The sequence below is a fragment of the Pseudomonas sp. P65(2024) genome (assembly GCF_057480955.1).
This window is the reverse complement of record NZ_JBLIYX010000012.1, coordinates 1-114,913: the sequence shown is the minus strand read 5'-3', so window position 1 is coordinate 114,913 and position 114,913 is coordinate 1. Positions and strand designations below refer to the sequence as shown.

104 protein-coding genes, 6 tRNA genes and 2 pseudogenes are annotated in these 114,913 nt (G+C 62.4%); 83 read left to right on the top strand and 29 right to left on the bottom strand.

Features of this window, described 5'->3' with window-relative positions; all coding sequences use genetic code 11:
* The first annotated feature begins 82 nt into the window (after positions 1-82).
* Positions 83-1,501 (top strand): amino acid permease, encoded by a 1,419-nt coding sequence (locus AC25MA_RS17220; RefSeq protein WP_062574784.1) that lies wholly within the window; start codon positions 83-85, stop codon positions 1,499-1,501.
* A 72-nt stretch (positions 1,502-1,573) separates the two neighbouring features.
* Here AC25MA_RS17220 and AC25MA_RS17215 read toward each other — a convergent pair whose 3' ends face one another.
* Complete coding sequence (locus AC25MA_RS17215) at positions 1,574-2,455, bottom strand: LysR substrate-binding domain-containing protein (RefSeq protein ID WP_028691080.1); 882 nt, start codon at positions 2,453-2,455, stop codon at positions 1,574-1,576.
* Between the two features lie 152 nt (positions 2,456-2,607).
* Between AC25MA_RS17215 and ydiJ the strand changes: the two genes are divergently transcribed.
* Positions 2,608-5,625, top strand: coding sequence for a D-2-hydroxyglutarate dehydrogenase YdiJ (gene ydiJ, locus AC25MA_RS17210; RefSeq protein WP_486972234.1), 3,018 nt, complete (start codon positions 2,608-2,610; stop codon positions 5,623-5,625).
* A 31-nt stretch (positions 5,626-5,656) separates the two neighbouring features.
* Here ydiJ and AC25MA_RS17205 read toward each other — a convergent pair whose 3' ends face one another.
* From AC25MA_RS17205 to phhA, 6 genes are all read right to left on the bottom strand, one after another.
* Positions 5,657-6,847, bottom strand: a complete 1,191-nt coding sequence (locus tag AC25MA_RS17205) for an MFS transporter (protein WP_028691078.1) — start codon at positions 6,845-6,847, stop codon at positions 5,657-5,659.
* A 126-nt stretch (positions 6,848-6,973) separates the two neighbouring features.
* On the bottom strand, positions 6,974-11,254 hold the full coding sequence (locus AC25MA_RS17200; protein WP_349738985.1) for a deaminase domain-containing protein: 4,281 nt from the start codon (positions 11,252-11,254) through the stop codon (positions 6,974-6,976).
* A 163-nt stretch (positions 11,255-11,417) separates the two neighbouring features.
* On the bottom strand, positions 11,418-11,546 hold the full coding sequence (locus AC25MA_RS17195) for a hypothetical protein (RefSeq protein WP_256582346.1): 129 nt from the start codon (positions 11,544-11,546) through the stop codon (positions 11,418-11,420).
* A gap of 238 nt (positions 11,547-11,784) precedes the next feature.
* Positions 11,785-12,981, bottom strand: a complete 1,197-nt coding sequence (locus AC25MA_RS17190; protein WP_213883127.1) for an amino acid aminotransferase — start codon at positions 12,979-12,981, stop codon at positions 11,785-11,787.
* Positions 12,978-13,334, bottom strand: a complete 357-nt coding sequence (locus tag AC25MA_RS17185) for a 4a-hydroxytetrahydrobiopterin dehydratase (RefSeq protein WP_028691075.1) — start codon at positions 13,332-13,334, stop codon at positions 12,978-12,980. Before AC25MA_RS17185 ends, AC25MA_RS17190 begins: the two co-directional genes overlap by 4 nt.
* A gap of 38 nt (positions 13,335-13,372) precedes the next feature.
* Positions 13,373-14,161: a phenylalanine 4-monooxygenase gene (phhA, locus tag AC25MA_RS17180; RefSeq protein WP_062360651.1), complete on the bottom strand. Its 789-nt coding sequence runs from the start codon at positions 14,159-14,161 to the stop codon at positions 13,373-13,375.
* A gap of 256 nt (positions 14,162-14,417) precedes the next feature.
* On the opposite strand from phhA, the gene AC25MA_RS17175 reads away from it, so the two are divergent.
* Positions 14,418-15,977: a sigma-54-dependent phenylalanine hydroxylase transcriptional regulator PhhR gene (locus AC25MA_RS17175; protein ID WP_028691073.1), complete on the top strand. Its 1,560-nt coding sequence runs from the start codon at positions 14,418-14,420 to the stop codon at positions 15,975-15,977.
* Between the two features lie 182 nt (positions 15,978-16,159).
* Here AC25MA_RS17175 and AC25MA_RS17170 read toward each other — a convergent pair whose 3' ends face one another.
* Positions 16,160-16,414, bottom strand: a complete 255-nt coding sequence (locus AC25MA_RS17170) for a DUF2790 domain-containing protein (RefSeq protein ID WP_023630669.1) — start codon at positions 16,412-16,414, stop codon at positions 16,160-16,162.
* A 406-nt stretch (positions 16,415-16,820) separates the two neighbouring features.
* Here AC25MA_RS17170 and acs point away from each other — a divergent pair, with 406 nt between their 5' ends.
* The 22 genes from acs to mgtE all read left to right on the top strand — a co-directional run bounded on the left by acs (position 16,821) and on the right by mgtE (position 38,658).
* On the top strand, positions 16,821-18,782 hold the full coding sequence (acs, locus tag AC25MA_RS17165; RefSeq protein WP_486972233.1) for an acetate--CoA ligase: 1,962 nt from the start codon (positions 16,821-16,823) through the stop codon (positions 18,780-18,782).
* A 531-nt stretch (positions 18,783-19,313) separates the two neighbouring features.
* Positions 19,314-20,099 (top strand): ABC transporter substrate-binding protein, encoded by a 786-nt coding sequence (locus AC25MA_RS17160; RefSeq protein WP_028691071.1) that lies wholly within the window; start codon positions 19,314-19,316, stop codon positions 20,097-20,099.
* A 91-nt stretch (positions 20,100-20,190) separates the two neighbouring features.
* Positions 20,191-20,880 (top strand): ABC transporter permease, encoded by a 690-nt coding sequence (locus AC25MA_RS17155; protein WP_028691070.1) that lies wholly within the window; start codon positions 20,191-20,193, stop codon positions 20,878-20,880.
* A complete protein-coding gene (locus AC25MA_RS17150) occupies positions 20,877-21,575 on the top strand; it encodes an ABC transporter permease (RefSeq protein ID WP_050706737.1) in 699 nt (232 codons plus the stop codon). Before AC25MA_RS17155 ends, AC25MA_RS17150 begins: the two co-directional genes overlap by 4 nt.
* Positions 21,576-21,597: 22 nt before the next feature.
* Entirely contained in the window at positions 21,598-22,362 is a 765-nt protein-coding gene (locus AC25MA_RS17145) for an ABC transporter ATP-binding protein (RefSeq protein ID WP_023630946.1), read from the top strand.
* A 103-nt stretch (positions 22,363-22,465) separates the two neighbouring features.
* Complete coding sequence (argR, locus tag AC25MA_RS17140) at positions 22,466-23,446, top strand: transcriptional regulator ArgR (RefSeq protein ID WP_028691068.1); 981 nt, start codon at positions 22,466-22,468, stop codon at positions 23,444-23,446.
* Between the two features lie 328 nt (positions 23,447-23,774).
* Positions 23,775-24,995, top strand: coding sequence for an aspartate aminotransferase family protein (locus tag AC25MA_RS17135; RefSeq protein WP_028691067.1), 1,221 nt, complete (start codon positions 23,775-23,777; stop codon positions 24,993-24,995).
* Between the two features lie 136 nt (positions 24,996-25,131).
* Positions 25,132-26,151: an arginine/ornithine succinyltransferase subunit alpha gene (aruF, locus tag AC25MA_RS17130; protein ID WP_028691066.1), complete on the top strand. Its 1,020-nt coding sequence runs from the start codon at positions 25,132-25,134 to the stop codon at positions 26,149-26,151.
* A 55-nt stretch (positions 26,152-26,206) separates the two neighbouring features.
* Entirely contained in the window at positions 26,207-27,235 is a 1,029-nt protein-coding gene (astA, locus tag AC25MA_RS17125) for an arginine N-succinyltransferase (RefSeq protein WP_028691065.1), read from the top strand.
* The gene (gene astD, locus AC25MA_RS17120; RefSeq protein WP_062360656.1) at positions 27,236-28,699 is read left to right on the top strand and encodes a succinylglutamate-semialdehyde dehydrogenase; all 1,464 of its coding nucleotides are present in this window, start codon (positions 27,236-27,238) and stop codon (positions 28,697-28,699) included.
* A gap of 23 nt (positions 28,700-28,722) precedes the next feature.
* The gene (gene astB, locus AC25MA_RS17115; protein WP_062360657.1) at positions 28,723-30,072 is read left to right on the top strand and encodes an N-succinylarginine dihydrolase; all 1,350 of its coding nucleotides are present in this window, start codon (positions 28,723-28,725) and stop codon (positions 30,070-30,072) included.
* Between the two features lie 15 nt (positions 30,073-30,087).
* Positions 30,088-30,378, top strand: coding sequence for a hypothetical protein (locus tag AC25MA_RS17110; RefSeq protein WP_011534960.1), 291 nt, complete (start codon positions 30,088-30,090; stop codon positions 30,376-30,378).
* A 10-nt stretch (positions 30,379-30,388) separates the two neighbouring features.
* On the top strand, positions 30,389-31,396 hold the full coding sequence (gene astE / locus AC25MA_RS17105; protein WP_028691062.1) for a succinylglutamate desuccinylase: 1,008 nt from the start codon (positions 30,389-30,391) through the stop codon (positions 31,394-31,396).
* A gap of 388 nt (positions 31,397-31,784) precedes the next feature.
* Positions 31,785-34,409: an alanine--tRNA ligase gene (alaS, locus tag AC25MA_RS17100; protein ID WP_028691061.1), complete on the top strand. Its 2,625-nt coding sequence runs from the start codon at positions 31,785-31,787 to the stop codon at positions 34,407-34,409.
* A gap of 83 nt (positions 34,410-34,492) precedes the next feature.
* Positions 34,493-35,728: an aspartate kinase gene (locus tag AC25MA_RS17095; RefSeq protein WP_028691060.1), complete on the top strand. Its 1,236-nt coding sequence runs from the start codon at positions 34,493-34,495 to the stop codon at positions 35,726-35,728.
* Positions 35,729-35,896: 168 nt separating this feature from the next.
* Complete coding sequence (gene csrA, locus AC25MA_RS17090) at positions 35,897-36,085, top strand: carbon storage regulator CsrA (RefSeq protein WP_003254503.1); 189 nt, start codon at positions 35,897-35,899, stop codon at positions 36,083-36,085.
* A 72-nt stretch (positions 36,086-36,157) separates the two neighbouring features.
* Positions 36,158-36,248: transfer RNA gene (locus AC25MA_RS17085), tRNA-Ser, on the top strand.
* Positions 36,249-36,296: 48 nt separating this feature from the next.
* Positions 36,297-36,373: transfer RNA gene (locus tag AC25MA_RS17080), tRNA-Arg, on the top strand.
* 70 nt (positions 36,374-36,443) lie between these two features.
* Positions 36,444-36,520 (top strand) — tRNA-Arg (locus AC25MA_RS17075).
* A gap of 72 nt (positions 36,521-36,592) precedes the next feature.
* A tRNA-Arg gene (locus AC25MA_RS17070) sits at positions 36,593-36,669 on the top strand.
* Positions 36,670-36,740: 71 nt separating this feature from the next.
* Positions 36,741-36,817 (top strand) — tRNA-Arg (locus tag AC25MA_RS17065).
* Between the two features lie 398 nt (positions 36,818-37,215).
* Positions 37,216-38,658, top strand: coding sequence for a magnesium transporter (gene mgtE / locus AC25MA_RS17060; RefSeq protein WP_028691059.1), 1,443 nt, complete (start codon positions 37,216-37,218; stop codon positions 38,656-38,658).
* A gap of 162 nt (positions 38,659-38,820) precedes the next feature.
* Here the strand turns inward: mgtE and AC25MA_RS17055 are convergent, their stop codons facing one another.
* Together AC25MA_RS17055 and AC25MA_RS17050 are read right to left on the bottom strand one after the other, a co-directional pair.
* Positions 38,821-39,147 carry an Arc family DNA-binding protein gene (locus tag AC25MA_RS17055; RefSeq protein ID WP_003254499.1) on the bottom strand — a complete coding sequence of 109 codons (327 nt, stop codon included), beginning with the start codon at positions 39,145-39,147 and terminating at the stop codon, positions 38,821-38,823.
* An 87-nt stretch (positions 39,148-39,234) separates the two neighbouring features.
* Positions 39,235-39,384 carry a hypothetical protein gene (locus AC25MA_RS17050; RefSeq protein WP_155952690.1) on the bottom strand — a complete coding sequence of 50 codons (150 nt, stop codon included), beginning with the start codon at positions 39,382-39,384 and terminating at the stop codon, positions 39,235-39,237.
* Between the two features lie 109 nt (positions 39,385-39,493).
* On the opposite strand from AC25MA_RS17050, the gene phnN reads away from it, so the two are divergent.
* Together phnN and AC25MA_RS17040 are read left to right on the top strand one after the other, a co-directional pair.
* Positions 39,494-40,117, top strand: a complete 624-nt coding sequence (gene phnN, locus AC25MA_RS17045) for a phosphonate metabolism protein/1,5-bisphosphokinase (PRPP-forming) PhnN (RefSeq protein ID WP_486972232.1) — start codon at positions 39,494-39,496, stop codon at positions 40,115-40,117.
* 74 nt (positions 40,118-40,191) lie between these two features.
* Positions 40,192-40,268: transfer RNA gene (locus tag AC25MA_RS17040), tRNA-Arg, on the top strand.
* Between the two features lie 27 nt (positions 40,269-40,295).
* Here AC25MA_RS17040 and AC25MA_RS17035 read toward each other — a convergent pair.
* A complete protein-coding gene (locus tag AC25MA_RS17035) occupies positions 40,296-41,498 on the bottom strand; it encodes a benzoate/H(+) symporter BenE family transporter (RefSeq protein WP_197866282.1) in 1,203 nt (400 codons plus the stop codon).
* Positions 41,499-41,685: 187 nt separating this feature from the next.
* On the opposite strand from AC25MA_RS17035, the gene AC25MA_RS17030 reads away from it, so the two are divergent.
* Complete coding sequence (locus tag AC25MA_RS17030) at positions 41,686-43,077, top strand: aminotransferase-like domain-containing protein (protein ID WP_486972231.1); 1,392 nt, start codon at positions 41,686-41,688, stop codon at positions 43,075-43,077.
* Position 43,078: 1 nt separating this feature from the next.
* On the opposite strand, the gene AC25MA_RS17025 is transcribed toward AC25MA_RS17030, so the two are convergent.
* The gene (locus AC25MA_RS17025) at positions 43,079-43,627 is read right to left on the bottom strand and encodes a hypothetical protein (RefSeq protein ID WP_207851972.1); all 549 of its coding nucleotides are present in this window, start codon (positions 43,625-43,627) and stop codon (positions 43,079-43,081) included.
* A gap of 220 nt (positions 43,628-43,847) precedes the next feature.
* On the opposite strand from AC25MA_RS17025, the gene AC25MA_RS17020 reads away from it, so the two are divergent.
* Complete coding sequence (locus tag AC25MA_RS17020) at positions 43,848-44,846, top strand: diguanylate cyclase domain-containing protein (protein ID WP_028691055.1); 999 nt, start codon at positions 43,848-43,850, stop codon at positions 44,844-44,846.
* A gap of 63 nt (positions 44,847-44,909) precedes the next feature.
* Here the strand turns inward: AC25MA_RS17020 and lpdA are convergent, their stop codons facing one another.
* Genes lpdA through AC25MA_RS17000 form a run of 4 tightly spaced genes read right to left on the bottom strand, consistent with a single transcriptional unit; the run spans position 44,910 to position 49,853 of the window.
* Positions 44,910-46,289, bottom strand: a complete 1,380-nt coding sequence (gene lpdA / locus AC25MA_RS17015; protein ID WP_062360666.1) for a dihydrolipoyl dehydrogenase — start codon at positions 46,287-46,289, stop codon at positions 44,910-44,912.
* A gap of 2 nt (positions 46,290-46,291) precedes the next feature.
* Positions 46,292-47,560 (bottom strand): dihydrolipoamide acetyltransferase family protein, encoded by a 1,269-nt coding sequence (locus AC25MA_RS17010; protein WP_028691053.1) that lies wholly within the window; start codon positions 47,558-47,560, stop codon positions 46,292-46,294.
* On the bottom strand, positions 47,561-48,619 hold the full coding sequence (locus AC25MA_RS17005; RefSeq protein ID WP_028691052.1) for an alpha-ketoacid dehydrogenase subunit beta: 1,059 nt from the start codon (positions 48,617-48,619) through the stop codon (positions 47,561-47,563).
* A gap of 1 nt (position 48,620) precedes the next feature.
* Entirely contained in the window at positions 48,621-49,853 is a 1,233-nt protein-coding gene (locus AC25MA_RS17000) for a 3-methyl-2-oxobutanoate dehydrogenase (2-methylpropanoyl-transferring) subunit alpha (RefSeq protein ID WP_028691051.1), read from the bottom strand.
* 198 nt (positions 49,854-50,051) lie between these two features.
* Here AC25MA_RS17000 and bkdR point away from each other — a divergent pair, with 198 nt between their 5' ends.
* The 3 genes from bkdR (at position 50,052) to AC25MA_RS16985 (ending at position 53,448) form a co-directional block, all read left to right on the top strand.
* A complete protein-coding gene (gene bkdR / locus AC25MA_RS16995; protein WP_028691050.1) occupies positions 50,052-50,540 on the top strand; it encodes a Bkd operon transcriptional regulator BkdR in 489 nt (162 codons plus the stop codon).
* A 204-nt stretch (positions 50,541-50,744) separates the two neighbouring features.
* Positions 50,745-51,986, top strand: coding sequence for a glutamine synthetase family protein (locus AC25MA_RS16990; RefSeq protein WP_486972238.1), 1,242 nt, complete (start codon positions 50,745-50,747; stop codon positions 51,984-51,986).
* 130 nt (positions 51,987-52,116) lie between these two features.
* A complete protein-coding gene (locus AC25MA_RS16985) occupies positions 52,117-53,448 on the top strand; it encodes an MFS transporter (protein WP_088852863.1) in 1,332 nt (443 codons plus the stop codon).
* A gap of 48 nt (positions 53,449-53,496) precedes the next feature.
* On the opposite strand, the gene AC25MA_RS16980 is transcribed toward AC25MA_RS16985, so the two are convergent.
* The 4 genes from AC25MA_RS16980 to flgA form a co-directional block, all read right to left on the bottom strand.
* Complete coding sequence (locus tag AC25MA_RS16980) at positions 53,497-54,240, bottom strand: flagellar brake protein (protein ID WP_028691047.1); 744 nt, start codon at positions 54,238-54,240, stop codon at positions 53,497-53,499.
* A 90-nt stretch (positions 54,241-54,330) separates the two neighbouring features.
* On the bottom strand, positions 54,331-54,798 hold the full coding sequence (locus AC25MA_RS16975; RefSeq protein WP_062360674.1) for a flagella synthesis protein FlgN: 468 nt from the start codon (positions 54,796-54,798) through the stop codon (positions 54,331-54,333).
* Between the two features lie 47 nt (positions 54,799-54,845).
* The gene (gene flgM / locus AC25MA_RS16970; RefSeq protein ID WP_028691045.1) at positions 54,846-55,160 is read right to left on the bottom strand and encodes a flagellar biosynthesis anti-sigma factor FlgM; all 315 of its coding nucleotides are present in this window, start codon (positions 55,158-55,160) and stop codon (positions 54,846-54,848) included.
* A 174-nt stretch (positions 55,161-55,334) separates the two neighbouring features.
* Entirely contained in the window at positions 55,335-56,084 is a 750-nt protein-coding gene (flgA, locus tag AC25MA_RS16965) for a flagellar basal body P-ring formation chaperone FlgA (RefSeq protein ID WP_028691044.1), read from the bottom strand.
* 63 nt (positions 56,085-56,147) lie between these two features.
* Here flgA and AC25MA_RS16960 point away from each other — a divergent pair, with 63 nt between their 5' ends.
* Entirely contained in the window at positions 56,148-57,077 is a 930-nt protein-coding gene (locus AC25MA_RS16960; RefSeq protein WP_028691043.1) for a chemotaxis protein CheV, read from the top strand.
* A 51-nt stretch (positions 57,078-57,128) separates the two neighbouring features.
* Complete coding sequence (gene cheR, locus AC25MA_RS16955; protein ID WP_028691042.1) at positions 57,129-57,956, top strand: protein-glutamate O-methyltransferase CheR; 828 nt, start codon at positions 57,129-57,131, stop codon at positions 57,954-57,956.
* 75 nt (positions 57,957-58,031) lie between these two features.
* On the opposite strand, the gene AC25MA_RS16950 is transcribed toward cheR, so the two are convergent.
* Complete coding sequence (locus AC25MA_RS16950; RefSeq protein ID WP_310649579.1) at positions 58,032-60,632, bottom strand: autotransporter family protein; 2,601 nt, start codon at positions 60,630-60,632, stop codon at positions 58,032-58,034.
* A 335-nt stretch (positions 60,633-60,967) separates the two neighbouring features.
* On the opposite strand from AC25MA_RS16950, the gene flgB reads away from it, so the two are divergent.
* From flgB to AC25MA_RS16735, 43 genes are all read left to right on the top strand, one after another.
* A complete protein-coding gene (gene flgB / locus AC25MA_RS16945; protein ID WP_028691041.1) occupies positions 60,968-61,375 on the top strand; it encodes a flagellar basal body rod protein FlgB in 408 nt (135 codons plus the stop codon).
* A gap of 2 nt (positions 61,376-61,377) precedes the next feature.
* The gene (flgC, locus tag AC25MA_RS16940; protein WP_023629792.1) at positions 61,378-61,821 is read left to right on the top strand and encodes a flagellar basal body rod protein FlgC; all 444 of its coding nucleotides are present in this window, start codon (positions 61,378-61,380) and stop codon (positions 61,819-61,821) included.
* A 13-nt stretch (positions 61,822-61,834) separates the two neighbouring features.
* Entirely contained in the window at positions 61,835-62,527 is a 693-nt protein-coding gene (gene flgD / locus AC25MA_RS16935) for a flagellar hook assembly protein FlgD (RefSeq protein ID WP_062360678.1), read from the top strand.
* 30 nt (positions 62,528-62,557) lie between these two features.
* Entirely contained in the window at positions 62,558-63,880 is a 1,323-nt protein-coding gene (gene flgE, locus AC25MA_RS16930; RefSeq protein WP_062360680.1) for a flagellar hook protein FlgE, read from the top strand.
* 69 nt (positions 63,881-63,949) lie between these two features.
* Positions 63,950-64,144, top strand: a complete 195-nt coding sequence (locus tag AC25MA_RS16925) for a hypothetical protein (RefSeq protein WP_062360681.1) — start codon at positions 63,950-63,952, stop codon at positions 64,142-64,144.
* Positions 64,145-64,306: 162 nt separating this feature from the next.
* Complete coding sequence (flgF, locus tag AC25MA_RS16920; protein ID WP_062360683.1) at positions 64,307-65,047, top strand: flagellar basal-body rod protein FlgF; 741 nt, start codon at positions 64,307-64,309, stop codon at positions 65,045-65,047.
* A 48-nt stretch (positions 65,048-65,095) separates the two neighbouring features.
* On the top strand, positions 65,096-65,881 hold the full coding sequence (gene flgG / locus AC25MA_RS16915; RefSeq protein WP_028691035.1) for a flagellar basal-body rod protein FlgG: 786 nt from the start codon (positions 65,096-65,098) through the stop codon (positions 65,879-65,881).
* A gap of 79 nt (positions 65,882-65,960) precedes the next feature.
* Positions 65,961-66,656, top strand: coding sequence for a flagellar basal body L-ring protein FlgH (gene flgH / locus AC25MA_RS16910; RefSeq protein WP_028691034.1), 696 nt, complete (start codon positions 65,961-65,963; stop codon positions 66,654-66,656).
* A 12-nt stretch (positions 66,657-66,668) separates the two neighbouring features.
* Complete coding sequence (locus AC25MA_RS16905) at positions 66,669-67,778, top strand: flagellar basal body P-ring protein FlgI (RefSeq protein ID WP_028691033.1); 1,110 nt, start codon at positions 66,669-66,671, stop codon at positions 67,776-67,778.
* A gap of 11 nt (positions 67,779-67,789) precedes the next feature.
* Positions 67,790-68,986, top strand: a complete 1,197-nt coding sequence (gene flgJ, locus AC25MA_RS16900; RefSeq protein WP_028691032.1) for a flagellar assembly peptidoglycan hydrolase FlgJ — start codon at positions 67,790-67,792, stop codon at positions 68,984-68,986.
* Between the two features lie 10 nt (positions 68,987-68,996).
* Complete coding sequence (gene flgK, locus AC25MA_RS16895) at positions 68,997-71,036, top strand: flagellar hook-associated protein FlgK (protein ID WP_028691031.1); 2,040 nt, start codon at positions 68,997-68,999, stop codon at positions 71,034-71,036.
* A gap of 12 nt (positions 71,037-71,048) precedes the next feature.
* Positions 71,049-72,611, top strand: a complete 1,563-nt coding sequence (locus AC25MA_RS16890; RefSeq protein WP_486972230.1) for a flagellar hook-associated protein 3 — start codon at positions 71,049-71,051, stop codon at positions 72,609-72,611.
* Between the two features lie 285 nt (positions 72,612-72,896).
* On the top strand, positions 72,897-73,826 hold the full coding sequence (locus AC25MA_RS16885) for a ketoacyl-ACP synthase III (protein ID WP_213883116.1): 930 nt from the start codon (positions 72,897-72,899) through the stop codon (positions 73,824-73,826).
* Positions 73,827-74,138: 312 nt separating this feature from the next.
* Complete coding sequence (locus AC25MA_RS16880; protein WP_213883115.1) at positions 74,139-75,557, top strand: flagellin N-terminal helical domain-containing protein; 1,419 nt, start codon at positions 74,139-74,141, stop codon at positions 75,555-75,557.
* Between the two features lie 75 nt (positions 75,558-75,632).
* Positions 75,633-75,983, top strand: coding sequence for a flagellar protein FlaG (locus tag AC25MA_RS16875; protein WP_062360692.1), 351 nt, complete (start codon positions 75,633-75,635; stop codon positions 75,981-75,983).
* 83 nt (positions 75,984-76,066) lie between these two features.
* Positions 76,067-77,455 (top strand): flagellar filament capping protein FliD, encoded by a 1,389-nt coding sequence (gene fliD, locus AC25MA_RS16870; protein ID WP_486971115.1) that lies wholly within the window; start codon positions 76,067-76,069, stop codon positions 77,453-77,455.
* A 128-nt stretch (positions 77,456-77,583) separates the two neighbouring features.
* Entirely contained in the window at positions 77,584-77,985 is a 402-nt protein-coding gene (gene fliS, locus AC25MA_RS16865) for a flagellar export chaperone FliS (RefSeq protein WP_028692784.1), read from the top strand.
* Positions 77,986-78,004: 19 nt separating this feature from the next.
* Positions 78,005-78,301: a flagellar protein FliT gene (locus AC25MA_RS16860; RefSeq protein ID WP_028692785.1), complete on the top strand. Its 297-nt coding sequence runs from the start codon at positions 78,005-78,007 to the stop codon at positions 78,299-78,301.
* Between the two features lie 166 nt (positions 78,302-78,467).
* The gene (gene fleQ / locus AC25MA_RS16855) at positions 78,468-79,943 is read left to right on the top strand and encodes a transcriptional regulator FleQ (RefSeq protein ID WP_069016753.1); all 1,476 of its coding nucleotides are present in this window, start codon (positions 78,468-78,470) and stop codon (positions 79,941-79,943) included.
* Positions 79,944-80,102: 159 nt separating this feature from the next.
* Entirely contained in the window at positions 80,103-81,320 is a 1,218-nt protein-coding gene (locus AC25MA_RS16850) for a sensor histidine kinase (protein WP_028692787.1), read from the top strand.
* Positions 81,317-82,693: a sigma-54-dependent transcriptional regulator gene (locus AC25MA_RS16845; protein ID WP_088852858.1), complete on the top strand. Its 1,377-nt coding sequence runs from the start codon at positions 81,317-81,319 to the stop codon at positions 82,691-82,693. The genes AC25MA_RS16850 and AC25MA_RS16845 overlap by 4 nt, the downstream gene beginning before the upstream one ends.
* A gap of 107 nt (positions 82,694-82,800) precedes the next feature.
* Positions 82,801-83,133: a flagellar hook-basal body complex protein FliE gene (fliE, locus tag AC25MA_RS16840; RefSeq protein ID WP_028692789.1), complete on the top strand. Its 333-nt coding sequence runs from the start codon at positions 82,801-82,803 to the stop codon at positions 83,131-83,133.
* A 15-nt stretch (positions 83,134-83,148) separates the two neighbouring features.
* Positions 83,149-84,927 (top strand): flagellar basal-body MS-ring/collar protein FliF, encoded by a 1,779-nt coding sequence (gene fliF, locus AC25MA_RS16835; protein ID WP_028692790.1) that lies wholly within the window; start codon positions 83,149-83,151, stop codon positions 84,925-84,927.
* Positions 84,920-85,939 (top strand): flagellar motor switch protein FliG, encoded by a 1,020-nt coding sequence (gene fliG, locus AC25MA_RS16830; RefSeq protein ID WP_028692791.1) that lies wholly within the window; start codon positions 84,920-84,922, stop codon positions 85,937-85,939. The genes fliF and fliG overlap by 8 nt, the downstream gene beginning before the upstream one ends.
* Before the next feature lie 179 nt (positions 85,940-86,118).
* Entirely contained in the window at positions 86,119-86,892 is a 774-nt protein-coding gene (gene fliH, locus AC25MA_RS16825; RefSeq protein WP_062360699.1) for a flagellar assembly protein FliH, read from the top strand.
* Positions 86,882-88,237 carry a flagellar protein export ATPase FliI gene (fliI, locus tag AC25MA_RS16820; RefSeq protein ID WP_038706560.1) on the top strand — a complete coding sequence of 452 codons (1,356 nt, stop codon included), beginning with the start codon at positions 86,882-86,884 and terminating at the stop codon, positions 88,235-88,237. The genes fliH and fliI overlap by 11 nt, the downstream gene beginning before the upstream one ends.
* Positions 88,238-88,243: 6 nt before the next feature.
* Entirely contained in the window at positions 88,244-88,696 is a 453-nt protein-coding gene (fliJ, locus tag AC25MA_RS16815; protein ID WP_028692794.1) for a flagellar export protein FliJ, read from the top strand.
* A 79-nt stretch (positions 88,697-88,775) separates the two neighbouring features.
* Positions 88,776-89,081: an STAS domain-containing protein gene (locus tag AC25MA_RS16810; protein ID WP_028692795.1), complete on the top strand. Its 306-nt coding sequence runs from the start codon at positions 88,776-88,778 to the stop codon at positions 89,079-89,081.
* 8 nt (positions 89,082-89,089) lie between these two features.
* Positions 89,090-90,781 carry an ATP-binding SpoIIE family protein phosphatase gene (locus AC25MA_RS16805; RefSeq protein ID WP_486972229.1) on the top strand — a complete coding sequence of 564 codons (1,692 nt, stop codon included), beginning with the start codon at positions 89,090-89,092 and terminating at the stop codon, positions 90,779-90,781.
* A 43-nt stretch (positions 90,782-90,824) separates the two neighbouring features.
* Positions 90,825-91,163, top strand: coding sequence for an Hpt domain-containing protein (locus tag AC25MA_RS16800; RefSeq protein WP_189662233.1), 339 nt, complete (start codon positions 90,825-90,827; stop codon positions 91,161-91,163).
* A 68-nt stretch (positions 91,164-91,231) separates the two neighbouring features.
* On the top strand, positions 91,232-92,569 hold the full coding sequence (locus AC25MA_RS16795) for a flagellar hook-length control protein FliK (RefSeq protein WP_486972228.1): 1,338 nt from the start codon (positions 91,232-91,234) through the stop codon (positions 92,567-92,569).
* Positions 92,570-92,714: 145 nt separating this feature from the next.
* Positions 92,715-93,212, top strand: coding sequence for a flagellar basal body-associated protein FliL (gene fliL, locus AC25MA_RS16790; RefSeq protein WP_028692799.1), 498 nt, complete (start codon positions 92,715-92,717; stop codon positions 93,210-93,212).
* A gap of 10 nt (positions 93,213-93,222) precedes the next feature.
* Positions 93,223-94,191 (top strand): flagellar motor switch protein FliM, encoded by a 969-nt coding sequence (fliM, locus tag AC25MA_RS16785; protein ID WP_028692800.1) that lies wholly within the window; start codon positions 93,223-93,225, stop codon positions 94,189-94,191.
* Between the two features lie 46 nt (positions 94,192-94,237).
* Positions 94,238-94,702 (top strand): flagellar motor switch protein FliN, encoded by a 465-nt coding sequence (gene fliN / locus AC25MA_RS16780; protein WP_028692801.1) that lies wholly within the window; start codon positions 94,238-94,240, stop codon positions 94,700-94,702.
* A gap of 9 nt (positions 94,703-94,711) precedes the next feature.
* The gene (fliO, locus tag AC25MA_RS16775) at positions 94,712-95,152 is read left to right on the top strand and encodes a flagellar biosynthetic protein FliO (protein ID WP_088852884.1); all 441 of its coding nucleotides are present in this window, start codon (positions 94,712-94,714) and stop codon (positions 95,150-95,152) included.
* Positions 95,152-95,907, top strand: a complete 756-nt coding sequence (gene fliP / locus AC25MA_RS16770) for a flagellar type III secretion system pore protein FliP (RefSeq protein ID WP_028692803.1) — start codon at positions 95,152-95,154, stop codon at positions 95,905-95,907. The genes fliO and fliP overlap by 1 nt, the downstream gene beginning before the upstream one ends.
* A gap of 21 nt (positions 95,908-95,928) precedes the next feature.
* Positions 95,929-96,198, top strand: coding sequence for a flagellar biosynthesis protein FliQ (gene fliQ, locus AC25MA_RS16765; RefSeq protein WP_023630488.1), 270 nt, complete (start codon positions 95,929-95,931; stop codon positions 96,196-96,198).
* A 7-nt stretch (positions 96,199-96,205) separates the two neighbouring features.
* Entirely contained in the window at positions 96,206-96,982 is a 777-nt protein-coding gene (fliR, locus tag AC25MA_RS16760; RefSeq protein WP_028692804.1) for a flagellar biosynthetic protein FliR, read from the top strand.
* 2 nt (positions 96,983-96,984) lie between these two features.
* Entirely contained in the window at positions 96,985-98,127 is a 1,143-nt protein-coding gene (gene flhB / locus AC25MA_RS16755; protein ID WP_028692805.1) for a flagellar biosynthesis protein FlhB, read from the top strand.
* Between the two features lie 944 nt (positions 98,128-99,071).
* A complete protein-coding gene (locus tag AC25MA_RS16750) occupies positions 99,072-99,485 on the top strand; it encodes a GFA family protein (protein ID WP_028692806.1) in 414 nt (137 codons plus the stop codon).
* A 73-nt stretch (positions 99,486-99,558) separates the two neighbouring features.
* Entirely contained in the window at positions 99,559-99,897 is a 339-nt protein-coding gene (locus tag AC25MA_RS16745; RefSeq protein WP_028692807.1) for an FKBP-type peptidyl-prolyl cis-trans isomerase, read from the top strand.
* Positions 99,898-100,722: 825 nt separating this feature from the next.
* Positions 100,723-101,385, top strand: coding sequence for a hypothetical protein (locus AC25MA_RS16740; protein WP_062360707.1), 663 nt, complete (start codon positions 100,723-100,725; stop codon positions 101,383-101,385).
* 45 nt (positions 101,386-101,430) lie between these two features.
* Positions 101,431-102,624 (top strand): D-amino acid dehydrogenase, encoded by a 1,194-nt coding sequence (locus AC25MA_RS16735; RefSeq protein WP_241411746.1) that lies wholly within the window; start codon positions 101,431-101,433, stop codon positions 102,622-102,624.
* 109 nt (positions 102,625-102,733) lie between these two features.
* Here the strand turns inward: AC25MA_RS16735 and AC25MA_RS16730 are convergent, their stop codons facing one another.
* From AC25MA_RS16730 to AC25MA_RS16720, 3 genes are all read right to left on the bottom strand, one after another.
* Positions 102,734-103,462, bottom strand: coding sequence for an aspartate/glutamate racemase family protein (locus tag AC25MA_RS16730; RefSeq protein ID WP_028692810.1), 729 nt, complete (start codon positions 103,460-103,462; stop codon positions 102,734-102,736).
* Positions 103,463-103,480: 18 nt separating this feature from the next.
* A complete protein-coding gene (locus tag AC25MA_RS16725; RefSeq protein WP_062360711.1) occupies positions 103,481-105,016 on the bottom strand; it encodes an NCS1 family nucleobase:cation symporter-1 in 1,536 nt (511 codons plus the stop codon).
* Between the two features lie 450 nt (positions 105,017-105,466).
* Positions 105,467-105,904 (bottom strand): Lrp/AsnC family transcriptional regulator, encoded by a 438-nt coding sequence (locus tag AC25MA_RS16720; protein WP_062360713.1) that lies wholly within the window; start codon positions 105,902-105,904, stop codon positions 105,467-105,469.
* 133 nt (positions 105,905-106,037) lie between these two features.
* Between AC25MA_RS16720 and AC25MA_RS16715 the strand changes: the two genes are divergently transcribed.
* Positions 106,038-106,937 carry a DMT family transporter gene (locus tag AC25MA_RS16715; protein ID WP_069016751.1) on the top strand — a complete coding sequence of 300 codons (900 nt, stop codon included), beginning with the start codon at positions 106,038-106,040 and terminating at the stop codon, positions 106,935-106,937.
* An 83-nt stretch (positions 106,938-107,020) separates the two neighbouring features.
* Here the strand turns inward: AC25MA_RS16715 and AC25MA_RS16710 are convergent.
* Positions 107,021-107,500 (bottom strand): annotated as a pseudogene (locus AC25MA_RS16710) (IS5 family transposase); the annotation flags it as partial.
* 90 nt (positions 107,501-107,590) lie between these two features.
* Here AC25MA_RS16710 and AC25MA_RS16705 point away from each other — a divergent pair.
* The 4 genes and pseudogenes from AC25MA_RS16705 (at position 107,591) to AC25MA_RS16690 (ending at position 111,022) form a co-directional block, all read left to right on the top strand.
* A protein-coding gene (locus AC25MA_RS16705) for an IS5 family transposase (protein WP_486972227.1) occupies positions 107,591-108,444 on the top strand; the annotation gives its coding sequence in 2 pieces (ribosomal slippage) (positions 107,591-107,932 and positions 107,935-108,444; 852 coding nt in all).
* Positions 108,443-108,826 (top strand): annotated as a pseudogene (locus tag AC25MA_RS16700) (DUF637 domain-containing protein); the annotation flags it as partial. The gene AC25MA_RS16705 and the pseudogene AC25MA_RS16700, both read left to right, overlap by 2 nt.
* An 863-nt stretch (positions 108,827-109,689) precedes the next feature.
* Positions 109,690-109,950, top strand: coding sequence for a hypothetical protein (locus tag AC25MA_RS16695; RefSeq protein ID WP_155721676.1), 261 nt, complete (start codon positions 109,690-109,692; stop codon positions 109,948-109,950).
* A gap of 229 nt (positions 109,951-110,179) precedes the next feature.
* A complete protein-coding gene (locus AC25MA_RS16690; RefSeq protein ID WP_258800335.1) occupies positions 110,180-111,022 on the top strand; it encodes a hypothetical protein in 843 nt (280 codons plus the stop codon).
* Here AC25MA_RS16690 and nfi read toward each other — a convergent pair.
* On the bottom strand, positions 110,991-111,704 hold the full coding sequence (nfi, locus tag AC25MA_RS16685; RefSeq protein ID WP_486972226.1) for a deoxyribonuclease V: 714 nt from the start codon (positions 111,702-111,704) through the stop codon (positions 110,991-110,993). The two genes, AC25MA_RS16690 and nfi, sit on opposite strands and share 32 nt — an antisense overlap.
* Before the next feature lie 337 nt (positions 111,705-112,041).
* Between nfi and AC25MA_RS16680 the strand changes: the two genes are divergently transcribed.
* Entirely contained in the window at positions 112,042-112,476 is a 435-nt protein-coding gene (locus AC25MA_RS16680; RefSeq protein ID WP_486972225.1) for a hypothetical protein, read from the top strand.
* Between the two features lie 508 nt (positions 112,477-112,984).
* Here the strand turns inward: AC25MA_RS16680 and AC25MA_RS16675 are convergent.
* The 3 genes from AC25MA_RS16675 to AC25MA_RS16665 form a co-directional block, all read right to left on the bottom strand.
* Positions 112,985-113,248, bottom strand: coding sequence for a hypothetical protein (locus AC25MA_RS16675; protein ID WP_207853196.1), 264 nt, complete (start codon positions 113,246-113,248; stop codon positions 112,985-112,987).
* Between the two features lie 303 nt (positions 113,249-113,551).
* On the bottom strand, positions 113,552-113,860 hold the full coding sequence (locus AC25MA_RS16670; RefSeq protein WP_486972224.1) for a hypothetical protein: 309 nt from the start codon (positions 113,858-113,860) through the stop codon (positions 113,552-113,554).
* 118 nt (positions 113,861-113,978) lie between these two features.
* Entirely contained in the window at positions 113,979-114,170 is a 192-nt protein-coding gene (locus tag AC25MA_RS16665) for a hypothetical protein (protein ID WP_207853192.1), read from the bottom strand.
* Positions 114,171-114,913 lie beyond the last annotated feature (743 nt).

The window sequence follows — 114,913 nt, the reverse complement described above, 5'->3', positions numbered from 1 at the left end:
AACCACCTTGCCCATTCCGCTGCGCCACGAGTGCGGTGGGTCCGATTCCGTCACAGATAAAAACAAGCAGGTGACTTCGTTCATGAGTGGACATAATTCACAGTCTGGCGAGCTCAAGCGTGGCTTGAAGAACCGCCATATCCAACTGATCGCCCTGGGTGGCGCGATCGGCACCGGATTGTTCCTGGGCTCGGCCGGCGTGATGAAGTCCGCCGGTCCGTCGATGATCCTCGGCTATGCGATCTGCGGCTTCATCGCCTTCATGATCATGCGCCAGCTCGGCGAGATGATCGTCGAAGAGCCGGTGGCCGGTTCGTTCAGCCACTTTGCACACAAGTACTGGGGTGGTTTCGCCGGCTTCTTGTCGGGCTGGAACTGCTGGGTGCTGTACATCCTGGTGGGCATGTCGGAGCTGTCGGCAGTGGGCAAGTACGTCCATTACTGGTGGCCGGAGATCCCGACCTGGGTGACCGCGGCGGCGTTCTTCCTGCTGATCAACGCCATCAACCTGATGAACGTGAAGTTCTTCGGCGAGGCCGAGTTCTGGTTCGCGATCATCAAGGTCGCCGCTATCGTCGGCATGATCGGCCTGGGCGCCTACTTGCTGACCAGTGGCAGTGGCGGCCCGGAAGCGTCGGTGACCAACCTGTGGGCCCATGGCGGCTTCTTCCCGCATGGCGTCAGCGGCCTGGTGATGGCCCTGGCCTTCATCATGTTCTCCTTCGGTGGCCTGGAAATGCTCGGCTTCACCGCAGCCGAGGCCGACAAGCCGAAGACCGTGATCCCCAAGGCGATCAACCAGGTCATCTACCGCATCCTGATTTTCTACGTGGGCGCCCTGGTGGTGCTGCTGTCGCTGACCCCGTGGGACAGCCTGGTGGCGAGCATCGACGCTTCCGGCGGCAGCTACGGCAGCAGCCCGTTCGTCCAGGTCTTCTCGCTGCTGGGTAGCGACGTGGCCGCGCACCTGCTGAACTTCGTGGTCCTGACCGCGGCGCTGTCGGTGTACAACAGCGGCACCTACTGCAATGCCCGCATGCTGCTGGGCATGGCCGAGCAGGGCGATGCCCCGGCGGCGCTGGCCAAGGTCGACCGTCGCGGCGTGCCGGTACGTTCGATCCTGGTGTCGGCGGCCGTGACCCTGATCGCGGTACTGCTCAACTACCTGATGCCGCAGAATGCCCTGGAGCTGCTGATGTCGCTGGTGGTGGCGACCCTGGTGATCAACTGGGCGATGATCAGCTACTCGCACCTGAAGTTCCGCCAGCACCTCGACCGCACCGGCCAGAAGCCGCTGTTCAAGGCGCTGTGGTACCCGTACGGCAACTACCTGGTGCTGGCCTTCGTGGTGCTGATCCTCGGCATCATGCTGCAGATCCCGGGCATCCAGGTATCGGTGTACGCCATGCCGGTATGGCTGGTGGTGATGTATGTGGCCTACCAACTGAAGAGCAAGCGTGGCTCCCAGGCCAATGGCGCTGCTGGCAGCATCGCCAAGTAAGCACTGAGGCGCACCAACAAAGAACCCGATGCCGGGTAACGGGCATCGGGTTTTTTGTTGCCTGTGTCGGCCTCAGATCTGTTCGAGCAACCAGCCGCGAAACGCCCGCAGCGAAGGCAATGCCTCATTCCTGGGCGGATAGATCAGGTAGTAGCTGCGTTGGCTGGCAAACGGTGTGCCCGGGCTGAAAAGTTCGCCGCTGGCCAGTTCCTCCTGCACCAGGATTCTGGGCACCAGGCCAATGCCTATGCCTGCCCGAACCGCTTGAATCAAATGCGAGGTCAGCTCGAAACTTGGCCCAAGGCGCATCGTCCGGTGGGGCAGGGCATGGTGGGAAAACCACTCGCCCCAGGCATGGGGGTTGTTGGCGACGTTGAGCAGTACCTCCTCGCTCATCCTTTGCGGGTTCCAATGCCCGTCCACCTTGGCTTCGGGAGGCAGGATCACCACCAGTTCCTCGGCGTGCAGGCGATGGCAGACCAGTCCGGGCAGGTCGTGGGTGGCCACGCCGATGGCCGCGTCGATCTCGCTGGTGTCGAAGTTGATGGCTTCGATACGGGAATGAATGTGTACCAGCATGCCGGGGTGGGCGCTGTAGAACGCATGCAGGCGCGGCAGCAGCCATTTCGAGCCGAAGGTCGGCAGGGTCGCCAGGCGCAGGGTGCCGACCCCGGACTGGTAGGCCAGGGCCTGCAAGGTGGCGCTGCGGATCCGGCCGAGGGCCTCGCTGAGCTCGCGCTGGTACAGGCGGCCGACATCGGTCAGCTGCACCTGGCGCCCCTCGCGACGGAACAGGGTGAGCCCCAACTGTTGCTCCAGCGCCTGCACCTGGCGGCTCACCGCGCTCTGGGTCAGCGAAAGCTCGGCGGCGGCGCGGGTATAGCTTTCATGCCGCGCGGCCGCCTCAAAGGCCAGTAGCAGCGACATGGACGGCGTGAGGTGGCGGTAATTCATTCATAAAGCTCATTGATAGCGGCAGGAATATCCATTTGCCCCTGGCGCGAAACTACAGGAACATTGGCCTGTTCGATATCCTCCCATGAGTCATTCATGCAGGAGTGACAAGATTTCCGTGAATTAGCCCGATATCAAAGAGGCATCCTTCGATGATCGCCCAGCTGCCGCCCCGTGCGCCCGCCGCCCACTATCCCGAGTTTCTCGAAGCCCTCAAGAGCAGTGGCTTCCGTGGCCAGATCAGTGCCGACTACGGCACCCGCACCGTGCTGGCCACCGACAACTCCATCTACCAGCGCCTGCCCCAGGCGGCGGTGTTCCCATTGGATGCCGACGATGTGGCGCGGGTCGCCACGCTCATGGCCGAGCCGCGCTTTCGCGATATCAAGCTGACCCCGCGTGGCGGTGGCACCGGCACCAACGGCCAGTCGCTGACCGACGGCATCGTCGTCGACCTGTCGCGGCACATGAACAGCATTCTCGAGATCAACGTCGAGCAGCGCTGGGTGCGGGTCCAGGCGGGCGTCGTCAAGGACCAGCTCAACGCCGCGCTCAAGCCCCATGGGCTGTTCTTCGCGCCAGAGTTGTCGACCTCCAACCGCGCCACCGTCGGCGGCATGATCAACACCGACGCCAGCGGCCAGGGCAGTTGCACCTATGGCAAGACCCGCGACCACGTGCTCGAGCTGCACAGTGTGCTGCTCGGTGGCGAGCGTCTGCACAGCCTGCCGATCGACGACGCGACGCTGGAGCAGGCCTGCGCCGCGCCCGGCCGGGTCGGCGAGGTGTACCGCATGGCCCGCGAGATCCAGCAAACCCAGGCCGGGCTGATCGAAAGCACCTTCCCCAAGCTCAACCGCTGCCTGACCGGCTACGACCTGGCGCACCTGCGCGACGAGCAGGGTCGCTTCAACCTCAACAGCGTGCTGTGCGGCGCCGAAGGCTCGCTGGGCTATGTGGTCGAGGCCAAGCTCAATGTGCTGCCGATCCCGAAGTACGCGGTGCTGGTCAACGTGCGCTACACCAGCTTCATGGACGCCCTGCGCGACGCCAATGCGCTGATGGCGCACAAGCCGCTGTCGATCGAGACCGTTGACTCCAAGGTGCTGATGCTGGCGATGAAGGACATCGTCTGGCACAGCGTCGCCGAGTATTTCCCGGCCGACGCCGAGCGCCCGACGCTGGGTATCAACCTGGTGGAGTTCTGTGGCGACGAGCCGGCCGAGGTCAATGCCCGGGTCGAGGCGTTCGTCGCCCACCTGCAGCGCGACACCAGCGTCGAGCGCCTGGGGCATACCCTGGCGGAGGGCGCCGAGGCGGTCACCCGGGTCTACACCATGCGCAAGCGTTCGGTGGGGCTGCTGGGCAACGTCGAGGGCGAAGTGCGGCCACAGCCGTTCGTCGAGGACACCGCCGTGCCGCCGGAGCAGCTGGCTGACTACATCGCCGACTTCCGCGCGCTGCTTGACGGTTACGGCCTTGCCTACGGCATGTTTGGCCATGTCGATGCCGGCGTGCTGCACGTGCGTCCGGCGCTGGACATGAAGGACCCGGCCCAGGCCGCGCTGGTCAAGCCGATCTCCGATGCCGTGGCGGCGCTGACCCAGCGCTATGGCGGCCTGCTCTGGGGCGAGCATGGCAAAGGCCTGCGCTCGGAGTACGTACCGGAATACTTCGGAGAGCTGTACCCGGCATTGCAGCGTCTCAAGGGCGCCTTCGATCCATACAATCAGCTCAACCCGGGCAAGATCTGCACCCCGTCGGACAGCGCCGAAGGCCTGACCCCGGTGGATGGCGTGACCCTGCGTGGTGACCTTGACCGCAGTATCGACGAGCGCGTTTGGCAAAGTTTCGGCAGCGCCGTGCACTGCAACGGCAACGGCGCCTGCTACAACTACGACCCCAACGACGCCATGTGCCCGTCGTGGAAGGCCACTCGTGAACGCCAGCACTCACCCAAGGGGCGTGCTTCGCTGATCCGCGAATGGCTGCGTCTGCAGGGCGAGGCGAACATCGATGTGCTCGCCGCCGCCCAACGCAAGGGGGCCTGGTTCATGGGGCTGCCGGCGCGCCTGCGCAACAGCCGTGCGCGCCAGCAGGGACAGGAAGACTTCTCCCACGAGGTATACGACGCCATGGCCGGCTGCCTGGCGTGCAAGTCCTGCGCCGGGCAGTGCCCGATCAAGGTCAACGTGCCGGACTTCCGCTCGCGCTTCCTCGAGCTGTACCACGGCCGCTACCAGCGCCCGTTGCGCGATTACCTGATCGGCTCGCTGGAGTTCACCATCCCGTACCTGGCCCATGCGCCGGGCCTGTACAACGCGGTGATGGGCTCGAAGTGGGTGAGCAGGCTGCTGGCGGACAAGGTCGGCATGATCGACAGCCCGCTGATCAGCCGTTTCAACTTCCAGGCCACCCTGACCCGTTGCCGGGTCCAGGTGGCGAGCGTGCCGGCCCTGCGTGAGCTGACCCCGGCCCAGCGCGAGCGCAGCATCGTGCTGGTGCAGGATGCCTTCACCCGCTATTTCGAGACGCCACTGTTGGCCTCGTTCATCGAGCTGGCCCACCGCCTGGGGCACAAGGTGTTCCTCGCGCCCTATAGCGCCAACGGCAAGCCGTTGCACGTGCAGGGTTTCCTCGGTGCCTTCGCCAAGGCGGCGTTGCGCAACGCCACCCAGCTCAAGGCCCTGGCCGACTGCGGCGTGCCGTTGGTGGGGCTGGATCCGGCGATGACCCTGGTCTACCGCCAGGAGTACCAGAAGGTCGATGGCGTGGAGTGCCCGTCGGTGCTGCTGCCCCAGGAGTGGCTGATGAACGTGCTGCCCGAGCAGGCGCCGGCCAAGGGCGACAGCTTCCGCCTGATGGCCCACTGCACCGAGAAAACCAATGTGCCAGCCAGTACCAAGCAGTGGGAGCAGGTGTTCGCCCGCCTGGGGCTGAAGCTGGTCACCGAGGTCACCGGTTGCTGCGGCATGTCCGGTACCTATGGGCATGAAGCGCGCAACCAGGAAACCTCGAAGACCATCTTCGAGCAGTCCTGGGCGACCAAGCTGGACAAGCAGGGTGAGGCATTGGCGACCGGCTACTCGTGCCGCAGCCAGGTCAAGCGCATGACCGAGAAGCAGTTGCGTCATCCATTGGAGGTGGTGTTGCAGTACGCGCAGCGCTAGTCAATTGCTGGGGGCGCATAGCGCCCCCGGTTTATCGCTCCCGTTGCAGTCGAGCTTGTCGGTACAGATAACAACTCAACAACAACCCGCATCCCGCTGCTGCCGCCGCGAACAGGAACATCGAGGCAAATCCGAACCCCGCCGCCACTGCGCCCACCAGCGGCCCGGTGATCCCCAGCGACAGGTCGATGAACAGGGAATAGGCCCCCACCGCCGCGCCGCGGTTGGCTGGCGACACCTGGTTCACGGCTTCCACCCCTAACGCGGGAAATACCAGTGAGAATCCGAAACCGCTCAGCGCCGCACCGGCCAGGGCCATCTCGGCGCTGGAGGCGAGCCACAGCATCAGCAACCCCAGGGTCTCAATCGACAGGCAGGCGATCGCCACGCGGAAGCCGCCGATGCGGTTGATAAGGTTGCCGAAAAGCAGGCGCGCGCAGATGAAGCTGGCACCGAACAGGCTCAGGGTCAGCGCGGCGTTGGGCCAGTCACGGCTGGCATAGAACAGCGTGATGAAGGTGGCGATGGTGCCGAAGCCGATCGAACCCAGGGCCAGCCCCGAACCATGGGGGAACACCTTGCCCAGCACTCGCATGAACGGCAGGCGCACGCCGGCGACCACCGGCGCGGCGCGCTTGGGCCAGGCCAGCAGCAGGCCGAGCACGCCGAGCAGGATGATGCTGGCGCCGATACTCCACAGGCCAAGGCTCTTGGCCATCAGTACTCCCAGAGGTGCACCGATCGCCAGGGCGCCATAGCTGGCGATGCCGTTCCAGGAAATCACCTTGGCGGTATTCTGCGAGCCGACCCGGCCGATGCCCCAGCCGATCGAGCCCGAGCCCACCAGGCTTTCGGCGCTACCCAGCACCAGGCGTCCGACCAGCAAGCAGGCAAGGCTCAGCCAGGGCCAGGGTGTGAGGAAGTGGCAGGCCAGCATGAACACTCCGCTCAGGCCACAGCCGGCCAGGCCCCACATCACGGCCCGCTTGCTACCCAGGTTGTCGATGATGCGGCTCGCAGTGGGGCGGCTGAGCAGGGTGGCCAGGTACTGCACGCTGATGACCAGGCCGGCAACCACGGCGCTGAAGCCAAGGTCGTTGTGCACGTAGCTGGGCAGTACAGCCAGCGGGATGCCGATGTTCAGGTAGCCGATGAAGGTGAAGATGACAATGGCGACGACCTGGGCGGTGGTCCTGAGGGAGGAGGGGCGCTGCTCAAGCATGAAGGATTCCGGAAACGATAAGACCAAGGCGCGGTCATCATAGCCTGGTGGCGCAGGGCTGTGGATTAAGGTTGCAGGGGCAGGTGACGGTGGCCAGCGGGGCCACTGTCGCGGTGGTGGGGAGCGTCAGTAGTTGCTGTATGGCAGCAGCCAACTGACGCTGAAATCAGCGTTCGGATAGTCAAGACGCAGGCGCGGCAGTACGAAGCCGCCGCACGAGCGGCAGGTATCCATCAGGGTGAAGACCTTGATGCTGGCGATCTCGTCACTGCGGGCGAGCAAGTCCTGGTTGATCGTCGAGGCGACCAGGCGCTCGGAATCCAGATGGCGCCAGTGGTTCTTGATGATCAGCCAGTTGGCGCGGCGCAGGACGGGGAGGTGGGTGAAGCGTGGATCCGGGTCCAGTCCCTGCATGCGGGCGCGGGCGTCAATGTAGTCGATGGGCGGCTGTTGGCCCGGCGCGGGAGGATGGAGACCGATCCCCCGTTTCGCCCGGCCACCGGACAACGCGAAGTACACGCGGCGGCTGCCGTCCCTCAAGGTGACGGTGGCAAAAGCGAAATTGGCCCCCGACAGGTGTTGGCGCAATTGCCTCATGCCACCGTCGGTCAGCATCTGGGCAACGCTCAGTGGGGTGTAGGCGCTGCGTGCGCCCGAGGCGGGTAGCAGCAGGTTGAGCACGCCGTTGACATGCAATTGCTCCACGGCATCGAAGCTGGCCAGGTTATGAAATTCGGGGATGATCATTTTGTTCAGTCCCGTTACATCGTTCAGCGAAAAACCGGCCAGTTGATCCTGCGCCCGGGACGAGGTCAGGATGTTGCGGGCAAATTCCGGGTATTGCGCCTCTTCCAGCTGGTCGAGTGCGCTCTGCAGGGCGGTCGGTGCGCTGGGTGGATTGCTGCGTCGATTGTGGCGTACCCAGTCGCGCAGCAGGCCGGCGAGGTTGTCGATGTCCTGTTGCAGGTTCGGCCTGGTGGCCACGATGCGATAGGTTTCGCTGACATCGAGGTATTGGGCGATGGCGTTCAAGTCGGTGACTCGGGTAAAGGTCAGGCGGGTGTCCTGTGCCGGGATGGGGTACTGGCTGGGGGTCAGCGTGCCCTGGCGCAAGGCGGCGGTCTGGCTGCGCTGCCAGGCTTCGAAGTCGAACGGGGCGCCGTAGAATACGCCGGTATCGGCTTCGACCAACAACCAGTCGCTGTCCAGGTACTGCACGCGCGCACCGCGCAAGGTGCGACGGTCGGCAAGGCCTCGGATCAACCGGCCTAGCCGGACCGGTGGGCAGTGGCCGCTGAACAGCGCGACCTGATCGACTGTCATGTCGGCCGGCAGGCCGAACCAGTGTTCGCTTACCGGGTAACCCAGTACGCCGTCCTCGTAGTAGTGCGGCGGATTAAGCAGGCCCATGGCATCGGCCTCGTCGTCGCTCAGGGGGGTGAGGGCCCTTCGACTGCTGGCAGGTTGGCGTCCTCTGCCGGGAATGATTTCCTGCGTGTATTGCACCAGGCGATTCTCGCGCACCATGACCTGCGCCACGCTGTCGCCGTGTGCGCCGTTGGCGCGGTAGGTGATCGGCTGCGGTTCGATACGGATGGTCTCGAAGGCGTGGCTCACTTGTTGGCCGTAGGCGGGCGTGCCGGCCTGGTTGGCGGGTGGCGCCAGCTGAAGCGCGATACCCTGTGCGGGAGCATCCGGATAGGGCGGTGCTTGGCGTACAGGGTCTTGTGCCCACAGCAGGGGCGTATTGCGCACACGCTCGGCCACGCCGGCAGGCTGACCGATGCGGTGGCGATAGGGGACTCCGTTGATGATCGCGTCGACATGGTCTGGGTCGCGGATGATGAACACCGGGTAGACGACCGGGTTGGAGGCTTTTTCCCACGCTCTGGTGATATCGTCGCCCTCGCCCAGCAGCAGTCTGATGGCATTGGGCTTGTGGCCGGGCAGCAGCTTTTGCTGGGGAATCGCTGCGGCGAGGCTGGCCCGTGTGCGTGCGTCGGTGCCGCCCGGCCAGTCGCTGGGGCCTGCGCCGCGGCGATGCAGCCTGGTGGGCAGTGGCTGGCCCTTCCAGTGCCTGGCGGCTCGCAACATGCCAAGGCGCAGGGCCTTGGCGTTTTTGCCAGCTGCGCCATGGAGCCGCGCCAGGGGTTTGATGAGGCGTCCGCCCAAGACGAAGGCACTGCCCGCGGTGCCAAGTACGTCCAGGCCGCAGCCCAATGCTTCTGTACCATTGCGCACGCCGAAGCAGCTTAGCCCGGGCACCAGGTTGGACAGCAGCTTGAACAGGTAGCGTCCGATACTGTCCTTGCGCTGTTCGGCGAGGAACTGTTCGTGTGATGTCGTACCTTTGCAGATGCCATACAGTGCGTCGCAGTTGCCCAAAGCGATGGATTCTGCGTAATAGCGGATCAATACTTCCAGGCGATGTTCAATCGGCGCTTTGCCCAATTCCACAATTGTTGGCCATGGCGCGACCTGCCAGGGAATAGTGGTTTCGTTGTAGTCGGTGTAGTCCAGAGGCAGGGTCTCGATCCATCGTTCGCGTTGTGTCCTGGTAACGACATGGCGACGCCAGGTCAGCTTCTCTGGAAACAGCTCATAGAAGGTGTCGACAGTGTCGCCGTAGAGATGGACGATGATGCCTTGGGTGCCGATTTCCATTCTCCAGTCCGCGATGGGTGAGTCTCCGTAGCTGGGAACGCTGCCTTTGATAGGGCCTATGTACGTCGGCCATGTGACGGCATGGCAATGCCAATCACTGTTCTTCAGTCGGTCCTGGTCTGTTTGGGGCAGATGGCGCAATAAGCGCTGCATTGCATCGGCGTAGATCATCCGGGCACGTTGGCGCCATGCCTGGAACTCGTGGTCGTAACGTGCCGTGGCGTCCGGCAGTTGGCTGTGCCGATAGCCTGCTCCGTGATCCAGGTAGGCATTGACGTGCAGTTGGTTGTCCACGTTGCTGCCCTGCGGATCGATGCCTGCCTGGCGCAGCTCATGCCGAGCCAGCTCGAAGCGATCAGGGACATCGCGAAGGCTCTCCCGGTCCCAGGCGGTGAGGTAATGGTCATAGGCCAGTTGCCATTGTGCTTTAGACCAGGGTGGAGGTTGCTTGAGCAGGCCCTGCAACTGAACCCACTCGGCGACGGTCGCTGCCAAGGCCCCCTCGAACGCCGGGGTAGCCTGCTTGTCGGGCAGGTCGGTAGCTTGTTCTGCAGCGGCGAAGGTCACGGGCTTGCGCTGGGCCAGCAGCAGATAGGCACCTTGGCGCAGGTTGGCCCAGCGCACATCGTGATCGTAGAGATAGTCGTCGGGAGCGTCGTCGATAAGCAGCTCAGGTGCGAAGCGGCGTAACAGCAGTTCGGCAGCCAGTTCTGCCATGGCGGGCACGCCGCCAAGATGACTGTGCAGGCTGTTGATCAGGTCGAGGCGAATTTCGCTCAAATGCTGGTATTTGTTGTGTGCGTTGAACAGCGCGAAATCGAGGATATGGCCTGGACGGTACTTGGTCGGAGGATAGAGTGCATCGATCAAGGTCTGTTCGACCAGGGCGCGGTACGCGGGGGCGTTTGCCGGCGTGCTGTCCCACTGCACTGCTGCCGCCAGGCGTTGGCCCAGGCGGTCGAAGGTGATAGCGCCCAGCAAGGCATCCAGTACCTGGCCTGCCGGGGCGTTCAGGGCGGAGCCATCCAGCGTGATGCGCCCATACTGGTTGACCGGCTTGTCTGTCTTGCGCTCCCGCGCAGTGGCGAAACGATAGTGCAAGCCTTGGTAAAAGAATGCGGCCTGCAGTTCATTGAGCAGTTTCTCGAAGAGATGCTGACCGGGTGTCGCTTTGAACAGGTGAGTGGCCAGGATGGGAAGGTCAAGGTGCTCGTCGAGTTCCAGTCTGGGCTGCTGCGGGCGCAGGGGCTTCACGCTCAGTTTGCCGCGGAGTAACAGCGTTGCCGCAAGGTAGGTGACGGCGCGTGTCAGGCGTGGATAGGTGTGCCAGAGCGCCTGGGCGAAGCTGGCGACTGCGTAAGGTGTGTCAAGGTGTGAGTCAGGTAGCAGCTCAGGAAATCTGCCGGTGTCGGCAACCTTGATCAGTTGCCCGGCCAAGGTGCCGTAGAAGAGTGCACAGTCGTTGTGGTTCGCTGGCTGAGAGCGCTCGCGTCCCAGAAAGCGATTAAGGTACAGCCTGGCGTGCTCGCTACCCAGCGCTGTCTCCAGGGCTGTCTCGAGCTCCAGATCCATGAGCATTCTCGGATAGAGAGCGTCCACGCCGAAGGCTTGGTCGAAATGGTCGTTAAGCGAGGTGGCGATGTCCTGAGGTCCGGAGAGCTCGCTTACGACGATGACATCGGCGGGAGTCAGGGCGAGGATTTTTGCCTTTTCGGCGGCGTTGAGATGAGAGCGGCGAAACATGCGGGAGCCTCCGTTTTGGAAGGCCGCAGTTTGTCGGAGTGGGGCAGGTCGGTGCGGTAAGAGGATATGGCGTGGCGTGAAAGGTGTCTTGACGGTGTGAAAACGTGATGATGGGGAAGCTCCCGCAGGTCAGCCGTTTTCACACTGTCGAACGGTGCGCGGGTTATTCCTGGTCGGCGCTGGATTGATCATCGCCGTCCTGGTCGACGGCGGGCGTCGGTTCGGCGTGGGCGGCAACGGATTGCTCTTCGGGGTTCAGGCTTGGGAAGGGAAGATTCGGGATTTCATGCATCTCGTCGTTCCTCGCAAGTGTGAGTGAAAAGGCGGCGCCAGGGCGCATGTGTGGCTTCGAAAAGCTGGGGCAGGATACAGCAGTCTGGGTGACAGTTTGAGATTTTTGCCGGGCGCTGGTCGGTTCAAGCGGTCGGCTATCGGTCAAGGGGAGCTTCAGGAGGGCGCGTGGGAGCGGGCTTGCCCCGCGATAGCACTATCGCGGGGCAAGCCCGCTCCCACGCCACATCGGCCAGATATCAGCGACAGACGTCGGCGATGGCCGCCGCCAATTGCTCCAGGCGTCGTGCATCCGCCCCGGCGATGTTCGCCCGGCCGGTACCGACCATGTACACACTGTGCCGCTCACGCAGCAGGCGCACTTGCTCGGGGTTCAGCCCGGTGTAAGAGAACATCCCGCGTTGCGCGGCGATGTGCGCGAAACGCTCGGCCAGGCCATGTGGGGCCAGCGCCTGCACCAGGCCTAGACGAAGCTCGGCGATGCGCTGGCGCATGGCGTTCACTTCCTCGACCCACAGCGCCTTGAGCGCCGGATCACCGAGGATCTCGGCGACCACCGCGGCGCCATGGTCCGGTGGCGTCGACCACAGGTTGCGCGCAATGAACGCCAATTGGCTGCGCACATCCAGCAGTTTCTCGGCATCGTGGCTGCACACCAGCAGGGCGCCGGTGCGATCGCGGTACAGGCCGAAGTTCTTCGAGCAGGAGCTGGTGACCAGCAGTTCTGGCAGTTCGGCGGCAAATAGGCGCACCGCCCATGCGTCTTCTTCCAGGCCGTCACCGAAGCCTTGGTAGGCGAAGTCGATCAACGGCAGCAGGTTGCGGCGCTTGACGATGTCGAGCACCGCGCGCCAGTCGTCCTGGCCCAGGTCGAAGCCGGTCGGGTTGTGGCAGCAGGCGTGCAGCAGCACCACATCGCCTTGCGCTGCCTGTTCCAGCGCGGCGAGCATGCCGTCGACGTTCAGGCGGTTGTCCTTGCCCACGTAGGGGTAGTGGGACACCGTGAGCCCGGCGCCGGCGAAGATCGTCTCGTGGATCGGCCAGGTCGGGTCGCTTAGCCAGATGCCACGCCCCGGCAGGCAATGGGCGATGAACTCCGCGGCCAGGCGCAGGGCACCGGTGCCGCCCGGGGTTTGGGTCGCGCCGGCGCGCTGGCTGGCCAGCAGCGGCGAGTCGCTGCCCAGCACCAGTTCGCTGACCAGGCGGCCAAACGCCGCGTCGCCATGGCCGCCGATGTAGCTTTTGGTGGCCTGGCGTTCGACCAGGCGCTGCTCGGCCTGTTTGACCGCCGCGGGAATCGGCGTCAGACCCTGGGCGTCCTTGAACACGCCGACTCCCAGGTCAAACTTGGCCGGGTTGGCGTCGCGGGCGTAGGCCTCCATCAGCCCGAGGATCGGGTCGCCAGGGACCCGGCCGATGGCTGCGAAGTGCATCACTTGCGCCCTTCGGCGGTCTTGGCGACTTCGTCGGTGCGCGCGCACATGATGAAGTCGTTGCGGTGCAGGCCCTTGATCGAGTGGCTCCACCAGGTCACGGTGACCTTGCCCCATTCGGTCAGCAGGCCCGGGTGATGGCCTTCGGCTTCAGCGATTTCGCCAATGGCATTGGTGAAAGCCAGGGCGTGCTTGAAGTTCTTGAACAGGAACACGCGCTCGAGCTCCATGTGGCCGTCGCGGACTTCGATGTTCCAGTCCGGGATCTCGCGGATCAGTTCCGCCAGTTCCTCGTCGGTGACTTTCGGCGCATCGGCGCGGCAGGCTTCGCAGTGGGCTTGGTTCAAGGCATTCATGGGTGTTTTCCGGTTTGAGTTGTTATCGACAGGGGCGCTCAGGCGGCGACCTTGGGTGGAAACTTCGGTGCGTGCAGGCCCAGCTGCATGGCTTGGTGGACCATGGCCATGATGTCTTCGTGGGCCAGGTCGAACAGGCGCTTCATGTTCGGCAGGACGAAGTACAGGGGCTGCAGGATATCGATGCGATACGGCGTGCGCATGGCCTCGATCGGGTCGAAGGCCTGGTGCTCCGGCTCGCCTGACAGGCTGTAGACGGTCTCCTTCGGCGAGGAGAGGATACCGCCGCCGTAGATCTTGCGACCCTGCGCGGTTTCCATCAGGCCGAACTCGATGGTCATCCAGTACAGGCGCGCCAGGTACACACGCTGTTCCTTGGTCGCCGCCAGGCCGAGTTTGCCGTAGGTGTGGGTGAATTCGGCGAAGAAGGGGTTGGTCAGCAGCGGGCAGTGACCGAAGATCTCGTGGAAGATGTCGGGCTCCTGCAGGTAGTCCAGCTCTTCGGGTGTGCGGATGAAGGTGGCGACCGGGAAGCGCTTGCTGGCCAGCAGCTCGAAGAAGGTCTGGAAAGGGATCAGCGCCGGCACGCGGGCAACCTGCCAGCCGGTGGTGGCGCCCAGCACCTTGTTGATTTCGCCGAGTTGGGGGATGCGGTCATGGGGCAGCTTGAGCTGCTCGATGCCGTCCAGGTATTCCTGGCATGCCCGGCCTTCGATCACTTTCAGTTGGCGAGTGATCAGGGTGTTCCACACCGCATGCTCTTGCTGCGGGTAGTCGATAAAACCATGCGCATCGGGCTCGCGTGCCACGTATTGCGTCTGTTTCATGTGGCTCTCCTGGTGAGGGCGTTCTTGTTATGTACAGGACATACCTTAGGAATATCCCTACAAACGCGGCTTTGCACCGGGGTTGAGGCCAGTTATGGCTATCCGCTGGTCCTGAAATCGTAACGATAATTTTACAAAAATGCCCTTGTGCCGGAAAATCACGGGTATCGAGCTGGGCAGAAGGGTAATTCTGTCAGTTTATCTTTACGAATTTTCCGCGTGCCGAGTAAAAACCTTGGCCGCTTCGAGACCTTTCATGCGTATCAAAGTGCACTGCCAGAACCGCATCGGCATCCTGCGGGATATCCTCAACCTGCTGGTGGAGTACGGCATCAACGTGTTGCGCGGCGAGGTGGGCGGCGATCATGGCAACGCCATCTACCTGCACTGCCCAAACCTGATCAACTTGCAGTTCCAGGCGCTGCGGCCGAAGTTCGAGTCGATCGCCGGGGTGTTCGGGGTCAAGCGCGTCGGCCTGATGCCCAGCGAGCGCCGACACATGGAGCTGAACGCGTTGCTGGGCGCGCTGGATTTCCCGGTACTGTCGATCGACATGGGCGGCAGCATCGTTGCCGCCAACCGTGGCGCGGCACAGTTGCTCGGGGTGCGGGTGGACGAGGTGCCGGGCATTCCGTTGTCGCGCTATGTCGAGGACTTCGATCTGCCGGAGCTGATCCGCGCCAACAAGTCGCGCATCAACGGCCTGCGCATCAAGGTCAAGGGCGATGTGTTCCTCGCTGATATCGCGCCATTGCAGTCGGAGCATGATGACAGCGAGGCCCTGGCGGGTGCGGTGATCACCCTGCATCGCGCCGATCGCATCGGCGAGCGTATCTACAACGTGCGCAAGCAGGAGCTGCGAGGCTTCGACAGCATCTTCCAGAGCTCGCGGGTGATGGCTGCGGTGGTGCGCGAGGCGCGGCGCATGGCGCCGCTGGATGCGCCGCTGCTGATCGAGGGCGAGACCGGTACCGGCAAGGAATTGCTGGCGCGCGCCTGCCACTTGGCCAGCCCCCGTGGCCAGGCGCCGCTGATGGCGCTCAACTGCGCCGGCCTGCCGGAGTCGATGGCCGAAACCGAGCTGTTCGGCTACGGCCCGGGGGCGTTCGAAGGCGCGCGTGCCGAAGGCAAGCTGGGGCTGCTGGAGCTTACCGCCGGTGGCACGCTGTTCCTCGATGGCGTCGGGGAGATGAGCCCGCGCTTGCAGGTCAAGCTGCTGCGATTTCTGCAGGATGGCTGTTTCCGCCGGGTCGGCAGTGACGAAGAGGTGTACCTGGATGTGCGGGTGATCTGCGCGACCCAGGTCGACCTGTCCGAGCTATGTGCCCGGGGCGAGTTCCGCCAGGACCTCTACCATCGCCTCAACGTGCTGTCGCTGCATATTCCGCCGCTGCGCGAATGCATGGATGGCCTGGAGGGGCTGGTGCAGCACTTCCTTGACCAGGCCAGCCGGCAGATCGGTTGCCCGATGCCGCGCTTGGCACCGGCGGCGATGGACAAGCTTGCTCAATATCATTGGCCGGGCAACGTGCGCCAGCTGGAGAACGTGCTGTTCCAGGCGGTGTCGTTGTGCGAGGGTGGGGTGGTGAAGAGCGAACATATCCGTTTGCCGGATTATGGCGCACGCCAGCCATTGGGCGAGTTTTCCCTGGATGGCGATCTTTCGCAAATTGTCGGGCGGTTTGAAAAGGCGGTATTGGAAAGTTTGATGAGTGAATTTCCAAGTAGCCGGGCGCTGGGGAAAAGATTGGGGGTTTCCCATACGACCATTGCCAACAAGTTGCGGGATTATTCGTTGAGCAAGTCAGGGGAGTGAGCGTGGCTAATTGCCTTGAAAGTTACACTTGGTCTTGTGGGCGCGGACTTGTGTCGCGAAAGGGCTGCGTAGCAGCCCCGGGGTTTTAGCAGCATGCAAAGATCGCCGGGGCCGCTTTGCGGCCCTTTCGCGACACAAGGCCGCTCAGGGATCGCGCAAGGCTTGAGATTGGCGCGGTCGCCTCAGCCGTTGGAACAACCGTTCCCCATCACGCGGTATTCGAGAATATGCTTCTGGCCCTGGGAGTCCTCGTAGGTCATACGGGCCGGCACCACTTCGCAGACATTTGGCACTTCGCTCATGGAGATGACGCGGGCGATGTCCAGGTGCTGCGAATAACTGTACTGTTCAACCGGAATCTGCTCGACATCTTTTGCTTCGCCGGCCAATGCCGCGCCGCAAAAACCGCCAAGTACCAATACCAGTAAAGCTTTCATTTTCAAGTTACCTGTCTAAGGTCGTGAGGTGGCACGCGGCGCTTATGGCGCCGCGAGTACAGCAAGTTTCAACTATCGGGATGAGATACGGATTAACGCTGCCTTCGTGGGGGCTGTTACCAAGTTAATCGCGTTGCCGTTGCTGGCGAGATGAATTTTAGGGGGGCGCCCACGGCTGAAACAGAGGGGGTTTTGATAAAGTCTTTTGACAGAATCTGTAACAATCCCCGTCGAAACCCTTTCTTTTCCTCTCGACGATGGCTGCATGCCATGTACTAGAGCGGTCGCGCCCGATCGGTAGGTCGACGACCCGTCGTGTTACTACCAACGTCGAATGGTCTTGGCCGCTCTGGTACAGTTACAAACGGTTCCATACAAAAACAACTATTACACCGAGGTAACACAGATGAGTGCGGCTCCACTGTATCCCGTTCGTCCCGAGGTTGCGGCCAGTACCCTGACCGACGAGGCCACCTACAAGGCCATGTACCAGCAATCGGTGATCAACCCGGACGGCTTCTGGCGCGAGCAGGCCCAGCGTCTGGACTGGATCAAGCCTTTCACCAAGGTCAAGCAGACCTCGTTCGACGACCACCATGTCGACATCAAGTGGTTCGCCGACGGCACTCTGAACGTTTCCTACAATTGCCTGGACCGCCATCTCGCCGAGCGCGGCGACCAGCTGGCGATCATCTGGGAAGGCGACGACCCTTCCGAACACCGCAACATTACCTATCGCGAGCTCCACGAGCAGGTCTGCAAGTTCGCCAACGCCCTGCGTGGCCAGGATGTGCACCGTGGTGACGTGGTGACCATCTACATGCCGATGATCCCCGAGGCCGTGGTCGCCATGCTGGCCTGTGCCCGCATCGGCGCGATCCACTCGGTGGTGTTCGGCGGCTTCTCGCCGGAGGCGCTGGCCGGGCGCATCATCGACTGCAAGTCGAAAGTGGTGATCACCGCCGACGAAGGCCTGCGCGGTGGCCGTCGCACCCCGCTCAAGGCCAATGTCGACCTGGCCCTGACCAACCCTGAAACCAACAGCGTACAGAAGATCATCGTGTGCAAGCGCACCGGTGGCGACATCGCTTGGCACCAGCACCGCGACATCTGGTACGAAGACCTGATGAAGGTTGCTTCCAGCCACTGCGCGCCGAAAGAGATGGGCGCCGAGGAGGCGCTGTTCATCCTCTATACCTCCGGTTCCACCGGCAAGCCCAAGGGCGTGCTGCACACCACCGGCGGTTACCTGGTGTATGCCGCGCTGACCCACGAGCGCGTGTTCGACTACCGTCCGGGCGAGGTCTACTGGTGCACCGCCGATGTGGGCTGGGTCACCGGCCACAGCTACATCGTCTACGGCCCGCTGGCCAATGGCGCCACCACACTGCTGTTCGAGGGCGTGCCGAACTACCCGGACATCACCCGGGTGTCGAAGATCGTCGACAAGCACAAGGTCAATATCCTCTACACCGCGCCGACCGCCATTCGCGCCATGATGGCCGAGGGCGAGGCGGCGGTGGCCGGTGCTGATGGCTCCAGTCTGCGCCTGCTGGGCTCGGTGGGTGAGCCGATCAACCCCGAGGCCTGGAACTGGTACTACAAGACCGTCGGTAAGGAACGTTGCCCGATTGTCGATACCTGGTGGCAGACCGAGACCGGCGGTGTACTGATCAGCCCGCTGCCGGGCGCCACCGCGCTGAAGCCGGGCTCGGCGACGCGTCCGTTCTTCGGCGTGGTGCCAGCGCTGGTGGATAACCTGGGCAACCTGATCGAAGGCGCCGCCGAGGGCAACCTGGTGATCCTCGACTCCTGGCCGGGCCAGTCGCGTTCGCTGTACGGCGACCACGACCGTTTCGTCGACACCTACTTCAAGACCTTCCGCGGCATGTACTTCACCGGTGACGGTGCCCGCCGCGACGAAGACGGCTACTACTGGATCACCGGCCGTGTCGATGATGTGCTCAACGTCTCAGGGCATCGCATGGGTACCGCTGAGATCGAGAGCGCGATGGTGGCGCATCCGAAGGTCGCCGAGGCGGCCGTGGTGGGCGTGCCGCACGACATCAAGGGGCAGGGTATCTACGTCTATGTCACCCTCAACGCCGGCGAGGAGTCGAGCGAGCAACTGCGCCAGGAGCTGAAGAACTGGGTGCGCAAGGAGATCGGCCCGATCGCCTCGCCGGATGTGATCCAGTGGGCACCGGGACTGCCGAAGACCCGCTCGGGCAAGATCATGCGCCGCATCCTGCGCAAGATCGCCACCGGCGAGTACAATGCGCTGGGTGATATCTCCACCCTGGCCGACCCAGGGGTGGTGCAGCACCTGATCGACACCCACAAGGCGATGAGTCTGGCCACCGCTTGAGTTGAAGCATCGCAATCGTGGGGGTGGACCTTTCCCGCGATACGGTCATCAGCAAAAACCCCGCCCATGCCCGGCGGGGTTTTTGCTTTACTGATACCGACTGTTACTCCGACATCCATCGGTAACCCTGGCTGTCACCGATTTCGCCCAAATGCGGGGCTTGTGGAAACATTCGCGTGCCATTTGAGTGCATTGCTGCGAGCATTTTGTGCGGGGTCGCACGCTGCACTTGCCGGAATACAAGGCTTTGCCAATAATGGGCCCGCTTATTGCTTTGGGTATAGGTTATTTCTCTTTTGCTCTTGCATATCTCGCAGGAGCTGTCAATATCGCCCGCCGCGGTTCCTGGCGCTTCTGTAATTAGTTGTCGCTTTGAAGAAATATCGACCACCGGGCTGTCGCTAGAATGCCACTCACTCGCTCGTGGTCTGCGACCTTGGTCGAAACCTGCGCGGCTCGCGCTGTACCCATTCGCATATCGGGCAGCCGTTACAACTGCCTTGTATTGCCCCGTACCGATGGAGTTACCTGATGAAGAAGCTCGCACTGCTTGGCGCCCTGGCGCTTTCCGTGTTTTCCCTGGTATCGCAGGCCGATGAGAAGCCGTTGAAGATCGGTATCGAGGCCGCCTACCCACCCTTCGCCTTCAAGCAACCCGATGGCAGCCTCGCCGGCTTCGACTACGACATCGGCAACGCCCTGTGCGAACAGATGAAAGCCAAGTGCACCTGGGTCGAGCAGGAGTTCGACGGCCTGATTCCTGCGCTGAAAGTGCGCAAGATCGACGCCATCCTCTCGTCCATGTCGATCACTGATGATCGCAAGAAGTCGGTCGACTTCACCAAGCGCTACTACCTCACCCCGGCGCGTCTGGTCATGAAGGAAGGCACTGCCGTCAGCGACAGCCTGGTTGAGCTCAAGGGGAAGAAGATCGGCGTGCAGCGCGGCTCCATCCATGATCGCTTCGCCAAGGAAGTCCTGGGCGCGCAAGGCGCTACCGTCGTGCCTTACGGCACCCAGAACGAAATCTACCTGGACGTCGCCGCCGGTCGCCTGGACGGTACCGTGGCCGACGCCACCCTGCTCGAAGACGGTTTCCTGAAAACCGACGCCGGCAAGGGCTTCGCCTTCGTAGGCCCGGCCTTCACCGATACCAAGTACTTCGGTGACGGTGTCGGCATTGCCGTGCGCAAGGGCGACACCGCCAACGCCGAGCGCATTAACGCGGCCATCGACGCTATCCGCGCCAACGGCAAATACAAAGAAATCGAGAAGAAGTACTTCAACTTCGATATCTACGGTCCAGACTCGAAGTAAGCCCTCGAGTTTCACCTGTGCAATGGTGCAAACAGCAGAATCTCTGAGGTTTGCACCATTTTTCATTCCCAAGCCCTGAGGAATTCGAATCATGTTGAAAGGCTATGGGGCAGTCATCCTCGATGGGGCGTGGCTGACGCTGCAGCTCGCCCTGTCGTCGATGGCCCTGGCCATCGTCCTCGGCCTGATCGGCGTCGCGCTGCGCTTGTCGCCGGTGCGCTGGCTGGCCTGGCTGGGGGATCTGTATTCCACGGTGATCCGTGGCATCCCTGACCTGGTCCTGATCCTGCTGATCTTCTACGGCGGCCAGGACATCATCAACCGGGTGGCGCCGCTGCTCGGCTATGACGACTACATCGACCTGAACCCGCTGGTCGCCGGCATCGGCACCCTGGGCTTCATCTTTGGTGCCTACCTCTCGGAAACCTTCCGCGGCGCTTTCCTGGGTATTCCCAAGGGGCAGGCCGAGGCGGGCGCGGCCTATGGCATGAGCGGTGTCCAGGTGTTCTTCCGCATCATGGTGCCGCAAATGATCCGTCTGGCGATCCCTGGCTTCACCAACAACTGGCTGGTGCTGACCAAGGCGACCGCGCTGATTTCGGTGGTCGGCCTGCAGGACATGATGTTCAAGGCCAAGCAGGCGGCGGACGCCACCCGCGAACCCTTCACCTTCTTCCTCGCGGTGGCGGCGTTGTACCTGGTGCTGACCAGTGTCTCGCTGCTGGCGCTGAAGTATCTCGAGAAGCGCTACTCGGTGGGCGTCAAGGCGGCTGAACTATGATCTTCGACTACAACGTCATCTGGGAGGCCATGCCGCTTTATCTGGGCGGCCTGCTGACCACCCTCAAGCTGCTGGCGCTGTCGCTGCTGTTCGGTCTGCTGGCGGCTGTTCCGCTGGGCTTGATGCGCGTCTCCAAGCAGCCGCTGGTGAACATGAGCGCCTGGCTGTACACCTACGTGATCCGCGGCACGCCGATGCTGGTGCAGCTGTTTTTGATCTACTACGGCCTGGCCCAGTTCGAGGCGGTGCGCGAAAGCTTCCTGTGGCCGTGGCTGTCCAGCGCGACCTTCTGCGCCTGCCTGGCTTTTGCCATCAACACCAGCGCCTACACCGCCGAGATCATCGCTGGCAGCCTCAAGGCCACGCCTCACGGCGAGATCGAGGCGGCCAAGGCCATCGGCATGTCGCGCATGAAGATGTACCGCCGCATCCTCCTGCCTTCGGCGCTGCGCCGGGCGCTGCCGCAGTACAGCAACGAAGTGATCATGATGCTGCAGACCACCAGCCTGGCGTCGATCGTCACCCTGATCGACATCACCGGTGCCGCGCGCACGGTCAACGCCCAGTACTACCTGCCTTTCGAGGCCTACATCACGGCGGGCGTGTTCTACCTGTGCCTGACCTTCATCCTCGTGCGCCTGTTCAAGATGGCCGAACGCCGCTGGCTCGGCTACCTGGCGCCGCGCAAGCACTGACCGCTCTGTGAGATCCGACAGCATGTACAAACTCCAAATCCAAGACCTGCACAAGCGCTACGGCAGCCATGAGGTGCTCAAGGGCGTCTCCCTCGAAGCCAAGGCAGGCGACGTCATCAGCATCATCGGCTCCAGCGGTTCGGGCAAATCGACTTTCCTGCGCTGCATCAACCTGCTGGAGCAGCCGCACGCGGGCAAGATCCTGCTCAACAACGAAGAGCTCAAGCTGGTGGCCGGCAAGGACGGCGCGCTCAAGGCCGCCGACCCGAAACAACTGCAGCGCATGCGCTCGCGGCTGTCGATGGTGTTTCAGCATTTCAACCTCTGGTCGCACATGACCGCGCTTGAGAACGTCATCGAAGCGCCGGTGCACGTGCTGGGGGTGAACAAGAAGGAAGCGCTGGAGAAGGCCGAGCACTACCTGGCGAAGGTCGGCGTGTCCCATCGCAAGGATGCCTTCCCTGGCCACATGTCCGGCGGCGAGCAGCAGCGCGTGGCCATCGCCCGCGCCCTGGCCATGGAGCCTGAGGTGATGCTGTTTGACGAACCGACCTCGGCGCTCGACCCGGAGCTGGTGGGCGATGTGCTCAAGGTCATGCAGTCGCTGGCCCAGGAAGGCCGCACCATGGTCGTGGTCACTCACGAGATGGGCTTTGCCCGCGAGGTGTCCAACCAGCTGGTGTTCCTGCACAAGGGGCTGGTGGAGGAGCGCGGCTGCCCGCGCGAGGTGCTGGTCAATCCGCAGTCCGAGCGCCTCAAGCAGTTCCTTTCCGGCAGCTTGAAGTAATCGCTGCACATTTGCACCCTAATGGGGCATGCTGCGCCATCCGCGCGGCATGCCCTCGCGCCACAAGCGCGAACCCTTCCTTCCAGGTTTCGGACCACGCCCTATGACCACCCAGCGAATCGGATTTCTCATCTGGCCAAGTACCAAGCCGCTGACCCTGGCGTTGGCTGAAGAGGTGCTGCAGGTGGCCCAGCGGGTGCATCCGGACGTGGTCTACGAGTTGAGCTATCTGCAGGCCGAAGCCGGGCAGGAGGGCCCCTGGCGCTTGCCGGGCGAGGCATGGAACGGTCGTCTCGAGGGTTGCCACAAACTGTTCCTGCTGGCCGATGAGCCGCCGGTGACAATCGGATCGTCGCTGTCCGCCGCGCTCAAGCAACTGGCGCGCAGCGGCTGCATGATCGGTGGCCTGTCCGCCGGCGTGTACCCGCTGGCGGCGCTGGGCCTGCTCGATGGCTACCGCGCCGCGGTGCACTGGCGTTGGCAGGATGATTTCGCCGAGCGCTACCCCAAGGTGATCGCCACCAGTCATCTGTTCGACTGGGACCGTGACCGCCTGACGGCCTGCGGTGGCATGGCAGTGACCGACCTGTTGCTGGCGGTGCTGGCGCGCGATCATGGCGCGGAGCTGGCGGGCGCGGTGTCCGAAGAGCTGGTGGTCGAGCGTATCCGTGAAGGCGGCGAGCGCCAGCGCATTCCGCTGCAGAATCGCCTGGGCTCCAGTCATCCCAAGCTCACCCAGGCGGTGCTGCTGATGGAGGCCAATATCGAGGAGCCGCTGACCACCGACGAGATCGCCCAGCATGTGTGCGTGTCCCGTCGCCAGCTGGAGCGGATTTTCAAGCAGTACCTCAATCGAGTGCCCAGTCAGTATTACCTGGAGCTGCGCCTGAACAAGGCACGGCAGATGCTGATGCAGACCAGCAAGTCGATCATCCAGATCGGGCTGTCCTGCGGGTTCTCCTCGGGGCCGCATTTCTCCAGTGCGTACCGCAACTTCTTTGGCGCCACGCCGCGTGAAGACCGTAACCAGCGGCGCAGCAGCAGCCCATTCGAGCTGAGTTCGGCGCCGGCCGAGCGGGGCTGAAGACCTTCCTTCCTGCGAAGACGCTATCGCGGGGCAGGCCCGCTCCCACGGCTTGCGCTGTGTGTGGGAGAGGGTTTGCCCCGCGATGGGGTTTATATATGTGAACACCCGTTCACCCAATTCTCGCCGGGCATCTCCCCGACACCCCGTCCTCCCGTTACACTGCGCGATTGCGACACTGTTTGTCGCATTGCCGAAAACCGCGTGAAAACACGGTTTGGCGCTGTAACAAGTTGTCGCCTGGCAGCAAGGACAGGCGCCAATCAGTCCTTACAATCCCCTCATCGCTCGCCACTTCCAGGCCAGCGTTCCTCTTCAGGAGACTCAGATGTCCGTTGAGCAAGCCCCGGTGCAACGTGCCGATTTCGACCAGGTCATGGTTCCCAACTACTCCCCGGCGGCGTTCATTCCTGTACGAGGCGAGGGTTCCCGAGTCTGGGACCAGACCGGTCGCGAGCTGATCGACTTCGCCGGCGGCATCGCCGTGAATGCCCTGGGCCACTGCCACCCGGCGCTGGTCAAGGCGCTCACCGAGCAGGCCAACACCCTCTGGCACGTCTCCAACGTGTTCACCAACGAGCCGGCCCTGCGCCTGGCGCACAAGCTGGTGGACGCGACCTTTGCCGAGCGCGCGTTCTTCTGCAACTCCGGCGCCGAGTCCAACGAGGCCGCCTTCAAGCTGGCCCGTCGCGTCGCCCACGACCGCTTTGGCCCGGAGAAGCACGAGATCATCGCGACCGTGAACAGCTTCCACGGTCGTACCCTGTTCACCGTTAGCGTCGGTGGCCAGCCCAAGTACTCCGACGGCTTCGGTCCGAAGATCACCGGCATCAGCCATGTGCCATACAACGACCTGGAAGCGCTGAAGGCACAGATTTCCGACAAGACCTGCGCTGTGGTCATCGAGCCGATCCAGGGCGAGAGCGGCGTGGTCCCGGCCGACAAGGCCTACCTGGAAGGCGCGCGCAAGCTGTGCGATGAGCACAACGCATTGCTGATCTTCGACGAAGTGCAGACCGGCGTTGGCCGTACCGGCTCGCTGTATGCCTACCAGCACTACGGCGTGACCCCGGACATCCTGACCAGCGCCAAGAGCCTGGGTGGCGGCTTCCCGATCGGCGCTATGCTGACCACCAGTGACCTGGCCAAGCACCTGGCCGTCGGCACCCACGGCACTACCTACGGCGGCAACCCGCTGGCCTGTGCCGTCGCCTGCGCCGTGCTGGATGTGGTCAACACCCCGCAAACCCTGGCAGGCATCAAGGCCAAGCATGAGCGCTTCAAGGCCCGTCTGGAGAAGATCGGCCAGGAAACCGGCTTGTTCACCCTGGTGCGTGGCGTCGGCCTGCTGATCGGCTGCGTGTTGAGCGAGGCCTGGAAAGGCAAGGCCAAGGACATTCTAAACGCCGCCGAGAAGGAGGGCGTGATGGTTCTGCAGGCCGGTCCCGACGTGGTGCGCTTCGCCCCGAGCCTTGTGGTCGAGGATGCCGACATCGACGAAGGCCTGGATCGTTTCGAACGTGCCGTGGCAAAACTGACCAAGGGCTGATCGCCCTTCGCCGGCCTCCAGACGGGGCCGGCGATACCTGAATTCCAGTGCGGGCACCTGCTTGCAGGTGGTGGCGCGTGCCCGCCGTTTTTCCGTGCCGATGTGATCGGCGCGCTTTCCCGAAAGGAGTGACACCATGCTGGTGATGCGCCCCGCGCAAATGGCTGATCTGAACGAAGTGCAGCGCATGGCTGCCGACAGCCCCATTGGTGTCACCTCGCTGCCGGATGACGCCGGCCGCCTGGGCGACAAGATCGCCGCCTCGGAAACCTCCTTCGCCGCCGAGGTCAGCTTCAATGGCGAGGAGAGCTACTTCTTCGTGCTCGAGGACAGCGCCACCGGCAAACTGGTCGGCTGCTCGGCCATTGTCGCCTCGGCCGGCTACTCCGAGCCGTTCTACAGCTTTCGCAACGAGACCTTCGTGCACGCCTCCCGCGAGCTGAAGATCCACAACAAGATCCACGTCCTGTCGCTGTGCCACGACCTCACCGGCAACAGCTTGCTGACCAGTTTCTACGTGGTGCCGGAGCTGGTGAGCAGCGCCTTCGCCGAGCTCAACTCCCGCGGCCGCCTGCTGTTCATGGCCGCGCACCCCGAGCGCTTCGCCGACTCGGTGGTGACCGAGATTGTCGGCTACAGCGACGAGCAGGGCGAGTCGCCGTTCTGGGACGCCATCGGCCGCAACTTCTTCGACCTCAACTACGCCGACGCCGAGCGCCTCTGCGGCCTCAAGAGCCGCACCTTCCTCGCCGAACTGATGCCGCACTACCCGATCTATGTGCCGCTGTTGGCCGACCAGGCACAGGAAGCCATGGGCCAGGTGCACCCGCGGGCGCAGATCACCTTCGACATCCTCATGCGCGAAGGCTTCGAGACCGAGCACTACATCGACATCTTCGACGGCGGCCCGACCCTGCACGCCCGCGCCTCGGGTATCCGCTCCATCGCCCAGAGCCGGGTGGTGCCGGTCAAGCTCGACCAGACGCCGGTCAAGGGTGGCCGTCCGTACCTGGTGTGCAACGGCCAGTTGCAGGATTACCGCGCCGTGCTGCTGGAGCTGGACTGGGTGCCGGGCAAGCCGGTCAGCCTGAGCGGCGAAGCCGCCGAGGCCCTGGGGGTCGGCGAAGGCGCCAGCGTGCGCCTGGTCGCGGTCTGAACCGCCGCAACAGAGAGTTTCGCGGCAGGCACAGACCGCCGCACAAGGAGATAGCATGATCGTTCGTCCTGTACGCAGCAGCGATTTACCCGCGCTGATCGAATTGGCCCGCAGCACCGGCACCACCGGGCTGACCACGCTGCCCGCCAACGAGGAGCGCCTCGGCCAGCGCGTCGGCTGGGCCGAGAAGAGCTTTCGCGGCGAAGCCGAGCGCGGCGATACCGACTACCTGTTCGTGCTGGAGAACGACGAAGGCCTGGTGGTTGGCATCAGCGCCATCGCCGGTGCCGTTGGCCTGCGTGAGCCCTGGTACAACTATCGGGTCGGGCTGACCGTCAGCGCCTCGCAGGAACTGAACATCTACCGCGAGATTCCCACGCTGTTCCTGGCCAACGACCTGACCGGCAACTCCGAGCTGTGCTCGCTGTTCCTGCGCAGCGACTACCGCAGCGGTCTCAATGGTCGTCTGCTGTCCAAGGCGCGGATGCTGTTCATCGCCGAGTTCCCGCAGCTGTTCGGCAACAAGATCATCGCCGAGATGCGCGGCATGTCCGACGAGGCAGGCCGTTCGCCCTTCTGGGAGAGCCTGGGCCGGCACTTCTTCAGGATGGAGTTCAGCCAGGCCGACTACCTGACCGGCGTGGGCAACAAGTCGTTCATCGCCGAGCTGATGCCCAAGTTTCCACTGTACACCTGCTTCCTCTCGGAAGCGGCGCGCAACGTCATCGGTCGCGTGCACACCGACACGGAGCCGGCGCTGGCCATGCTCAAGCGCGAAGGCTTCAACTACCAGGGTTACGTCGACATCTTCGACGCAGGTCCCGCCATCGAGTGCGAGACCTCGAAGATCCGCGCTGTGCGTGACAGCGAGACCCTGGTACTGGCCGTCGGCACCCCGGGTGACGACGCCACCCCTTACATCATTCACAACCGCAAGCGCGAAGATTGCCGCATCACCGCCGCACCGGCGCGCCTGGCGGCAGGCACCCTGGTGGTCGATCCGCAGACTGCCAAGCGCCTGCGCCTGGGCGCCGGCGACAATGTCCGCGCCGTGCCGCTGTCCGCCGGTCGGGAGGCCCAGTAAATGAACACGCATTACATCGCCGGCCACTGGCTGGCCGGCCAGGGTGAAACCCTGCAGTCGCTCAATCCCGTTACCCAGGCGGTGATATGGCAAGGGCAGGGCGCCGACGCCACCCAGGTCGAAGCTGCCGTGCAGGCCGCCCGCCAGGCGTTCCCGGCCTGGGCTTCGCTGAGCCTGGAAGCGCGTATCAGCGTGCTGGAGGCCTTTGCCGACAAGCTCAAGGCCAATGCCGAGGCGTTGTCGCGCTGCATTGGTGAGGAAACCGGCAAGCCTCTGTGGGAGTCGGCTACCGAAGTGACCAGCATGGTCAACAAGGTCGCCATCTCGGTGCAAAGCTATCGCGAGCGCACCGGCGAGAAGAGCGGCCCGCTGGCCGACGCCACCGCCGTGCTGCGGCACAAGCCCCATGGCGTGGTGGCGGTGTTCGGCCCGTACAACTTCCCCGGCCACTTGCCCAACGGGCACATTGTTCCGGCGCTGCTGGCCGGCAACTGCGTGGTGTTCAAGCCCAGCGAGCTGACCCCGAAGGTCGCCGAGCTGACGGTGCAGTGCTGGATCGAGGCTGGCTTGCCGGCCGGCGTGCTCAACCTGGTCCAGGGCGCTCGCGATACCGGCGTCGCGCTGGCCGCTAACCCGGGTATCGATGGCTTGTTCTTCACCGGTTCCAGTCGCACCGGCAACCTGCTGCACCAGCAGTTCGCCGGCCGCCCGGACAAGATCCTCGCCCTGGAAATGGGCGGCAACAACCCGCTGGTTGTCGATGAGGTCAAGGACCTGGACGCTGCGGTGTACACCATCATCCAGTCGGCGTTCATCTCCGCCGGCCAGCGCTGCACCTGCGCCCGCCGCCTGCTGGTGCCGCAGGGCGCCTGGGGTGACGCGCTGATCCAGCGCCTGGTCGAGGTGAGCCGCAACATCAGTGTGGGTGCCTTCGATCAGCAACCCGCGCCATTCATGGGCTCGGTGATATCGCTGCAGGCGGCCCGCGCGCTGCTGGCGGCCCAGGCCGACCTGCTCGCCAAGGGCGCGGTGACGCTGCTGGAGATGACCCAGCCGCAGGCCGACGCGGCCTTGCTCACGCCGGGCATCATCGATGTCAGCGCCGTGGCCGAGCGCCCGGACGAAGAGTTCTTCGGCCCGCTGCTGCAGGTGATCCGCTACGCCGACTTCGATGCGGCGATCAAGGAGGCCAACAACACCCAGTACGGCCTGGCCGCCGGCCTGCTGTCGGACTCCAATGCCCGCTACCAGCACTTCTGGCTGCGCAGCCGCGCCGGCATCGTCAACTGGAACAAGCAGCTGACCGGCGCCGCCAGCAGCGCGCCGTTCGGTGGCGTCGGCGCCAGCGGCAACCACCGCGCCAGCGCCTACTACGCGGCGGACTACTGCGCCTACCCCGTGGCTTCGCTGGAGACCGCGAGCCTTGCACTGCCGGCGACCCTGACGCCGGGCGTCACCCTATAACAACCGGTCTCGGAGCCTTGCCGATGAAATCCTTTGAAGTGAATTTTGATGGCCTGGTGGGGCCGACCCACAACTACGGCGGCCTGTCCTACGGCAACGTGGCCTCGCAGAGCAACAGCCAGCAGGGTTCCAACCCGCGCGAGGCGGCGCGCCAGGGCCTGGCGAAGATGAAGGCGCTGATGGAAATGGGCTTCAAGCAGGGCGTGCTGGCCCCGCAGGAGCGCCCGGACGTGGCCGCCTTGCGCCGCCTGGGCTTCACCGGCAGCGACGGCGAAGTGATCCAGCGCGCCGCGAAGGAAGCCATGCCGCTGCTGGTCGCCAGTTGCTCGGCCTCGAGCATGTGGGTGGCCAACGCCGCCACCGTCAGCCCCAGCGCCGACACTGCCGATGGCCGCGTGCACTTCACCGCCGCCAACCTCAACTGCAAGTACCACCGCAGCATCGAGCACCCGACCACCAGCCGTGTGCTGGGCGCCATGTTCAGCGATGACAAGGTCTTCGCCCACCATGAGGCGCTGCCAGCGGTGGCCCAGTTCGGTGACGAGGGCGCGGCCAACCACACCCGCTTCTGCCGCGCCTATGGCGAGGCCGGCGTCGAGTTCTTCGTCTATGGCCGCAGCGCCTTCGACAGCCGCTATCCCGCGCCGCAGAAGTATCCGGCGCGCCAGACCCTGGAAGCCTCCCAGGCTGTCGCTCGCCTGCACGGGCTGAGCGATGATGGCGTGGTCTACGCTCAACAGAATCCGGCGGTGATCGACCAGGGCGTGTTCCACAATGACGTGATCTCGGTGGGTAACGGCGAGGTGCTGTTCTACCACGAGGACGCCTTCCTCGAGACCCACGCGGTGCTCGGCCAGTTGCAGGCTAAACTGGCCAGCAAGGGTGGCAACTTCCAGGGTATCTGCGTGCCGCGCGCGGCAGTGACGGTGGAGGACGCGGTGCGTTCCTACCTGTTCAACAGCCAGTTGCTCAGCCGCGAGGACGGTTCGATGCTGCTGGTGGTGCCGGAAGAGTGCCGCAACAACGAGCGCGTCTGGGCTTACCTGAGTCAATTGACCAGCCGGGGCGGTCCGGTGAAGGAGGTCAAGGTGTTCGACCTCAAGCAGAGCATGCAGAACGGTGGCGGCCCGGCTTGCCTGCGTCTGCGTGTGGCGCTGAAGGAAAACGAACTGGCGGCGGTCAATCCAGGCGTTATCATGACCGCCTCGCTGTACGACACCCTGGTGCAGTGGGTCGACAAGCATTACCGCGATCGCCTCGGCGAAGCGGACCTGGCCGACCCGCAGTTGCTGGTGGAATGCCGCACGGCCCTGGATGAACTGACCCAGATCCTCAAGCTGGGTTCGGTGTATCCGTTCCAACGCCAACCTTGATAGAGAGAAATTGCAATGTCCGACGCCCTGCGCCTGATCCTGGAAGATGAAGACGGCACCCAGCTGGAAACCTCCTGCACCCGTTTTGCCGTGGTCTGGCAAGGCAAGGAAGTGTGGATCCAGCAGGACGGCCGCGGCCAGCTGCTGATCGGCGTCGATGTCGAGGAAGACGACACCGAGTACGCCAATCTGCTGCTGCGCCCGATGGCCACCAACCTGGTCAGCCTGCAACTGGAAATGGAACCGGCCGACGTCGCCGGTGACGACGACCACGTCCACGGCCCGGACTGCGGCCACCACCACTAAGGAAGCGCCTATGCTCGCCCTTGGCAAACTGCTTGAGCTGACCCTGACCGATCACGAACCGGCCGAGAAGACCCAAGTGACCACTCGGGGCGTGCGTTTGCGCTGGCTGGGGGAGGGTGCGCTGGAAGTGCGTCCGCCCGAAGGTGAGGATTGCGGTCTCGACCTGCTGTTGTCGGCCGGTATCCATGGCAACGAGACGGCGCCGATCGAGCTGCTCGAAAGGCTGCTGCACGGTGTTGCAAACGGCAAGATCAAGCCGCGCGCGCGGGTGCTGTTCCTGTTCGGCAACCCAGCGGCGATCCGCAAGGGCGAGCGCTTCATCGAACAGGACATCAACCGCCTGTTCAATGGCCGTCATGAACTCTCCAGTGGCTTCGAGGCGCTGCGTGCCGCCGAGCTCGAACAGTTCGCCCGGGTGTTCTTCAGCAAGCCCGAGCGCACCCGCCTGCATTACGACCTGCATACTGCCATTCGCGGGTCGAAGATCGAGCAGTTTGCCCTGTATCCCTACAAGGAAGGTCGCCGGCATTCCCGACGCGAGCTGGCCCGTCTGGCTGCGGCCGGCATGGAGGCGGTGCTGCTGCAGAGCAAGTCGTCGATCACCTTCAGCGCATTCACCTACGAGCAGCTCGACGCCGAGGCTTTCACCCTGGAACTCGGCAAGGCCCGCCCGTTCGGGCAGAACGAAGAGGTCAACCTCGATCGGCTCGAGGCGCGCCTGATCCAGCTCATCGAGGATACCGAGCCGCAAACCGAGCAGTCCCTGGATGGCCTCAAGCTGTTCAGCGTCGCCCGCGAGATCATCAAGCACAGCGACAGCTTCCACCTGCACCTGCCGGCGGACATCGAGAACTTCTCCGAGCTGAGCAAGGGTTACCTGCTGGCCGAGGACCTGGCAGAGACGCGCTGGGTGGTGGAGGAGGAGGGCGCGCGGATCATCTTCCCCAACCCCAAGGTGAAAAACGGGCTGCGCGCCGGCATCCTCATCGTGCCGGATTCGGGGCAGCGGCTGGCTTAAGCCTTGCGCGACCCCGGCAATATCAGCTTCGCTACTGAGATCCCCGGGGCTGCTACGCAGCCCTTTCGCGACACAAGGCCGCTCCTTCAGGAGTGCTGCGTGCCTGGCTGGTTTTGGATCCTTTCGGTGATGAAATTCTTTTAATTCACCAAGCTGTTAATTTTCCCCGCCCCGGGACCGTAATTGGCTTGCCAGTAGCGAAACGCTGGCTTTAGCATCGCGGTCATGCCGTTTTCAATTGCTGTAGTCCGACAAACCGTCCATTCGACGGTTTCTATCGCATAAACACACTGCACCGAGACTGCAGGACCGATATAATGCGGCCCTTTGCCGTCGTTTCGTCGTTTCGTCGATTCGACGCGTGGCCGCCGTTTCCGTGGAAGAACCTATGAAAAGCGCAGAAATCCGTGAAGCCTTCCTCCGCTTCTTCGAAGAGCAGGGACATACTCGCGTTGCCTCCAGCTCCCTGATCCCGGGCAATGACCCGACCCTGCTGTTCACCAACGCCGGCATGAACCAGTTCAAGGACTGCTTCCTCGGCCAGGAAAAGCGCGCCTATACCCGCGCCGTGAGCAGCCAGAAGTGCGTACGCGCCGGCGGCAAGCACAACGACCTGGAAAACGTCGGCTACACCGCCCGTCATCACACCTTCTTCGAGATGCTGGGCAACTTCAGCTTCGGCGACTATTTCAAGCGCGATGCCATCACCTTCGCCTGGACCTTCCTGACTTCGGACAAGTGGCTGAACCTGCCGAAGGAAAAACTGTGGGTCACTGTCTACGCCAGTGACGACGAAGCCTACGACATCTGGACCAAGGAAGTCGGCGTGCCGGCCGAGCGCATGGTGCGCATCGGTGACAACAAGGGCGCCCCGTACGCTTCCGACAACTTCTGGACCATGGGCGACACCGGCCCGTGCGGCCCATGCACCGAGATCTTCTACGACCACGGCGCCGACATCTGGGGCGGCCCACCCGGCTCGCCGGAAGAAGACGGCGACCGCTACATCGAGATCTGGAACAACGTCTTCATGCAGTTCAACCGCACCGCCGACGGTGTCCTGCACCCGTTGCCCGCCCCGTCGGTGGACACCGGCATGGGCCTGGAGCGCATCAGTGCGGTCATGCAGCACGTGCACTCGAATTACGAGATCGACCTGTTCCAGAGCCTGCTGGCTGCTGCCGCCAAAGCCATCGGTTGCGCCAATGACGATCAGCCGTCGCTGAAAGTGGTCGCCGACCACATCCGTTCCTGCGGCTTCCTGATCGCCGACGGCGTGTTGCCGTCCAACGAAGGCCGCGGCTACGTGCTGCGCCGCATCATTCGTCGTGCCTGCCGCCACGGCAACAAGCTGGGCGCCAAGGGTAGCTTCTTCCACAAGATCGTCGCCGCGCTGGTGGCCGAGATGGGCGAAGCGTTCCCTGAGCTCAAGAGCCAGCAGGCACACATCGAGCGCGTGCTCAAGACCGAGGAAGAGCAGTTCGCCAAGACCCTCGAGCAGGGCCTGCGCATCCTCGAGCAGGACCTGGCACAACTGCAGGGCAAGGTCGTGCCGGGCGACGTGGTGTTCAAGCTGTACGACACCTACGGCTTCCCCATGGACCTGACCGCCGACATCGCCCGCGAGCGCGAGCTGACCATCGATGAAGCCGGCTTCGAGCGCGAGATGGAGGCCCAGCGTGAGCGTGCCCGCTCCGCCAGCGCCTTCGGCATGGACTACAACAGCCTGGTCAAGGTCGACACCGCCACCGACTTCCTCGGCTACGACGCTACCGAAGGTCAGGGCAAGGTCATCGCTCTGTACAAGGACGGCCAGGCCGTTGAGCAACTGGCAGAAGGCGAGGAGGGCGTTGTTGTCCTTGATCGCACCCCGTTCTACGCAGAGTCCGGTGGTCAGGTCGGTGACAGCGGCTATCTGCAGGCCGGCGCCGTGCGCTTCGACGTGCGCGACACCACCAAGACCGGCGGTGCCTTCCTGCACCACGGCGTGGTCGCCAGTGGTGCGCTGACTGTCGGCGCCGTGGTTGATGCTCGCGTCGATGCCGAAGTGCAGCACGCCACCTCGTTGAACCACTCCGCCACTCACCTGCTGCACGAAGCCCTGCGCCAGGTGCTGGGTGAACACGTGCAGCAGAAAGGCTCGCTGGTAGACAGCCAGCGCCTGCGTTTCGACTTCAGCCACTTCGAGGCGGTCAAACCGGAGCAGATCAAGGCCCTGGAAGACATTGTCAACCGCGAGGTGCGTCGCAACACCGAGGTGCAGACCGAGCTGACCGACATCGAGACCGCCAAGGCCAAGGGCGCCATGGCGCTGTTCGGTGAGAAGTACGGCGACACCGTGCGCGTGCTGAGCATGGGCGGTGACTTCTCCGTCGAGCTGTGCGGCGGCATCCACGCCAAACGCACTGGCGACATCAGCCTGTTCAAGATCATCAGCGAAGGCGGCGTGGCCTCTGGCGTGCGCCGTATCGAAGCGATCACCGGCGCTGCTGCGCTGGCCTACCTGAACACTGCCGAAGAGCAGGTCAAGGAAGCCGCGCAACTGGTCAAGGGCAATCGCGACAACCTGATCGACAAGCTGTCGGCTGTGCTCGAGCGCAACCGCCAGCTGGAAAAGCAGCTTGAGCAGCTGCAGGCCAAGGCCGCCAGCGCCGCCGGGGATGATCTCTCCAACGCGGCCGTTGAGGTCAAGGGTGCCAAGGTCCTCGCCGCCCGCCTGGATGGGCAGGATGGCAAGGCGCTGCTGGCGCTCGTCGATCAACTGAAAAACAAGCTCGGCCACGCAGTGATCCTGCTGGGCAGCGAGCATGAGGGCAAGGTCGTGCTGGTGGCTGGCGTGACCAAGGACCTCTCCAGCCAACTCAAGGCTGGCGACCTGATGAAACAAGCTGCTGCGGCGGTCGGTGGCAAGGGCGGCGGTCGTCCTGACATGGCCCAGGGCGGTGGCGTCGACGTCGCCGCGCTGGACCAGGCGCTGGCCCTGGCCGTGCCGTTCGCCGAGCAGGGACTTTGAGATGGCGGGGGCGTCGGTCTGGTCGGCGTCTCCGCCATGTTGGATTGTTTTTTGGGGCCCTTGAGGGCTGAGGCACCTTTGAAATGGCGTTGATCGTACAGAAATTTGGCGGTACCTCTGTCGGTTCCATCGAGCGGATCGAGCAGGTTGCCGACAAGGTCAAGAAATTCCGCGAGCAAGGCACCGACCTGGTGGTTGTGCTGTCGGCGATGAGCGGGGAAACCAATCGCCTGATCGACTTGGCGAAGCAGATCACCGACAAGCCCGAACCCCGGGAGCTGGATGTGATCGTCTCGACCGGCGAGCAGGTCACCATCGCCCTGTTGTCCATGGCCCTGATGAAGCGCGGCGTGCCGGCGGTGTCCTACACCGGCAACCAGGTGCGCATCCTCACCGACAGTGCGCACAACAAGGCGCGCATCCTGCAGATCGACGACCAGAAGATCCGCGCCGACCTCAAGGCCGGCCGTGTCGTGGTGGTCGCCGGTTTCCAAGGTGTCGACGAGCACGGCAACATCACCACCCTCGGTCGTGGCGGCTCCGACACCACCGGCGTGGCCCTGGCGGCGGCGCTGAAGGCCGACGAGTGCCAGATCTACACCGATGTCGATGGCGTCTATACCACCGACCCGCGTGTCGTGCCCCAGGCCCAGCGCCTGGAGAAGATCACCTTCGAGGAGATGCTGGAAATGGCCAGCCTCGGCTCCAAGGTGCTGCAGATCCGCTCGGTGGAGTTCGCCGGCAAGTACAACGTCCCGCTGCGCGTGCTGCACAGCTTCAAGGAGGGTCCGGGTACCCTCATTACCATCGATGAAGAGGAATCCATGGAACAGCCGATCATTTCCGGTATCGCCTTCAACCGTGATGAGGCCAAGCTGACCATTCGTGGCGTCCCGGATACCCCGGGCGTTGCCTTCAAGATCCTCGGTCCGATCAGCGCTGCCAACATCGAAGTCGACATGATCGTGCAGAACGTCTCGCACGATAACACCACCGACTTCACCTTCACTGTGCACCGCAACGAGTACGAGAAGGCGTTGAGCGTGCTGGAGAATACCGCCCGCGAAATTGGCGCGCGTGAAGTGATCGGCGATACCAAGATCGCCAAGGTGTCGATCGTCGGCGTCGGCATGCGCTCCCACGCGGGCGTTGCCAGTCGCATGTTCGAGGCCCTGGCCAAGGAGAGCATCAACATCCAGATGATCTCCACCTCCGAGATCAAGGTCTCGGTAGTGATCGAAGAGAAGTACCTGGAGCTGGCCGTGCGCGCGCTGCACACCGCGTTCGAGCTTGACGCGCCTGCCCGACAGGGTGAGTGACACGCTGCCTGGAGGGGCGCGGCTTGCCGCGCCCTTCGCGTTTCTGGTCGCTGCGGCTGTCCCTGTCCAGGCAGTCGTGGCGGTCGATCCGGGCCAGTGCCGTTGTCCCCGGCCAGGCCCTGCTTTTCAAAGACTGTTGTCCCTGAAGATTCATGTGAGGAGAAAACTATGCTGATTCTGACTCGTCGGTGCGCCGAGAGCCTGATCATTGGTGACGGTGAGATCACCGTGACGGTCCTGGGTGTCAAAGGCAACCAGGTGCGTATTGGCGTTAGCGCGCCCAAGGAAGTGGCTGTTCACCGCGAGGAAATCTACCTGCGGATCAAGAAAGAGAAGGACGAGGAGCCAAGCCTTTAATTTTTTTGAAGTTTTTTTCAAAAAAAGGGTTGCAAACGAGGAAGGGTGTGTTTAATATTCGCCTCGTGTTGCGGTGAGGTGGCCGAGTGGCCGAAGGCGCTCCCCTGCTAAGGGAGTATACCTCATAAGGGTATCGGGGGTTCGAATCCCCCCTTCACCGCCATTATTTGCCTGGAGCGCTTAAAGCGATCCGAATGGCACAGCAAGACACGGACTCATAGCTCAGCTGGATAGAGTACTCGGCTACGAACCGAGCGGTCGGAGGTTCGAATCCTCCTGAGTCCGCCACTTTTGAAGTGGCTTTGCCTGCAAGGCTGCTTCAATCCACCAGTGGTAATCTGGTCTAAAACTACCCCACGGACTCATAGCTCAGCTGGATAGAGTACTCGGCTACGAACCGAGCGGTCGCAGGTTCGAATCCTGCTGAGTCCGCCACTTTTGAAGTGGCTTTGCTTGCAAAGACGCTTCAACAAGCCAGTGGTAATCTGGCCTAAAACTACCAACCACGGACTCATAGCTCAGCTGGATAGAGTACTCGGCTACGAACCGAGCGGTCGCAGGTTCGAATCCTGCTGAGTCCGCCACTTTTGAAGTGGCTCTGCTTGCAAAGACGCTTCAACAAGCCAGTGGTAATCTGGCCTAAAACTACCACCATGGACTCATAGCTCAGCTGGATAGAGTACTCGGCTACGAACCGAGCGGTCGGAGGTTCGAATCCTCCTGAGTCCGCCATACATCAAGAAGCCCGCTCATTAGAGCGGGCTTTTTGTTTTTCTGGCGCGCTGAATTGTCACGGATGTCCATCTACGCTGTTCTGTAGGAGGTCCCTGCAGGGATCGGCGGTGCACATCGAGTCGGCACACGACGAATGTGCTTTTCACGCCAGAGTGACCGTCGCACTGATGGCTTCGAGCGTTGTCACAGCTTTAGCGCGCAAACGATTGTTCTGGCCAAAAATTTAAGCGATCCGACAGCTTACACAGTGTATGATTGCGCCCGTCAGCCCCGCCGGGGCTTGTGGAATCCCACCATGGACTTACCCAGTAGTTACTCGCTAACACGCTTCATACAGCCAGATCTGACCGATTGATTCTCCCGGCGTGCTCCGCTGCTGGGAGTGGAGTTCGCCTATGACCGAAATCGAAGTAAAGAAAGCCCAAGACAGCCTGCAGGATCGCCTGGCCCAGGTGATCGAACTGCTGCAGCGCCAGCGGGTGGTCGAGGACCTGACGCACCGTCAGGAAGGTCATCACCATGACCTGGTGGAAAACCTCGTCCACCGTCAGAACCTTGTCGAGTTGCAGCGCAAGCTCGACGACCTGCACCCCGCCGACATCGCCTACATCCTTGAAGCCTTGCCGCTGGACGACCGCCTGACGGTCTGGCAACTGGTGCGCTCGGATCGCGACGGCGACATTCTGCTCGAAGTCTCCGACGCCGTACGCCAGACCCTGATCGCCGACATGGACGATCACGAGCTGCTGGCTGCCGCCAAGGAAATGGACGCCGACGAACTCGCCGACCTGGCGCCGGAACTGCCCCGCGACGTCGTTCACGAGCTCATGGAAAGCCTTGATGCCCAGCAGCGCGAGCGTGTGCGCTCGGCCCTGAGCTACGACGAAGAGCAGGTCGGCGCGCTGATGGACTTCGAGATGGTCACCATTCGCGAAGACGTCAGCCTCGAGGTGGTGTTGCGCTACCTGCGCCGGCTCAAGGAGCTGCCGGGGCACACCGACAAGCTCTTCGTCGTCGATTACGATGGCATTCTCAAGGGTGTGCTGCCGATCAAGCGGTTGCTGGTCAACGACCCGGACAAGAAAGTCGCGGAGGTCATGGCCAATGACCCGGTGAGCTTCCATCCCGAGGAAGATGCCTACGACGCCGCCCTGGCCTTCGAACGCTACGACCTGGTGTCCGCCCCTGTGGTGGACAAGAACGAGCGTCTGATTGGTCGTCTGACCATCGATGAAATGGTCGACCTGATTCGTGAAGAGAGCGAGAGCGAAGTGCTCAACATGGCCGGTCTGCGCGAGGAAGAAGACATCTTCGCTTCGGTCTGGCGCTCGTTGCGCAACCGTTGGGCGTGGTTGGCCATCAACCTGATCACCGCATTTGTCGCCTCGCGGGTGATCGGCCTGTTCGAAGGCTCCATCGAGAAGCTGGTGGCGCTGGCGGCGCTGATGCCGATCGTGGCGGGTATCGGCGGCAACTCGGGTAACCAGACCATCACCATGATCGTGCGCGCCATGGCCCTCGACCAAGTGTCGCCGGGCAATACCAGCCGTCTGATGCGCAAGGAGCTGGCGGTGTCGCTGCTCAATGGCCTGATCTGGGGGGGCGTGATCGGTGCCGTGGCGTTCTGGCTCTATGGCAGTTGGTCGCTGGGCCTGGTAATGACCGCTGCGATGACCCTGAACCTGTTGCTGGCTGCCTTGATGGGCGTGCTGATCCCGATGACGTTGACGCGCCTGGGGCGTGATCCGGCGATGGGGTCGAGCGTGATGATCACGGCGGTCACCGACAGCGGCGGTTTCTTCATCTTCCTCGGCCTGGCCACGTTGTTCCTGCTGTAAGCGTGGTGCTCAGGCCATGCCAACCTCTGTAGGAGCGGCCTTGTGTCGCGATAGGGCCGCTCCTACAGGGGCGTGCGTGACCCCGTCGCAACTCTGCAATCATCAGATGCAAAAAAGCCAGCTTGCGCTGGCTTTTTTGTGTGCGGTTGTCGCTTGCCTGGATCAGGACGCGTCGGCGGCCATTTCCACATCGTGAGCGATGAGGGCGACCAGCGCATTCTGCTGGCGATGGGACAGCTGGCGGAAGCGCTGCAGCAGTTCACGTTCATGGAGGCTGAGCTCTGGGCTGTCCAGGCGCATGCTCAGTTCGTCACCCAAGGCACCTTCCTGGATAAGGCTCTGCTCCAGACGTGCGATGATTTCGGAGTTCATGCTGCGGTGATGGTTGCGCGCTACCTCGGCAATGCGCTCGCGCATCCCGTCTGGCAGGCGGACGACAAACTTGTCGGCGGTGCGGCTCGAATAGATAGCCTGTTTCATTGGGCGCATATAAATTGACCGGTTGTTCTGGTTCAGGGGGAGCGGTTCGCAAATTGGCCGCACGGTGGAAGTACGACCGCGGCGACGACAAAATGTTCAACCGTGATGTGATTTTGGTTCTTCATCTTGCCTCATGGTCGCCGTTTCCTTGGCGTCAATTCTGTGACAAATAGTGATCTCGATAAAGGCTTTTTGCCAGTACCAATTATCAGAAATGAGCACTGGTTTGAAAAGTTTCACATTCATCGAATTGCACCGGCGTCAGACAAATGCCGTCAAAATCTGGTAAAAGACGGCAAAGGCCTAGGGAAAATCCTGGAATTCGCTGGTTTCCCACACATTGAGCATAGTGGCTATGCAATATGACGCAAGCGGTGGTGCGGCCTCAAGAGGGCGCTTGATATTCCTCATGGGACCGTCTGGTTCGGGAAAAGATTCCCTGATCGAAGCGGCGCGTCAGCGATTGATTGCCCACGGCATCGAAATCGCCCGCCGGGTCATCACGCGCTCGGCCGAGGCCAAGGGTGAAGACGCGCTGGGGGTGAGTGTCGAGCGCTTCGAGACGATGCGCGAGGCGGGGGCGTTTGCCCTGAATTGGCAGGCGAACGGCCTGAGCTATGGCATTCCCGTACAGCTGGACGCGTGGCTCGCCGCAGGGCGGTCGGTGCTGGTCAATGGCTCTCGTGCCTACCTGACCAACGCCCGGCAGCGTTATCCCGACCTGGTGGCCGTGGGGCTGACGGTTTCCCAGCAGGCGCTACGGCAGCGATTGCTGGCCAGGGGGCGGGAGAGCAACGAAGAGATCGAGCAGCGCCTGGCCCGCAACTTCAGGTTGCAGGCCTATGATCCCAGCATGCATGTCGTGGACAACTCTGCTTCTCTGGTCAGCGCGGTCGAGGCGCTGCTTGCGCTGTTGCGCAGCGAAGGCGTGATCGCCGACGCGGCGGGGAAAAAGCCGACGTGCAAAATGCCCGATTGATACATGACAAATGCCCACACGCTGGTTAACATGCTCGCCGTCCCCGCCGCACAGCGTCTGTTGTCGGCTCCAGTGTCTCAGTAGCTCAATTGGATAGAGCATCCCCCTCCTAAGGGGAAGGTTGGCAGTTCGAACCTGCCCTGGGACGCCATTTCTCCCCCATTCCCCTCGTCTTCGTTCAACGAACCTGAACGCTTGTCTGCGGCTGTCGCGTCGTACGGTTGTAGCTCAGGGCGAAGTGTGCCGCCAGCCCGAAGATCAGCCCCCAGAACGCGGCGCCAAGGCCGAGCAGGCTCATGCCGGATGCGGTGACCAGGAAGGTGATCAGCGCCGGCTCCCGCTGTTTCTCGTCATTCATGGCGCCGGCCAGGCCGTTGGCGATGGCGCCGAACAGCGCGAGGCCGGCGAGGGCGGCGATCAGTTCCCTCGGCAAGGCGGCGAACACCGAGGCCAAGGTCGCGCCGAAGCTGCCCATCAGCAGGTAGAAGGCGCCGCAGGCCATGCCGGCGATGTAGCGTTTGTCCGGATTCTCGTGGGCCTCGCGGCCGGTGCAGATGGCAGCGGTGATCGCCGCCAGGTTGACGCCGTGGCAGCCGAATGGCGCCAGCAGCAGCGAACCCAGGGCGGTGACCGAGACGATCGGGCGTGCCGGTACCTGGTAGCCGGAGGTGCGCAGCACGGCAATGCCGGGCACCGACTGGCCGGTGAGCGACACCAGGGCCAGAGGCAGGCCGATATTGACGATGGCCTGCCAACTCCACTGTGGGCTGGTCCAGGTCGGCATGGTCATTTCCAGCACCAGGGCCTGGGTGTCCAATTGGCCCAGGCCGGCGGCGAGGCCGCAACCGACGATCAGCACCGAAAGAATCGCGTAGCGCGGCGACAGGCGCTTGAACAGCAGATAGCTCGCCAGCATCGACAGCACCAGCACGGGCTGCAGGCGGATCGAGCTGAACAGCTCGGCGCCGAAGCGGAACAGGATGCCGGCCAGCATCGCTGCGGCAATGGCCTTGGGCAGGCGATTCATCAGCTTGTCGAAGGCTCCGCTCAGGGCGATCACGCCAATCAGCAGCGAGGCGACGATGTAGGCGCCCACCGCCTGGGCCAGTGACACGCCCGGCAGCATCGACACCAATAACGCCGCGCCAGGCGTGGACCAGGCAGTGATCACCGGCACCCGCAGTTTCCAGCTCAGCAGCAGGCCGGTCAGGCCGCTGCCGATGGAGATGGCCCAGATCCACGAAGCAGTCGCTTCGTTGCCCAGGCCCGCCTGGTCAGCGGCCTGGAACACGATAATCAAGGGGCCGGCGTAGGAAATGATCACGGCGATCAGGCCGGCGACCAGGGCGGAGACGGAAAAATCCTTTCTGAGGTTATCCATGGCGAGTCCATTTGAGTTAATTGATTCGATTGATTCGATTCAAATTGAATCTATACGGTAACGAGACCTGAATTCAAGTGGGGCGACTCTCACGCGGATGCTGCTAACAACTTGAATCGCTCGAAGGATCGACTCAAGTCGACCTGTATGTTCAAATTTCAATCATTTTCAGCCCGGTAGCCGTCTCATGTGGGTTCCACGGATCAGCGAAAGCAATCAGCCTGTCTACCTGTCCATTGCCGATGCCTTGGCGCATGACATCGCCAGCGGCGCGCTGCGCCGTGGCGAGCGCTTGCCGACGCTGCGCGAACTGGCACAGGCGCTGGATGTCACCCCGGGCACCATCAGCCGCGCCTACACCGAGGCGTCACGGCGTGGCCTGACCCAGGGCGAGGTGGGGCGTGGCACCTACGTCCTCGACCGGATCGCCGACACCGGCGAGGCCCCTGTCGTTACCCGCGCGGCGCCCGCTGCCCGCGGCGAAGCACTCGACCTGTCGATCATCAAGCCCTACGGCGAAACCCTGCAGTACTGGTTGCGCAACGCGTTGACCGAACTGGCCAATACCACGCGACTGGAGCAGGTGCTGGACTACGCCCCCGACGGGGGCCACCCGGCGCATCGCGAGGCGGGCGCGCAATGGTTGCGCCAGTGGCTGCCAGGCGCGCAGTGGCAGCAGGTGGTCATCACCAGTGGTGCACAGCACGGGCTGATGGTGGCGATCAGCGCCCTGACCGGGGCGGGCGACCTGGTGCTATGCGAGTCGCTGTGCTATCCGGGCATCATTTCCGTGGCCCACGGCCTGGGCCGCCGCCTGCGGGGCGTGCCGATGGACGAGCAGGGCATCATTCCCGAGGCCTTGCGCGAGATCTGCCAGCGCGAGCGGCCCACGATGCTGGTGTGCGTGGCGACCTGCCAGAACCCAACCACGGCAATCATGTCCAACCAGCGCCGTGCCCAGATCGCGGCGCTGGCGGAGGAGTTCGACTTCCTGCTGCTGGACGATGACATCTACGGCTTCCTCGCCACCGACCCACAGACCCGGCCGCTGGCGACTTTTGCCCCGGAGCGTTCGATCTACCTCACCAGCCTGTCCAAGTCGGTCATGCCGGCGCTGCGCATCGGCTACCTGTACAGCCCGCCGAAATTGCTGTCGCGCCTGACCGCCATGGTGCGCAGCACGGTGTGGATGCCTTCGCCGTTGACCGCGCAACTGGCCAGCCATGTGATCGGCGAAGGGTTGGACAGCCAACTGATTCGAATGCATCGGGCCGAGGCGGCGGCGCGCCAGGCCACCGCCCGCGAAGTCTTCACCGAGGCATCGCTGCAAAGCCAACCGCACAGCTATCACCTCTGGCTCAACCTGCCCGAGCCATGGCGCAGTGACGAGTTTGCCCTGCTGGCGCGGGCCAATGGCGTGGTGGTGATGAGCGCCAGTCAGTTCCAGGTGGAGCGCACGGGCGATCCGCGTGGCGTGCGGGTCGTGCTGATGTCGCCGACCAGCCGGGAGGAGCTGCGCTTCGCCCTGACCCAGCTGGCCAGCCTGCTCGAGTCAGGGGATCCGAAGCGCTTCTACTGAGTCAGAGCTGGGGGCTGTAACGTTTTTCGATGTCGCGGGCATCTGTCGAACTCAGGCTGCCATGCGGCTGGCTGGCGGCCTGTGCCTGCTGCTCAAGTTTGGCCTGGACCTTCATCTCGGCCTCTTCCTGCATGCGTTGGGCGATCTGTTGGTCGATCATCATTTTCCTTTCGGGCGGCAGCGCGTCGTATTCTTCCTTGGTCAGGCCAAGCTCCGCGAGCAGCTTTTCCTTGATCTTCTGCGCCGGTGACTTGCTCATGTAGTCGCGAAACTCCTGCAGGGCGCCGGATGCTTCCTGTTTGCCCACGCTGGTCTGCTCCTGCTTCGCCGCGTCGGGGTTGTGCAGCATGACCATGAGCTTGGAGAAAGCTTCCTTGCGGTTGTCCTCGGCATGCTGTTGCGAGGTGCTGCCCTGGCTGTTCTGCTGCGCCGAAGCTTTGCCGCTGGCTGAGACCAGTTGGAACGGGAACGGTTGAGTCGCGGACTGTTCGTTACCGCTGCGCTGCTGTTGCACGGCCTGCCAACCCAGGCCGTTCGCTGTAATAAGCATGTTTCCTCCATGAATGGATCGTGAGAACGCGACGAAAGTGGCAAAAGCTGTGCCAGCAGTGAGACCGGGGCGAAATAGGCTGTTAGGACTATTCCGACAGCCTGTTCCTCGGAATATGCTTGCCCGGCAGAGGAACAGGATTGCCGCTTGCGGCAAACACAATCATGTGTCGGCAGCACCGGGTACGGGGCGCAGTTGCTGGACAACAGGGAGCGCGTCCATGAGTCAGGCAGCAAAGCCACTACCGGCTGGCTTCACCGAGCAGCAATTGCACACCTTGTTCGATTTGATCAGCGACGGCATCTGGGATTGGGATGCCAACAACGGCTACGTTTACCGCAATCCTGGCTGGTACGCGATGCTCGGCTACGCCAGCCATTCGCTGGACAATTCCGTGTTGACCTGGGAAAGCGTGATCCACCCCGAGGATTACCCGCGGGTGATGGCGCATTTCGAGGCATATATCAACCAACGCAATGAGCGCTATCGCATCGAGTACCGTTGCCGCTGCCAGGACGGCAGCTACCTGTGGATCGAGGACAGTGGCCATATCATCGCCCGCAACGCCGATGGTTCGGTGGCGCGCATGCTGGGTGCTCACCGCAATATCGACCCGGGCAAGCGGTTGGTGGCGGAACTTGAGCAGCGTAACCTGTCCCTGGAAAGCCAGGTGGCCGAGCGCACCCGCGAACTGTCCTGGGTCAACCAGCAGTTGCAGCGCCAGCTCGACGAAAATCGTGAGTTGGCCGAGCGTGACGCCCTGACCCGCACCGCCAATCGTTATCGCCTGGAAAAGACCTTGGAGCAGGCGTGCGAGCGTGCCCGGCGCTTCCGCGAACCGCTGGCGTTGATCGCCATGGATCTGGACGACTTCAAGCCGATCAACGATCTTCACGGCCATGCCCGTGGCGATGCGGCGCTGGTCGAGGTCACCGAGCGGATCCGCCAGTGTCTGGAAGAGCAGGACCTGCTGGCGCGCTGGGGCGGTGATGAGTTCGTCGTGGTCTTGCCGCGGACTTCACTGGCGCAGGCGCGCGAAGCGGCCCAGCGAATCCGCGAGGCACTGGCCAAGGTGGCGCCAATTGGTCAGTGCCAGCTGACCATGAGCTATGGCGTGGTGCAGTGGCGGGAAGGGGAGGACTGGCATGATCTGCTGGCCCGTGCCGACAAGGCGCTGTACCGGGCCAAGGCGGCCGGCAAGAACGTTGTCGCCGAATGAAAAAAGACCCGCGGCGCCAGGGGCGCAGCGGGCCAAATCGGCGATTGCCGCTTCAGTATCAGGTCAGATGTGCAGGGCGTGCCCCAGGGCGCGCAGCGCCGCTTCCTGCACCGCCTCGCCCAGGGTTGGGTGGGCGTGGATGGTGCCGGCGATGTCTTCCAGGCGAGCGCCCATCTCCAGCGACTGGGCGAAGGCGGTCGACAGTTCCGACACCGCCGCGCCCACGGCCTGCCAGCCGAGGATCAGGTGGTTGTCGCGACGGGCCACCACGCGCACGAAGCCGGTCTTCGATTCCAGGCTCATGGCCCGGCCGTTGGCGGCGAAGGGGAACTGCGCGACGATGCAGTCTACGCCCTGCTGACTGGCGTGTTCCGGGGTCTGGCCGACCACCACCACTTCCGGATCGGTGAAGCACACCGCGGCGATCGCGCTCGGCTCGAAGCGTCGGCTGTTGCCGGCGATGATCTCGGCGACCATCTCGCCCTGGGCCATGGCCCGGTGCGCCAGCATCGGCTCGCCGGCCACGTCGCCGATGGCCCAGACGTTGCGCATGCTGGTCTGGCAGCGTTCGTCGATGGCGATGGCCGCGCCGTTCATCTTCAGGTCCAGGCTTTCCAGGCCGAAGCCTTTGGTACGAGGGCGACGGCCCACGGCCACGAGCACCTGGTCAGCCTCAAGGCGCAGCTGGCCACCCTGGCCGTCGCTGGCCAGCAGGCAGCCGTCGGCATAGCCTTCGACACTGTGGCCCAGGTAAAGGGCGATGCCGAGTTTCTTGATCGAGTCGGCCACCGGCGCGGTGAGTTCGCCGTCGTAGGTCGGCAGGATGCGTTCGCGGGCTTCCACCACGCTGACCTTGGCGCCAAGCTTGCGGTAGGCGATACCCAGTTCCAGGCCAATGTAGCCGCCGCCGACCACCACCAGGTGCTGGGGCAGCGCCTTGGGCGCCAGGGCTTCGGTGGACGAGATGATCGGCCCGCCGATCGGCAGCATCGGCAGTTCGACGCTGTTCGAGCCGGTGGCCAGCAGCAGGTGCTCGCACTGGATGCGCTGGCCATCGACCTCGACATTCTTGCCGTCGAGGATCTTCGCCCAGCCATGGATCACCTTCACGCCGTGCTTTTTCAGCAGGGTGGCGACGCCGCTGGTGAGGCGGTCAACGATGCCGTCCTTCCACTCGACGCTGCGCGTGATGTCCAGTCGCGGCGAGGCCACGCTGATGCCCAGCGGCGAAGGTTCGGTGTAACGGCTGGCCTGGTGGAACTGCTCGGCCACGTGAATCAGCGCCTTCGAGGGAATGCAGCCGATGTTCAGGCAGGTACCGCCCAGGGCCTGGCCTTCGACCAGCACGGTGGGGATGCCCAGTTGCCCGGCGCGGATGGCGGCCACATAGCCGCCGGGGCCGCCGCCGATGATCAGCAGGGTGGTATTGATGAGCGCTTGCATGATCACTCCACAAACAGGCAGGCGGGCTGTTCCAGCAGGCCGCGCACGGCCTGGATGAACAGGGCGGCATCCATGCCGTCGACCACGCGGTGGTCGAACGAGCTGGACAGGTTCATCATCTTGCGCACAACGATCTGGCCATCGATCACCACCGGCCGTTCGACCATGCGGTTGACGCCGACGATCGCCACTTCCGGGGTGTTGACCACCGGGGTGCTGACGATGCCGCCCAAGGCGCCGAGGCTGGTCAGGGTGATGGTCGAGCCGGACAGCTCCTCGCGGCTGGCCTTGTTGTTGCGCGCGGCGTGGGCCACGCGGGCAATCTCGCCGGCGTTGCTCCACAGGTTGCCGGCCTCGGCGTGGCGCAGTACCGGCACCATCAGGCCGTTGTCGCCCTGGGTGGCGATGCCGACATGCACCGCGCCGTGGCGGGTGATGACCTGGGCCTCGTCGTCATAGGTGGCGTTGATCTGCGGGAAGTCGCGCAGGGCGACAACCATGGCGCGCACGAGGAACGGCAGCAGGGTCAGCTTGCCGCGGCTGTCGCCGTACTTGGCGTTGAGCTGCTGGCGCAAGGCTTCCAGGTTGGTGACGTCGATTTCCTCGACGTAGCTGAAGTGGGCGACGCGGCGCTTGGCGTCCTGCATGCGTTGGGCGATCTTGCGGCGCAGGCCGATAACCGGCACCTGCTCGCTGTCAGTGCGCTTGCCGTAGCCGCTCGGCGCCTGGCCGGCGCTGCTCTGCGGCTTGCTGATGAAGGCGTCGAGGTCTTCATGCAAGATGCGCCCGGCCGGGCCGCTGCCATGCACGTAGCGCAGCTCGATCCCGGCGTCCAGGGCGCGTTTGCGCACGGCCGGGGAGGCCAGTGGCTTGTCGTGGGCTTCGCGCGGCACGATAGGCGCGGCGGCGTGGGTCGCGGCAACCTGGGGTTGTGCTTCGATGCGTGGCTCGGGTTGGGCTGCGGCCTTGACCTGCGCGGGTTCCGGTTCCGCCGGCTTGGCCTGGGGCGCGTCGACATGGTTGCCGCTGCCTTCGACCTCGATGCGGATCAGCTCGCTGCCGACCGCCATCACTTCACCCGGCTGGCCACCCAGGGCCAATACCTTGCCGCTGACCGGCGAGGGGATTTCCACGGTGGCCTTGTCGGTCATGACATCGGCCACCACCTGGTCCTCGGCGATCATGTCGCCGACCTTGACGAACCATTCCACCAACTCGACCTGCGCGATGCCTTCGCCAATGTCCGGCATCTTGATGACGTGCGTGCCCATTCAGACCTCCATGACCCGTTTCAGTGCCGCGCCTACCCGCGAAGGGCCGGGGAAGTAGGCCCATTCCTGTGCGTGGGGGTAGGGGGTGTCCCAGCCGGTGACGCGCTCGATCGGCGCCTCGAGGTGATGGAAGCAATGCTCCTGGACCAGCGACACCAGTTCGGCGCCGAAGCCGCAGGTACGGGTGGCCTCGTGCACGACCACGCAGCGACCGGTCTTCTTCACCGACGCGACGATGGTTTCCAGGTCCAGCGGCCACAGGCTGCGCAGATCAATGACCTCAGCGTCGACGCCGCTCTCCTCGGCGGCCACCTGCGAGACATACACGGTGGTGCCGTAGGTCAGCACGGTGACGTCGTTGCCCGGGCGGGTGATCACCGCCTTGTCCAACGGCACCGTGTAGTAGCCATCCGGCACCGCGCTGTGCGGGTGCTTGGACCACGGGGTTACCGGGCGGTCGTGGTGGCCGTCGAACGGGCCGTTGTAGAGGCGCTTGGGCTCGAGGAAGATCACCGGGTCGTCGCATTCGATCGAGGCGATCAGCAGGCCCTTGGCGTCGTAGGGATTGGATGGCATCACGGTGCGCAGGCCGCAGACTTGGGTGAACATCGCCTCGGGGCTCTGGCTGTGGGTCTGGCCGCCGTAGATGCCACCGCCGCAGGGCATGCGCAGGGTCAGCGGCGAGATGAACTCGCCGGCCGAACGATAGCGCAGGCGGGCCATCTCCGAGACGATCTGGTCGGAGGCGGGGTAGAAGTAGTCTGCGAACTGGATTTCGACCACCGGACGCAGACCATAGGCGCCCATGCCCACGGCGGTGCCGACGATGCCGCTCTCGGAGATCGGCGCGTCGAACACGCGGGACTTGCCGTACTTGGTCTGCAGTCCTTCGGTGCAGCGGAACACGCCGCCGAAGTAGCCAACGTCCTGGCCGTAGACCACCACGTTGTCATCGCGCTCGAGCATGACATCCATGGCCGAGCGCAGGGCCTGGATCATGGTCATGGTGGTGGTGGACATGGCGTTTTCCAGATGGATGCTGTTGTTGTGATCGTTCATCTCAGACCCCCAGTTCCTGGCGCTGACGGCGCAGGTGGTCGGGCATTTCCTTGTACACGTCCTCGAACATCGAGGCGGCGCTGGGGATATGGCCATTGCTCAGGGTGCCGAACTGCTCGGCATCCTTCTGCGCCTTGATCACCTCGGCCTCAAGCTCCGCGGTGACCGCCTGGTGCTCTTGCTCGGACCACTGGCCGAGCTTGATCAGGTGCTGCTTGAGGCGGGCGATCGGGTCGCCCAGCGGGAAATGGCTCCAGTCGTCGGCCGGGCGATACTTGGACGGGTCGTCCGAGGTCGAGTGCGGGCCGGCGCGGTAGGTGACCCATTCGATCAGCGTTGGGCCCATGCCGCGGCGCGCGCGTTCGGCGGCCCAGCGCGAGGCGGCGTAGACGGCGATGAAGTCGTTGCCGTCGACCCGCAGCGAGGCGATGCCGCAACCTACGCCACGACCGGCGAAGGTGGTCGACTCGCCGCCGGCGATGGCCTGGAAGGTCGAGATCGCCCATTGGTTGTTGACCACGTTGAGGATCACCGGGGCGCGGTAGACGTGGGCGAAGGTCAGGGCGGTGTGGAAGTCCGATTCGGCGGTGGCGCCGTCGCCGATCCATGCCGAGGCGATCTTGGTATCGCCCTTGATCGCCGAGGCCATGGCCCAGCCGACTGCCTGGACGAACTGGGTGGCCAGGTTGCCGCTGATGGTGAAGAAGCCGGCTTCGCGCACCGAGTACATGATCGGCAGCTGGCGACCCTTGAGCGGGTCGCGGGTGTTGGACAGCAGCTGGCAGATCATGTCCACCAGCGACACCTCGCGGGCCATCAGGATGCTCTGCTGGCGGTAGGTGGGGAAGCACATGTCGGTGCGGTTGAGGGCCAGGGCCTGGCCGCTGCCGATGGCTTCCTCGCCCAGGCTCTGCATGTAGAACGACATCTTCTTCTGGCGCTGGGCGACCACCATGCGGCTGTCGAAGATGCGGGTCTTGAGCATGGCGCGCATGCCCTGGCGCAGCACCTTCGGGTCGATACCCTCGGCCCAGGGGCCGACGGCGTCGCCATGCTCGTTGAGCACGCGCACGAGGCTGTAGGAGAGGTCTGCCGTGTCGGCAGGCTCCACATCGATAGGGGGTTTACGGACTTGACCGGCGTCATTCAGGCGCAGGTAGGAGAAATCGGTCTGGCAGCCTGGCCGGCCTGTAGGCTCGGGCACATGCAGACGCAGGGGGGCGTACTCGTTCATGCTTTTTACGCTCGCTCGAATGTTGTTTTTGTGAGCTTTGAAGCGGCCGCTGCTGACTGCCTGCTTGTGACTGGCAGGTCAGCGTCTTTTTACATCATAGGGGGACGGCAAAAGAATTTTTCTCTCAAGTTCATTGCCTTTGTCCGGCGGCGCAGATAAACATTCCGTACAAACACAAAAACCAGGTCAATTTCTCTCATGCGTAAACTGGATCGAACCGATATCGGCATCCTCAACAGCCTGCAGGAAAATGCCCGCATCACCAACGCCGAGCTTGCGCGCTCGGTCAACCTGTCGCCCACACCGTGCTTCAACCGGGTCAAGGCCATGGAGGAGTTGGGGGTGATCCGCCAGCAGGTCACGTTGCTATCGCCCGAGGCGCTGGGGCTGGATGTGAATGTGTTCATCCACGTCAGCCTGGAGAAGCAGGTGGAGCAGTCGCTGCACCGTTTCGAGGAGGAGATTGCCGAACGGCCTGAGGTCATGGAGTGCTACCTGATGACCGGGGATCCGGATTACCTGCTGCGGGTGCTGCTGCCGAGCATCCAGGCGCTGGAGCGCTTCCTCGATTACCTCACGCGCTTGCCCGGAGTGGCGAACATTCGCTCCAGCTTTGCGCTGAAGCAGGTGCGCTACAAGACCGCGCTGCCGTTGCCGGCCAATGGCATGACCCTGCGCGAGCAATGATCCGGGCAAGGTGCCTGGGGTGCTTGATATTTTAAACACCCCCGGCCTATGTTGTGTGCGTCGCCATTCCAGGCATGCGAACACAACAAGAAGGACAGCGTCATGACGACCGAAGGCCCGCGCGCCCAGGCAGCGCACTTCAAGGGCATCGATGAAATCGAATGCGTCACCCCCGACCTTAACGGCGTGCCTCGCGGCAAGGTGATGACCGCAGAGGGTTTCCTCGAAGGCCGCCGCCTGCAGATGGCCCGTGGGGTCCTGCTGCAGTGCATCATGGGCGGTTACCCGGCGGCCAAATACTATGGCAGCGACGACGGCGATCTGGCGCTGGTGGCGGCGCCTTCGCAGATCCACCGTCTGCCCTGGAGCGACGAGCCTCGGGCCCTGGCGATCTGCGACGCGGTGGAACTCGATGGCACGCCCTCGGGGCTGTCCAGTCGTGGCCAGCTCAAGGCGGTGATTGCCCGCTATGCCGAGCGCGGGCTGGCGCCGGTGGTGGCGACCGAGCTTGAGTTTTTCGTGTTTGCCGCCAACAGCGACCCGACCCTGCCGTTCCAGCCGCCGCTGGGCAAGGACGGGCGTCGGGAAATGGGGCACTCGGCCTTCAGCGTCAGCTCCAACAACGGTCTGCGTCCGTTCTTCAACGAGGTGTACCGCTGCATGGCGGCGTTGGGTCTGCCGCGTGACACCTTCATGCACGAGATGGGCGTAAGCCAGTTCGAGATCAACCTGCTGCACGGTGACCCGTTGCTGCTGGCCGACCAGACCTTCCTGTTCAAGCACCTGCTCAAGGAGGTCGCGCTCAAGCACGGCCTGACCGTGGTGTGCATGGCCAAACCACTGGCGCACACGCCCGGTAGCTCGATGCATATCCACCAGAGCCTGGTCGACAGCGCCAGCGGGCGCAATGTATTTAGCGACGAGCAGGGCAGGGCGACCGACACCTTCCACCATTTCATCGGTGGCCTGCAGGCTTGCCTGGCTGACTTCACCGTGCTGTTCGCGCCTAACGTCAATTCCTACCAGCGGCTGTGCCACCCCTATGCGTCGCCAAACAACGCCTGCTGGTCCGAGGACAATCGCGCCGCGGGCCTGCGCATCCCGGCCAGCTCACCTGCGGCCCGGCGGGTGGAGAACCGCCTGCCGGGCGCCGACGCCAACCCCTACCTGGCCATCGCCGCGAGCCTTGCCGCCGGCCTGCATGGCATCGAGCGCCAGATGGCGCCAACGCCGGCGATCCAGGGCGAGTTCGAGGTGCCCGAGCACCTGAGCCTGCCCTGTACGCTGCACGCCGCGCTGGAACGCCTCAAGCGCAGCAACCTGGCGCGGGAACTGTTCGGCAGGGAGTTCATCGAAGGCTACATCGCCACCAAGACCCTGGAGCTGAGCGATTTCTTCGATGAGATCACGCCCTGGGAGCGCCGCGTGCTGGCCGCGCAAGCCTGAGCGCGACACGACCGCTACTGGATGCGCCCCCGGCGGCCGATTTAGCCGCCGGGGGCCTGCGCTGCAGTGAATTTGCTTTTATGCTTGGCGGCAACCTCGCGCCACCAGATCAAGGAGCTTGACGGGACGTATGCGAAATATCTGGAAGCCGTTTCAGTCGTTGTACTTCGCCGCCCTGATGATGCTGATCGGTTCGGGTCTGCTCAGTACCTACCTGGCCCTGCGTCTGGCCGCCGACCATGTCGACAGCCTTTGGATCGGTGCGCTGATGGCGGCCAACTACTTCGGCCTGGCGGTAGGCGGCAAGGTCGGGCACCGGCTGATTGGCCGGGTCGGGCATATCCGCGCCTACGCCACCTGTGCCGGCATTGTCGGCGCGGCGGTGCTCGGGCACGGGCTGACCAGCTGGCTGCCGGCCTGGGTCGGGCTGCGCATGATCGTCGGCCTGGGGATGATGTGCCAGTACATGGTCATCGAGAGCTGGCTCAACGAGCAGGCCGATGCCAAGCATCGCGGCGCGGTGTTCAGCGGCTACATGATCGCTTCCTATTTGGGGCTGGTGCTTGGCCAGTTGATCCTGGTGGTGCATCCGCAGCTTGGGCCTGAGTTGCTGATGCTCGTGGCGATGTGCTTTGCCCTGTGCCTGGTGCCCGTGGCCATGACCCGACGCATCCACCCCGCGCCATTGCGGCCGGCGCCGATGGAGCCGAAGTTTTTCATCAAGCGTGTGCCGCAGTCGCTGTCCACGGTACTTGGCTCGGGTCTGATCGTCGGTTCGTTCTATGGCTTGGCGCCGCTGTATGCGTCCAGCCAGGGGCTTTCCACCGAGCAGATCGGCCTGTTCATGGGCAGTTGCATTTTCGCCGGCCTGCTCGTGCAGTGGCCGTTGGGCTGGTTGTCCGACCGCTATGATCGCGCCGTGCTGATACGCGGCGTGGCGATCGGCCTGGCCCTGGCCTCGGCGCCGCTGGCGATCCTGCCAGGCGTGCCGTTGGCGCTGTTGTTCGGCATCGGTTTCGTCATATCGCTGCTGCAGTTCTGCCTGTATCCGCTGGCGGTGGCGTTCTCCAACGACCATGTGGAAAGCGAGAGGCGCGTCTCGTTGACCGCCATGCTGCTGGTCACTTATGGCGTGGGCGCCTGCATCGGGCCGCTGGCGGCCGGGGTGCTGATGAAGCTGCTGGGCGCGCAGATGCTGTATGCCTTCTTCGTATTCTTCGCCCTGGTACTGGTCTGGCGTATCCGGCCCAAGGCAGTCACCGGGCTGCACCAGGTCCAGGATGCGCCGCTTGGGCACGTGGCCATGCCGGCGGCTGGCTCGCCCTTGTCGGCGGCCCTTGACCCTCGGGTCGATGAGCAGACCGTGCAGGAGGTGATGCAGGCGCCGGTGGCGGCGGAAGATACCGAAGAGGAGGCCGGCATGGAGCGGGAAAGCGAGACGAGCAAATCAGCTACTCGCTGAATGCAAAACGCCACCCATGGGGTGGCGTTTATCATGTCCTGGCGACGCTCAATAGTCGTCTTTGTCGAACCGCCGTGCCTCGCGCTGCAGTTGATAGACGAAACTCTCGATCTTGCGCTGTGCCTGACCGTTGAGGTTATGGAAGCGCACCCCGGCGAAGGTGGTGTTGATGCGTTCCTCGAAGTGCAGGTGACGCAGTTCTACCAGGGTGTCGGTCAGGCCCAGCGGGTTGCCGGCCTTGAAGCGCTCGTAGACCTGGCCCAGTTGCAGGCGGTCCTCGACGTTGCCGTCGAAGCGCAGCTTGCAGCCGGTGGCGGAGATGTCCAGCAGTTTGCCACGCAGGGCGCCATTGCCCTTGAGGTGGGCGCCGTCGAGGGTGATGTCGACCAGTTGCGATAGCTTCAGCGCGGCGCGGAAGGCGTTGCGACGCTGGTGATAGGTCACTTCCTCGGGCAGTGGGCCGCGGTAGCAGCGATGGCCGTCGATCTCGGTGATGGTCAGTGGTGTGCTGGACTCCCAGGCGATGCGCACGCCGTCATGGAAGCCTTCGACGCGGAACGACTCGCCGTTCTCGATGTACTTTTCGCCGTCGCGGGGGATCATTTCATCCAGTGCCAGGACGCCGTTGTCCCGGTCGACGTGCACCACATAGCTCTGGAACCGCTGGCTGCGCTCGTGGAAGCTGATGATCAGTGGGTCGTGGCTATCCAGCAACTGGCGCAAGTTGGCCGTGATCTCCAAAGGGGTGGTGAGCACCTTTGGTGGCTGGGGCGCATCGGATTCATTGAACACGGGTTATCAATCTCCAGGCAAAACGGCACACGCAAGTTACGGCATTTTGCCAGTATGTTCCGTGTCTTGGTACAAATAAGATAGAACTAATCACACTTGGCTGAGTGCGCGGGGCTTGGCCATTGGCGAGGTGCCGCCACGGCTGTCGTAGAGCGACGGGGAATCGCCACCCTGAAGGATTCTGATCTGGTTCGCCGTGGTCTGTTGTTGCACCTGGATGATCCGGCCATTGGTCTCGTTGACCTGCCGGCAGGCATCCATCAACTCGCCCAGTGCATCGAGCCGGCTCATGATGGCCTCGCCATTGCTCGACTGTGCGGCCAGCGCCTGGGCCCCCTCGCGGTCGGCACTCAGGCCGAGTTCGAGGAGCAACTGACTGCGCCGCTTGCCCTGCTGCTCGAGCAAGATGATCAACGACTGCTTGCGGGCCAGGATTTGCTCCAGGGCCAGCATGTCCCGACCGTGCAGGGCTATCGCTTCGTTCTGCAGAAGCTCGAGCAGTTCCTGCGTCGGCGCTATGTCGTTTTCAATCAGTTGCAGCAGGGTAGTGTCGTGCATGGCTAACTCTTGGCGTGTTGCGTCCTTGAAGTCAGCGCGCCTGAAGGTCAGCGCTGGGCTTCGAAATCAAGCAGTTTGCTGGCGACCCGGTCGGCATCGACCTTGTAGCTGCCGTCTGCGATGGCCTGCTTCAACTCGGCCACGCGGGCGCTGTTGACGGTCGGCTGATCGCGCAGCTTGTCGCTGATCTTCTGCAATTGCTGGGCCTCTGGGCTCAGGTGTACCGCTTCTCCGCTGGCATTGGCGCGCTTTGGCGCTTCACTGGCTTCGCCGGCTTTTTCGGCGTTGCCTGGCGCGGCATTGCCGCGAACGCCGCCCGTGACGGACGGAGAGTTGTTGAGACGACTGAAGTCGATGACCATGTTCAGAACCCCTGGGAATTAGGACGCATGCCTGGTTTTCGGCCAGCCTGAGCAAAACTTTAGGTGTGAATGCATCAGTGCCTCCAGGTACAGGTGCGCAACCCGATTTGTGACACAGTTTAGGGCGCGCGGTTCCACATCGCCAGCGTTCTGTCATTATCCCGACACGGTGTGTTACATGGCCACCTCGACCTGGCCGGGGCCTGTGACCCGCGCCTTGACCACGCGCCTGGAATTCAGGTTGCGCACGCGGATCTGCGTCTGCAGGCCGCCCTTGTCCAGTGCCTCGCCCGGCATGCGCACGCTCAGGCTGCCGCTGCGGGCGATGATCACCACATGGTCGCCCTTGCGAACCACCTCGGCCTGTTCCAGGTGCTGTTGCGTCAGTACCTGGTCGAGCACAGTGGGGCGCAGCAGCTTCATGCCCACGGCCTGGTCGAGCTGGGTCAGGTAGCCTGGGCCGAGGCTGCCGACATCGCGCTCGCGCATGGCCACATCGCCTTCGGTCACCACGCTTTCGCGCTTCAGGGGGCGCGTCATGACCACCACATCGCGCAGCAGGCGGACCTGTGCCGGGACGAACACCGTCCAGGGCGCGGCACTGTCGCAGCGTACCCGTACCGTGACCCGCCCGAGCGGCGTCGAACTTTCCAGCGAGGCATCCAATTGCTGGCTGCATTGGGGCATGCGCAGGCGCGGGTCCAGGGTATTGACTTGGATTTCGTAGCGGCCCGGGGTTTGGGTCGTCGCCAGATAATCCTCTACGGTGAACTCAAGAAACCCCTGGGTGACACCGATAAGCTGTTCAGGCAAGGTAAAAGAGTCCGCCAGCGTACGAATGCCGGGTGCCAGCAGGCACAGGGCGGCCAGTGAGCCGGTCAGCAGGCGCGTCAGTCGTCGGAAATTTGTCGTTTTCGTGTACATGGCGTTCAAAAAAGCAAAGCCCGTGCCGATTCGGTACTTAGGCAATCGTTGAAGGAGTCTGGCATGGCTGGAGTGATGGATTCGGTCAACCAGCGCACGCAACTGGTGGGGCAGAACCGCCTGGAGCTGCTTTTGTTTCGCCTCAATGGCGATCAGCTCTACGGCATCAATGTGTTCAAGGTGCGGGAGGTGCTGCAGTGCCCGGACCTGACGCTTCTGCCCAGATCCCATCCGGTGGTGCGCGGTGTGGCCAACATTCGGGGGGCGACCATCCCGATCCTTGACCTGTCGATGGCCACTGGCCTTCCGCAGTTGAAGGAAGAAACGCGCAACAGTTTCGTGATCATCACCGAGTACAACACCAAGACCCAGGGCTTCCTGGTGCACTCGGTCGAGCGCATCGTCAACATGAACTGGGAAGAGATCCATCCGCCACCCAAGGGCACCGGGCGCGATCACTACCTGACCGCCGTGACCCGGGTCGACAATCGCATGGTCGAGATCATCGATGTCGAGAAGGTGCTGGCCGAAGTGGCGCCGTCGTCCGAGTCGGTGTCCGAGGGGGTGATCGATGCCGAGGTGCAGGACAAGGCGGTGATGTTGCGGGTGCTGACGGTCGATGATTCGTCGGTGGCGCGCAAGCAGGTGAGCCGTTGCCTGCAGACTGTGGGGGTCGAGGTGGTGGCGCTCAACGACGGTCGCCAGGCCCTGGACTACCTGCGTAAGCTGGTGGACGAGGGCAAACGTCCGGAGGAAGAGTTCCTCATGATGATCTCGGATATTGAAATGCCGGAAATGGACGGCTATACCCTCACGGCGGAGATCCGCAGCGATCCGCGTATGCAAAAGCTGCACATCTGCCTGCATACTTCGCTGTCCGGGGTATTCAACCAGGCGATGGTCAAGAAGGTCGGTGCTGATGACTTCCTGGCCAAGTTCAGGCCGGACGATCTTGCCCAGCGCGTGGTCGATCGGATCAAGGCGAGTCATTGAAACGGCCGGGGCTCGTCCCCGGCGCTAGCGATTTAAGAAGAGGCGGCAGCATTGTCTACGGGTAATTTGGATTTCGAACAGTTCCGGGTCTTCCTGGAGAAAGCCTGTGGCATCCTGCTGGGCGAGAATAAGCAGTACCTGGTCTCCAGCCGTCTCAACAAGCTGATGGAGCAACAGGGCATCAAGTCGCTGGGCGAATTGGTGCAGCGCATCCAGACCCAGCCACGCAGTGGTTTGCGCGAGCAGGTGGTCGATGCCATGACCACCAACGAGACGCTGTGGTTTCGCGACACCTACCCGTTCGAAGTGCTCAAGAGCAAGGTGATCCCGGAGTTCATCAAGAACAATCCGGGCCAGCGGCTGCGCATCTGGTCGGCGGCCTGTTCGTCGGGGCAGGAGCCGTATTCGATCTCGATGTCGATCGACGAGTTCGAGCGCACCAACCTCGGCCAGTTGAAGATGGGCGCGCAGATTGTTGCCACCGACCTGTCCGGCGCCATGCTCAACAACTGCAAGACTGGCGAGTACGACAGCCTGGCCATTGCCCGTGGCCTTTCACAGGAGCGCCTGCAGCGCTACTTCGACCCCAAGGGGCCGGGGCGCTGGGCGGTCAAGCCGCCGATCCGCAGTCGCGTCGAGTTCCGTTCGTACAACCTGCTCGACAGCTATGCGCCGCTGGGCAAATTCGACATCGTGTTCTGCCGCAACGTGCTGATCTACTTCTCGGCTCAGGTCAAGAAGGACATCCTGATGCGCATTCACAGTACTCTCAAGCCTGGTGGCTACCTGTTCCTTGGCGCGTCCGAGGCGCTCAACGGCCTGCCGGACCACTACCAGATGGTCCAGTGCAGTCCGGGGATCATCTACCAGGCCAAGTAAGGCTGGGCAAAGAAGGCCGGTATCCTGCGATACCGGCCTTTTTGTTTTCGCTGCGGGCTTGCCTGTGATGGCGTGTCAGAATGCGTAGCGCAGCCTGGCCGAGAACACGTCGGCATCGAAGCCCGACTTGCCCACGTAGTCATAGCTGACTCCAACGCTCACCGCCCCCAGCTTGTAGTCCGCACCCAGGCCGGCCTCGTAGCTGCTGCGCGCCACGCCGGCGCCGTGGCTTACGAAGGGTGTGCTGCCAAGCACGAAGGTCGCGGTGTTCTGCACAGGGTCGGCGGCAAAGTCGTGATACGCCATCATCTTCAGTTGCGGCTCCAGGGTGCCGGCGCCGAGCGGCAGTTGGCTGGCCACGAGCACGCCGACGCCCAGTTCGATGGCCTCGTAGCGTTGTGCCTCGACCTTGAGCGCCGCCGACGAGCCTTTCTCGTTGAAGCTGTCGATGTCGACGCGGGTGTAGCGCGCCGCCAGGCGTGGTTCGACCAGCAGTCGCGGATTCAGCTGCCAGCTGTAGCCGCCCACCAGGTTCAGGCCCAGTAGGTTGCTGTCATAGTCCGACTTGGCCCGGGTGCCGGCGATCTCGCGCTTGCCTTCGTTGTCGTTGAAACCGTAGGTCAGGCTGGCGTCGACGAAGTAGTTGTCCAGGGTGTAGCTGCCATACAGCGAGAAGGCGTGGCTCTGCACCTGGGTCTTGTTGCCGCGTTTGCCGTTGACGTCAGTGTCGATGAAGCTGTAGGCCGCACCGAGGGTGAGCTGGTCGTCCAGCTGGCCATCGGCGCCGACCGCCACGCCGCGGCTGTAGGCGTTGTAACCGGCAATGCCATCGCGCTGCTGCTGGCTGGCGTCGCTGTACAGCGACTGCATCCACACGCCGGAGGCGCGGCGTGCCTCGTCGGCGCGAGGGGCGCGCAGGCTGCTGGAGCGGTTGTCGATGGCGTTGCCGATCAGTCGCTGGCTGGCCATGGCGGCCTGGCGGGCACCGTCGCTGACGTCCGGCGCCAGTTGCTCGGCGAGCCTGGCCAGTTGCGCCTCGTCGGCGCTGGCGGCGGCGAGGAACAGTGGGTCATGGTTGCCCAGGCGTGCCAGCAGGCCGGCTTCGGCCAGGTTGCCCAGGGCACGCTGTGCATTGCTGTCGCCACCCTGTTGGGCGACGATCTGCGCCAGGTCCTCGGTCGGCTTGGTGCTGACGGTGACGTAGACCTTGTTGTCATCGAGCGTGCTGCTCAGCACGTTGAGCATGGCCGAAGTGCTGGCGACCTGGGGCTTGGCGCTGACCTGCAGGCCGCTGGCGTCGAGGACCTGCACCTGGCCGGCCTCGAGCAGCAGGTAGCGGCTGCCGCTGGCCTCGAAGTCGGTGTCCTCCGGCTCCAGCAGGATCCGCGCGTTCTGGGCGAACTCGGCGATGCCGCTGACCTTGAGCACTGCCGTGTCCGGGTCGGTGCTGCTTGCCAGCCACAGGCCCAGCGCCGAGTTGTCGGCAATCCTCAGGTTGCCGTCGAGGGTGGTGTGAAGGCTGTGCAGGGTGAAGGTAGTGGGTGGCTCGCTGCTGTCCCCCACATCGATCCAGCCACCGTTTGCCAGGCGGATGCTGTTGCTGCCGGGGGATCCGTAGGCGACGCCATAGGTGCTGTCGCCTTCGACCTCGATGTTGGCCAGGCCGACAAGGTCGCCGTAGATCTTGCTGCCCTGGCGCATGATCAGCTCGACCGGGCGGTTGCTGGCGGTGGCGTCGATGGCGACTTTGGCCCAGATCTCGCCGCTGTTGAAGATGTTCAGGTCACCGTTGGCCTTGTACCCGGGTTGCAGGCCGGGGCCGTCGAAGGCGGTATTGCCAATGCGGATGGCGGTGTCGCCGGCCACGATCCTGCCGCTGTTTTCGATATGACGTCCCAGGCTGTCGAACAGGGTCGCGCCGTCGAGCACGATGGCTTGGGAGCCTTGGTCACCAGCGAAAATCTGGCCCTGATTGTCGATGCCGGCCAGTACGGTCGGCCGGTTGGCGGCATCCGTGGTGGCGTGGATGGCGATGGCGCCCGGGCCCGTCGCGCTGATCTCGCCGCGGTTGACCACCCGCTCTTCCAGGTTCGCCCCTGCCAGGTTGATGGCCCGTGAGTTGCGGCCGGTGGCGATGATGCGGGCGCCTGCGGCATTGATCAGGCCGCCATGGATGCGGCTGATGTTGCTACCGGAGCTGGACAGGTCGATGCCGTAGGTGGGGCCGCCATTGTTGTACGAGAAGCTGCTGCCGGCCTTGAGCAACCCTTCGTTGGTCAGGTCGTCGTCGACGGTGCTGGCGCTCAGGCGCAGGGCGGCACCGTCGAGGCTGGTAGTGACAACATTGCCGCGGTTGGTCAGGAAGCCGCCGATGTTGGTGCCGCTGATACGGATACCGTCGCTGCGATGGATCAGGTCGACAGCGTTCGTGTCGTTGTCGTTGATTACACTGCCAAGCGTCATGTTGCCCGCCACCAGGCTGTTCGCGAGAGCGATCGCGTCCTGCTGGCGGCCGGTGAAGCTGCCGGTGAACTCGAGGTCGTCGGCAAAGGACTGGTGGTCACCCCTGTAGCCGGCATCGGTCAGTGCAATGGTCTGGGGCAAAGCCAGGGCGGGGGCGGGAATGGCGCCGATCAGGAGGGCCAGGAGGGTCTTGCGCAGGTTAAGCGGTGGCACGGTTTCGTTCCTTTGAAATCGTAATGAAAGCGGCGCGCATCCATGCGGGCAACAACCGTGATCGCGTAGGCTGGTGCGCGAGGACGCGGATGCTATCGCGATTGGTGGCTAAATGACATGTCGAATTGACGTCAATTTTTTGTTTTGCCGCTTTTGCCGCCTGGCAATTGCCGCTTGCCGAGTTCGATGCGGAAGCACATTGCCGCTTTTCTGGCATCGCCAGTGTCCTGATATCTGGCTAGCCCCCGCTTTACTTGGGGTTGCGCAGGTTGGCACAGCCCTTGCTAAAGCCTAAGCCAACGAAACTCTGGTCAACCTTTGAAGGTTTCCCCGATATGAGCATCAGCTTCGACAAGGCGCTTGGCATCCACGAAAAGGCATTGGGCTTCCGTGCCCAGCGTGCCGAGGTGCTGGCCAACAACATCGCCAACGCCGACACGCCCAACTACAAGGCGCGTGACATGGACTTCTCTTCGGTGCTCGCCGCCGAGGCCGACAAACAGCAGAACGGACGTATCGCCCTGGACCGCACCAACAGCCGTCACATCGAGGCCGAAGGCCTGGCGATGATGGACGACACGTTGCAGTACCGCACCCCGATGCAGCCGTCGATCGACCAGAACACCGTGGACGCGCAGATCGAGCAATCGAACTACACCGAAAACGCCGTTGGCTTCCAGGCCAGCTTCACCCTGCTCAACAGTAAATTCAAAGGGCTGGTATCGGCCCTGCGTGGAGAGTGACCATGTCCCTTGCCAGTGTCTTCAACATCGCCGGTAGCGGCATGAGCGCGCAGAATACGCGCCTGAACACCGTCGCTTCGAACATCGCCAACGCCGAGACGGTGTCCTCGAGCATCGACCAGACCTACCGCGCTCGTCATCCGGTGTTCGCCACCACCTTCCAGCAGGCTCAGGGCGGCGCGGGCCAGTCGCTGTTCGAGGATCAGGGCGAGGCGGGGCAGGGCGTCCAGGTCAAGGGCATCATCGAGGACCAGAGCAACCTCGAGGCCCGCTACGAGCCGAACCACCCGGCGGCGAACAAGGACGGCTACGTCTACTACCCGAACGTCAACGTGGTCGAGGAGATGGCCGACATGATCTCCGCCAGTCGCGCGTTCCAGACCAACGCCGAACTGATGAACACCGCCAAGAACATGATGCAGAAAGTGCTGACCCTGGGTCAGTAAGCAGGGAGCCGTAATGACTACCACCAATACCGATACCAAGGTCGGCAGCGGCTATCTGGATTCGCTGCAGAAGCCTGCCAACAAGAGCAACACCGGGCAGGCCGGCAGCGCGCTGGGCAAGGATGCGTTCCTGCAGTTGCTGGTGACGCAGATGAAGAACCAGAACCCGCTGGATCCCCAGGACAACGGCGAATTCGTCGCGCAGTTGGCCCAGTTCAGCAGCCTCGAGGGCATCCAGTCGCTGAAGGAGTCGGTCGACGGCATCCTCACCGGCATTGGTTCGTCCCAGGCGCTGCAGGCCACTTCGCTGGTCGGTCGCTCGGTGATCGTGGCGAGCGACAAGGCGGTGGTCGACACCACCAAGAGCTTCAATGGCCAGGTCGTGGTGCCGTCGAACATCACCGAGGGCAAGGTCAGCATCAAGGACAAGGATGGCAACGTGGTCAAGACCATCGACCTGGGGGCGCGCAAGGCCGGTACCGCCGACTTCATCTGGGACGGCAAGAACGAGAAGGGCGAGGCGGTCGAGCCGGGCACCTATACCTTCAGTGCCGAGACCAAGGTCGACGGCAAGGCCAAGACGCTGGCCACGCTGCTGCCGGCCAAGGTCAACAGTGTCAGCTTCCAGAACGGCAGCGAGATGATGCTCGACCTGGCCGGTATCGGCAAAGTCGGCATCTCCAAAGTAACCACCATCGGAATCTAACGCCGCAGCATCGGCACAAGGAGCGAGTAAATGTCTTTCAATATCGGCCTTAGCGGTCTCTACGCGGCGAACAAGGCTCTGAACGTTACCGGCAACAACATTGCCAACGTCGCCACCACCGGTTTTAAATCGTCGCGCGCCGAGTTCGGCGACCAGTATTCGCAGTCCATCCGTGGCACCGCCGGCGGCAAGACCCAGGTAGGCAGCGGCGTGAAGACCATGGCGGTCTCGCAGATGTTCAACCCGGGCAACATCAATGGCACCGGCCAGGCGCTGGACATGGCCATCGACGGCAACGGCTTCTTTGCCCTGAATGACAACGGCTCGCGGATTTACACCCGCTCCGGCGCCTTCTACAGCGACAAGGAAGGCTACGTGGTCAACGCCAACGGCGCCAACCTGCAGGGTTATCCGGTGGATGAAAACGGCAAGGTCATCCAGGGGTCGCTGACCAACCTGAAGATCGATACCTCGAACCTGTCGCCGAAGCCGACGGGTCGCATTTCCGAAACGGTCAACCTGAACTCCAGCGACGCAGCGCCGACAGTTGCGCCGTTCGATCCGACCAATGTCAAAAGCTACAACTACACCTTCAATACCCCGGTCTACGACAGCCAGGGCAACGAACACCAGATGAACCAGTATTTCGTCAAGGATGCCGGTACCAACTCCTGGACCATGTACACCACCATCGATGGTCGCAATCCGGCCGACCCCACCTTGTCCACTCCGCTGGTCAACAAGCTGCCGTTCACCTCGGCAGGCAAGCTGGATACCGCCGCAATGGCTGCCGGGCCGGTCGCAGGTGGCTTGACCGTCGCTGCCGACAAGACCTTCCAGCTGGCCAACTGGGTGCCGGCCGAGAAGAACGCCGCAGGCGCCTGGGTAGGCAATGGTGCCACCGCACGCACCGGTGGTGTGACCCTGGACATGCTGGCCACCACTCAGTACAACGCGGCCTCGGCCACCACTGCCAAGGACCAGGATGGCTATGCCACCGGTGAGCTCGCCGGCCTGACCGTGGATCAGAGCGGCAACCTGTTCGCCAACTTCACCAACGGCCAGAACAAGGTCATCGGTCAGGTGGTGATCGCCAACTTCGCGAACCTGCAGGGGCTGACCCCTGTCGGCGCCACCGCCTGGAAAGAGTCCTACGCTTCGGGCGTGCCGATCATCGGCGAGCCGGACACCGGTACCCTGGGTCGTATCGCGGGCAGTTCCCTGGAAGACTCCAACGTCGACCTGACTGGCGAGTTGGTCAACCTGATCAAGGCGCAGAGCAACTACCAGGCCAACGCCAAGACCATTTCCACCGAAAGCACCATCATGCAGACCATCATCCAGATGACCTGATGATCGTGGCGTGAAAAAGCCCCTGCTTGCGGGGGCTTTTTCACGTCTGGCACAGCGGAGGGCAAAGCCATGAAGAAACTGTCGATGCTCGTGGCGGTGGCGGGCGCACTGTTGATCGCGCTCTCGCTGCGCGCCGCGCCGGCGCCCTGGTATCAGTGGCAAAGCCTGGCGACCGGGCGCTACATGTGCTCGGCCACCGATCCGGGCGAGGGCTGGAAGCGTCATTCCGGGCCCTACAACAATGGCGCGTGTCGGAACAACTGACGGGGTGTTGCCGCCTGCGGCAAACATTCGCCGACAAACTGACGCTTTTTGTCTTGGCGTGGCCCTGAATGCCCCGTACTCAAAGGGTTGCGTCAGTTTGGTTCGATATTTGCTTTACCCTTGCCAACGATAGCGCGGCAAGGTTCGCGTAGAGGAGATGCTGTGGACAAGATGCTTTACGTGGCCATGACCGGCGCCAGCCAGAACGCGCTGGCGCAGAAGGCCCATGCCAACAACCTGGCGAACGTTTCCACCAACGGCTTCCAGCGTGACCTGGAGCAGGCGCGTTCGATGCCGGTGTTCGGCGACAGCTTTCCGGCACGCGCCTTCGCCATGACCGAGCGCCCGGCCACCGATTTCAGCGAGGGTGCGCTGGTCGAGACCGGTCGGGAGCTGGATGTGGCGGTTGCCGGCAAGGGTTTCATCGCCGTGCAGGCACCAGACGGTAGCGAAGCCTACGTGCGCACCGGCAGCCTGAACATCGACGCCCTGGGCGTGCTGCGTGCTGGCAACGGCATGCCGGTGATCGGCAATGGCGGTCCCATCGCCATTCCGCCGGAGCAGAAGGTCGAGGTCGGCGACGACGGCACCATCAGCATCCGCGCCATGGGCGAGGATCCGCGGGTGATGGCCGAGGTCGACCGGATCAAGCTGGTCAATCCGGATATCAAGGGGCTTACCAAGGGCCTGGACGGCATGATCCACACCACCACTGGCCAGCCGGCTGACGCCGATGTCAACGTGCGGGTGGTCTCGGGTTTCCTGGAGTCTAGCAACGTCAATGCCGTCGAGGAAATGACCTCGGTGCTGGCGCTGTCCCGTCAGTTCGAACTGCACGTCAAGATGATGAACGCGGCCAAGGAAGGCGATGAAGCCATGGCTCGGGTTTTGCAAATCGGCTAATTACATTTGAACGGGTGCCGTAAAACAGGCGCACGAGGAGAACATTAAATGCTTCCGGCTCTTTGGGTCGCTAAAACCGGCCTGTCCGCCCAGGACACCAACCTCGCGGTCATCTCCAACAACTTGGCCAACGTCTCGACCACCGGCTTCAAGCGTGATCGTGCCGAGTTCCAGGACCTGCTCTACCAGATCAAGCGCCAGCCTGGCGCGCAGTCCACCCAGGACAGCGAGCTGCCTTCGGGCCTGCAGGTCGGTACCGGTGTGCGCATCGTCGGCACCCAGAAGAGCTTCAATGCCGGCAGCCTGCAGACCACTGAAAACCCGCTGGACATGGCGGTCAACGGTCGCGGCTTCTTCCAGATCCTGCAGCCCGACGGCACCGTGTCGTACACGCGCGACGGTACCTTCCACCTGAACTCCGACGGCCAGATCGTCACCGCCAACGGCTTTGCCCTGGAACCGGCCATCGTCGTGCCGCCAGACGCGCAGACGTTCACCGTCGGCAAGGACGGCACCGTGTCGATCACCACCGTCGGCAACCCGGCCGCGCAGGTCATCGGCAACATCCAGACCGCCGACTTCATCAACCCGGCCGGTCTGCAGGCGATCGGTGGCAACCTGTTCCTGGAGACCGCTGCCAGCGGCGCGCCGCAGGTCGGCACCCCAGGCCTGAACGGCTTCGGCACCACCGAGCAGCAGACCCTGGAAGCGTCCAACGTCAGCACCGTCGAAGAGCTGGTGAACATGATCACCACCCAGCGCGCCTACGAGATGAACTCCAAGGTCATCTCCGCCGCCGACAAGATGCTGTCGTTCGTCACCCAGCAGCTGTAACCCCTGGCGGCCCGCCGGGTGCGGGCCGCTGACCATTCGCTCGCTGTTGCAGCGCCTGTTTTGCCTAGAGGTAAGCGTCATGAAACGTCTGTTGTCCGTGTTCGCCCTGGGGGGGGCGGTATCGTTGGCCGGTTGCGTCGCGCCGACGCCCAAGCCCAACGATCCGTACTACGCGCCGGTCCTGCCGCGCACCCCGTTGCCGGCAGCGGCCAACAACGGCTCGATCTACCAGGCCGGTTTCGAGCAGGGCCTGTATACCGATCGCAAGGCGTTTCGGGTCGGTGACATCATCACCATCACCCTCAACGAGCGCACCTCGGCGAGCAAGAACGCAGGTTCCCAGATCCAGAAGAACAGCAAGGCCAACCTCGGTCTGACCTCGCTGTTCGGTACCGTGCCGAACACCAACAACCCGTTGGGCAGTGGCGACCTCACCCTGGAGGCCGGCTACAGCGGTGACCGTTCCACCAAAGGTGACAGCAAGGCCACCCAGGGCAACACCCTGACCGGCTCGATCACCGTCACCGTGGCCGAGGTGCTGCCCAACGGCATTATCGCCGTGCGTGGCGAGAAGTGGATGACCCTGAACACCGGCGAAGAGCTGGTGCGCATTGCTGGCCTGGTGCGCGCCGACGACATTGCCACCGACAACACCGTGCCGTCCACTCGCGTGGCCGACGCGCGCATCACCTATTCGGGCACCGGCTCGTTTGCCGATGCCAGCCAGCCCGGTTGGCTGGACCGCTTCTTCATCAGCCCGCTCTGGCCTTTCTGAGTACGGATGACCATGTTCAACGCTAGGCGGTTGATTGCCGCGACACTACTTCTGTCCTGTGCGTTCGGCGCCCACGCCGAGCGCTTGAAGGATATCGCCAGCATTTCCGGCGTGCGGGCCAACCAGCTGATCGGCTACGGCCTGGTGGTGGGCCTGAACGGTACCGGTGACCAGACCACCCAGACCCCGTTCACCCTGCAGACCTTCAACAACATGCTGTCGCAGTTCGGCATCAAGGTGCCGCCAGGATCGGGCAACGTGCAGTTGAAAAACGTTGCCGCGGTGTCGGTGCATGCCGACCTGCCGGCCTTCGCCAAGCCGGGCCAGGTGATCGACATCACGGTGTCATCGATCGGCAACTCCAAGAGCCTGCGCGGCGGCAGCCTGTTGATGACGCCGCTCAAGGGGATCGACGGCAACGTCTACGCCATCGCCCAGGGCAACCTGGTGGTCGGTGGATTCGACGCCGAAGGCCGTGATGGCTCGAAGATCACCGTCAACGTCCCGTCGGCCGGTCGTATTCCCGGTGGCGCGTCGGTCGAGCGCGCGGTGCCAAGTGGCTTCAACCAGGGCAACAGTCTCACCCTGAACCTCAATCGCCCGGACTTCACCACCGCCAAGCGCATCGTCGACAAGGTCAACGAGCTGCTTGGCCCGGGCGTGGCCCAGGCCGTCGATGGTGGTTCGGTGCGGGTCACCGCGCCGATGGACCCGAGCCAGCGAGTGGACTACCTGTCCATTCTCGAGAACCTGGAGATCGATCCGGGGCAGGCTGTGGCCAAGGTCATCATCAACTCGCGCACCGGCACCATCGTCATCGGCCAGAACGTCAAGGTCTCGCCGGCGGCGGTGACCCACGGCAGCCTGACCGTGACCATCACCGAAGACCCGATCGTCAGCCAGCCGGGGCCGTTCTCCAACGGCCAGACCGCCGTGGTGCCACGCTCGCGGGTCAATGCCGAGCAGGAAGCCAAGCCGATGTTCAAGTTCGGCCCGGGCACCACGCTGGATGAGATCGTCCGCGCGGTGAACCAGGTCGGCGCAGCGCCGAGCGACCTGATGGCGATCCTCGAAGCCCTGAAGCAGGCCGGTGCGTTGCAAGCCGACCTGATCGTGATCTGAGGACGCCAGGGATGAATCCGAAAAGCCTGATCTCCGGCGCGTCCGACAGTGGGGCCTTCACCGACCTCAATCGGTTGAGTTCGCTCAAAGCTGGCGATCGCGACAGCGAGGGCAACATCCGCAAGGTGGCCCAGGAATTCGAGTCGTTGTTCGTCAGCGAGATGCTCAAGGCGTCGCGCAAGGCCACCGATGTGATGGCCGACGAAGACAGCCCGATGAACAGCGACACGGTCAAGCAGTACCGTGACATGTATGACCAGCAACTGGCGGTGAGCATGTCCCGCCAGGGTGGCGGCATTGGCCTGCAGGATGTGCTGGTGCGTCAGCTGAGCAAGCAGAAGCACAGCGTGAACTCCAGCCCATTCCCGCGCACCGACGGTGCCGCTCCGGTGCTCTGGGGCAGTCGCGTGGCCGCGCCGGTGCACGGCGAGCAGCCCGCTGCCGGGCGCAACGACGTCGCTGCCCTCAATTCGCGGCGCCTGGCCTTGCCGGGCAAGCTGACCGACCGATTGCTGGCTGGGATCGTGCCGTCCGCCGCCAGTGCCGGCGCCGCGGGCAGCGACACGGCCCTGCCCAGTCGCAGTGGCCCCACGCTCGCCGGCGTCGCCCGGGGCGACTGGCAACCGGCGCAGGCGTTCGCCGCGCCGCGCGAGGGTGTGCGCATTCTGGGCCGGGCCGTGGCCCAGCCGCCGCTGGCGCCGAGCAAGGCGTTCAGCGACAGCGATGCCTTCGTCGCCACCATGCTGCCGATGGCCGAGCAGGCGGCCAAGCGCATCGGTATCGACCCGCGCTACCTGGTGGCCCAGGCTGCGCTGGAAACTGGTTGGGGCAAGTCGGTCATGCGCAATCCCGACGGCAGTAGCAGCCACAACCTGTTCGGCATCAAGGCCACCGGTAACTGGCAGGGTGGCGAGGCACGGGCGATCACCAGCGAGTTCCGTGGTGGGCAGTTCGTCAAGGAGACGGCGGCGTTCCGTTCCTACGACTCCTACCAGGACAGCTTCCACGATCTGGTCAGCCTGTTGCAGAACAACAACCGCTATAAAGATGCCGTCGGCGCCGCCGATAACCCGGAACAGTTTGCAAGAGAGCTGCAGAAGGCTGGCTACGCGACCGATCCGGACTACGCCCGCAAGATCATCAGCATTGCCCGGCAGCTGCGGCCAACCCAGGAATACGCCATGGCCGGCACTAACACGAATCTATAAGGATTGAAGCATGTCTCTGATCTCGATCGGGCTTTCCGGCCTGAATGCCAGCCAGACCGCGCTGTCCATCACCGGTAACAACATCGCCAACGCGGCCGTCTCGGGTTACTCGCGTCAGCAGACCATCCAGACCACGGGGCCGTCGCACAATATCGGCACGGGCTTCGTCGGCACTGGTACCACGTTGTCGGATGTGCGTCGTATCTACAACGCCTACCTGGACAACCAGCTGCAGACCTCCACCTCGTTGAATACCGATGCGGCGGCGTTCCAGGATCAGATCACCGGCATCGACAAGCTGCTGGCCGAAAGCGACACCGGTATCAGCTCGGTGCTGACCGCGTTCTTCTCGGCCCTGCAGACCGCCTCGGCCAAGCCCAGCGACGTCGCCTCGCGCCAGCTGCTGCTGACCCAGGCGCAGACCCTGAGCAACCGCTTCAATGCCATCTCCAGCCAGATGAGCAAGCAGAACGACAGCATCAACAGCCAGCTGGACACCCTGTCGGGCCAGGTCAACAAGCTGACCTCGAGCATCGCTGATCTCAACAAGCAGATCACCCAGCTGTCGGCCTCCGGTGCCTCACCTAACAACTTGCTCGATGCCCGCAGCGAAGCGGTCCGCCAGCTCAACGAGCTGGTCGGCGTCACCGTGCAGGAGCGTGACGGCAACTACGACGTGTACCTAGGCAACGGCCAGTCGCTGGTCACCGGCAACCGCGCCAACACCCTGACCGCCGTGCCGAGCGCCGCGGACCAGAGCCAGTACAGCCTGCAGATCAACTACCCGACCTTCTCCTCGGATGTCACCTCGGTGGTCACCGGCGGGCAGATCGGTGGCTTGCTGCGCTACCGCAACGACGTGCTCACCCCGTCGATGAACGAGCTGGGACGTGTCGCCCTGGTGGTGGCCGACAGCATCAACAGCCAGCTGGGGCAGGGCCTGGATGCCAACGCGCAGTTCGGCAGCGCGCTGTTCTCCAGCATCAACAGTGCCCTGGCGATCAGCCAGCGCAGCCTGGCCTCCACGAACAACAGTGCAGGCTCCGGCAACCTGGATGTGACCATCGCCAACAGCGGTGCGCTCACCACCTACGACTACGAGGTCAAGTTCACGGGCCCGAACCAGTACAGCGTGCGCCGTTCCGACGGCACCGACATGGGCAACTTCGACCTGACCACCACGCCGCCGCCGGTGATCGACGGTTTCACCTTGAAACTGAACGGTGGCGGCCTGGCCGCTGGCGACACCTTCAAGGTGAGCCCGACCCGTTCGGCGGCAGGCTCCATCAATACCGTGCTCACCGATGCCAACAAGCTCGCCTTCGCCGGGCCGATCAATGGCATTGTGGGTAGTGGCAATACCGGCTCCGGCACCATCACCCAGCCAAACCTGGGAGCCAAGCTGGATATCTATGGTGGCGCCGACACTGCGCTGATCCAAGATTCGATCAAGCATTCCATGCCGGTACGCATGGTGTTCCAGGCCGCCAGCGGAGGTACGCAGGGCTACACCCTGTACGACTCCAAGGGTAACTCCATCGGCACAGGCACCATCGTGCCTGGTCAGGATAACAAGCTGACCATCAATGTGCCGATGCGCGATGCCAGCGGTGCGCCGATCCTCGATGGTAGCGGCAACCCGCGGACCTTCAGCGTCGAGACCACCGTCGGCGGCAGCCCGGCGACCAACGACAGCTTTACCTTTGGCTTCAATGCCGACGGCAAGTCCGATAACCGCAACGCCCAGGCGCTGCTGGGGCTGCAGACCAAATCCACCGTCGGCGTGACCTCCGGCGGCGGCTCCAGCTTCACTTCGGCCTACGCCTCGCTGGTCGAGCGGGTCGGGGCCAAGGCCAACCAGGCCAAAATCGATACCGTTGCGACCAAGGCCGTGCTCGATGCGGCCAAGGAAAGCCGCAACGGGGTTTCCGGTGTCAACCTGGACGATGAGGCAGCCAACCTGATCAAGTTCCAGCACTACTACACCGCGTCGTCGCAGATCATCAAGGCGGCGCAGGAAACCTTCAGCATCCTGATCAACGCATTGTAAGGAGTAGCCATCGTGCGTATTTCCACCGCTCAGTTCTATGAGTCGAGCGCCAGTAGCTACACCAAGAACTTCGCTGACCTGATGAAGAGCAAGACGCAGATCGACAGCGGCGTGCGCATCCAGACTGCCGCCGACGATCCGGTCGGCGCCGCGCGCCTGCTCCTGCTGCAACAGCAGCAAGCGCTGCTCAAGCAATACGACGGCAACATGACCACGGTGAACAACTCGCTGCTGCAGGAAGAGAGCGTGCTGAGCACCATCAACGATGCCATGCAGCGCGCCAGCGAGCTGGCCCTGCGTGCCGGTGGCGCTGGCGTGACCGATGCTGATCGCGTCTCCATCAGCAGCGAGCTCAAGGAGATCGAGGCCAACATCTTCGGCCTGCTCAATTCGCGCGATGCCAACGGCGACTACATGTTCGGTGGCACCAAGACCTCGTCGCCACCCTATGTGCGCAATGCCGATGGCACCTACAGCTACCAAGGCGACCAGACCCAGCTGAGCCTGCAGGTGTCCGACACCCTGAGCCTGGCGACCAACGACACCGGCTTCAGCATCTTCGATTCGGCCAAGAACAAGAGCCGTACCCAGTCCGCCCTGGTGACGCCGCCGGTCGATGACGGCAAGGTCGCGCTCTCGCCGGGCCTGCTGACCTCGAACAACACCTACAACAGCAGCTTCACCGCTGGCCAGCCGTACAAGATCACCTTCACCAGCGCCACCCAGTACACGGTGACCGATGCTCTGGGTAACGACATCACTGCCGAGACGCCCACCAATGGCACCTTCGACAGTAAGGCCGAGGGTGGCAATCGTATCGCGCTGCGCGGCGTCGAGTTCGAGATCACCGCCTCGCTGAAAGAAGGCGATGATGCCAATGCCGTCTTCGCTGGCCGCGAGTTCAGCGTGCAGGCCCGCCCCGATACGCTCACGACCGTGCGTGGTGCCGGCAACCCGTCCAGTGCGCAGGTCACCAGCGGCGCCGTGACCGACCCGGCCGCCTACAGCAGTACCTTCCCGAGTGATGGGGCGGTGATCAAGTTCACCGGTGCCAACACCTACGAGTTCTATGCCCAGCCTTTGACTGCGGACAGCAAACCCGTTGCCAGCGGTACCTTCACCGCGCCGTCGCTGACGGTGGCGGGGGTGACCTACCAGGTATCCGGTACGCCGCAGACGGGTGACCAGTTCGCGGTCAATGCCAACAACCACCAGAACCAGAGCGTGCTGGAGACCATCAGCCAGCTGCGTGCGGCGTTGGATGCGCCGCCAGGCACCTCGGGCGACAATACCGCCATCAAGAACGCCGTAGCCTCGGCTGTGGCCAACCTGGCCAGTGCCCGCGAGCAGGTGGATATCACCCGTGGTTCGATCGGTGCTCGGGGCAACTCGCTCGATATCCAGCGCCAGGAAAACACCAGCCTGAGCACGGCCAACAAGGTCACCCAGGATGCCATCGGCAACACCGACATGGCCGACGCCTCGATCATGCTGACCCTGCAGCAGGCCATGCTCGAAGCTTCCCAGCTGGCCTTCTCGCGTATTTCGCAACTGAGCCTGTTCAACAAGCTCTGATCGCGATCCGCGTCAGGAAAGCCCCGGCCAGCGCCATGCTGCCGGGGCTTTTTCGTGTCTGGCGCGCGGTGGTGGCAGGGGGTTGGCGATAATTGTCTGTGACTAATGAGTCAAATCGTGCATCTTCCCTGTATTCTATGCGGCAGTTGCTGCAGCATTTTGTTACCGGTGCGCAAAGGGCAAGCCTGGTGTCGGCCTGTCCGGGGCGCATTGCCCTCGACCCGGTAGTCGGCGCCCTCAATTCATCGAGTGGCGGTCTTTGGCTGTTTTCATTGGGAAGCCAGAATGATTGGCATCAAAAGCATCGCGAGTTACGTGCCCACCGCTGGCCTGGACAACTACGTCCAGGGTGCGAAGTTCGGCAAGGACGAAGAGTTCATGTTCGGCAAGATCGGCGCCTCCTTCCTGCCGCGCAAGGCCGAGGAGCAGGAAACGTCCGACCTGTGCGTGGAGGCTGCCCGGGCGCTGTTCGCCAACAACCCCGAGCTCGATCCGCAGTCGATCGATGTACTGATCGTGGTCACCCAGAACGGTGACGAAGAAGGCCTGCCGCACACCGCGGCGATCGTCCAGAACAAGCTGGGCCTGTCGACCCGCGTGGCGGCCTTCGACGTGTCGCTGGGCTGCTCGGGTTATGTCTATGGCCTGTACGCCATCAAGGGCTTCATGCAGGCGGCGGGGTTGAAAAACGGCCTGCTGATTACTGCCGACCCGTATTCGAAGATCGTCGATCCGGAAGACCGCAACACCACCATGCTGTTCGGTGACGCCGCCACGGCCACCTGGATGGGCGAGAACGCTGTCTGGCAGCTGGGCGAGGCGCGTTTCGGCACCGATGGCTCGGGTGCCGAGCACCTCAAAGTCAGCGATGGCACCTTCTTCATGAACGGTCGCCAGGTGTTCAACTTCGCCCTGGTCAAGGTGCCGGCGCACCTGCATGAGCTGCTGGCGGCCAGCGGTTTGCAGTCTTCGGACATCGATGCGTTCTGCATCCACCAGGGCAGCGCGGCGATCGTTGATGCCGTGGCACGACGCTTCGAAGAGCAGCATCCGGAGAAGTTCGTCAAGGACATGCTCGAGACCGGCAATACCGTGTCCTCCAGCGTGCCGCTGCTGCTGCAGAAACACATGTTCGACAGCAGCTGGAAGCGCGTGGCCATCAGCGGCTTTGGCGTGGGCCTGTCGTGGGGCTCGGCGATTCTCTATCGCGCCTGAGTCTCGACGATCTCAGAGAAAAACGCCTGGCGTGTCCCGCCAGGCGTTTTTTATGCCTGGGAAATGGGTTCCACAGGGTCCCTGTAGGAGCGTGCTTGCCCCGCGATGGGCTGCAAAGCAGCCCCTGATCGGCAACTGCCAAATCAATAACCCCCTGATTTCATGGGGGTGGCGGGGTGATGGCATTTTTTTTTCGAAAATGCCCTCAAGCAACCCACGCAGACGACGATAACCATTACGAAGGTTCTCTAGGCCATACCCGGCGGATGCCAGGGCCGGAAGCCGCAGTACCCATCCAACGAGGATTTCGTCATGGCTTTAACTGTAAACACCAACATTGCTTCGGTTACTACTCAGGTTAACCTGAACAAGGCCAGCACCGCCCAGACCACTTCGATGCAGCGCCTGTCTTCCGGCCTGCGCATCAACAGCGCCAAAGACGACGCTGCCGGCCTGCAGATCGCCAACCGTCTGACCAGCCAGATCAACGGCCTGGGCCAGGCAGTCAAGAACGCCAACGACGGTATCTCGATCGCCCAGACCGCCGAAGGCGCAATGCAGGCTTCGACCGACATCCTGCAGAAAATGCGTACCCTGGCACTGTCCTCGGCCACTGGCTCCCTGAGCGCCGACGACCGTAAGTCGAACAACGACGAATACCAAGCTCTGACTGCCGAACTGAACCGTATCTCCACCACCACCACCTTTGGTGGCCAGAAGCTGCTGGACGGTTCCTACGGCACCAAGGCCATCCAGGTCGGCGCCAACGCCAACGAAACCATCAACCTGACCCTGGAAAACGTTGCTGCCAGCAACATCGGTTCCCAGCAGGTCAAGAGCCTGGGCGTTGCTCCAAGCAACACCGGTGTTGCCGGTGGCCTGATCAACGTAACCGGTAACGGCCAGACCGCTGCGGTCACCATCGCTGCTGGCGCTTCCGCCAAGACCATCGCCAGCCAGCTGAACGGTGCCATTGGTGGCCTGAGCGCTACCGCCAGCACCGAAGCTCAGTTCGTTGTCGGCGCCGGTGCTGCTACCGCTCCTGCTACCTTCGACATGACCGTTGGCGGCCAGACCACCAAGTTCGTCGGCGTCAAAGACACCGCCAACCTGGCTGACCAGCTGAAGTCGAACGCTGCCAAACTGGGCATCAGCGTCAACTACGACGAAGCCAAAGGCACCCTGTCGGTCAAGTCCGACACCGGTGAGAACATCTCGTTCGCCAACTCCACCGCTGCCGGTACCATCACTGTTGCAACCAAGGACGGCTCGGGCACCTACGGTGCTGGCGTCGCTCTGGCTGACGGCCTGATCGCCACTGGCGCTGTGAACCTGGACTCGGCCAAGGGCTACGCTCTGAGCGGCGCTGGTGTTACCGGCCTGTTCAACGCCGGTACCGACGCTTCGTCGGTCAAGACCACCATCGCCAACACCGACGTCACCGACGCCACCAAGGCTCAGAACGCCCTGGCCGTCATCGACAAGGCCATTGGTTCGATCGACAGCGTCCGTTCGGGCCTGGGTGCTACCCAGAACCGTCTGACCACCACCGTCGACAACCTGCAGAACATCCAGAAGAACTCCACCGCTGCCCGCTCCACCGTGCAGGACGTGGACTTCGCTTCGGAAACTGCAGAGCTGACCAAGCAGCAGACCCTGCAGCAGGCTTCCACCGCGATCCTGTCGCAGGCCAACCAGCTGCCATCCTCGGTCCTGAAACTGCTCCAGTAATTCAGGCGCCTGAGTAAGAGGTGGAAGGGCGCGTTTACGTGCCCTTTCGCTTTTTTGACATGAGGAGTTCGAAGCATGGACATGAGTGTCAAGCTGAACCAGGTGTATCCTCCGGTGCTGCCTCAGGCAGTGACGACTGCCAAGGACCCACTGGTGCCTGCCAAGGTGCCGGAAGCCGCGGCCGTCGATGACAAGCCGCACACCCGCGAGGACCTGGAGAAGGCGGTTGGCGAGATCCGCGATTTCGTCCAGTCGAGCCAGCGCAAGCTGGATTTTTCAATCGATGATTCCACCGGCCGGGTCGTGGTCAAGGTGATCGCCACCGAATCCGGTGATGTGATCCGCCAACTCCCGTCGGAAACGGCGCTGAAGCTGGCACAAAGCCTCAGCGAAGCTGGCAGCCTGCTGTTTGATGGCAAGGCGTAAGCTGGCATGATTTTTGTTGCTGTCGGTCATTTGCGGCGTGTAGTCGTCAAGGACCCGGCAGCTACCGAACAAGGAGAGCAATGATGGCAGGTTCAACAGTCAGCGGTATCGGTTCGGGCATCGATACCCAGGCGATTGTGAAGTCCCTGGTGGACGCGCAGAAGGCGCCGAAACAGGCACAGATCAACACCCAGACACTGAAGGCAACCACCACGTTGTCCTCTATCGGCAAGATCCAGGCGGCCCTGGATGCCTTCCGTGGTGCGTTGACCAGCATGACCAACGACAACAGCTTCGGTGGTCTGGCGTTGAAGTCGTCGGATGAGAAGGTTGCGACCATCACGGCGGGCGCAGGCGCGGCCACTGGTTCGTTCAACCTGGTTGTGACCCAGCTGGCATCGGCTTCCAAGGTGTCCACCAAGGTTTATGCCGGCGGCGCGGGCACCGTGGTCAACCCTGGCACCACTGCGACCAAGCTGACCATTACCCAGAATGGCAAGGACCACGACGTCAGCATCCCGCCGGGCGCCACGCTGCAGCAGGTGCGCGAGACGATCAACAGTCAGTTCGGTACCGCAGGTCTGAGTGCCAACATTCTGACCGACGCGTCGGGTTCGCGTCTCGTCGTTACCTCCAGCAAGATGGGGGTAGGTTCCGATATTACGCTGTCGGGTAACTCGGGTCTCGACACTGGCTACACCGTTGTAGATCCGCCAAAGAATGCCCAATACAAACTCGATGGCATTTCCATGGAGTCAAAGAGTAACGACATCAGCGACGCGGTAAGCGGTTTGAACATCAAGCTGGTCGGGCTTTCGCCAACGGCGACAGGGGCGTCCGCACCTACGGTGACGACCCTTTCGCTGAGTACGAGCACCACCGCGCTGAAGTCGGGCCTGAAAGGTTTCATCGATACCTATAACGCGCTGATCAAGGCTGTTAACGCCGAGACCAAGGTAACCAAGAACGCCGACGGCACCGTGACTCCCGCCGCGCTCACCGGCGACGCATCCATGCGCGCGCTGATGTCATCGATCCGCGAAGAAATGAACACGCTTTCCGGCAACGGCACGATGAAGTCGCTCGCCGCCTTTGGCGTCACCTCATCCCAGGATGGCGGCACGCTCAGCCTGGACGACAAGAAGTGGGACAAGGCCGCGGCCACCAACGCCGCCGACCTGACCAGCATCTTCAACGGCAAGAATGGCCTGCTGGCGCGCCTGCAGACCGCGACCGAACCGTATGCCAAGGCATCCACCGGCACCCTGGCAGAGCGCTCCAAGGCGCTGAGCGAGAGCCTGACCAAGCTCAAGACCGAGCAGGATACCCTGGATACGCGTATGGAAGCCCTGCGCGTCAGCCTGCAGGACAAGTACAACAACATGGATACTCTGGTCGCTCAACTGCGTCAGCAGCAGAGTAACGTGCTGGGCACGCTCAACGCACTGAACAACGCCAAGAACGACAAATAATCCGTGAAGGTCCCGTGAAGTCCGGGCATGATGTCCGGCTTCACGCCGGCGGCAGGTAAAGTTTACCGCCGTCGGCCCGATACAAGGACTATGAAACCAGTCGTTTTTGCCCGCTACGAGGTCGCAAGATGAATCCCATGAGAGCCCTTCGGCAGTACCAGAAGGTCAATTCCCATGCCCAGATTTCCGAAGCAACGCCCCATCGCCTGGTGCAGATGCTGATGGAGGGTGGGCTCGATCGCATGGCCCAGGCCAAAGGTGCGCTGGCCCGCGGCGATATCGCCGAAAAAGGCCTGATGCTGGGCAAGGCCATCGACATCATCATCGGCCTGAACGACGGCCTGGATGCGCAGAAGAGCGCGGACCCTGCCTACATCGAGCAGCTGTCGAGCCTCTACGCCTACATGACCAATCGCCTGATGCAGGCCAATATCGACAACGACCCGGCGATCATCGACGAGGTCGCGCAATTGCTGATCACCGTCAAGAGCGGCTGGGACGCGATCGCAGAAGCGCAACAAGCCGGCTGAGCCGGGCAGGGAGAGCAAGGTGAGCAGCGAACTGCAACGATTCGACGAGACCCGCGACGCACTGCTGAACGCCCTGAGTGCCAAGGACTGGGATGCCATCGGCAGGCTCGACGAGAGCTGCCGCACCTGCATCGACGACATGCTCGGCGCGCCAGCGCTGGATGAAGAGCTGGTCAAGGAGCGCTTGGAAGGGTTGTTGCAGGTCTATCGCGAACTGCTCGACGCGACCATCGGCGAGCGCCAGGCCATCGCCGATGAAATGACCCAGATCAATCAAGCAAAGAATGCGTCGAAGGTTTACCATTTGTTCAGTTAATATGCACCGGACTGAGCAAAAGGCGCCATAAATTTGACTGTGCAGGCCTTTTTGACTTTACTAGTGGCTGTTTTCGAAATTCAGACGTCCGAACACTGACCATTCAGTCGGAATGATGTCGTGCACGCCCTCCGGGCGCCGATATGACTAGGGAAGTTGCTATTGCATGTGGCGTGAAACCAAGATTCTCCTGATCGATGACGACAGCGAACGCCGCCGCGATCTGGCGGTGGTCCTGAATTTTCTCGGCGAAGATAACCTCTCCTGTTCCAGCGGCGACTGGCAGCAGGTGGTCGAGGGTTTGTCTTCCAGTCGCGAAGTCCTGTGCGTCCTGATCGGGACCGTGAATGCTCCGGCCAATGTGCTGGGGCTCCTTAAGACAGTGGTCGGGTGGGATGAGTTCCTTCCGGTTCTGCTTTTGGGTGAAATTTCTTCCGCGGAGTTCCCCGAGGACCTGCGTCGGCGCGTGCTCTCCAATCTCGAGATGCCGCCGAGCTACAGCCAGTTGCTCGACTCCCTGCACCGTGCCCAGGTCTACCGCGAGATGTATGACCAGGCCCGTGAGCGTGGTCGTCAGCGCGAGCCCAATCTGTTCCGTAGCCTGGTGGGCACCAGCCGTGCCATCCAGCATGTGCGGCAGATGATGCAGCAGGTCGCCGACACCGATGCCAGCGTGCTGATCCTCGGCGAGTCCGGCACCGGCAAGGAGGTGGTGGCGCGCAACCTGCACTACCACTCCAAGCGCCGCGAGGCACCGTTCGTGCCGGTCAACTGCGGGGCGATTCCGGCGGAATTGCTCGAGAGCGAACTGTTCGGCCACGAGAAGGGCGCATTCACCGGGGCGATCACCAGCCGTGCCGGGCGGTTCGAACTGGCCAACGGCGGCACGCTGTTCCTCGACGAGATCGGCGACATGCCGCTGCCGATGCAGGTCAAGCTGCTGCGTGTCCTGCAGGAGCGCACCTTCGAGCGGGTCGGCAGCAACAAGACCCAGAGCATCGACGTGCGCATCATCGCCGCGACGCACAAGAACCTCGAGACCATGATCGAGGACGGGACCTTCCGCGAAGACCTGTATTACCGGCTGAACGTGTTCCCTATCGAGATGGCGCCATTGCGTGAGCGGGTGGAAGACATTCCGCTGCTGATGAACGAGCTGATCTCGCGTATGGAGCACGAGAAACGCGGTTCGATCCGCTTCAACTCCGCATCGATCATGTCGTTGTGCCGTCACGGCTGGCCGGGCAACGTCCGTGAGCTGGCCAACCTGGTGGAGCGCATGGCGATCATGCATCCGTACGGGGTGATTGGCGTGGCGGAACTGCCGAAGAAGTTCCGCTACGTGGATGACGAAGACGAGCAGTTGGTCGACAGCTTGCGTTCCGATCTCGAGGAGCGCGTGGCGATCAACGGGCATGCGCCGAACTTCGCCAGCCATGCCATGCTGCCGCCCGAAGGGTTGGATTTGAAGGACTATCTTGGCAGCCTGGAGCAGGGGCTGATCCAGCAGGCGCTGGACGATGCCAATGGCATCGTCGCCCGGGCCGCCGAGCGCCTGCGCATCCGCCGCACCACGCTGGTGGAGAAGATGCGCAAGTACGGCATGAGCCGCCAGGGTGGCGAGGAGCAGGCGGACGACTGATCCCGCCGGGTTTTGGCGCAATGGCCGGGTGCTTGACAACCCCGGTCATTGCGCTCGGTCAACAAGCCCACAGCTGATTGCCCCCATCTCCGGCACGGCTATTGCTACACCGCTGGCAACATACCGTTTTTATGACGGTCAGCCATGCGAGAGAGCACGATGCCCCAGGCCGCCCACCGTTCCCATTCCTCCGATCCGCGAGGACACACCCCGCTCGAGCAGGAAAGCCGGCAGGGTCTCGAGCAGGCGTTCGCCCTGTTCGACCAGGTTTCCAGCCAGCTCAGCCAGTCCTACAACATGCTTGAGACGCGCGTCAGCGAGCTCAAGGGCGAACTGGCAGTGGTCAGCGCCCAGCGCATGGCCGAACTGGACGAAAAGGAGCGCCTGGCCAACCGCCTGCAGAACCTGCTGGACCTGCTGCCGGGCGGGGTGATCGTGATCGATGGCGAGGGCTATGTGCGCGAGGCCAATCCGGCGGCTTGCGAGTTGCTGGGCGAGCCGCTGGTCGGTGTGCTCTGGCGGCATGTGATCGCCCGCAGTTTCGCGCCGCGTGAGGATGACGGCCACGAGGTCTCGCTGCGTGACGGACGCCGTCTGTCCATTGCCACGCGTTCCCTCGATGCCGAGCCCGGCCAGTTGGTGCTGCTCAATGACCTGACCGAAACCCGGCGCCTGCAGGACCAGTTGGCGCGCCACGAGCGCCTGTCGTCACTGGGGCGCATGGTCGCGTCCCTGGCCCACCAGATCCGTACGCCACTCTCGGCGGCGATGCTGTATGCCGGTCACCTGGCCGACCCGCAGCAGGCGCTGGCGGAGGAGACCCGTCAGCGTTTCGCCGGCAACCTCAAGGAACGCCTGCACGAGCTGGAGCATCAGGTGCGCGACATGCTGGTGTTCGCCCGCGGCGAGTTGCCCCTGAGCGACCGCATCAGCCCGAAAGCGCTGTTCCAGGCGTTGCAGCAGGCGGCCCATGCCCATGTCCAGGGGCATGCCGTGCGCTGGCAGTGCGACAGTCATCTTGGCGATTTGCTGTGCAACCGCGACACCCTGGTTGGCGCGCTGCTCAACCTGATCGAAAACGCCCTGCAGGCCAGTCATGAGCCGGCGCGAATCAAGGTCCATCTGTCCCGTCGCGACGATAGCCTGCGCATCTGCGTGAGTGATGCCGGCAGCGGCATCGACGCGCAACTGCTGACGCGTCTTGGCGAACCGTTCCTGACCACCAAGGCTACCGGCACCGGCCTGGGGCTGGCAGTGGTTCAGGCCGTGGTGCGGGCGCACCGTGGCACGCTGGGCCTGCGCTCCAAGCCTGGGCGTGGCACCTGTGTCACCGTGGTGTTGCCGCTGATCGACAGCCGGCTGGAGGCAGGTCAATGAGTGTCAAGGTTCTGCTGGTGGAGGACGATCGGGTCCTGCGCCAGGCGCTGGCCGATACCTTGGAAATCGGCGGCTTCTGCCTGCGCGCCGTCGGCAGCGCCGAAGACGCCTTGCTGGCGGTGACCGAGGAGTCGTTCAGTCTGGTGGTCAGCGACGTGAACATGCCGGGCATGGATGGTCACCAGCTGTTGGCGCAGCTGCGCCGCAACCACCCGCAACTCCCGGTGCTGCTGATGACCGCCCATGCGGCGGTTGAGCGGGCCGTTGAGGCCATGCGCCAAGGGGCTGTCGACTATCTGGTCAAGCCCTTCGAGCCCAAGGCGTTGATCAGCCTGGTGGCGCGGCATGCCGTCGGTGCCGGTGCGTCAGCGGGCGAGGAGGGGCCGGTGGCTTGCGAGCCTGCAAGTCGGCAATTGCTGGAATTGGCAGCCAGGGTCGCGCAAAGCGATTCAACGGTGTTGATTTCCGGTGAGTCGGGGACTGGCAAGGAGGTGCTGGCGCGCTATATCCATCAGCAGTCGCGGCGCGTGGACCAGCCGTTCGTGGCGATCAACTGCGCGGCGATCCCGGACAACATGCTTGAGGCGACACTGTTCGGTCACGAGAAGGGGGCGTTCACCGGCGCCATCGCCGCCCAGGCCGGCAAGTTCGAGCAGGCCGACGGCGGCACCCTGCTGCTCGACGAGATTTCCGAGATGCCGCTGGGCCTGCAGGCCAAGCTGCTGCGCGTGCTGCAGGAGCGTGAGGTCGAGCGCGTCGGTGGGCGCAAGCCCATCGCCCTGGATATCCGCATTCTCGCCACGACCAACCGCGACCTGGCGGGTGAAGTGGCGGCCGGGCGCTTCCGAGAAGACCTGTACTACCGTCTTTCGGTTTTCCCCATGGCTTGGCGGGCGCTGCGTGAGCGTCCAGCCGATATCGTGCCGTTGGCCGAGCGTTTGCTGGCGCGCCATGCGCAGAAAATGCGCCATGCCCAGGTGCGCTTGTCCGCCGAAGCGCGGGCGTGCCTGCAAGCCTACGCCTGGCCGGGCAATGTGCGTGAACTGGATAACGCCATACAGCGGGCGCTGATCCTCCAGCAGGGGGGCGTCATCGAGGCGGCGGATTTCTGTCTGGCTGGCGCCATTCCATTGTCGGTGCCGAAAATTGCCACTATTGAGCCATTATCTGTCGAGCCGGCTGCCGAGGTCGGTGGGCTGGGCGACGACATGCGTCGTCACGAGTTCCAGATGATCATCGACACCCTGCGCGCCGAGCGCGGGCGTCGAAAGGAGGCTGCCGAGCGTCTCGGGATCAGTCCACGCACCTTGCGCTACAAGCTGGCGCAGATGCGTGACGCTGGTCTGGATGTCGAGGCCAGCCTGTTTGGTTGATACGTCGTTTTGAATGTTTTTCGGGTTGGCTGGCACTCCTCTTGCTAGCACCAACCCATTCGCTGCATGAGTGTCAAAAAAAGTGCGGCAGCCGGAGAGAGAAGTCCATGACCCAAGGTGTTGAATTCAATCGTCTGATGTTGGACATGCGCGCCATGCAGGCCGAAGCCATGTCCCAGCCCAAGGTTGCCGCCGCGCCTGAGCTGGCGCCCGGCCAGAGCAGCTTCGCCGACATGCTCGGCCAGGCCATTGGCAAGGTGCATGAAACGCAACAGGCTTCCTCCCAGCTGGCTAACGCCTTCGAGATCGGCAAGAGCGGTGTCGACCTGACCGATGTGATGATCGCCTCGCAGAAGGCTTCGGTGTCGTTCCAGGCCCTGACCCAGGTACGCAATAAACTGGTACAGGCGTACCAGGACATCATGCAGATGCCGGTATAAGGGCGAGAGTGAGTCATGGCCGAAGCAGTCGTCGATAACGCCCCCGCCAAGAGTGGCCCGCCAGCAGCCAAGCCGCCGCTGTTCGGCATGGCATTTCTGGAAAACATCTCGCAGATGCCCATGCTGCGTCAGGTCGGCCTGCTGGTCGGGCTGGCCGCCAGCGTGGCCATCGGCTTCGCCGTGGTGCTCTGGTCGCAGCAGCCGGACTACCGGCCGCTGTACGGCAGCTTGGCGGGCATGGACACCAAGCAGGTGGTGGACGCGCTGGCTTCAGCCGATATTCCCTATAAGGTTGAGCCGAACTCCGGCGCCCTGCTGGTCAAGGCCGACGACCTCTCCCGTGCGCGCCTGAAACTGGCCGCCGCCGGTGTGGCGCCAAGCGACGGTAATGTTGGCTTCGAGCTGCTCGACAAGGAGCAGGGCCTGGGCACCAGCCAGTTCATGGAAGCCACCCGCTACCGCCGCGGCCTTGAAGGCGAGCTGGCGCGCACCGTGTCGAGCCTGAACAACGTCAAGGCCGCCCGCGTGCACCTGGCGATCCCGAAAAGCTCGGTGTTCGTGCGTGACGAGCGCAAGCCCAGCGCCTCGGTGCTGGTCGAGCTGTACCCGGGCCGCAGCCTGGAAGCCGGCCAGGTCATGGCCATCGTCAACCTCGTGGCCACCAGCGTTCCGGAGCTGGACAAGTCCCAGGTGACCGTGGTCGACCAGAAGGGCAATCTGCTTTCCGATCAGTTGCAGGACACCGCCCTGACCATGGCGGGCAAGCAGTTCGACTACAGCCGCCGCATGGAAGGCATGCTCACCCAGCGCGTGCACAATATCCTGCAGCCGGTGCTGGGCAACGACCGCTACAAGGCCGAAGTGTCGACCGACGTCGACTTTAGCGCCGTCGAGTCTACCTCCGAGCAGTTCAACCCTGACCAGCCTGCGCTGCGCAGCGAGCAGTCGGTCAACGAACAGCGTGCCAGCAGCCAGGGGCCGCAAGGTGTGCCGGGGGCCCTGAGCAACCAGCCGCCGGCCGGCGCCTCCGCGCCCGAAAACGCCAAGGCCGCCGCCACGCCGGCCGGTGCCATCCAGCCCGGCCAGCCGCTGGTGGACGCCAACGGCCAGCAGATCATGGACCCGGCCACCGGCCAGCCGATGCTCGCGCCGTACCCGAGCGACAAGCGTCAGCAGAGTACCAAGAACTTCGAGCTCGACCGCTCCATCAGCCACACCCGTCAGCAGCAAGGTCGCCTGACCCGTCTGTCGGTGGCCGTGGTGGTGGATGACCAGGTCAAGCTCGACGCCGCCACTGGCGAAGCCACCCGCACCCCGTGGGGCGCAGAGGACCTGGCGCGCTTCACCCGCCTGGTGCAGGACGCGGTGGGCTTCGATGCCAGCCGTGGCGACAGCGTCACCGTGATCAACGTGCCGTTCGCCGCCGACCGTGGCGACGAACTGGTCGACATTCCGTTCTACTCGCAGCCGTGGTTCTGGGACATCGTCAAGCAGGTGCTGGGCGTGCTGTTCATCCTGGTGCTGGTGTTCGGCGTGCTGCGTCCGGTGCTCAACAACATCACAGGTGGCGGCAAGCAGGCTGCCACGGACAGCGACATGGAGCTGGGCGGCATGATCGGTCTGGATGGCGAACTGGCCAACGACCGCGTCAGCCTGGGTGGCCCGACAAGTATTCTGTTGCCGAGCCCGAGCGAGGGTTACGAGGCACAGCTCAACGCAATCAAGGGCCTGGTGGCCGAAGACCCGGGCCGCGTGGCCCAGGTCGTGAAAGAGTGGATCAACGCCGATGAGTGACAATCGAGCCATTACCGCCAAGCTGAGCCGCGTCGACAAGGCGGCCATCCTCCTGCTCTCGCTCGGCGAGACCGATGCCGCGCAGGTCCTGCGCCACATGGGCCCCAAGGAAGTGCAGCGGGTCGGTGTGGCCATGGCGCAGATGGGCAACGTCCATCGCGAGCAGGTCGAGCAGGTGATGAGCGAGTTCGTCGAGATCGTCGGCGACCAGACCAGCCTGGGCGTCGGTTCCGACGGCTACATCCGCAAGATGCTCAACCAGGCCCTCGGCGAGGACAAGGCCAACGGCCTGATCGACCGTATCCTGCTCGGTGGCAACACCAGCGGCCTGGACAGCCTCAAGTGGATGGAGCCGCGCGCCGTGGCCGACGTCATCCGCTACGAGCACCCGCAGATCCAGGCCATCGTGGTCGCTTACCTCGACCCCGACCAGGCCGGTGAAGTGCTGAGCAACTTCGACCACAAGGTGCGCCTGGACATCGTCCTGCGCGTATCGTCGCTCAACACCGTGCAGCCAGCGGCGCTCAAGGAACTCAACCAGATCCTCGAGAAGCAGTTCTCCGGCAACTCCAATGCCGCGCGCACCACACTGGGCGGCATCAAGCGCGCCGCCGACATCATGAACTTCCTCGACAGCTCCGTGGAAGGCGCGCTCATGGACGCGATCCGCGAGATCGACAGCGACCTGTCGGAGCAGATCGAAGACCTGATGTTCGTCTTCAACAACTTGGCCGACGTCGACGACCGTGGCATCCAGGCGCTGCTGCGCGAGGTGTCCTCCGATGTGCTGGTGGTGTCGCTCAAGGGTGCCGACGAGCGGGTCAAGGACAAGATCTTCAAGAACATGTCCAAGCGTGCCTCGGAGCTGCTGCGCGACGACCTGGAGGCCAAGGGGCCGGTGCGGGTCAGCGACGTGGAGACGGCGCAGAAGGAAATCCTCACCATCGCCCGCCGTATGGCCGAAGCCGGCGAGATCGTGCTGGGCGGCAAGGGCGCCGAGGAAATGATCTGATCGGTGGGGCGCGCGCGTTCTACTGTAGGATCGACCTTGTGTCGCGAAAGGGCAGCAAGGCTGCCCCGACAGCTTGCGGTGACATCGAGATCGTGGGGCTGCTTTGCAGCCCTTTCGCGACACAAGGCCGCTCCTACAGGGGCGCATTGGTTGCAGATGGCTTTTGAGTACCTGAAAACATGTCCACCACCGAACACCCCAGCGACCTGATCCGTGCCCGCGACCTCGAGGGTGTGGACGTGTGGGCGCTGCCCAGCTTCGATCCCGAGCCTGAGCCGGAACCCGAGCCTGAGCCGGAAGTCATCGAGGAGGAAGTCGAAGAAGTGCCGCTGGAGGAAGTCCAGCCACTGACCCTCGAGGAACTCGAGGCCATCCGTCAGGAGGCCTACAACGAAGGCTTCGCCACCGGCGAGCGCGAAGGCTTCCACAGCACTCAACTGAAGGTTCGACAGGAAGCCGAAGTGGCCCTGGCGGCCAAGCTGGCCAGCCTGGAACAAATCATGAGCCACCTGCTCGAGCCCATTGCCGAGCAGGATACGCAGATCGAGAAAGCCCTGGTGCAGCTGGTCGCCGGCATGACCCGCCAGGTCATTGGTCGTGAGCTGCGCAGCGACTCGAGCCAGATCACCCACGTGCTTCGTGAGGCGTTGAAGCTGCTGCCGATGGGCGCCGACAACATCCGTATCCACCTCAACCCGCAGGACTTCGAGCTGGCAAAGGCCTTGCGCGAGCGTCACGAGGAGAGCTGGAAGCTGCTCGAGGACGAGTCGCTGTTGCCGGGGGGCTGTCGGATCGAGACCGCTCACAGCCGGATCGACGCGACCATGGAAACCCGTATCGAGAAGGCTGTGGCGCAACTGTTCGACCAGTCCCACGACCAGGCCCTGCATCCTGCTTCGCCGGATATTTCCGTCGAACTGGACGTGCCGGCGGGTGAAACCGATGCGCCTTGACCGTACCAGCTTCGGCAAGCGCCTGGAGGGCTACGCCGATGCGGTGAAGCTGCCCGACCAGCCGATCGTCGAAGGGCGCCTGCTGCGCATGGTCGGCCTCACCCTCGAGGCCGAGGGCCTACGCGCGGCGGTGGGCAGCCGTTGCCTGGTGATCAATGACGACAGCTACCACCCGGTGCAGGTCGAGGCCGAAGTCATGGGCTTTGCCGGCAGCAAGGTGTTCCTGATGCCGGTCGGCAGCATCGTTGGCCTGGCCCCGGGTGCCCGCGTGGTGCCGCTGGACGACAGTGGTCGCCTGCCGATGGGCATGAGCATGCTCGGTCGGGTGCTCGACGGCGCCGGTCGCGCGCTGGACGGCAAGGGCGGGATGAAGGCCGAGGACTGGGTGCCGATGGACGGCCCTATCATCAACCCGCTCAACCGTGATCCGATCAGCCAGCCGCTGGATGTCGGTATCCGCAGCATCAACGGCTTGCTCACGGTCGGTCGTGGCCAGCGCCTGGGTCTGTTCGCCGGTACCGGCGTCGGTAAGTCGGTATTGCTGGGCATGATGACCCGCTTCACCGAGGCCGAAATCATCGTGGTCGGCCTGATCGGTGAGCGGGGCCGCGAAGTGAAGGAGTTCATCGAGCACATCCTCGGCGAGGAAGGGCTCAAGCGCTCGGTGGTGGTGGCCTCGCCAGCGGACGACGCGCCGTTGATGCGTCTGCGTGCGGCGATGTACTGCACGCGCATTGCCGAGTATTTCCGCGACAAGGGTAAGAATGTCCTGCTGCTGATGGATTCGCTGACCCGTTTCGCCCAGGCCCAGCGTGAGATCGCCCTGGCCATCGGCGAGCCGCCCGCCACCCGGGGTTATCCGCCTTCGGTGTTCGCCAAGCTGCCCAAGCTGGTGGAGCGGGCCGGTAATGGCGAGCCGGGCGGTGGCTCGATCACCGCGTTCTACACCGTACTGTCCGAGGGTGATGACCAGCAGGACCCGATCGCCGACTCGGCGCGGGGCGTGCTAGACGGTCACTTCGTGCTGTCCCGGCGCTTGGCCGAGGAAGGGCACTACCCGGCCATCGACATCGAGGCCTCGATCAGCCGGGTCATGCCCCAGGTGGTCGATCCCGATCACCTGCGTCAGGCGCAGAAATTCAAGCAGCTGTGGTCGCGCCTGTCGCAGAGCCGCGACCTGATCAGTGTCGGCGCCTATGTGGCCGGTGGTGATCCGGAAACCGACCTGGCCATCGCCCTGCAACCCAAACTGGTGGATTTCCTGCGCCAACGTCTGGATGAGAATGTCGGCATGGCGCAGAGCCGTGAAGAACTGGCCGCGGTGTTCGCGCCGCCAGCGGGCTGATAGATCATGGCCCAGCCCAGCCGAGCGGCACGCCTGGTGCCGGTGGTGGAAATGGCCGAAGAGGCCGAGCGCAAGGCCGCCCAGCGCCTGGGGCATTTCCAGAAGCTGCTCAGCGATGCCCAGGCCAAGCAGGCCGAGCTCGAGAGTTTTCGCGAGGCCTATCAGCAGCAATGGATCAATCGCGGCAGCCAGGGTGTCGACGGCAACTGGCTGGTCAACTACCAGCGTTTCCTCGGGCAGCTGGAAACGGCAATGACCCAGCAGCGCCAGAGCATGGCCTGGCACCAGAACAACCTGAACAACGCCCGCAACACCTGGCAGCAGGCTTATGCCCGCGTCGAAGGGCTGCGCAAGCTGGTCCAGCGTTATCTGGACGAAGCGCGCCGTGCCGAGGACAAGCGCGAGCAGAAGCTGCTCGACGAGCTGTCCCAACGCCTGCCACGCCAGGGTCACCCCTGATCGACCTGACTGGCGCTCGTCGCCAGCGCCTGCTAAACCTTCAGAAGCCGCATTCGCCATCATCGAAGGAATCGCTCGCATGGCAGTCGAAACTGATTTTTCACAGGACGGGAAAAAGCTGACGATCAAGGTCAAGGGGCGTTTTGATTTCGGCAAGCATCAGGAATTCAGGAATGCCTACGAGCATCAGCGTCCGCGCCCGGATTCCGTGGTGGTCGATTTGAAGGAAGCCACGTATCTCGACAGCTCGGCGCTGGGCATGTTGCTGTTGCTGCGCGACCATGTCGGCGGCGAGGACTCGGATATCCGTGTGGTCCATGCCAGCCCTGATGTGCGCAAGATCCTGGCGATCTCCAACTTCGAAAAGCTGTTCGACATCAGTTGAGCCTGGCCATGGCCGCCGATCAGCCGTTGACCGTGCTGGTGGCCGAGGACGGCGCCGCGGACAGGTTGTTGCTGGCGCAGATCGTCCGCCGCCAGGGGCACGTGGTGGTCACCGCCGAGAATGGCGAGCAGGCGGTGGCGCTGTTCGCCGAGCGACGACCGCAGCTGGTGCTGCTCGATGCGCTGATGCCGGTGATGGATGGTTTCGAGGCGGCGCGGCGGATCAAGGCGCTGGCGGGCGAGGCGTTGGTGCCGATCATCTTCCTGACCTCGCTCAATGAAGAGCAGGGGCTGGTGCGTTGCCTGGAGGCCGGTGGCGACGACTTCATGGCCAAGCCCTACAGTGCCGTCATCCTGGCGGCGAAGATCCGCGCCATGGACCGTTTGCGTCGCCTGCAGGCAACGGTGCTGGAGCAGCGCGACCAGATCGCCCGCCATCACCATCACCTGCTCAACGAACAGCGGGTGGCCAAGGCGGTGTTCGACAAGGTCGCCCACTCCGGCTGCCTGAGTGCTGCGAATATCCGTTACCTGCAGTCGCCCTATGCGTTGTTCAACGGCGACCTGTTGCTGGCGGCGTATACGCCTTCGGGCGACATGCATGTGCTACTGGGTGACTTCACCGGTCATGGCTTGCCGGCCGCGGTCGGCGCCATGCCATTGGCGGAAGTGTTCTATGGCATGACTGCCAAGGGCTATGGCCTGGTCGAAACCCTGCGGGAGATGAACGCCAAGCTCAAGCGCATCCTGCCCGTGGATATGTTCTGTTGCGCGCTGTTGCTCAACCTGAGTTACCAGCGAGGGACGGTGGAGCTCTGGAACGGTGGCATGCCGGATGGATATCGTTTGTCGTCGCAAGGCGAGGTGCTGGGTGTCCTCCCTTCGCGCCACTTGCCGCTGGGAATCCTTTCGCCCGAACAGTTCGACGATGCTACCGAGGTGATGCCGCTTGCGGTGGGAGAGCGGTTGTTCCTGCTGTCAGACGGCGTCGTTGATACGGCTGATGAGCAGGACTGCCTGTTTGGCGTGGAGCGCCTGCGCGAGGTGCTGGCGGCCAACCACGATCCGGCGGTGTTGTTCGACGAGCTTATGCAGGCGCTGGCGGGATTCGGTGGTCAGTCTCGTGACGATATCAGCCTGTGCGATATCCGCATGCTGGGCCCCGAGCCTGTCGCGCCGCAGGCGGTGGTGTACTCCGACAGTGGTCGTTCCAGCCCACTGGACTGGTCGATGCAGTTCGAGTTGCGGGGCGAGAGCCTGGGTCGCTTCAACCCGGTGCCATATCTGGTACAGCTGTTGCAGGAGATTCATGGGCTCAGGCCTAGCAGCGGCAAGTTGCACAGTGTGCTGAGCGAGCTGTATGCCAATGCGCTGGAGCATGGCGTGCTGGGGTTGGACTCGGCGCTCAAGTGCGACGCCGACGGCTTCGCCGAGTACTATCGCCAGCGCGCCGAGCGTCTGGGACGCGAGGTGCATGGCAGCGTCGGCATTGCCCTGCGGGTGGAACCTCAAGGTGCGGGCGGGCGTCTGACCATCGAGGTTCGCGACAGCGGCGCAGGCTTCGATGTGGCGCGCTTGCCGCTCGACAGGCCGTGTGGGCACGGGTTCAGTGGGCGCGGAGTGAGCCTGGTGCGGCGGCTGGCGGAAAATGCCCAGTGGCTGGAAGGTGGCCGTCTGGCGCGCGTGGAGTTTCAATGGTGAGCCGGTTTGCGCGGCTTGATCAGGGAGTGAACAAGTGGTGGACATGCATATCGATCAGAGGGTGCTGAGTGACTTGCGGGAGGTCATGGAAGATGGCTACCTGCAGTTGCTGGAAACCTTCCTCGAAGACTCCGAGCGACGCCTGAGCCAGCTGCACGAGGCCAAGGACGCCGAAGAGCTGGGCCTGGCCGCGCACAGCTTCAAGGGCAGCAGCAGCAACATGGGCGCCGTTGGACTGGCCGAGCTGTGCCGGGAGTTGGAGGAGCGGGTCCGCCAGCAACCTTTGTACGGTATTGAAGACCTGATCAACCGCATCGACCAGGAGTACGTGGAGGTCCAGCGTTTCTACCGTGCCGAGCGGCAGCGGATCGCCGCCGAGTAAAAATTGGCGCGAGTTTTGCTTTTCTTCGCACAGACGCATTTTACCAGTTCTGCAGCGGAGACCTCTCAATGCCTGTCGCATCCAATCCATTGTTGCAAGCCGGCCTCGTCAACAAGACGTCGCGCCCGGCTGCCAGTGTGGCGGACAAGCCGCTGCAAGCCCCGGCCAGCCAAGGCGATGGCTTCGACCAGGTCATGGCCCGGCAGGGGCGCGACAGCGTTCCAGCGCGTGACGACAAGGTCGCCAAGGGGGCCGACCCGGCCAAATCCAAGGAGCAGGCCGCACCTGCCGCAGGCGGCAAGCCGGACGACGCCAGCAAGCCGGCGGTTGCCGATGACGGCAATAACTTGCCAGTCATCCCGGGCAGCAAGCCTGTTGCCGAGGCGGATGAAGCCACCGAAGGCGACACTACCTCGTCCCTTGATGCCAGCCTGGTGGCTGGCCAGGTCACCGACGCCCAGCCGGGCGCGCAGTTGATCCAGGCCCAGGCCGAAGCGGTCGCCCCGGTGCTGCAGGCGGCGCAGGCGCCACAGCCTGTGTCGGCGGCGGCGGTCGTCGAGGAAGCGCCCAAGGATGCCGCGTTCGATCCGGAGGCGGACCCTCTGGCCAACATGCCGACCTTGCGCCTGGCGCTGGAGCAGGACGCCCAGGCCAAGGGAACCACATCGGCCCATGCGGCCAGTAGCCGCTCCGACAGCAGCCAGGCGCCTGCCGATCCCGCCGCCACAGCCGTCAATACCTTGGCGAACGTGGTTGGCAAGGCCGAGCAGGAAGCGGGGAACGCCGAGCATGGCGACAAGGCATTCGCCGGGCTGATCGACGATGGCCTCAAGGATATCAAGGGCGCCAGCAGCGACACGCGGGTCGATGACTTCGCCGACCGCCTGGCCAGCCTGACGCAGGCGGCGACGCCCAAGACCGCCAATGCCGTACCGGTGACCCCGAACCCGCTGCAGCAGCCGCTGGCGATGAACCAGGGCGCCTGGGCCGAAGGCCTGGTGAACCGGGTCATGTACCTGTCGAGCCAGAACCTCAAGTCGGCGGACATCCAGCTTGAACCCGCTGAATTGGGGCGCCTGGACATCCGCGTCAATGTCGCGGCGGACCAGCCCACCCAGATTCACTTTGTCAGTGGGCATGCCGGCGTGCGCGATGCGCTGGACAGCCAGGTCTACCGGCTGCGCGAGCTGTTCGCCCAGCAGGGGCTGGCGCAGCCGGACGTCAGCGTGGCCGACCAGTCCCGCGGCCAGCAACAGCAGCAGGCGCAGCAGGGCGGCTCGAGCCTGTCCGGCGTGGCGGCGCGCCGCGCCGAGGCGGTTGGGGAGGGCGTCGATCCTGCCGAGGGCGCGCGTCCTGGCGAGCATCAAGTGGTGGTCGGCGACAGCATGGTCGACTATTACGCCTGATATTCGCCGGCCCTGCGCGGCCACCTTCGGGTGGCGCTTGTCTGGCGACAGGGCCGGTACCTTCCTTCTCGGTCAAATCTGGCATAACACTTGCTCAAGCCACGTCATCCTTCTTTGAAACCCCGATGGACGACGGATTATTGGCATGGCGAAGAGTGACGCAGTGAAAGACCCCGCCACTAAAGGCAAACTCAAGTTGATCCTGCTGCTGGTGCTGGCCCTGCTCCTGGCGGTCGGCCTGTCGGTGGGCGCCACGTGGTTCTTCATGCACAAGAGCGCGTCGGCGCCAGCGCCTGACGCTGCGCAGAGCAACGTAAAGCCGGCGGCGATCTACGAACCCCTGGCGCCGGCCTTCGTGGTCAACTTCAACCAGAACGGCCGCCAGCGCTACATGCAGGTGAGCATTACTATGCAGGGGCGCAACCAGGCCGACCTGGAGGCGCTGAAAGTGCACATGCCGGTGATCCGCAACAACCTGGTGATGATGTTCTCCGGCCAGGGCTTCGACACCCTCGCCAGCAGCCCGGTCGGGCAGGAGATGCTGCGTCAGAAGGCCACCGCGGTAGTGCAGGAAGTGGCGCAGAAGGAAGTCGGCAGGCCGGTCGTCGACCAGTTGCTGTTCACCAATTTCGTATTGCAGTAGGAGCACATAGATGGCCGTGCAGGACCTGCTGTCCCAGGATGAGATCGATGCCCTGTTGCATGGGGTGGACGATGGGCTGGTACAAACCGAGAGCGCTGGCGAGCCCGGCAGCATCAAGAGCTACGACCTGACCAGTCAGGACCGTATCGTGCGGGGTCGCATGCCGACCCTGGAAATGATCAACGAGCGTTTCGCCCGTTATACCCGCATCAGCATGTTCAACCTGCTGCGTCGCTCCGCCGACGTGGCAGTGGGCGGCGTGCAGGTGATGAAGTTCGGCGAGTACGTGCACTCGCTGTACGTGCCCACCAGCCTCAACCTGGTCAAGATCAAGCCGTTGCGTGGCACCGCGCTGTTCATCCTCGACGCCAAGCTGGTGTTCAAGCTGGTGGACAACTTCTTCGGTGGCGACGGCCGTCACGCCAAGATCGAGGGTCGTGAGTTCACGCCGACTGAGCTGCGCGTGGTGCGCATGGTCCTGGACCAGTGCTTCGTCGACCTCAAGGAAGCCTGGCAGGCGATCATGCCGGTCACCTTCGAGTACATCAACTCCGAGGTCAACCCGGCCATGGCCAACATCGTCGGCCCCAGCGAGGCGGTGGTGGTCTCGACCTTCCACATCGAGCTCGACGGCGGTGGCGGCGATCTGCACGTGACCATGCCGTACTCGATGATCGAGCCGGTGCGCGAAATGCTCGACGCCGGTTTCCAGTCCGATCTGGACGACCAGGACGAACGCTGGGTCAAGGCCCTGCGCGAAGACGTGCTGGACGTCAATGTGCCGGTGTCGGCCACGGTCGCCCGCCGCCAGTTGAAGCTGCGCGACATCCTGCACATGCAGCCGGGTGACGTGATTCCGGTGGAGCTACCGGAGCACCTGGTGCTGCGCGCCAACGGCGTGCCGTCGTTCAAGGCGCGGCTGGGCTCGCACAAGGGCACCCTGTCGCTGCAGATCATCGACCCGATCGAGCGCCGCTGACGGCGTGCCGATCGCTCCAACGTATTGAATGCCTGTCGAGGAAATCATGGCTAACGAAAACGAGATCAACTCTCCCGAGGAACAGGCCTTGGCCGACGAATGGGCTGCTGCCCTGGAAGAGACGGGTGATGCCGGGCAGGCCGACATCGATGCCTTGCTCGGTGGCGATGCCGGCCACCTTGGTGGCGATCGCCTGCCGATGGAGGAATTCGCCAGTTCGCCCAAGCCCAACGAGCACGTCAGCCTCGAAGGCCCGAACCTGGATGTGATCCTGGACATTCCGGTGAGCATCTCCATGGAGGTGGGCAGCACCGAGATCAGCATCCGCAACCTGCTGCAGCTCAACCAGGGTTCGGTGATAGAACTGGACCGCCTGGCGGGCGAGCCGCTGGACGTGCTGGTCAACGGCACCCTCATCGCCCATGGCGAAGTGGTCGTGGTCAACGAGAAGTTCGGCATCCGCCTGACCGACGTGATCAGCCCCAGCGAACGTATCAAGAAGCTGCGCTGAGTGAAGCGCATGGTGCGGGGCCTGATTGCCCTCGGTGCATTGCTGGTCAGTGAAGTGGTGATCGCCGCGGCCGAGCCCAACGCCTCGGCTGCCGCGCCGTTGCCCGGCGGTTTGGGCGCGCAGTTGGCGCAGATGGTCTTCGGTCTGCTGCTGGTGGTGGGGCTTATCTTCTTCCTGGCCTGGTTGCTGCGCCGCATGCAGGGCAATGCTCAGCGTGGCGCGCAGGTGATCGAGATCGTTGGCAGCCGGGCCATCGGCCCGCGCGACCGGTTGCTGCTGGTGCAGGTGGGCAAGGAGCAGATCCTGATCGGTCACAGTCCCGGCAGCATCGAGGCCTTGCATGTGCTGGCCGAGCCCGTGGAGGTGCCCGCTACGGCGCGCCAGGCCGCGCCGGAATTCGCCCAACGGCTGCTCGAGCTGATGGGCAAGGATCAGAAGGACAAGACGTGATGAGCGGCGCGCTGCGCTTTTTGTTGACCCTGGCGCTGCTGTTGGCAGCACCACTGGCCCTGGCCGCCGACCCGCTGTCGATCCCGGCCATCACCCTGTCCAGTGGGGCGGACGGGCAGCAGGAATATTCGGTCAGCCTGCAGATCCTGCTGATCATGACGGCGCTGAGTTTCATCCCGGCGTTCGTCATCCTGATGACCAGCTTCACCCGCATCATCATCGTCTTCTCCATCTTGCGCCAGGCCCTGGGCCTGCAGCAGACGCCATCGAACCAGGTGCTCACCGGCATGGCGCTGTTCCTGACCATGTTCATCATGGCGCCGGTGTTCGACCGGGTGAACAAGGACGCCCTGCAGCCCTACCTGGCCGAGCAGATGACCGCCCAGCAGGCCATCGACAAGGCCCAGGGGCCGTTGAAGGACTTCATGCTGGCGCAGACCCGACAGAGCGACCTCGACCTGTTCATGCGCCTGTCCAAGCGCACCGACATTGCCGGGCCCGACCAGGTGCCGCTGACGATCCTGGTGCCGGCGTTCGTCACCTCCGAGCTCAAGACCGCGTTCCAGATCGGTTTCATGATCTTCATCCCGTTCCTGATCATCGACATGGTGGTCGCCAGCGTGCTGATGGCCATGGGTATGATGATGCTGTCGCCGCTGATCATTTCGTTGCCGTTCAAGATCATGCTGTTCGTGCTGGTCGATGGCTGGGCGCTGATCATGGGCACCCTGGCCGGCAGTTTCGGTGGCGTCTGACGCCGCCAAGGAGAGCCTTGCATGACACCTGAAGTCGCTGTCGACCTGTTCCGTGATGCGTTGTGGCTGACCACCCTGATGGTCGCCGTGCTGGTGGTGCCGAGCCTGCTGATCGGCCTGGTGGTGGCGATGTTCCAGGCCGCCACGCAGATCAACGAACAGACCCTGAGCTTCCTGCCGCGCCTTTTGGTGATGCTGATCACGCTGATCGTCGCCGGGCCCTGGTTGGTGCAGAAGTTCATGGAGTACTTCATCGGCCTGTACACCAGCATTCCGCAGCTGATCGGTTGAGGCCGCCATGCTGGAGCTGACCGATACGCAGATCGGCACCTGGGTCGCCACCTTCATCCTGCCGCTGTTCAGGGTGATGGCGGTGCTGATGACCATGCCGATCTTCGGCACCAAGATGCTGCCGGCGCGGGTGCGCCTGTATGCCGCCGTGGCGATCACCGTGGTCATCGTGCCGGGGTTGCCGCCATTGCCCGAGATCGATCCGTTGAGCGTGCGCGGCGTGCTGCTGTGCGCCGAGCAGGTCATCGTCGGGGCGTTGTTCGGCTTTTCCCTGCAGTTGCTGTTCCAGGCCTTCGTCATCGCCGGGCAGATCGTCGCCGTGCAGATGGGCATGGCGTTCGCCTCCATGGTCGATCCGGCCAACGGCGTCAACGTCGCGGTGATCAGCCAGTTCATGACCATGCTGGTGAGCGTGCTGTTCCTGCTGATGAACGGCCACCTGGTGGTGTTCGAGGTGCTGACCGAGAGTTTCACCACGTTGCCGGTGGGCAGTGCCCTGGTGGTCAACCATTTCTGGGAGATCGCCGGGCGCCTGAGCTGGGTGCTGGGTGCTGCGCTGCTGTTGATCCTGCCGGCGATCGCCGCGCTGCTGGTGGTCAACATCGCCTTCGGCGTGATGACCCGCGCCGCGCCGCAGTTGAACATCTTCTCCATCGGTTTCCCGCTGACCCTGGTATTGGGCATGGGGATTTTCTGGGTCGGCCTGGCCGATATCCTTCCACACTACCAGGCACTGGCCAGCGAAGCGCTGCAGTGGCTGCGTGAGCTGGCAAGGGCGCGCTGAGCATGGCAGAGAGCGAAAGCGGTCAGGACAAGACAGAAGAACCCACCGAGAAGCGCAAACGCGACTCGCGGGAGAAAGGTGAGGTCGCCCGCTCCAAGGAGCTGAACACGGTCGCGGTGACCCTGGCGGGCGCTGGTGGCTTGCTGGCGTTCGGCGGTTATCTGGCGGAGACGCTGATGACCCTTATGCGCATGAACTTCAGCCTGACGCGCGAAGTGATCGTCGACGAGCGCAGCATGGGCGCGTTCCTGCTGGCCTCGGGCAAGATGGCGATCTGGTCGGTGCAACCGATCCTGATTCTGCTGTTCGTGATTTCCTTCGTTGCGCCTATTGCCCTGGGCGGCTTCCTGTTCTCCGGGAGCCTGCTGCAGCCGAAGTTCAGCCGGATGAACCCATTGTCGGGGATCAAGCGCATGTTCTCGATGAACGCGCTGACCGAGCTGCTCAAGGCCATGGCGAAGTTCATCATGATCCTGCTGGTGGCGCTGCTGGTGCTGGCCAGTGACCGCGAGGCGCTGCTGGCCATCGCCAACGAGCCGCTGGAGCAGGCGATCATCCATGCGGTGCAGGTGGTGGGCTGGAGCGCCTTGTGGATGGCGGCGGGGTTGCTGCTGATTGCCGGGCTGGATGTGCCATACCAGCTGTTCCAGACGAACAAGAAGATGAAGATGACCAAGCAGGAGGTCAAGGACGAGTACAAGGACAGCGAAGGCAAGCCTGAGGTCAAGCAGCGTATCAGGCAGTTGCAGCGGGAGATGTCGCAGCGACGGATGATGGCGGCGGTGCCTGACGCGGATGTGATCATCACCAACCCGACCCATTACGCGGTGGCCCTGCAGTACAACCCGGACAAGGGTGGGACGGCGCCGTTGCTGGTTGCCAAGGGGACTGATTTCATTGCCTTGAAGATTCGTGAGATCGGGGTCGAGCATAACGTGCAGATACTCGAGTCGCCGGCCCTGGCGCGTGCGATCTACTACTCCACCGAGATGGAGCAGGAGATTCCGGCGGGGTTGTACCTGGCGGTGGCGCAGGTGTTGGCCTATGTGTTCCAGATTCGGCAGTATCGGGCCGGGAGGGGGAAGGCGCCGGAGCCGTTGAAGAAGGATTTGCCTATTCCTGAGGATCTGCGGCGGGACAGTTAAGTTTGGTTGGTTGTTTGGTTGTTTTGAAAGTTGTATGCGCATTTATTCGCGATGTTGGCGCATAGTCACCATCGCGAATAAATGCGCATATCGCTTTCAAAACACATGCTCTAAAATTCAAATTCAAATTCAAATTCAAATTCAAATTCAAATTCAAAGTCGGTCGGCGCTGGTTTTAATGGTTGTAAGTTCATTCGTTTGCGATGTCGACGCATAGTTACCTTTTCGCCTTTACGGCGAGTTCCTTTTTGAAGGATCAAAAAGGAACCAAAAAATCCTCGCTCCATTCATCCGGCCCTACGCTTCGCTCCGGGTTCCCTCACTCCGGCCTTGCTCCCGGGAGGACCGCGCTGCAGGGCCCATCCTGGGCCCCAGCGCTTGACGGGCATCCATGCCCGTCACTTCCCTGCGCAAGACCTCCGTTCGGCCTCCTGAAGTCGCGAAGTTACGGGCGGCGCCTGGACTGACGCAGCTGTCGCTAGTTGGAAGTTTAGTTAATCTCTTGATCGTATTGCGGCGCAACCCCGTTCCTACACGATAGTCGCTGTTATATGAGTCCCTGTCGGAGCGGGCTTACCCCGCGAAAGGACCGGAATAACCAATATATAATTAACTGCCAAATAAATAACTTCGCATTTCTGCTCTTGCTCTTGCTCTTGCTTCTAAGCGCGCGATAGTCCAGGCGCCGCCAATTGCGACTTCAGGAGGCCGAGCGGAGTTCTTGCGTAGTGGGGCGACGGCCATGGATGGCCGTCGAGCGCTGCGGCCCAGGATGGGCCGTACAGCGCGGTACCCACGGGAGCAAGAACGGAGCGAGGGTACCCCGGAGCGAAGCGCAGGGGCCGGATGAATGGAGCCAAAAATCCAAAACAATCATCCCCGAACCCGAACCCGAACCCACCACCTATACTCCAACTCCCAAAAACAACAGCAAGGAGCCCCCCATGCCCCAGGAAAACCAAGGCACCTGCCTATGCCAAGCCACCAAACTGACCGTCAAGGTCGATAACAACCACGTCAGCGCCTGCCACTGCAGCATGTGCCGCAAATGGACCGGCGGCCCACTGCTGGCCGTCCATTGCGCCGAACCCCCGCAGTTCGAAGGCTCAACCCCGAGCGTCTATGATTCCTCCCCCTGGGCCCAGCGCGGCTTCTGCGGCCAGTGCGGCACGCACCTGTTCTACCGCCTGAAAGAGAGCAACCTCTATGTCGTACCAGTCGGCCTGCTCGACGGTAAGGCAAACTGGACCTTCACCGAGCAGATCTTCATCGACGAAAAGCCCGCCTGGTACTGCTTCAAGAACGAAACCAAGGACCTCACCGGCCAACAGATCTTCGAACAGTTCGCCCCGTCCTGAGCCGACCCGCCTTGCCAAACCCACGCATTCCTGAGAAAAGGGCGCCCACCAAAACCGTCTCGAGGAACCTGCCATGAGCAGTGAGTTGCAAGTCATCGATCTACAGGAAGGCGACGGCAAGGCCGTGGTCAAGGGCGCGCTGATCACCACCCAGTACCGCGGCACCCTGGCCGATGGCAGCGAGTTCGATTCGTCCTGGTCGCGCGGCAAGCCGTTCCAGTGCGTGATCGGCACCGGCCGGGTGATCAAGGGCTGGGATCAAGGCTTGATGGGCATGCGCGTGGGCGGCAAGCGCAAGCTGCTGGTCCCGGCGCACCTGGGCTATGGCGAGCGCTCGGTCGGTTCGATTCCACCGAATTCGGACCTCACCTTCGAGATCGAGCTGCTGGAAGTGCTGACCCGGGAAGACTGAGATGCGGCCTTCGGTATGGTCAATGCGCTTCTACCCTTTGAACAAATGGCAGAAAATCGAGGTCATCCAGCCCATCAATGTGCGCCATGCAAAGAAACCGGATCATGAAAACCTGGCGCCGCGATGCTGATTGTTTGATTTGGGAAATTTCCCACTTGAACATCAGACGTCAATTGGTGCCTTGAGAGGCATGCCCGGAGCTATCGTCCCAAGCTCATTTGGATCGTTGTCCAGAGCCTTACGGAGGAGATGCTCCGCATGCCACAGAGTGAGAGCCCCCAATGTACGAGGATCCTGTTCAGATCGCCCTGTCGCTGTTCATAGGCTTTGCCATTGATCGCTGGTTGAGGTCACCCCGGCTGCGTACCTGGCTTGGCGTGAGTCTTCTCAGTATGGGGGGCTCGGTATGCTGTTCTTGCACCGTGAAACGCTCACTGGTGTTGATGTGGTGCTGTGGAAGTCTTTCGCTATCGTGCTGGGTGTATGCCTGATTGTATTCAGAGACCGCTACAAGGATGCGACGTGACGTTGCTCTCCCAACGCTTTGACTCAAGCCTTTGGGGCTCACCGGTCCTGCGATAGACCGAAACTGTGCTGACCCGCGACGATTGAGCCACGAGCAATAATTCAGCAACACACATGCATTAACGTGGCCTTTGTCGATGGAACGGCCTGTGCGCCCAGGGAGGAACCAAACGGGTCGAGGGCACTCTGACCCTCACTCGCTGCCACGGATGGCATTCACAACAGGGACGGCCCGCCGCCAAGGCTGCGGGACCATGTGGCGGGGCAACCCAGTACCCTGGCCACAAGAGTCCGCCCCAGATGAAGCTGCCCACCTTCCTTCGCCGTCGTCGTCACCTGTTGTTGAGCCTGACGCTCGCCGCTGCGGCCGTGCCATTGGCCTTGGCCGTGGTCGAGAGCCGTGCGCAACCCGTGGATGGCACCCAGACGCTGGTCTTCCTGCGCCATGCCGAGAAGCCCGGCGAGGGATTGGGACAGCTGAACTGCCAGGGGCTCAATCGCGCCCTGGATCTCGCCACCTTGTTGCCCGAGCGCTTCGGCAAGGCTGATTACGTATTCGCCGCCAACCCTTCGCGGGGGGTCGAAGAAGGTAGCCAGGATGAGCGCTACAGCTATATCCGCCCGTTGATGACCATCAGTCCCAGCGCCATTCGCCTCGGCTTGCCGGTGAACATCGACTATGGCGCAAACGACACCGACGATCTGGCTGACGAATTGCTCAGTAGCAAGTACCGCAATGCCACGGTCTACACCGCCTGGTCCCGCGGTTACCTCCCGGAATTGATCAACACCGTGGCCGGCAAGGCCCTGGGGGAGGAGCGGGTGCTCACCGAAGACTGGCATCGCGACGACTTCGATACCTTGTACGTGCTCACGCTGACCTGGCGCGAGGGCAAGGCTACCCTGCTCAGCCGTAGCGTGCGTCAGGGGCTCGATCACGGTGAGCCTGGCTGTCCGACCTGACCTGCTGTTACTGTCTGGCCATAAGGCCTGGACGGGAATGGACGCATGAACCAGCGGGTGACAGTGATCGGCGGCGGGGTGGTCGGCCTGGCGACGGCTTATGCGCTGGTGCGCGACGGTTGGCAGGTCGACCTGGTCGAAGCCCGTGACAGCCTGGCCAGCGCCACCAGCTTCGCCAACGGTGGACAGCTTTCGTATCGTTATGTGGCGCCTCTGGCCGATGCCGGAGTACCGTGGCAGGCGCTTGGCTGGTTGTTGCAGGGGGACTCGCCATTGCGCCTTCGGTTGCGTCTGGACCCTGCGCAGTGGCGTTGGCTGGCGGCTTTCGTCATGGCGTGCCGCACCTCCGTCAATCGCCGTAATGCTGCTCAGTTGCTGAGCCTGGCGCTCGAAAGCCAGGCGGCGTTACAGCGCTGGCGCGAGCAGGACGGCCTTGATGATTTCGCCTGGCGGCGCAACGGCAAGCTGGTTGCATTTCGTACCCAGCGTGCATTCGACCGTGGGCGCCAACACCTGCTTGATCCCCACAGCCAGCGAACACTGGATGCCGCCGAACTGCGCGAGCTCGACCCGGCGCTTTGCGAGGCACCGTTCGTTGGCGGCGTGTTCACCCCGGACGAAGAGGTCGCCGATTGCCACCGTTTCTGCCTGCGCCTGGCCGAGCGCCTGGAGGCATCCGGGCAATGCCGGTTGCTGTTGGGGCGGCCGGTGACACGGCTGATTGCGCACGATGATCAGGTGCTGGCCCTTGAGATGGGCAATGAACAGCTGGACGTGCAGCGCCTGGTGCTCAGCGCCGGGCACCGTAGCGCCGGCCTGGCTTTGCCGGGCTTGAATTTGCCGGTCTATCCCTTGAAAGGCTATAGCCTGACCGCGCCGGTCGGCGCCGCGCATCGGGCACCCGAGGTAAGTATCACCGACTACGAATGCAAGATCGTCTATGCCCGGCTGGAGGATCAGCTGCGTGTGGCGGCTATGGTGGACATCGTCGGTTACGACGAGTCGGTGGATGCCGGCAGGCTCGCGAGCATGCGGAGGCTGGCCTGGGAAACCTTGCCCGAGGCCGCCGACTACGGGCAGGCAGTGGAATGGGCGGGTATGCGGCCGGCGACGCCGACCGGGGTGCCGATCATTGGTGCCACACGGTATCGCAACCTGTGGCTGAACCTGGGGCATGGTGCACTGGGGTTCACCTTGGCGTGTGGCAGTGGCGAGCGGCTGGCGAGGCTGTTGCGCTGACCTTGTTGGCCTCATCGCGGGGCAAGTCGGGTCGCCGCATCGCCGCTCCCACGGGTTGCTTTTGACGCCAGGGGAGTGGGCTTGCCCTGCGACGGGCGCTACTGGTCAATCAGCGACCGAAACGCATCGGCCAGCCCACCACCTTCTTCGCCCGCGGCGTGGCGTAGGTGCGCACCTTGGAGGTGCTCAACCCCAGCCTCACCAGCGATTCGGCAATGGTCACCGCAGCGCTCACGCCGTCCACCACCGGCACCCCGGTGCGCTGGCGGATCTGCTCGTCGAGCCCGGCCATGCCGCCGCAACCCAGGCAGATCACTTCGGCCTTGTCCTCGCGCACAGCCCGTTCGGCCTGCTCGACGATGGCTTCCACCGCACGCCGTGGGTCGCTTTCCAGCTCCAGCACCGCCAGTCCGCTGGCGCGCACCGAGGCGCAGCGCTCGTACAGCCCGGACAGTTTCAGGCGGTCCTCGATCAACGGCACGGTGCGGTCCAGGGTGGTCACCACCGAGTAGGCGTGACCCAGGTACATGGCGGTGCTGGCGGCGGCATCGGTGATGTCCACCACCGGCACGTCCAGCAGTTCCTGTAGGCCTTCCCGGCCATGCTCGCCATAGCCGGCCTGGATCACGGCATCGAAGGGCTGGTCGTAGGCCAGCACCCGGTCCATCACCGCGATGGCGGCCAGGTAGCTCTCGAAGTTGCCCTCCACCGACTCGGCGCCGAACCACGGGGTCAGGCCGACGATCTCGGTACCGGGCGCGGCCACGCTGCGCGCTTGCTCGGCAATGGCTTCGGTGATGGCTTCGGTGGTGTTGACGTTGGCGATCAGAATACGCATGACGGATCTCCCTGAAATTCAGTGGCTGCTGTGGTCGACGGCGATGCATTCGCCGCTGACATCGAGGTATTGGCGGTGGCGTGGCGCAATCAGCAGGTAGACGGCGGCGGCGATACCGGCACCGATCAGCCAGGAGAACGGCGCGATACCGTGGAAGTTGGGTACCAGGGCCAGGATGATCGCCAGCAGCGCGGCCGGGATAAACGCGGCCACGGCGCGCAGGTTGATGCCGCGGGTGTAGTGGTAGGCGCCGGCGGGACTCTCGCTGTACAGCTCGGGCACGTTGATACGGCCCTTACGCAGCAGCCAGTAGTCGGCCATGATCACGCCGTACAACGGGCCGAGCAGGGCGCCCAGGCCGGAGAGGAAGTACACGATCACCAGCGGGCTGTTGTACAGGTTCCACGGCAGGATCAGCACCGCCAGGGTGGCGCTGATCAGCCCGGCGCGGCGGAAGTTCAGGTGGCGCGGCGCCAGGTTGCTGAGCACGAAGGCCGGGGCGACGAAGTTGGCCATGATGTTCACCGCCACGGTGACGATCAGGAACGCCAGGCAGCCCAGCACCAGGAACGCGGTGTTGGGGATGCTGGCGACGATTTGCGTCGGGCTGTCGATGACCTGGCCGTTGATCTGGAACTGCGCGCCGCACAGCACCACGGTGATCGCCGCGAACACCAGGATGTTCACCGGCAGGCCCCAGAAGTTGCCGACGCGGATGGTTTTACGGCACGGCGAGGAGCGGGCGAAGTCGCAGAAGTTGAGCACCAGGGTGCCGTAGATCGCCAGCCACAGCGCGCCGCCGGCGAAGATGTTGCGCCACATCTCGTAGCCGCTCAGGGGCTCGGCGACCGACCAGGCGATGCGCGCATCGGCCTTGAAGTACATGAACACCGCCAGGCTCGCCACGGTCAGCAGGATCACCGGGCCGGCGAAGGCCTCGTAGCGGCGCACCATCTCCATGCCGTAGGCGAGGATCACCAACTGCACCAGCCAGATCGCCACGAAGCACACCCAGCCCAGGCTCGACAGACCGAGGATGCTGTCGTGGTCATAGGCGGCCACCTGCGGCCACACGGCGGTCAACAGCACCCGCAGCACCACCGAGGCCAGGTAGGTCTGGATGCCGAACCAGGCGATGGCGATCACCGCGCGGATCAGCGCCGGGATCTGCGCGCCATGGATGCCGAAGGCGATGCGGCTGATCACCGGGAACGGCACGCCGGTCTTCTGCCCCATGTAACCGGACAGGTTCATGAAGAAGTACACCAGCGCCGCGCCGATCGCCAGTGACAGCAGGATCTGCCAGCCGCCCAGGCCCAGGGCGAACAGCCCCATGGCGAAGGAGTAGTTGGCGATGTTGTGCACGTCGTTGGTCCACAGCGCGAAGATGCTGTAGCCGCCCCAGCGGCGGCCGGCCAGTTTGGTCGGGGCGAGGTCGCGGTTGTGCAGGCGAGGGCTCAGCTCGAGATCGGCCGGGTGGCCTTCGAGGGTCGTGGTCGAGGGATGGGGGCTGGCAACGGAAAGTTCAGGGGCAAGGGGGAGGCTGCTACTCATTCCGGTGGCTCCTGATGCGTGTGACTGCGATGAGCGGGCGCTGGCGCACGGGCTCGCCATCTCGTCGGTGCAGGCGTTGGCATCACTGGGTTCTGGGCGCAACGGTCGCCGACGGGGCGACGCTGCGGGTTCTTGTGTATTTATGTTTCGTAAAACTTGTATACAAAACACAAGCACACAAAAGCCAGTTCCATGCCAGCGATCAATACGCTTTCAGGCGGCTACTATTTTGAATCTATCTATTTGAAAGTTAAGTAGATGAAATATTGGAACTATAAGTTGACCAAGTGAACAGGTTATATTTTTCACACAACCAATTAGCTGATCGTTTAGTCAAATTTAGTTAAACGAAGTGTGTAACCTAATGGGGCGTTACCCGTGGAGAGTGCACACAAAAATGGCACTTATGGTGACATTTTTGTGTACAAGTTTTTTCTCGGGTACTTGGCCTCATGCCATCGGCGGCAACCGCCGCTTCACCGGCGTCTTCTTGATGATCGCCGTATTGGTCTCGGCCAGCACGTTGAGGCGATCGAGCAGCGTGTCCAGCTGCTCCATCGAGCGCACATGCAGGCGGGCAATGAAACAATCATCGCCGGTAACCTTGTCGCATTCGGTGAACTCGGGAATGGCGATGATTTGCCGTTCCACCTCCTGCAACTGCCCCGGCAACGGGCGAATGCGCACGATGGCCTGCAACTGGTAGCCGAAACAGCGCGGGTCAACCTCCACCGTATAGCCGCGCAGCACGCCGCGCTCCTCCAGGCGGCGCAGACGCTCGCTGACGCTGGGCGCCGACAGGCCGCTGATCTGCGCCAAGGCCTTGAGCGAGCGGCGCGAGTCTTCCATCAGGGCGTTGATCAGCAACTGGTCGATGGTATCGGTCATGGCAGCCTCGTTAGGTGATTTTCAATAAATGCCTTGATAGTAAAGGCGAGAGCGCCGATATGCCTTGGATATCCGCTGGAAGGTCGCCCTCGACCCTCCGCATACTGTGCCCATCGTCGACAGGAGGTGTGAGATGGACAATTCGCTGCGCCGTGGTTCGCTGGAAATGATCGCCGCCATGCTGATCTCCGGGACCATTGGCTGGTTCGTGCTGGTGTCCGGGCAGCCGGTGCTGGAGGTGGTGTTCTGGCGCTGCGTGTTCGGCGCCGGCACCTTGCTGCTGATCTGCGCGGCCATGGGCTTTCTCAAACCGGGCGTGCTGACCCGCGTCACCTTCCTGCTGGCGGTGGCCAGCGGGGTGGCGATCGTCGGCAACTGGGTACTGCTGTTCGCCTCCTACTCGCGGGCATCGATCGCCATCGGCACCGCGGTGTACAACGTCCAGCCGTTCATGCTGGTGGGGCTGGCGGCGCTGTTCCTGGGCGAGAAGATCACCGTGGCCAAGCTGACCTGGCTGAGCGTGGCGTTCCTCGGCATGCTGGCTATCGTCAGCGCTCACGGCGCGGGGCAGGCCAGTGGTGGCGAGTACCTGCAGGGCATCGCCCTGGCACTGGGTGCGGCGTTTCTGTATGCCGTGGCGGCGCTGATCATCAAGCGCCTGGCCGGCACGCCGCCGCACCTCATTGCCTTGATCCAGGTGAGCACCGGCGTCCTGCTGCTGGCGCCCTGGGTGCAACTGGGCGGGCTGCCGGGTGAACTGCCGGCGCTTGGCAGCCTGGTCACGTTGGGCATCTTGCATACGGGCTTGATGTACGTGCTGCTGTACAGCGCCATCCAGCGCCTGCCAACGGCGTTGACCGGAGCGCTGTCGTTCATCTACCCGATCGCCGCGATCCTGGTCGACTGGCTGGCCTTCGACCATCGCCTGGCAGCGTTGCAGTGGTTGGGAGTCGGGCTGATTCTGCTCGCTGCTGCCGGCATGCAGCAGGGGTGGTGGTTCCGGCCTGCCGGCAAGCCTGCGCGACAACAGTAAAGCAATGACGGGCGGCTTCCCGGCGTAGAGAACTTATCCGGCAATACAGGGGGAGGGTGGCTTATTGATGGCACTGCTGTCCTTTAGGCTCTGTACGAAAAGAGATGTCGCAAACACCGCATGGAACAAGCCAGTGAGACCATGGCGGCATAGCTTTTCGCGAGCTTGTCGAAGCGTGTCACGATGCGGCGATTCTCTTTCAGCCAGCCAAACATGCGCTCGATGATGTTGCGCTGTCGGTATTTGGGCCGATCAAACAGTCTGGGTAGGCCAGGCTTGGGTTTGCGCTTCATTGAGCGCATCGGGATGACGGGTTGCATTCGGTACTGGTCGCAGTAACGGCGCAGCGCTTCGGCGTCGTAGCCCTTATCGGCGAGCAACCATTTGCAGCGCTTACGCGGGCGACCACGTTGGCTCGATGGAATGCTGACGTCGTCCAGCAGTGGTTGCGCGTAGCTGATGTCACTGGCTTGACCGCCAGAGAGAAGGAAGCGCAACGGTGTCCCGTTGGCGTCGCAGAGCATGTGGATTTTGGTTGTCAGGCCACCGCGACTGCGGCCTAGGTTCTGTATGAAAACCTTTGAAACCTCACCGGAGTCTCTGGAGGCCTGATTTTCCGTAGAGTTCTCGCTTTTTAGGCGAAGGATTCTGCCATGTCCAAGCGATACGAACTTTCCGACGCAGAATGGGAAGTAGTCGCGGATCTCTTTACCGCACATCGACGTACAGGACGCCCAAGAGTTGACGATCGCTTGATGCTCAACGGCGTGTTGTGGGTGCTGTGCTCAGGTGCAACCTGGCGGGACATGCCTGAACGATTCGGGCCGTGGTCGACGGTCTATCAACGATTTCGAGACTGGCGAAACCAAGGAACCTTCAACAAAATGCTCAAGCGGTTACACCTCAAACTCAATGCACAGGGCCAGATTGACTTGACCACCTGGTGCATCGACTCAACCGCCGTGAGGGCCACCCGAGCCTCTGCCGGAGCAGGCAAAAAAGGGGGGCTGAAGAACCAAAGGACCACGCACTTGGACGAAGCCGGGGCGGGTTGACGACGAAAATTCACATGGTCAGTGACGCCCGTGGCATCCCACTCCACTTCACGCTCTCTGGTGGTAATGCCAGCGACATCTCCCATGCTCAGCGCCTGCTGGACGGTGTCCACATCCCTTCGAATCGAGGTAGGCCACGCAAGCGCTGCCGCTGGCTCCTGGCCGACAAAGGCTATGACGCAGAATCCTTGCGGCAATACTGCGACCGCTATCAGATACAGCCGGTGATTCCGCTGCGTGACATGAAACGCAAGCCGAAGCCGGGCTTGCCGCGGCTATTTGACAAGCCCAAGTATCGGCAGCGGAACGCTATCGAACGGCTATTTGGTTGGTTGAAGGAGCACCGCCGCCTGGGTACACGCTATTGCAAGCTAGCGGAAAGCTTCGCTGCGATGCTCACGCTGGCTTGCTGGCGGCGGTGTTTACGACATTACTTTTCGTACACTGCCTAGCGATGCCTTGAAGAATGCGTTGTTCAACACCTTGGCGGCGGCCAGTTTCAACGCAGTGGGTGATTACACCAAAGGCGTGGTTGCCGATGGCTCGGCGCCGAAGGTTGCGATTCACGCGATGGTGGGCGGGTTGCTGGCTAAGGCCTCCGGTGGGGACTTCAAAACTGGTGCGTTGGCGGCAGGTGCGAATGAAGCGCTGGTGGCGCATCTGGACTCCTTGGTCAAAGGCAACGACAACCTGCTGACCATGAGTTCGCAGATCGTTGGAGTATTGGCGGCGGCGAGCCAGAAAGATACTGATGCGGCCCAGATGGAGAAAGGGGCTTGGGTTGCCAAGAATGCTACGCAGTACAACTACCTTCTTCACAGGGAAGTGAAGGAGATGCTTTCGGAGGTCGATAGCAAGACAACCGAAGCGGAGAAAAATGAAGTTCGTGCGCGTTATGCCCAACTAGACGAGATGAGGAATCAGGAGCTGGCATCAGTTTGCCAGGCTGCTCCACAAGCATGTGATGCCCTTTCAAATCGTTTGATTGCGGATGAGCCCAAGCTCCGTGAGTTGGCCAAGTCACTTTCTGCTCAAGGCCATTTCAAGGAAGCTGCTACGATTGCGGCAATCATTATCAACAATAACACCACTGCTGGTATGACGATTGCCACGGAGCTGGCTGCACAGCGGGATGGGAATGAGTCCTCGTTTTTGACCGCAGCAGCTGGTACATTGTTGGGGGCAACGCTGGGGGGGATGAGGCCGGCTGTTTCTGGCGGTGCAAAGGTAACTGGGAATGCTGTAGTTCCTCGACAAGGAAGTGTTTCTTTCGAGAGCGGAAAGACATTTGAGAGTCTGAGTGCTTCGGAGCAACAAGGACTGAAAGCTATTTAGAACCTTGGTTACGATGTTCATATCCCCTTGGAGGCGAGTAAGAAAGGCATATCTGGCCTACCTACTGCTGAATTCAACGTTCAGGGACTAGGAAAGGTTGATGTTTATGCGCCGAATAGTCTGAATCCCAAGACTATTTCTCGGGAAATTGAGAAGAAGGTTGTTCAGGGGCAAGCTAGCTCAGTGGTGGTTGTTGTTCCTGAGAGCTTTAGCAAAGTGGATATGTATAAGTCTGCTGCGGCTGCTTTTGGGAAAAGCAAAGGCGGGCAGTCAATTCCTTTGAGTCAAGTGATTTTCTCGCGGGGCGAGAAAACTATTCAGCTAGATAGGCAGGCTATTAATAGCTTGTTAGGGAGATAAAAATGGCTAAGTTTCTATGTCGATGCTCTCATGTCATTAGCTTGGTTAGCTCTCCTGTTTCAGAGGAGTTCACTCTCGTTCCAAATAAGTTGTTGTATGAATTGGCGGAGCGAGCTGATAAAGGAAGAATTCCTTTTGATGAGTTTTTTGATCGTATAGATGTAGTTGGAAAGGATGTTATTACTTGTCCTGCATGCGGTAGAGTTTGGATAAGAAAGGATGAAGGGGCAGGATATTGGCCCTATCTTGAAGAAAAGGAATAGCATTCCATCCGGGACAGACGGAAAAGGAGACGGAAAAGGGGACAGATCTATTTTTCCTACTCTAATTCCGGCTCCTGGCAGCGAAGGGAGCTAGCTGTCATGTAGATGGGCCGAAATTAGAGTAGGGGAAATAAATCTGTCCCCATTTTTTTTTCGAATTGCAGTGGCGTACTTAAGGATGTGGATGTAATCACTGGGAGAAAACACTGATGATTATAAAAAAACTGCGTTGACTGAAGAGTTTGGTAAATGGGCTTTTCGAGGTTTGCCGTACTCTGGAGCAGCATTGGAGTTTAGGGGAGGAGAGCTCACGTGGGGTGGTTTGTATGTCAATGGATGTTGCACAGGTGTTTATCGCAGCGAATTTATTTCAGAGGAGGGGGGCGGAATTGAATCAGAGCGTGATTACACAGGCGAGCAGTTTTTTTGGGGTGATGAAATTTATAATGGATTTGCTTATGAGTTTGTTGGCGATATTTGTGTCAGCGAGCGGCTGTTTGAGTACGGTTGGGTTATTGCAGAGGTTACGTATTATTCAGGGGGGCAGCTTCGTTCCCTTGAAACTGGTGGGGATATCATACAAAAATATGAGTGGTATGAGAGTGGCGATCTAATAGATGTAACGCTGTATGAGCGCGATTATTTTATGATGTCTTTAGGTTTCTCAAAGGGTAGATTGCAGCGCTTAACGTTGATGGGGGATTACTTTGGGAGGGTGTCTACGATTATTAAGTCAATAAAATTCCCTGTGTTGAGAGAGATGAAGGAACTCTCGGCGCTTGTATGCGGGTCGCGGTTATCGCTAAGTGGGGATGGTGTTGATGAATCAGCTATTAAGTATTTGTTAAGTGGTAAAAATTTAATCTATGTAAATGAGTTGTATGTGGATCGAATCTCCGATTCGCCTGAGACTTTGGCGCGCTTGAGAACCCTCGATCATTTGAAAGAGTTGAAAGTCTCTGAAGATGAGGGTAGGCGTGACTTTTGGCGCAAGTGGTGTGCGGAATTTAAGGCGCTTCACACGGAATGTGATGTGTACTTTAATAATCGGATTGTTGGTTTGGGAGCTTGATGGACGGTCTGTTCTGTTCGTAGAACTGCCTTCCATATCGATCTGCAAGTCGAGTCGTTTCGGGTAGTCGATAGTGGCGTGTGGCACTCAATACCCAGTGGCATGCGGTTTCAAGGGAGATTCGGTGGCCGATTGAAACGAACACAGGTTTTACATGTTTTTGAGTCCTGAGCGCGGCCCCGATTAGTTCGTCGCCGTCGAACAGGCCTGATTGGCATCCCCTTTCATCAAGGGGAGGTGCGTACTCACCAATGAAGCGACTTTTTCCGCATCCAATAGTGGGAATGTCATAAAGTACCCCCAAATGCGATGCCAATCCAAACCGACGAGGGTGAGCTATACCTTGCCCGTCGCAGATGATCAAGTCAGGTCGGTGGGTTATAGTTGATAAGAGCTTTATGATAGAAGGCAGCTCTCTAAACGAAAAAAGACCAGGCACATAGGGGAACGAAGTCGTATCCGACCATGCATGCTCTTCGATGATTTCCAGGCTTTCTGCGTCAACCACAACAATGGAGGCAATGAGTGTATCGTTTTCTTTGTGGTAGGCGACATCAATGCCTGCGATACTAGAGATAGGCCCAAGCTGATCTTGCTTGACTACAAGTTTAGATAGTCGTATCTGTAGATCTATGGCCTCGCTTGGTGTTATATCCCAAGGGTGTTGTATGACTGGCTGCATGTGGAGTGTTCTCGCTAAATCAAGCGGGTGAGGTTGTCGTCAACGAATCGTCAGATTATGCCATTTAAGAGCCAAATGACCAGCTGATTTTACTATTGATCTTGGGCGTGAAAAAGTATGAAAGTGGCTGAAAATTGGACAGGTCTATTTTTTCTACTGTAGGTTTGGTTCCTGTGGGGCGAAGGGATCGAGGAGTCATGCAGGGTAGGCCGAAATTAGAGTATAGAAAAATTTGTACCCTTGTCAGTTCCGTCTCGTTCAATGTTTATATTAGAATCCAGGGTGGTTGGTTGAATATTTCGTCCGGTCGTCTGGCTCAGTATATAGGGTGGCAGTGATGGCGAATGGTTTATTCGTTCCAGTGAATAAGATTCCTGAGCTAAAAATGCTTAAAGTAAGGCTGAGGAAAGAACTGTCTAGTCTGGGGTATGTGACGCAGAGAATAACCGTTGGTGTAACTTTGGTGGATAGTGATTGTTTGTTGGATAATATGATTTACATCATGGATCATGAGGGTGACGCGTGCTGTTGGTTGACCTTCATGAGCGCGGATGATTCTTTGCTAGAGGTGAGTGAGAATGGAGTGCCATTTATTGCTCATGTTTCGGGAGGGACTGGACGGGGGAGGCGTCTCGCTTTAGCTGTTTCCTATGGTGTATCTGTCGAAGGGCAAGGAGAGTGTGTTTATGATGACGGTCGCCTGTATTTGGGGGGAGGAGCAGGTTCTAGTTCTATAGAGGGGCTCAAGAAATTATTGGTGGAGCTGACATGATTAGGTGTCTGCTAAAAACGAAAAGGGGGGCAGGTCTACTTTTTCTAATCTAATTTAAAGAAGAATGGCAGAAAAAGGGGACAGATCTATTTTCCCTACTCTAATTCCAGCTCCTGGCGGCGAAGGGATCTAGCTGTCATGTAGGTAGGCCGAGATTAGAGTAGGGGAAATAAATCTGTCCCCTTTTTGGGTACTAATATTTAGTGCTTCAAGTGTTGTCGCCAGGTTAACTCGTTGTTCTCTCTTGGGCGTCAGTTGGCGTGTTTTCGCTAAGAATCTAGCAAGATTAATCCGGGGTTTATTTAGGATAATTCCTAAATTATAAGCTCGCAGACAGGCTTCAGGGGTGCGCCAGGAAAGCTCTCCTTCACGTGATTCAGATCATTTTTCCCGGTCGATGTTCAGTGCCCAGCTTGCGAGGATGCTGCGACCATGAGGCAAAGGGTAAAAATTTATTATCACTGCTCTAATCTCGACCTACCCGCAGACGACTAGATCCCTTCGCGGATCAGGTCGCCATCACCAAGGAACTGGAGCGGTGCGACAGTTCAGCGAAAAAAAGTGTCAGCTCTGGAGCTAGGAAGTAGGAAGGAAGAGGCATGCCAGATAATTTTAAGCTGTTATAACGTAATATTTGATAACTCGAAAATGCTCCTGGTACGACAATGTCATCAATGAGCAAAATTTTTTGCACCTTTGAACCCAGGCTTTTCAAGGTGTTCGACGTTAGAGTTGCAGCGCCTATGAGATCAAGCGCCGCAAGGCCGCTCATACATCTATTTCGGGCCAGTCAATCCTGTGCCATTACAGGGCCCGCCTTGTGGGTACCACGCGGTTTCAGCGTGGGCACCACTGGCGCCTCATCTGTCTCAAGCCATGCACCAAGGCGGGCAACCATGGCCTGACAGGTTCGGCACGTTGCAACAATGCAGAAGCGGCCTTGCGTTGCGCGGGCGGCGCTTGATGTCATAGTCGCTGCAAAGCATTCGGCGGACACCTGGCGGCCCTCACTCGATCAATAGCCCTAGCGCCCAAAGACCTTGAAAGGGATGGGCTTGAAGGTGCAACAAAAAACTCACGAATCTTTATTCAGGGGGCGAGTGGTGCGACGAAATAGATCCAAGGCGGTCCGCTTGTGGTAACAAAAATGCGCGAGCAAATAGGCTACCAAGACATTGAGCATCACCACCGCGAGACTTCTGAGGGACGCTTCGGTAATTGGCATTTTTTGGTTGAAATGCAAAGCCAACGAATTTGTCAGAAAAATCAATGCACACACAGTGATGATTCGTCGGTACTTGTGCGCCACTAATGCAGGTAAAATCACTGCAATGCACAAGCATCCCCAAAGGCCATTTAAAATGGCCAGCGAATCAAAAATCATAAGATGCCTTTCATGCGCCATTATCAGATTACCCAAGCCCCTGTGCCAGTTTTTCAAGGCTCACAGAGACTTGGGGCAGGGTGCACGCGGTAGCTCATGGTGTGCTGTGTTGGGTTGATCAATCAAGCCCGAATAATGTCACAACTCGCGAGGCTAAAAATAGGCCGAGTAATGCAATGGTTGGGACAACAAACATGAGTAACCACTTGCCCTCGATGTTGATGTTGAACTTGATAGAGAGGATGTTGGTCGCGATTTTTACCGTAAGGGCTAAAAAAAGAGTTATAAGTAAGGTCAGTGCGATCAGCATGTTTTTCTCGTTGGTCCGATGTTGGCTAGCTATTCCCTGCACGCCGCTACTCGATCTGCCAGTACAGCGTCTAAAACGAGATCGCTACCTCTTCGGTAACGATCTCTCTATCACCGACTTCTAGGCGCCGCTACTCAAGCGCCCAGAGTTCCCCCCGATCACCCCTACTCCATACCAAACGCCCGCGCCGCCAATAGTGCCTGCCACGCTCGCCGCTGGCCCTAAAATGGCCCCGGCCAGCGCCCCACCTCCAACGGCGGCAGCGAATTCGGTCGCACTGAATTTTCCGCCGCCGGTTACGGAACCGACGTAAGCTGCGCCACCGTATACGCCACCTACAATGGCGCCAGGAACACCGAAACCACCACCAGCCGCTTCAGCTTCTTCAATTGTTATCTCTCGCATTCTAACTTCCTTAGTAGAGTTGAGTAAGGGTTTGCCGAATAAATTCTCCAATGTCTCGCTAGCAATCCAGGATAAAGGCTTCTCTAGTTTAACAGTTATGTCGATTTGCACCTGTCATGGTCTGGGCGAGACAGTGTAAGATTTCGAGGTGTTTGGGATTTTCAGATGAAAGTCTCTTGCAGGCAACCCCTACAAATGTAGGGTGGGATTTCAACTGTAGATCTACATGCCGTACAAGATTTGAATCGCCCCTGGTTTCCTAGACACTCTCCAAGCTCAGGAAATAGCGTTTCTCATACTCTACTGGAGACAGCTGCATAGCACTGCTGTGTCGACGC

Coding starts and splice junctions, on each gene's coding strand:
- AC25MA_RS17220 (WP_062574784.1), top strand. CDS start 83: ATGAGTGGACATAATTCACAGTCTGGCGAGCTCAAGCGTGGCTTGAAG.
- AC25MA_RS17215 (WP_028691080.1), bottom strand. CDS start 2,455: ATGAATTACCGCCACCTCACGCCGTCCATGTCGCTGCTACTGGCCTTT.
- ydiJ (WP_486972234.1), top strand. CDS start 2,608: ATGATCGCCCAGCTGCCGCCCCGTGCGCCCGCCGCCCACTATCCCGAG.
- AC25MA_RS17205 (WP_028691078.1), bottom strand. CDS start 6,847: ATGCTTGAGCAGCGCCCCTCCTCCCTCAGGACCACCGCCCAGGTCGTC.
- AC25MA_RS17200 (WP_349738985.1), bottom strand. CDS start 11,254: ATGTTTCGCCGCTCTCATCTCAACGCCGCCGAAAAGGCAAAAATCCTC.
- AC25MA_RS17195 (WP_256582346.1), bottom strand. CDS start 11,546: ATGCATGAAATCCCGAATCTTCCCTTCCCAAGCCTGAACCCCGAAGAG.
- AC25MA_RS17185 (WP_028691075.1), bottom strand. CDS start 13,334: ATGAATGCCTTGAACCAAGCCCACTGCGAAGCCTGCCGCGCCGATGCG.
- phhA (WP_062360651.1), bottom strand. CDS start 14,161: ATGAAACAGACGCAATACGTGGCACGCGAGCCCGATGCGCATGGTTTT.
- AC25MA_RS17175 (WP_028691073.1), top strand. CDS start 14,418: ATGCGTATCAAAGTGCACTGCCAGAACCGCATCGGCATCCTGCGGGAT.
- AC25MA_RS17170 (WP_023630669.1), bottom strand. CDS start 16,414: ATGAAAGCTTTACTGGTATTGGTACTTGGCGGTTTTTGCGGCGCGGCA.
- acs (WP_486972233.1), top strand. CDS start 16,821: ATGAGTGCGGCTCCACTGTATCCCGTTCGTCCCGAGGTTGCGGCCAGT.
- AC25MA_RS17160 (WP_028691071.1), top strand. CDS start 19,314: ATGAAGAAGCTCGCACTGCTTGGCGCCCTGGCGCTTTCCGTGTTTTCC.
- AC25MA_RS17155 (WP_028691070.1), top strand. CDS start 20,191: ATGTTGAAAGGCTATGGGGCAGTCATCCTCGATGGGGCGTGGCTGACG.
- AC25MA_RS17150 (WP_050706737.1), top strand. CDS start 20,877: ATGATCTTCGACTACAACGTCATCTGGGAGGCCATGCCGCTTTATCTG.
- AC25MA_RS17145 (WP_023630946.1), top strand. CDS start 21,598: ATGTACAAACTCCAAATCCAAGACCTGCACAAGCGCTACGGCAGCCAT.
- argR (WP_028691068.1), top strand. CDS start 22,466: ATGACCACCCAGCGAATCGGATTTCTCATCTGGCCAAGTACCAAGCCG.
- AC25MA_RS17135 (WP_028691067.1), top strand. CDS start 23,775: ATGTCCGTTGAGCAAGCCCCGGTGCAACGTGCCGATTTCGACCAGGTC.
- aruF (WP_028691066.1), top strand. CDS start 25,132: ATGCTGGTGATGCGCCCCGCGCAAATGGCTGATCTGAACGAAGTGCAG.
- astA (WP_028691065.1), top strand. CDS start 26,207: ATGATCGTTCGTCCTGTACGCAGCAGCGATTTACCCGCGCTGATCGAA.
- astD (WP_062360656.1), top strand. CDS start 27,236: ATGAACACGCATTACATCGCCGGCCACTGGCTGGCCGGCCAGGGTGAA.
- astB (WP_062360657.1), top strand. CDS start 28,723: ATGAAATCCTTTGAAGTGAATTTTGATGGCCTGGTGGGGCCGACCCAC.
- AC25MA_RS17110 (WP_011534960.1), top strand. CDS start 30,088: ATGTCCGACGCCCTGCGCCTGATCCTGGAAGATGAAGACGGCACCCAG.
- astE (WP_028691062.1), top strand. CDS start 30,389: ATGCTCGCCCTTGGCAAACTGCTTGAGCTGACCCTGACCGATCACGAA.
- alaS (WP_028691061.1), top strand. CDS start 31,785: ATGAAAAGCGCAGAAATCCGTGAAGCCTTCCTCCGCTTCTTCGAAGAG.
- AC25MA_RS17095 (WP_028691060.1), top strand. CDS start 34,493: ATGGCGTTGATCGTACAGAAATTTGGCGGTACCTCTGTCGGTTCCATC.
- csrA (WP_003254503.1), top strand. CDS start 35,897: ATGCTGATTCTGACTCGTCGGTGCGCCGAGAGCCTGATCATTGGTGAC.
- mgtE (WP_028691059.1), top strand. CDS start 37,216: ATGACCGAAATCGAAGTAAAGAAAGCCCAAGACAGCCTGCAGGATCGC.
- AC25MA_RS17055 (WP_003254499.1), bottom strand. CDS start 39,147: ATGCGCCCAATGAAACAGGCTATCTATTCGAGCCGCACCGCCGACAAG.
- AC25MA_RS17050 (WP_155952690.1), bottom strand. CDS start 39,384: ATGAATGTGAAACTTTTCAAACCAGTGCTCATTTCTGATAATTGGTAC.
- phnN (WP_486972232.1), top strand. CDS start 39,494: ATGCAATATGACGCAAGCGGTGGTGCGGCCTCAAGAGGGCGCTTGATA.
- AC25MA_RS17035 (WP_197866282.1), bottom strand. CDS start 41,498: ATGGATAACCTCAGAAAGGATTTTTCCGTCTCCGCCCTGGTCGCCGGC.
- AC25MA_RS17030 (WP_486972231.1), top strand. CDS start 41,686: ATGTGGGTTCCACGGATCAGCGAAAGCAATCAGCCTGTCTACCTGTCC.
- AC25MA_RS17025 (WP_207851972.1), bottom strand. CDS start 43,627: ATGCTTATTACAGCGAACGGCCTGGGTTGGCAGGCCGTGCAACAGCAG.
- AC25MA_RS17020 (WP_028691055.1), top strand. CDS start 43,848: ATGAGTCAGGCAGCAAAGCCACTACCGGCTGGCTTCACCGAGCAGCAA.
- lpdA (WP_062360666.1), bottom strand. CDS start 46,289: ATGCAAGCGCTCATCAATACCACCCTGCTGATCATCGGCGGCGGCCCC.
- AC25MA_RS17010 (WP_028691053.1), bottom strand. CDS start 47,560: ATGGGCACGCACGTCATCAAGATGCCGGACATTGGCGAAGGCATCGCG.
- AC25MA_RS17005 (WP_028691052.1), bottom strand. CDS start 48,619: ATGAACGATCACAACAACAGCATCCATCTGGAAAACGCCATGTCCACC.
- AC25MA_RS17000 (WP_028691051.1), bottom strand. CDS start 49,853: ATGAACGAGTACGCCCCCCTGCGTCTGCATGTGCCCGAGCCTACAGGC.
- bkdR (WP_028691050.1), top strand. CDS start 50,052: ATGCGTAAACTGGATCGAACCGATATCGGCATCCTCAACAGCCTGCAG.
- AC25MA_RS16990 (WP_486972238.1), top strand. CDS start 50,745: ATGACCGCAGAGGGTTTCCTCGAAGGCCGCCGCCTGCAGATGGCCCGT.
- AC25MA_RS16985 (WP_088852863.1), top strand. CDS start 52,117: ATGCGAAATATCTGGAAGCCGTTTCAGTCGTTGTACTTCGCCGCCCTG.
- AC25MA_RS16975 (WP_062360674.1), bottom strand. CDS start 54,798: ATGCACGACACTACCCTGCTGCAACTGATTGAAAACGACATAGCGCCG.
- flgM (WP_028691045.1), bottom strand. CDS start 55,160: ATGGTCATCGACTTCAGTCGTCTCAACAACTCTCCGTCCGTCACGGGC.
- flgA (WP_028691044.1), bottom strand. CDS start 56,084: ATGTACACGAAAACGACAAATTTCCGACGACTGACGCGCCTGCTGACC.
- AC25MA_RS16960 (WP_028691043.1), top strand. CDS start 56,148: ATGGCTGGAGTGATGGATTCGGTCAACCAGCGCACGCAACTGGTGGGG.
- flgB (WP_028691041.1), top strand. CDS start 60,968: ATGAGCATCAGCTTCGACAAGGCGCTTGGCATCCACGAAAAGGCATTG.
- flgC (WP_023629792.1), top strand. CDS start 61,378: ATGTCCCTTGCCAGTGTCTTCAACATCGCCGGTAGCGGCATGAGCGCG.
- flgD (WP_062360678.1), top strand. CDS start 61,835: ATGACTACCACCAATACCGATACCAAGGTCGGCAGCGGCTATCTGGAT.
- flgE (WP_062360680.1), top strand. CDS start 62,558: ATGTCTTTCAATATCGGCCTTAGCGGTCTCTACGCGGCGAACAAGGCT.
- AC25MA_RS16925 (WP_062360681.1), top strand. CDS start 63,950: ATGAAGAAACTGTCGATGCTCGTGGCGGTGGCGGGCGCACTGTTGATC.
- flgG (WP_028691035.1), top strand. CDS start 65,096: ATGCTTCCGGCTCTTTGGGTCGCTAAAACCGGCCTGTCCGCCCAGGAC.
- flgH (WP_028691034.1), top strand. CDS start 65,961: ATGAAACGTCTGTTGTCCGTGTTCGCCCTGGGGGGGGCGGTATCGTTG.
- AC25MA_RS16905 (WP_028691033.1), top strand. CDS start 66,669: ATGTTCAACGCTAGGCGGTTGATTGCCGCGACACTACTTCTGTCCTGT.
- flgJ (WP_028691032.1), top strand. CDS start 67,790: ATGAATCCGAAAAGCCTGATCTCCGGCGCGTCCGACAGTGGGGCCTTC.
- flgK (WP_028691031.1), top strand. CDS start 68,997: ATGTCTCTGATCTCGATCGGGCTTTCCGGCCTGAATGCCAGCCAGACC.
- AC25MA_RS16885 (WP_213883116.1), top strand. CDS start 72,897: ATGATTGGCATCAAAAGCATCGCGAGTTACGTGCCCACCGCTGGCCTG.
- AC25MA_RS16880 (WP_213883115.1), top strand. CDS start 74,139: ATGGCTTTAACTGTAAACACCAACATTGCTTCGGTTACTACTCAGGTT.
- AC25MA_RS16875 (WP_062360692.1), top strand. CDS start 75,633: ATGGACATGAGTGTCAAGCTGAACCAGGTGTATCCTCCGGTGCTGCCT.
- fliD (WP_486971115.1), top strand. CDS start 76,067: ATGGCAGGTTCAACAGTCAGCGGTATCGGTTCGGGCATCGATACCCAG.
- fliS (WP_028692784.1), top strand. CDS start 77,584: ATGAATCCCATGAGAGCCCTTCGGCAGTACCAGAAGGTCAATTCCCAT.
- fleQ (WP_069016753.1), top strand. CDS start 78,468: ATGTGGCGTGAAACCAAGATTCTCCTGATCGATGACGACAGCGAACGC.
- AC25MA_RS16850 (WP_028692787.1), top strand. CDS start 80,103: ATGCCCCAGGCCGCCCACCGTTCCCATTCCTCCGATCCGCGAGGACAC.
- AC25MA_RS16845 (WP_088852858.1), top strand. CDS start 81,317: ATGAGTGTCAAGGTTCTGCTGGTGGAGGACGATCGGGTCCTGCGCCAG.
- fliE (WP_028692789.1), top strand. CDS start 82,801: ATGACCCAAGGTGTTGAATTCAATCGTCTGATGTTGGACATGCGCGCC.
- fliF (WP_028692790.1), top strand. CDS start 83,149: ATGGCCGAAGCAGTCGTCGATAACGCCCCCGCCAAGAGTGGCCCGCCA.
- fliG (WP_028692791.1), top strand. CDS start 84,920: ATGAGTGACAATCGAGCCATTACCGCCAAGCTGAGCCGCGTCGACAAG.
- fliH (WP_062360699.1), top strand. CDS start 86,119: ATGTCCACCACCGAACACCCCAGCGACCTGATCCGTGCCCGCGACCTC.
- fliI (WP_038706560.1), top strand. CDS start 86,882: ATGCGCCTTGACCGTACCAGCTTCGGCAAGCGCCTGGAGGGCTACGCC.
- fliJ (WP_028692794.1), top strand. CDS start 88,244: ATGGCCCAGCCCAGCCGAGCGGCACGCCTGGTGCCGGTGGTGGAAATG.
- AC25MA_RS16810 (WP_028692795.1), top strand. CDS start 88,776: ATGGCAGTCGAAACTGATTTTTCACAGGACGGGAAAAAGCTGACGATC.
- AC25MA_RS16805 (WP_486972229.1), top strand. CDS start 89,090: ATGGCCGCCGATCAGCCGTTGACCGTGCTGGTGGCCGAGGACGGCGCC.
- AC25MA_RS16800 (WP_189662233.1), top strand. CDS start 90,825: ATGCATATCGATCAGAGGGTGCTGAGTGACTTGCGGGAGGTCATGGAA.
- AC25MA_RS16795 (WP_486972228.1), top strand. CDS start 91,232: ATGCCTGTCGCATCCAATCCATTGTTGCAAGCCGGCCTCGTCAACAAG.
- fliL (WP_028692799.1), top strand. CDS start 92,715: ATGGCGAAGAGTGACGCAGTGAAAGACCCCGCCACTAAAGGCAAACTC.
- fliM (WP_028692800.1), top strand. CDS start 93,223: ATGGCCGTGCAGGACCTGCTGTCCCAGGATGAGATCGATGCCCTGTTG.
- fliN (WP_028692801.1), top strand. CDS start 94,238: ATGGCTAACGAAAACGAGATCAACTCTCCCGAGGAACAGGCCTTGGCC.
- fliO (WP_088852884.1), top strand. CDS start 94,712: ATGGTGCGGGGCCTGATTGCCCTCGGTGCATTGCTGGTCAGTGAAGTG.
- fliP (WP_028692803.1), top strand. CDS start 95,152: ATGAGCGGCGCGCTGCGCTTTTTGTTGACCCTGGCGCTGCTGTTGGCA.
- fliQ (WP_023630488.1), top strand. CDS start 95,929: ATGACACCTGAAGTCGCTGTCGACCTGTTCCGTGATGCGTTGTGGCTG.
- fliR (WP_028692804.1), top strand. CDS start 96,206: ATGCTGGAGCTGACCGATACGCAGATCGGCACCTGGGTCGCCACCTTC.
- flhB (WP_028692805.1), top strand. CDS start 96,985: ATGGCAGAGAGCGAAAGCGGTCAGGACAAGACAGAAGAACCCACCGAG.
- AC25MA_RS16750 (WP_028692806.1), top strand. CDS start 99,072: ATGCCCCAGGAAAACCAAGGCACCTGCCTATGCCAAGCCACCAAACTG.
- AC25MA_RS16745 (WP_028692807.1), top strand. CDS start 99,559: ATGAGCAGTGAGTTGCAAGTCATCGATCTACAGGAAGGCGACGGCAAG.
- AC25MA_RS16740 (WP_062360707.1), top strand. CDS start 100,723: ATGAAGCTGCCCACCTTCCTTCGCCGTCGTCGTCACCTGTTGTTGAGC.
- AC25MA_RS16735 (WP_241411746.1), top strand. CDS start 101,431: ATGAACCAGCGGGTGACAGTGATCGGCGGCGGGGTGGTCGGCCTGGCG.
- AC25MA_RS16730 (WP_028692810.1), bottom strand. CDS start 103,462: ATGCGTATTCTGATCGCCAACGTCAACACCACCGAAGCCATCACCGAA.
- AC25MA_RS16725 (WP_062360711.1), bottom strand. CDS start 105,016: ATGAGTAGCAGCCTCCCCCTTGCCCCTGAACTTTCCGTTGCCAGCCCC.
- AC25MA_RS16720 (WP_062360713.1), bottom strand. CDS start 105,904: ATGACCGATACCATCGACCAGTTGCTGATCAACGCCCTGATGGAAGAC.
- AC25MA_RS16715 (WP_069016751.1), top strand. CDS start 106,038: ATGGACAATTCGCTGCGCCGTGGTTCGCTGGAAATGATCGCCGCCATG.
- AC25MA_RS16695 (WP_155721676.1), top strand. CDS start 109,690: ATGGCTAAGTTTCTATGTCGATGCTCTCATGTCATTAGCTTGGTTAGC.
- nfi (WP_486972226.1), bottom strand. CDS start 111,704: ATGCAGCCAGTCATACAACACCCTTGGGATATAACACCAAGCGAGGCC.
- AC25MA_RS16680 (WP_486972225.1), top strand. CDS start 112,042: ATGGCGAATGGTTTATTCGTTCCAGTGAATAAGATTCCTGAGCTAAAA.
- AC25MA_RS16675 (WP_207853196.1), bottom strand. CDS start 113,248: ATGAGCGGCCTTGCGGCGCTTGATCTCATAGGCGCTGCAACTCTAACG.
- AC25MA_RS16670 (WP_486972224.1), bottom strand. CDS start 113,860: ATGATTTTTGATTCGCTGGCCATTTTAAATGGCCTTTGGGGATGCTTG.
- AC25MA_RS16665 (WP_207853192.1), bottom strand. CDS start 114,170: ATGCTGATCGCACTGACCTTACTTATAACTCTTTTTTTAGCCCTTACG.